Genomic DNA, 115,343 nt, shown 5'->3' on the forward strand with positions numbered 1-115,343 from the left:
ATCAAGGCGAATTTTCTGCTGGGAGTCGTTTACCACCTGAACGTGAACTTGCAGAAATGTTTGATGTAAGTCGCCCTACCATTAGAGAAGCTATTATCGCATTAGAAGTACGTGGCCGAGTTGAAGTTAAAACCGGTTCTGGTGTATACGTAGTAGAACAAAAAAATACATCTATAAAATCAAAAGAGATCAGTGCATTTGAACTTACGCAAGCGCGTGCATTAATTGAAGGCGAAATTGCCGCTTTAGCTGCTCAAAGCATTACAGAAGAAGAATTAGAGCAACTAAATAAAACATTAATCGCCATGGAAAAAGGCCTTTATGTTGAGCAAGCTGACCGTGAGTTCCATGAAATAATTTCGCGAGCAACACGCAATAAAGCACTTGAGTTTGCAGTATCTAACTTGTGGGATTTACGTTTAACAAACCCACAAATTGTTGCTGACTATAGTAGTGTATGTAAAAACAATAACGAATGCGTTATGGACGAACACACCGCTATTTATACAGCCCTAAAGTCTCATGATGCAAACGCAGCTCGCAGCGCAATGCACAAACATTTTAACCGCTTAATTAATGCTTTATTTGATGCCGTAGAGTCGCGCGCACTTGAAGAAATTAAACGCAAAAATAATGAAAAACGAGGCCTTTACTCTCTTGATGGCTTAGTTAATAAAAGTGCCCATTAGGGCCTTTTAACCAACTGATTAAAGTTAGCAAGCACCTGTTTGCTAACTTTACCTCTTACTTTATTAACCCACCCTATTTAATATTATATTAATTGCACTATTTTTGGTCGCAAACACTTACCTATAAATTTAAAAAAAGATACTATGCCGCCATTAATATCGGGCGGGTTTAGCTTTTATACTCCCTGCATTACATAACTAATTGATAGAGTTACTCAACTCAAGGATAAAAATGCGAGCATCTTCAAAAAGTTATTTACTGGCTATCGTGTGTGTACTGCTTGCAATGATGACCATTCAAACGGGCGCGTCATTTGCAAAACAGCTTTTTCCTATTGTTGGTCCTGAAGGTACAACTGCCCTTAGGCTTGGTTTTTCTGCCCTAATACTTTGCTTAGTGTTTAAACCTTGGAAACACTTACCTACTACGGGTAATCGTATTCCTATAATTGTGTATGGTTTAAGTTTAGGCGGCATGAACATTTTGTTTTATTACGCCATTGAACGCATTCCACTTGGCATAGGTGTAGCGCTTGAATTTACAGGCCCACTGGCCGTTGCCTTATTTTCATCGCGCCGTAAACGTGATTTATTTTGGGTTGCCTGTGCTATTGCCGGTATTTTGCTTTTACTTCCTGATATGAGCGGCCAAGACAGCCTTGATCCATTGGGTGTTGCACTTGCTTTAGGTGCAGGTGCTTGCTGGGCTGCTTATATATTATTTGGTAAAAAAACGGGCACACAAAGCTCTGGTGGAGCAACTGTCGCATTGGGAATGACCGTTGCCGCTATAGTGCTAGTACCTTATGGCGGTATTTTACAAAGCGCCGCGTTTACATGGGAAATTATCCCATTGGGTATTGGCATTGCTATTTTATCAAGCGCATTGCCTTACACACTTGAAATGGTTGCACTGCGTAACATGCCCTCGCAAGGATTTAGCGTAATGATGAGCTTAGAGCCTGCAATAGCCTCGCTCGCAGGGTTTATTATACTGGGTGAGTTACTTACTTTATGGCAGTGGCTCGCTATTTTACTTGTGATTGTTGCATCTGTTGGTAGCTCGTTTTCAAATGCAAAAAAGCAGGTTGCTTAAGTAAAACTGTAATCGACTAATCCTAAAAATAAAGCCACCGCATAAGCAGTGGCTTTTTTGTTGCAACGTAATTAGCTTACCGTCTTACTTTGCTTTTTAGTTGTAACCAAATAGCCAATCAACGAAATAAGCGGCATACCCGTAGCAACCAGTGCAATACCTGTCCAACCACCCGCTTCATATAATGGGCTGGCAATAAGCGAGCCTACTGCGCCACCTACAAATATACTCGTCATGTAAATAGCGTTTAAACGCGCACGGCTTTGTGGCTCTAGTGCGTACACTGCACGTTGCCCGAGTACCATATTTGCCTGCACAGCAAAATCAATAAACACACCGGTTAATGCCAAAACTACTATCCCGTAAGGTAACTCAAATAAACTTGGTAAAAAGCAACCAGCCGCTATAACTTTTGCAAGTAACGATACCTGGTGTGTATAGCCCTTATCTGCCAAACGCCCAACAATGGGGGCAGCTACAGCACCTGCAGCACCCACTAGTGCAAACAATGCTATTTCTGATTGGGATAAACCATACTCACGGGCAAGCACAACCGGTACGCTTGTCCAAAATAAGCTGAACGATGCAAACATTAATGCTTGAAAAAGAGATCGTTGGCGCAGCACTGGTTGGCTTATCATTAACTGTTTAAGCGATTTTAATAACTTAAAATACGTTGTTTTATGGGTAGGTTGCCTGCTTGGAATAGCAAAATAAATTACGCCTGCAATAAACACCATACACCCTGCTGCAAAGTAAAATACAGCACGCCAACCAAAGTGATCGGCTATTAAGCTCGATATAGGTCTTGCCAGCAAAATACCTAACAACAGGCCAGCCATAATATTGCCTAAGACTTGCCCGCGTTTTTCGTCAGACGATAAATGCGCAGCAAGCGGAATTAGCACCTGAACAGAAACCGAGCTAATACCTATCATTAAACATAAAATAAGCATTACATTAGGTGAGTCAGCAAGTGCAGTCCCCACTAAGCTTAAAAATGACACACCAAGTGTGATCAACATGAGCTTTTTATTTTCAACTAAATCAGCTAACGGCACTAAAAAAAACAACCCCAAAGCGTAGCCTATTTGTGTAAGCGATACGATAAGGCTAGCACTGTGTGCACTTAGTCCCACCTCTGGGGCGAGTAACTCAATAATAGGTTGAGCGTAGTAAATATTGGCAACAATAAGGCCACAACACAAAGCAATAATAGTAACGAGTGTATTGCTAAGAGGTTGTGGTGAAACGCCTGTTTGAGTCATGTGTGTCTCTACTTTATAAAAATAATAAAACCCAACCCGCAAACGCGGGTTGGGTTTTGCTTAGGGCGTGTTTTATTTAATTGGAGATGGCTGCCCATGTGGGCTTGAGCGTAAATACTGTTTAGGTGCTGTTACTGTAGCGCCAAGCTCTGCAGCTGCATGCCAAGGCCAATGCGGGTTATATAAAATGCCACGCGCAAGTGCTACGCCATCGGCTTGCTGCTCACTAATAATATCTTCGGCTTGCTGCGCCTCAGTAATTAAACCCACCGCTATAACAGGCATATTCACAGCTTCTTTTATGGCTGTTGCAAACGGCACCTGAAAATTAGGTTTAACAGGTATTTGTTGATCAGGGCTTAGGCCCGCCGTACTTACATGAATAAAATCACAGCCGAGTTCATCAAGCGCTTTACTAAGCACTATCGATTGATCTAAATCCCAGCCACCTTCAACCCAATCGGTTGCCGAAATACGTACACCCACTGCTTTTTCACTAGGGAATACCGCTCTTACTGCTTTAAACACGTCAAGCAATAAACGCATTCTGTTTTCTAGGCTACCACCGTAGTTGTCATCGCGCTTGTTTGAAAGTGGCGACAAAAACTGGTGTAACAGGTAACCGTGTGCACCATGTAGCTCGATTAAATCAAGGCCGAGTTCATCAGCGCGTTTAGCTGCACTTACGAAGTCTTTAATTAATGAGTCAATATCAGATTGGCTCATTGCTTTTGGCACTGGGCTTTTATCGTCATATGCAATTGCCGAAGGTGCGAGCGTTTGCCAGCCATTTACGTCATCAGGTGCAATCGCATCGCCACCGTCCCATGGTTTTTCAGTTGATGCTTTACGCCCAGCATGTGCTAACTGAATGCCAATAGGCATAGGGCTGTATTGCCTTACTGCTTTTAGGCTTTTATCTAACGCTTGTTGTGTTTCGTTATTCCAAAGCCCTAAATCGCCGTAACTAATACGCCCTTCTGGGTTTACTGCTGTTGCTTCTAAAATAAGTAACCCGGCACCGCTTAAGCTCAATTGGCCTAAATGAATAGTGTGCCAATCGCTAGCAGCGCCATTGTTTGCTGAATACTGACACATGGGGGCAATAATAATACGGTTATTTAACGTTACTTGCCCAAGTGATAAAGGCGAAAATAGTTGGCTCATTGTTAATCCTTAAAACACGCACAAAGAAGTGCGGACAAAATAAAAAATAGAATACGAAGCGGCAATCAAACACGCTCACTCAAAAGCTTATGCAGTCACTTATAATTACGACTATCACTCATAATGGGGATAAAAACACACTTTAATAGTGCTAATAAAAGTATAAGTAATGACATTATGAAATATTAATTTTAATGTAATAATCTGTTTAACGAGCACGTCATAACACCAGCTTTAAAACATGAATGACTATTTACCTTTAAACAAGGGTGTAATTTTTAACCTAACTGTACCTAATTCCACTAAGCTATTGCTTGTATTGCCTATTAACCAAATAAAAACCCTGAAAACAAGCCATATTTATTCTATAAAAGTGAATTAAAATTCAATTTAAATATTCCCAGCTACTTCACTCCCTGATAAACTACTTAACTTAATTTACTAATGTAAAACATTTGAACTGGGGATCACTTTTTATGTTTAAACCAAGCTTGTTAACCTTGGCTATTTCGAGCGCTGTTTCTAGCGTATTTTTATTACCAAATGCCGCTCTTGCTCAAGAAGAAGTTGCAGCTAAAAACAAATCACTCGAAGTAATTGAAGTTACAGCAACAAGGCGCAGCGGCTCTGTGCAAAATGCACCGCTAAATATTACCGCTCTTGATGCAGATATTATGAAAGATCAAAATATCAATGAGCTTGCGGATGTAGCACGCTGGGTACCTGGTTTAACAATCACCGATCAAGGTGGCCGCTCAGGCTCACCTATTATTGTTCGTGGTTTAAATACAAATTCTTCTGGTCCATCGTCAGATGGCGGCACGGTATCTACTTATATAAACGAAATTCCAGTTTCGGTAGATATGCGCCTAGTAGATATTGAGCGCGTTGAAGTATTAATTGGGCCACAAGGCACCCTTTATGGTGCAGGCACATTAGGCGGTGCAATTCGTTACATGCTTAAACAGCCTGAGCTTGATTTTACATCGCTTGAAGTTTACGGCGATATGTTTCAAACAAAAGAAAGTGACTCTTTAGGTGGCGAAGGCGGCTTTATATTTAACCTTCCTATTATTGAAGATAAATTAGCAGTACGCGCCAGCTTAAACGTATATGAAGATCCGGGTTTTATCGATTACGGTTATGTAGTACGTGAGCCTGGCGTATCGTTGCCAGATCCAGATTGGAGCGACAGCTCAGCAGTTAATAACAACCTTAAAAATGTAAAAGACGCCAACGGCGAAACCACCACAACAGGTCGTATTTCTGTTCGCTTTAAACCAAATGAATCGTTTGAAGGTACGCTTAACTACTTTTACCAAAACCAAGACAGCGAAGGCCGCTCGATTGTTCATTACAACAGTCTTAATGCAAACAACGGTTTAAGCGACGTAATAGGTAAATACGAGTCAGCTTATCGCTTTGAAGAGCCACGCGAGAAAAAAGACCAATTACTAAGCCTTGAACTAAAAGCCGATTTAGGTTTTGCTGAGCTAGTATCGGCAACGGGTATTTCGAGCTTTGATGCCGACGGCCAACGCGACCAAACAGACTTACTTATTCGCCTTGATTATGGCTATGAAGAATTCCCAGCGTTTTCATCTTTCACGCGTGAGATTGAAGAAGAAGATACCTTCACCCAAGAGCTGCGTTTAGTATCGCAAGGCGATAGCGACTTAAACTGGATTGTTGGTGCGTTTTACAACAAAATAGAAACGGATGCTTCTAGTAAAGAGTTTACGCCTGGCTTTGGTGACTTTGCAGTAGAAAACTTTGGCGCTTCGCAGTCTCGCCCAGATCAACTTGAGTACTTCTCGGTAGATCGTACCGAAATAACAGAATCAGCTTTATTTGGCGAAATAGGCTACCAAGTAACAGAAAAACTAGACGTAACTTTAGGTATGCGTTTATACCAATACGACGTTGAATCTGAGTCAGCTGTAGATTTCCCATTATTTAATACCTTATTTGATGACGCAGCACCTGATGCTATTTCATTAAACTTTGAAAAAAATGAAGCTGACGATAACGGCAGCCTCTTTAAGTTTAATGCTAAATACCAATTCACAAATTCAGTCATGGGCTATGTAACGGTAAGTGAAGGATTTAGAATCGGCGGTTCAAATGGTTTAGCACCGTGTCCAGATCCATTACCAGCTAACCAAACAGGTTGTGGTAGTTCAGAAGAAATGCTTTACGATGCCGATACAACAACAAACTACGAGTTAGGCTTTAAAAGCACCTGGTTTAGAAGCCAACTTCACTTTAACGCCGCGCTATTTAACGTAGATTGGGATGATGCACAAATTGCAGGCGCTACTAATGTAGGCCAACTACCGTACTTATCTAACGCAGGTAGCGCTAACGCAAAAGGGATTGAAATATCTACCCGTGCCATTTTATCTGACTCGTTTTCAGTTTATGCAACTTATGCCTACACAAAAGCAGAGCTAACATCAGACGCACCATTTTTGTTTAACGCCGATGGCACCGGTGGCGCAGAAGACGGCGACCGTTTACCTGGTTCACCTGAAAATCAATTTTCGATGGGTGTAAACTATCAAACAGACGTATTTAACGACAAAACACTCGATATTAACTACGGTTTAACCGCGCAAAGCGACGTGCTTTCAAGAGTTGGGCTTCGTGATAACGGCGAAACACTACCAGGTTACAGCTTAAGTAATATATCAGCTAAATTAACAGCTGATGCATGGTCAACTACCCTATATGTTGATAACCTATTCAACAAATACGCGGTTACGTCAGTTCGTCGTTCAGATGCCGATATAACATCAGCTAATGGCGCCGATATACAACGTAACTACGGCCATTACATTAATCGCCCGCTAACGGTAGGTGTTAAATTTAACTACAAATTTGAAATATAATTTAAGCGACTTTTAAACAGTCTCACTTTTTAAACACTGTTTTAAGGCTCAAATTTATTTGAGCCTTTTTATTTTCTTTTACAAAATAATTACCAAAAACCATGCAGCCAAATTTAAAGCAACTTCATCAAAGCGCAATACACTCCCTAAACCAAGGTAAAATAGAGCAAGCACACAAAGCCCTAGTGGAGTTAGTTACACTCAAACCAGACTTTGCCGATGGGTACTTTTTGCTGGCTATGGTTAATTTAACTGTTGGGCAAATACACAAAGCAATAAAGCTCATCGAAAAAGCCCTCACCCTTGGCCAAAGTATTGAATACACCGCGCAACTTGCTAAATGTTACGCACTTACTGGCGAATTACAAAAAGCAAAAAACACCGCACTATCTGTATCATTAAAACAAATAACTAAAGCACTTGATGCCGACACACTCGGCGTTGCACTTACTCAAGCAGGCATTCACGAACAAGCACTTAACTACTTTGAGCGCGCTATTAAACTTGCTACAGCAGCTAACAAAGCTCAACCACCGTTTTATTATAACTATGGTGTAAGCGCTAAATTTTTAGGATTATTTGATAAAGCCCAACACGCTTTTGAAAATGCAATAGCGCTTAACCCGCTGCATCATCAAAGTCATTTTGCATTAAGTGATTTAACTAAAGTAGATGAGCAAAACAATCATATTGAGCGCTTAAAAAACGTGTTTGAGCAAGTAACACACCCCGATGCAAAACTGCATATAGGCCATGCTTTAGCAAAAGAGTATCAAGATTTTGGTGAATTTTCAGAGGCTTTTAACGCGTTAGAGCAAGGTAAATTAGCAAAACGTACTGTGCAGCCGTTTGATCATAAAAGCTCAACTGAGTTATTTGAATATATTAAACTCTTAAGTGACCAGCATAAACAAGCGCTAACACAAGGTAACCCAACGGCAGAGCCTATTTTTGTATTAGGCATGCCCCGCTCTGGCACTACTTTGGTTGAGCGTATTTTGTCGAGCCACAGCGACGTGCAATCGGCAGGTGAATTACAAGACTTTGGCCTAAGCGTTAAAAAATTAAGCCAAACGCAAACACCGCATGTACTCGACACTCAAACACTCAGTAAAGCCTACGAGCTTGATTTTAATCAGCTTGGGTCAACCTATTTAAACGCAACACGCGTAATAACAGGCAGCCATAAGCACTTTATTGATAAGCTCCCGTTTAACTTTTTTTATATCGACTTAATAACCAAAGCACTGCCAAACGCTAAAATTATTTGTATGCTGCGCGACCCTATGGACACCTGTATTGGCAACTATCGCCAGTTATTCACCATTAATAACCCCTACTACGCGTACTCGCTCGACCTACTCGACACTGCAAAATTTTACAGCCGTTTTTACAAGCTAATGCAGCACTTCAGCATGCAACACAACAATATAAAATTAGTAAAATACGAAGAGTTAGTCGCACAGCCCGAGCAACAAATAAAAGAGTTAGTCAGCTTTTGTAACTTAGAGTGGCAAGAACAATGTATAGATTTTCACTTAAACACCGCTCCGGTTTCTACCGCAAGTAAAATGCAAGTACGCCAACCACTCAACAATAAAGCAATTGGCCGTTGGAAAGCATTTAAGCCCCATACTGATAAAATTGAAGATTACTTTTTAAAGCAAAATATCAGTTTTGAGTAAGGGTTTTATAGCTGGGAGTTAAGTGTGAACCTATAGATAGCCCACTTTGTGGCAGTGTAGGTCGCATAAGCGAAGCGCCATCCGACACAGTAAAATACCTTGTCATTTATTATCAATATTTTATGTTGTTGAGTGGTTGGAGAGTGACCATGAGCGGACCTTCATTATTCAGTCAGTTCAAGAGGAAAAGACCAGGTTGTACATACTGATAGAGTGAAAGTATCAGTTAAAAGACGTCTGCAATGAATGCCTACGCAATGAGTGCAAAAATTAACACTCACTGCTGTAAAGTTTTACGTTGACCCTGCCCCAGTATGAAAAGTTCACTTTCGGGCAGTTAAAGCGTGTATTGACGTTTACACAACTCACATTTTTACCCAACGTGCTGGCCACATTGTCCCGTCTAAGACCGCTGCGGGACAAGAGATACGCGCCAATTTTATTTGACTATTAACACTGGGCAACCCGCTTTATTGGCGATCGTTTCTGCAACGTTAATATTCAAAAAATGAGAAAGTCCGGTTCTTCCATGACTGGCAATTACCACCATTCCTATATCACCGCTATTAGTCTCATCTAAAATCTCATTAATGGCATCACCATGCCGAATAACCGTTTCAATCTTTAAATCAGTATTCAACTGACCTAATAACTCGTGCATTTTACTCGCCGCAGCGTCTTCCATATTTTTAGCTAACTCTTGGGGAGTTATAGCAAGGATCATATAATTTTCGTTATCTGAAGGCTGATCAACAATGTGTAAAATACGAATGCCTACTTGATATAAATTCGCCATTTCAATGGCATATTGCAAAGCATGTGATGCAGTATCAGAAAAATCCGTAGGCCATAAAATATTACCTGTGCGCATATTATTCTCCTTCACAATCTAAAGTCATATTTTTCAATGATATTACCAACTCCATAAGAATGGACTCGGCTCCATCTCAGCAAGTTAAGTGTAGTGAGTATTAAAAGGTTATCTATTGATTATGATCAATAAATAACAATAAGGCACTAAAAGTAACAATACCTCATCAATTTATGCTTATTGATTAGGCTGTGATTGCGGGGTTTATTACTCTGGTTGTCGTTGTTGTTTCTTTTATAAGATAATCAATATTTGGAATAATTAGGGCTGACAGCCAGTTTTTCGCTCACAGTTGAACTTCACAAAAGTGCCAATAACAGCCATTAGTTAGTCTGATAGTAAAAACTGCTATCTGAAACTTTTTGAACAATATCGAATTCCAAACCTATGTGGCTATAATCACCAGAAGTTGGAATAGTTGATTTATGGTTAATTACGATTCCCCAATGGTTATCGCTTATACCTCCAAAGATTATGTTGAGACTCTCTTCGTTTACTCTCGTGATTGCAGCAACATTATACTTAGCCATCACCTCTCTCAGAGCCTTAGTAACTTCAGATAATGCCAACATTTTGGGAGCTTCTTCAGGCTTGGATAGCTTATAGTCACCTGACGGGATAAATCCTGCTTGTTTGGATGGGTAGTAGGTAATAAGCTGCGTTGGACTATAAAACGTGTTATTTATGCGAAAAACATGTGGTGCCGTTTGCTGGACAATATAAAGATTTGTATTTTGTCTCAACATTTCAACTTCACTCTTTGAATCCACTAAAAACTGCTTTATCAGCTCAATTCGTTCTTTTTTACATTTTTGCTCCTTGCATATTGAGATGCTTGGCAAATTAGAAAGTTGCTTCTTATTAATATTCAGGAACCTACTTCCTAATACCCCAAAATTAAAATTTGCAAAGGCTTGCTTGTCATTATTATTGACGAAATTCGTTGGGCGAACATCCAACAGGCTAAATGGAAAGAATGAAGGAAGGTATGCTAGCTGTTTATCCGTTTGAGGAAGCATCTTGTCCGCATGTTTAAGCAGCTCTCTGTACTCGCTATCAATGTCTTCGTTGAAATAGGATGGCATATTTCCATAAGCAGGCGTCGTAATGATTAAACTGCAACACAATAAAAAAGTTCTCATCATTTGTTATTTCAAATCCCTATAAAATAAAGAGTCATTATAATGGTACAGCATAATATTATTTAACAATGAAGATTAGCTCAATGTCCGTAATTCGCTCTTTCTCGAAGTTCGGCTCAGTGCCATAAGCAGTCATTCATGATTAACTCGTTTCTGCCCCAAACGTGTTTTGGATACCTTAGGTTTAAATGTCCTCGATACAAATTTTGGTCTACTTAAAATAATCATAACTTTCAGCATGACTTGCTCTATGTAATTTGAATTATTCATACAAGCTATTTAGATATCAAAGAATAGAGGTGCGAGACAGCACCTCTATACAGGCAATTAAGCGGTGTCTACTTCAGGTTTTGACTGTTTTGTCACGACAACCGTCATGGAGTTCAACACATCATAAGGTTGGTGGAATCCAGTAAATCCTTCTTTATCTGAGTAGAAAATATGGCTGATATCCGAGAACGCATCAGGGTTAACCTTGTGCACAGCGTTAGGGTTATGAAACATAACCAATCCATCAGACCATGATTCTTCATAGTCAGGGTCGGCTAAATTTTTCGAAAATGGAATTGGCTGTAAGCCCTCTGGATTATACAAAAAGCCCTGCCTTATCATTGTTATATCTTTACTACCTAGACCTGCAATTTTACCCATACGGTTGAATTTAGGTATTGTTGCTTGGTTGCTAAACAGAACGGCACTAATATTCTCAGCACCTTCTTGATTAAAGAATCCAGACGGAATTCTTTTACCATCCCACTCGTGGAACTCAATTTTTTCAATCTCTGGATTTCCGTCTACAATACGAGCTCTTGCGCCATACAAATATTCAGACAACGCTGTTCGTGACCAAGTCATTGAGTTGTCGTTGTGATAGTCGTGTATAGCAAAAATCAGAGAGTGGTCTTTAACATGTTCTTGCTCCCAATACTTGTGCTGTAGCTTCGAGAACAGTGGACTGCCGAATTTGATTGGCATGTAGTCGCTTAGTCGCTCAACAATGTCTTTGTGATCTTCTGGTGGCGGTAGATCTGGACGAGCAGGGTTGCCAGATGGATTAACGGTAACCGCTTCAATAAAGAATTTCTCATCGAAATAATCGACTTCAAAATCTGGTGCAGCATGATTGTTATGTATTTGCAGACCTTGAGTATGCAAGTACACGTGTAAGTACATCTCCCAAAGACGAGCATTAAAGTTCACTGATTGGAACTCACGAACAAAGTGACCGTCATTGTCTACAAACGAGTTCGCTATTTCGTTAATGATGTTTCGTCCCGCATCAAAACGAGGTTCATTAGCGATGATTTTATATCCGTGGTGTTGTTTGTTTTCATGAATGATTGGGTTGAACAAATCCATAGTTGGATTTACTTCATCGTCCTGAGGATAAATGTCTTGTGGGTCTGTCGCATATTGTGAGTTGATAAGTACAGCCATGTCTTCTCGGGCTTTGGCTGGAGTAGTATGGAAGTCTCTGCTTCCGTTAATCCTGCGGAACAGCTTGCGAGTATCTCGACCCATAATAGCAAAGCCGTAGTCACGATCAGTTGTATCTTGGAAGACAATGCCAAGTAGAGTGTTGTTTAAGAACGAATACCATTCGACTTCAATAGCTTGGAATCTTACAAGCGGCATTCTTGAGTAGAAGTAAGCATCAAACTGGCGACGAGTAATTTGCCGTCCATTTACAAAGATATTTTTGAGTTTTTTCTTCTTAAATGCTTCTTGCTGCTGCTGAGTGATTTTTGCTTTTTGTGCGGCTTTTTTTTTCTTATCTCGTTTCTGCTGCTTTGTTAATTTAGGCATATTGCCAACGTCCTTTTTGTATATGTAGTTTGCGTTATGATATCAAAATCATATTATCAGACGTTGATTTTGATATCACGAAACAGATAACGGTCACACTATTAGACAGTCTATTTTAGTGAATTAGGCCAACTAAACTAATTCGAATTTCGTTATCACAAGGCTTGGCTCTAACTCGTTTCTGTCCAAAATGAGTTTATCCGATAGTCTGTTTCTCACTCAGAGCCCAATTCATATACGTGCCAGTATCGAACGGTGGCACCATTGCCTCTTGTTAGGCATTTTTCCAATTTACAAATAAACGCTTATCTATTTCAATTTTGTTGTGTTTTTCAATGTAAATAGGAAATACATCAACATCTGTGACTTTAGCTATAGCATAACGATGATGTCCTCCCTGAAATATAACCTCTCCATTATCGACAGGTTTTACCAATGGAGGAGATATTGGTCTATTTTCAGATAAATAAACTATAAGCTTTGCCAAGTTATCTGGATAACCGAGCTCCCACAACTCGCCTTCATCTCTTCGACTAAAATGACATAAGATTTTATCAAATTCAGTTAACGAAACATAACCAAGTATAAATCCATCAGGGTAGTACTTTTGAAAATCATTTTCTCCTACACCGTCCAATGCAAAACGTTGAGAGCTTCTTGACAGATCCCAGTTAAATATAATTTTAGGCCATGAAGAAACTGGCGTATTCAAATACTTTTCAGATTCTTTCAAAATTCTGGCACGTAAATTTTGCTCAGTTAACTCTTCAATAGATTCTTCTCCATCTAAGCGCAAAAGTTTTTTGCTAATAATTCATCGCTCCTAATATTTAACACCTTCGTGTCTAACAGTTTAATCAAAAGGCGCTTTAGTGACTTTTACATTAAAACGCCTGTATCTCATAAATTATTAGCAAATACTGTAACTTATTGCCAGCTTTAAAATATCACTCTAGTTTACTTAAACATATGGAAAAGGAGAAACTCCCTCTTTTTATTACTAAGTTGACGACAACGACCCTGAATGACTTGTTTTCACTCATTGCTAGTGTATGCCTTTTGCCATTAGCAAACATTGTTAGCGCCGAGCTCTGTAGCTTTTAAAGGTGGAGAAGAAGCGTGAGATTTTAACTGTCTGGCATCTGCTCCTTAATACTTTCATTATTCAATTACACTCAATGCGTTTGCAATAATTTCAAGTGACTCATCGCAGTCTGTGCAAATTTTTTCGTAATGATTTTTATAGCTACCATATTCAGTTATAGCCACTTTTCTAAGATCTTCTGCTTCCGTACCCAGAGTGTGGCCCTTTAGAATTGAACGAGCATTGTGAACTATATGGAATGGAGACATTATTTCACGTGCATGCTCTTCTTCAAATTCAACACCAACTAAGATGACTTCAAGTAATTTTAATGCACGTAATCTCGCATCAGGTTTTAACTTTAAAGCCTTAGCTTTTTTTCTAAGCCATTTTTCTTCTAAGCCTTCAACTAGTAATTGATCTAGGTTAAGAATCTCTTCAGCCCACTCATCGCGTGAACTAGTATACGGATAGTTAACTTTATCTGGAGCGTTTTTATCCCTGAGCTTCCACCATAAAGAACCTTTTAAATCTAACTCAGCCAGTTTGGCTTTTAAACTTAATAACGCATCATACTCACTACTCCACTCACCTTTTATATCATTTTCCATAGCGCGAGTTGAAATAGGTGCTTTTGGAGCCTCATTGTATTGTTTCCAATGCAATTGTTCTTCATATGGTAGATGGCTCAGGTATATTAAATATGTATGTACCTGACCAGCAGTATTGACATCAAAAGTTTTTAGTTCCCATGCCCCTCTACAATATATACTGCGGCTATTTAAAGTGAACCTATCTCGATCAGCTTTATATTTGAGTAATACTTCTGGTTTAAAAAATACAGGGGTTATTTCAAACGGTAGATTAGATTCTGTAAAATAGTTAGCTAAATGAATTGGGTTACATGAAACTTCCTTTATTTCACTATTCTTCCAGTCCTGCGCAACATAGCTACAATATTCTTTTTCAACTTCATCGTCAGAATGGCCCCAAATATTTGCTATTAACTTCTTCTTTGAAACTGAAATATCCGAAATATGAAAACCTCGAGAGTAGCTTCCAACACCATTTACGATATTGATTGTTCCAAAGATTCCTGTGGTATTAAAATCAATATGTTCTCTATTTGATCCCCACCCATTAAAATCACCAGTTTTATAACGCGTAAAGTCAAACATACGAAATAACTTCATGCCTTCTATACCCGCATACTCCCCAATAATTTCTCTCTTTGCGCAGATAATAGTTCCTTCATCGTTTTTCCGAGCGTTAGGGACTTTGAGTATTTTAATTACTTCATTAATTCCACCGTGAGAATCTAATTTGCACCATGATTTTTTTTCGGGAACGTAATGTAAATCTAAAGAATGAGATATTTTTTGATTAAGCTCATAATAGGTTTCATCGTTACCTATGGATTGAAATGACCGAGCGAAAAGTATTTGCTCTCCAGAAGCTAATTCTTTACAGCCAAGGTTGGACATAGGACTTTCTATAGATATATCTTCAAACGAACAAGAAACACCCCAAGAAGAAAATGGATTTCCACTCCAGTTGAGAAGGTTATTGAAATTGTCTTTAATCGCATTTTTTTCAGGTAAAAATACTGCATGGATAAATACATGTGGCATTGATGCATACAAAATTACGTATTCATCATTAATATCCGAAGTTAAAAACTCAGCAACATCACTTTGTTGACACCAGTCATTGAACTCATCTTCGGAGCTAGGCTCATTAGATAAGAACTTTAAACAATTTAAATCATATACATTCATTGCCGATTTCCACCAAAACTCGAGATAAAACAAACAACTTTATCAGAGGGCGCTTTCCCTATTTTAGCGCGAAAACGTCCTTATTTTATGAACTTATATTAATAGCAAATAGCGTAAATCATTGCCAGCTATAAATATTAGGCTTTCTGCAGCCTATATAAACATGTAAGTAACAGGAAAGTTTTCTTTTATTTTTACTAAGTCAATGACGACTCACCTGAATGACCGGTTATCGCTCTAAACCGACTAATGAATACATGCAATTTGCAGATACTCAATACTTTAAAAGCCTTTGCTATATTACCAAGCTGAAGAGTAACTCCAACAGCATACTATTTTTGCGATTATAAGAGCTTGTTATTCTGTTTTTAAAACCATACCTTTCGATTGGGCAAATATCACTAGCGCAAATACTATTTCGGTTATCCCGCCAACAAAGGCGCCGATTACAAAATCGGCATTTAATACAATACACAGCATGCCAGAAAACATAAGCGAAGCACCTAAAATCCAGTACACTTTCATGCCATATAAAGTGTTGAAAACTAAATAGCGAACACCAATTATCGTCAGCATTATTGAATAAAACCATTCAGCTTGAAGTTTTGCTACGTAAAACGCTAAAAACAAACCAACAAATAAAATAATAGTGCTTTCTAAGGCCAATTTACCTAATGGGTTTTTAGGGTCGTGATTGCCAGAGCGTTTAAGCGCTTTTGAAAGTAACATGGCTAAAGGATGTATAAACATGCCACCAAAAAACAAAGTAAGCATACTTGATTGATTTGAAAGCAGTAATGCGACAAAGCCAGCTATACACCAAACTAAGCCAGACACTAATACACCGGTTCCACCACCGAAGTATGCGAGGTTCATATTTTGTTGCGCATCTTCAAACTTCATAAAAATCCTTAATTTTAGAAATATCCCTAATTTAATATTATTGCATCGTTATTAGTTACAAATCGTTACTCGAATACACACTTAAAATAGGGAACTTATAATCGGCAAACGATACAGTTACCGATTGTGTTTCGTTGCCTTTAAAACCGAGTTTAAATTCCATTGGCATGAATCGGCTGCCGTCAGCAAAAAGTGCAAGTAAGTGCTCCTCTCCTAATTCGCGATTGCCCGACGATAAGTTAGTTAGCGTTATAACAGCCCAGCGTTCGCCCTCTTCATTGCTCATTAATACATAATTAACGATTTTAAAATCCCCTTTTTTAGGGGTTATGTTGTTATCGTTTGCAAACGATAAGTGCATACTATTTGGTACTGCACGGTCCACATTTAGCACTTTGATAGAGTCGGCTTGGGTTGCCCACGAAAGCACCAATAAAATGATCACTAAGGCTTTATTCACTGCTAGTTCCTTTTTATTACCTAGTAAATTACCTAATAAATCACCTAGTAAATTACGTAACAAATTACACAACAATAACTGTTTAAATTATATTCGCATTCCATACCCATTGTGTAAACAAACAATCCTCGTAATTTTATCCAGCGCTCAATTTACCCCGCACTCTAGCTGTGCCACTGCAGACTAAGCGTTCATTCAGTGTGCTTGCGCTACTTTGGGTAATAACAAGCGATAAGAGTAAATAATTCAAAGCTAGCTTAAAGTAAAAACGCAATTAAACAGGAGTATAAACGTATGGCAAGCACACATAAAAACTCAACAATAGATTTATCTGATCCCAGTAACAGCATTCAAGTAAGAGGGGCGCGCGTTCACAACTTAAAAAATGTAGACGTTGATTTACCTCGTAACGCATTGGTTGTTTTTACCGGAATATCGGGCTCTGGAAAATCGTCGCTTGCGTTTGGAACGCTGTTTGCTGAGTCGCAGCACCGCTATCTTGATTCAGTATCGCCTTACGCCCGAAGGTTGATAGATCAAGTTGATGAGCCCGATGTTGATTCTATTGAAGGGCTACCGCCTGCAGTTGCTTTGCAGCAGCAACGCGGCGCACCGTCGGTTCGTTCATCAGTTGGCAGCATAACAACTATTTCTAACGCGCTACGTATGCTTTACTCACGCGCAGGTGAATACCCAAAAGGCCAAGGTATACTTTATGCTGATGCGTTTTCGCCGAATACGCCACAAGGTGCGTGCCCAGAATGCTCAGGAATAGGCCGAGTGTTTGAAGTAACCGAAAAGCTACTTGTGCCAGACGATACAAAAACTATTCGCCAGCGCGCCATAGTCGCGTGGCCACCAGCATGGCAAGGTAAAAATTTAAGCCGAATTCTTACTTCCCTTGGTTATGACATAGACACGCCTTGGAACAAACTTTCTAAAAAAGCACGCGATTGGATTTTATTTACCGACGAAACACCTACTGTGCCTGTATATCCAGATTACACCTATGAGCAAACACAAAATGCGATAAAAAATAGCGAAGCTCCAAGCTACATGGGAACTTTTTCAAGCGCTAAACGCTTTGTTTTACAGTCTTTTGCTACTACCCAAAGCCCGCGTACAAAAAAGCGCGTATCGCAGTTTATGCAAATATCGCAGTGCCCTACTTGCCAAGGTAAAAAATTAAAACAAGCATCGTTAAGTGTTAAATTTGCAGGGCTCGATATTGGCGAGCTATCTCAACTTACATTAAACAAGCTTGCTAAAAAACTAAGTAACGCCGCCAATACCAAAGTAAATAAAAATACAAAAAACCCAGAGCAAGCCATTGTTACACAGCGCATTGCCAGCGATATTCTCACCCGTATTGAAGCACTAACCATGCTTGGTTTAGGGTACTTGTCGCTTGAGCGCACAACGCCAACGCTCTCACCCGGAGAGCTACAACGGTTGCGACTTGCCACACAAATTCGCTCTAAATTATTTGGGGTAGTTTACGTGTTAGATGAACCTTCAGCGGGTTTACACCCTGCAGACACACAAGCACTTTTAAAAGCGCTTGATGAGCTAATAGCGGCTGGCAATTCTGTATTTGTTGTTGAACACGACATTAGCGTTGTTAAACATGCTGATTGGATTGTTGATGTAGGCCCTGATGCAGGTGTGCATGGTGGCGAGATTATTTACAGCGGCCCTGTTGAAGGGTTAAAAAAAATAAAAAACTCGCACACCGGTCGTCACCTTTTTGCTAAAAATACTACTCAAGAGTCTACTCAAAACAGCGCACAAAAAAAGGATCAAAGGCGGCCTAATGCATGGTTAAAATTGGCTCATATTGAGCGTAATAATCTTAAAAAGCTCAATGCAGAATTTCCACTGGGTGTTATGACAACCGTTACTGGGGTTTCGGGCTCTGGTAAATCAAGCCTAGTAAGCCAAGCCTTAGTAGAGCTTGTTTACGAGGCACTTGGGCAAAAAGTAATAACAGAAGCCCCCACCGACGAAGCCGACCTACTCGAACAAGAGCTGCAAACACACACCAGCGGAAAAATCATTGAAGGTATAAATAATATAAGCCGCCTGATTACAGTCAATCAAAAAGCGATTGGCCGTACCCCTCGTTCAAATTTAGCTACCTATACGGGTTTGTTTGATCATGTGCGTAAACTATTTGCTTCAACACAAAAAGCAAAAGAACGCCGTTATGATGCTGGTCGCTTTTCATTTAATGTTGCTAAGGGTCGCTGTAAAAACTGTGAAGGCGTTGGCTTTGTAAGTATAGAACTACTGTTTTTACCTAGCGTTTATTCACCTTGCCAAGTGTGTCATGGCAAGCGTTATAACGAGCAAACACTAGAGGTTACATATCGTGATAAAAACATAAGCGATATCCTCAATTTAACGGTTGAATCGGCGCATACCTTTTTTGAAAATGAACCTGCGATACTGCGAGCACTCGATGCACTTATGCAAGTAGGTCTTGGGTATTTGCGTTTAGGACAACCTGCAACTGAGCTTTCTGGCGGTGAAGCCCAGCGTATTAAATTAGCAACCGAGCTGCAACGTACGCAGCGCGGTAACACACTTTATGTTCTTGATGAGCCAACTACAGGCCTGCACCCATCGGATGTATCAATGCTGATGTCGCAGTTAAATAAATTAGTAGATGCTGGCAATACCGTCATTATGGTTGAACACGATATGCAAGTAGCCCGTAATAGTGACTGGGTAATTGATGTAGGCCCTGGTGCTGGTGAAGAAGGCGGCTTAATTGTAGCGCAAGGGAAACCTACAGATGTAGCTCAATCTAAAATAAGCCGAACAGCACCTTTTTTGAATGGCGCAATTTAAAGAGCAGGTAAACACTAAATAACAAAAAAGAGCCAATGGCTCTTTTTTTTATTAGCTTTTTAAAAAGCGTTCTATTTTAGGTTTTACCGTAACAGACATTATCAGCATTATAGTTAAACCTATTGGTAATGCGGCTAATAACCCTTCAGCCCATCCAGTTACAAATACACGCATATCTGCATAGCCAATATTATTAGTAGCGGTAGCAAACGCCATCATCGACTCCATGATCAGCGCCATAAAAACACTAATAACTAAGTTACGTTTTAGCTCACTACTAGGGCGTGTTTATCTTTGTGGATTGAAATTTGTTCAATCTAGGGGCGATTAAATCACGGCGCGAGGTTTGTAACCTAGTGGGCTAAGTAAAAACCGAGCAACAAAGAGTTAATCGTCCCTAGAAAGAACCCAAAGGGCAGCGCATGTTTGGTATTTATGCTGCGTTATCGCCTATTTATGGGGAATAACCACACTACATAGGCTCTGCCTTGCCTAAAAACCAAACACACTGCTGCAAATTCAACCACCAAAGGTCAATACGCCCTAAGTAATAACTTATTAACTAGCTTGTGCATTAAGGTCATCATTACAAAACCAACAGGCGCCATAACCAATACTGCACTTACAAACGAGGTAAACCAGTCGGCATAAAAATGCTCTGTAACACCCACATTTACATAAGTCATAATGCCAGTTAGAGTACCGCCGATTAGAGTGATAATACTTACCATAACCAGTATTTTATAAATTACAGGTGTTTTTTTAGGCTCAACCATTACTGGGTTTACTGATACGGGTGTACTCATTTTTGGGCATGCCTTAAGCGTTAAATAGATGACAAAATCAACTATAGCAAATTAATTGATAATATCTACTACTTTTTGAACTAACCAATAATAAGCCAAATTCCAACTAACCCCATTAAGCTACCAGCAATACGGTTCATCCATTTTATATTATCGCCACGGGCTAAAAATAAACGTAAGCTTTTACCGCCTGTTGCATAAGCCAACATACTTAAAAACTCGGTGGTCATTATTACACCAAGCAATACTAAAAGCTGAGGGGCTACTGCATGCTCAACACTTATAAAGGGCGGTAATAGTGAGATCATAAACGCCCACCCTTTAGGGTTAGCAATTGCGGTTACAAAACCTTGGGTAAATAACGACTTCCGACTTACGTCACTTGGCTTTGAGGTATCGACCGACATTTTTCCTTTGGCTCGCCACATATTAAAGCCAATATAAATTAAGTACGCACCGCCAACCCATTTTAAAATAGCGAACGCATCTGGGTAATTTAGCATTACGCTTGCAACGCCTAATACCGCAGCTATAGCAACACTTGCTACACCTAACAGCTCACCTATCATCATCCATAATGTGCGGCGCACGCCAATACTCATACCGAGTGTCATGGCGAGCGTCATACACATACCTGGCGTTATCGACACAAAAAAGAAGGTAGGAATAAAAACCGCAAGTGCTGCTACATCAATCATTAATTTACTCTCATATTAAAAACAAAAACGCGGCTATAAGTAGCCGCGCTGTTGCTTACTCATGTTTATTACTATTGCACAGCACTTACCAAGGGTTCAGTAATAACCTCTAATGGCTCTGCTGTATCATTTAACAAATACTTATCTAACCACTGTTCTTGTTCCCACAATACATGCAATAAGCTTTTACGCGCACGATAACCATGTGCTTCATAAGGGAGCATTACTAAGCGGGCATCTTTACCTAAACCTTTTAGGGCTGCGTACATGCGCTCACTTTGCATTGGGAAAGTGCCGTGAGATTGAGGGTGGGTCTTCTTGCACCCTACCCCATATGTAAAAAGCATCTATTGCCCAGCACTTACCACGGGTTCAGTAATAACCTCTACTGGCTCTGCTGTATCATTTAACAAATACTTATCTAACCACTGTTCTTGTTCCCACAATACATGCAATAAGCTTTTACGCGCACGGTAACCATGTGCTTCATAAGGGAGCATTACTAAGCGGGCATCTTTACCTAAACCTTTTAGGGCTGCGTACATGCGCTCACTTTGCATTGGGAAGGTGCCGTGAGATTAAGAGTGGATCTTCTTGCCCTCACAGCATAAATGCACCTTTACTATTTGCTAGGTGTTAACTCTGTCACTTGCTCAGAAGTTGCTTTTATTGGCTCAGTTGTATCACTTAGCAAGTACTTATCTAACCACTGCTCTTGTTCCCACAGTACGTGTAATAAGCTTTTACGCGCACGGTAACCATGTGCTTCATAAGGGAGCATGACCAAACGAGCATCTTTACCTAACCCTTTTAGCGCTGCGTACATGCGCTCACTTTGCATTGGGAAGGTGCCAGAATTAGGATCTTCCTGACCGTGGATCATTAGCATTGGTTCGTTAATTTTTTCAGCGTGAAAAAACGGCGACATATTAGCGTACACACTTTGTGCTTGCCAAAAATCACGCTCTTCTCCTTGAAAACCAAACGGCGTTAATGTGCGGTTATACGCGCCACTGCGGGCAATACCTGTTTTAAATAAATCGCTATGAGCCAATAAGTTAGCAACCATAAATGCACCGTATGAGTGCCCTGCTATGGCTATTTTGTTTTTATCGGCAATACCTTTTTTAACCAATACATCAACAGCTGCTTGCGCGCTTGATACTAGCTGCTTTCTAAAGTTATCGTTTGGCTCACTGCCATCAATACCCACTATTGGCATTTTAGGGTCGTCAAACACGGCAATCCCTTTGGCAAGGTAAGGCATAGGACCCCAATAACCAATGTAGGTAAATGCGTAAGGCGACTCGCGTACTTGCGATGCTACGGCTTTATCTTTGTATTCAAGTGGGTAAGCCCACATAAGTACAGGTAACGGGCCTTGTGTTTTATCGTACCCTGGTGGTAAATAAAGCGTACCCGAAAGCTCAACACCGTCGTCGCGTTTATAACGTAATTGCTCTTTAGTTACCCCTTTAAATGCAGGGTACGGGTGCTCAAATGTCGTTAACTGCGTTAGCGTGTCGTTATCTAAATTGCGTATAAAAAAGTTAGGTTGCTCAGTTTTAGATTCACGAATAGTAATAAATCGCTCACCTTCGTCGTCAAGCAGAGCGCGTACACGCTCGTAGTATGGCGCTTCTGATTGCCATAAACGCTTGCTGCTATTTGTTTTAACATCGTATTGATCTAAAAACGGCACATTACCTTGCTCTGAAGCACCATTACCGCGCAGGTAAATATAACGCCCGCCTACAATTTTAATCACGTTTGCGCCTAAATCGTTGCGCTCGTAAATTGCATTACCTGGATCTTTATACGCGTCGTTGTAACTACGCTCTGAAAACAAAACGCGGTTTCTGTCGGCATTTCGTGGCTGTACTATGTAAGTACGTACTTGGCGATCGCTAAAGCGCCAGTCTGTCAGCATGGCTACGTTTTCGTTGCCCCACTCCATTCCTGCATAACGGCGTTCTACTTTGGCAAATAATTTAGGCTCGCGTTTAAATGGTGCACGCAAGCTGTATACATAATCATGATGCTCAACGTCAGTTTTCATGTCGCCGCCATCTTGCGCCTCGGCCCAAATAACTTCAGCGCCCTGATCGGCTCGCCATTCAAAATTACGGCGGCCTGTGCGTACACTGTCATAACCTTGTGGAATGTTATCGGCAAGTGGTTGTTTTGCCAGCTCTGCTAATGCATAGCCGCGCATGCCCCATATTTGCCACGTGCTTGCAAAGCGGCTGTAAGGCACTTGATACGAAAATGGCTCATTAATACCGGCGACTAATATATTGGTAGAATCAGGTGATACCGAAAATGATTTAAATAAAGAAGGGCTACCTATTGCTTGAGTATTACCATCAAGCGTTACGTAAGCCAATTGCCCTTGGCCGTAAAATTTAAATTGTGATTCATCAAACGGGCTTGTTAATAAATTTTGGTAAGTACGTGCAGGCGCTTTTTCGCCAGTACTTTGTTGAATAACAGGCACTACATTTTGGCTGTTATTTTCAAGCCTTGGCTTGCCAAAGTTAACAGCGAGGTTTGCAACAATGGCGCTGCTATCTGGCAGCCATTTATATGGTGATGCAGTTAGTACCGAATTTAATGCAGCGCTAGTTAACTCTTTTGCTTGTTTGGTTTCAACGCTGTAAAGCCATAAATTGGCTTGGGCTGGTTGCTCAACAATAAAGGCTAAATATTGACTATTAGATGACCATTTAGGTGAACGGATAATGCCATTAGGTAAGTTATTAATACTGATAACCGACCCGCTTTGAACATGCTTTAGCTCCACGGCACTAAATTTGGCACTCACACGAGAGCGCGAAAAATTAGCGGGGTTTAGCTTAATACCAGCAAGCTTAAGCTCTTCTTTTGCAAGTTCATCAAGGGTTACTACACGTTTGCGTTCAAAAAGCGCTAACCACTGGCCATCGCTCGATAAGTAACTAGTGGGTGCTAACTTAGCATCAACCAATGCTGCAAGTTCAGGTGATGGGGTTTGATAGCCCTGCTCGGCGTAACTTGTTGGTACTAATGCCGCACAACAAATAAAGGCAACTAACAGCCTAAAAGCGCTCATGTTTTTATCCTTTTGTTATTTTTTACTCTTATAAGCGTATATAAACACGTTTTGCTTTGTTCATAAAGTATTAAGGTAAGTTAAACACCTCTAAAAGATGACTTAATAGTGCTGATTAAGCTAAACTACAGCGCTATTTATTCACCACTGCGGTACTTAAAATACAATGCATAACAAAGCCAAATCAGTCACTATTTTTGATGTTGCAGAGCGTGCTGGTGTATCAAAATCAACCGTATCTTTGGTACTTACCCAAAGCGATAAAGTGGGCAATAAAAGTAAACAAAAAATACTAAAAGCGATTGATGAGCTTGGTTACGTTTATAATCGTGATGCAGCTGCTATGCGCTCAAAGCGCTCAAATTTAGTGGCCATAGTAATAAACGATTTAACTAACCCAACTATGGCGCAACTTGCTACCAGCCTACAACTTTTGTTAAACGAAAGTGGCCTACAAGCCATGATTGTAAGCAGTAATAATAGTCTTGAACTACAAGCAAACGCAGTTAAAAACTTAAAAGAATACAACGCTGCTGCATTTATTATTTGCCCCGTTGCTAATACTTGCTCCAAATGGCTTGATACGCTCAGCGCGCAACACAAAGTAATTACCGTAATGAGTGAAGTGCCTTTTAGCGCAGCCCCTTGTGTATTACCCGACTATAAAAAAGCCAGCCACGTAGCCAGTATGCATTTGCTCGCACAAGGCGTGACAAACATTGCATTTATAGGCAGTGAACTTACTTTAAATGATTCACAAGCACTACAAAGTGGCTTTAATACCGCTTGCGCGCAGCACAGCATTAATCCATTAGCCCCCATTCACTGCGCAGTAAACACAGCCCTTAGCGCTAAAAATGCATTTATAGAAGCATATAAACATAACCCAACATTAAACGCAGTGGTGTGTTCAAACGATATTATTGCTCAAGGTGTTACTGCCGCTATTAACTCATTAACGCATCACTGTATTAAAGTAGTGAGTTGCCACCATATTCCTAATAGCGCGGTTATAAATAATCACTTAACCACCGTGGCTATAAGTACAACCGATATAGCCAAGCGGTGCCTTTTAATACTGCAAGAGCTACTACAAAATACAGCCCCGCCAGTAAAAACACTGGTAAATGTAAACTTACAAATTAGAGATTCTAGCCAATGAAAAAAGTGCTGGTAATTGGCTACGTATGGCCAGAGCCAAATTCGTCTGCTGCGGGAACGCACATGATGTCGTTATTAAATGCATTTAGAGCGCAAAACTGGGACGTTGAATTTGCAACGCCCGCGCAGCGCACCGATCACATGGTAAACCTTGACGACTTCGGCATAACCAGCCAAAGCATTGCATTAAACTGCGACAGCTTTGACGAATACGTTAAAGCCTATAATCCAGATATAGTCATGTTTGACCGTTTTATGATGGAAGAACAATTTGGCTGGCGCGTCGATAAGCATTGCCCACACGCAATTAAAATTTTAGATACCGAAGATTTACAATGCCTACGTAATGCTCGCCACGAAGCGTTTAAAGGTGAGCGTGACTTTACAACCAGCGATTTACATTCAGACATAGCAAAACGCGAAATTGCCGCTATTTTACGCTGCGACCTGAGCTTAATTATTTCAAGTTATGAAATGAGCCTGCTAAACAGCGTATTTAAAATAGAGCCAAGCTTATTACACCATTTACCGTTTATGGTTGACTTAAGCTCACTGCCTACAAGTACAAAAACGTTTGAGCAGCGCCAGCACTTTATGACTATAGGTAACTTTAGACACGCGCCAAACTGGGATGCTGTACTTTATTTACAAAAAATATGGCCACTTATTCGCAAGCAACTCCCAAAAGCAGAACTACATATTTATGGCTCTTACCCACCACCAAAAGCCACTGCACTTAATAACCCCAAAACCGGTTTTTTAATAAAAGGTTGGGCCGATAATGCGTTTGATGTAATGCAAAGTTCGCGTGTATGTTTAGCTCCACTGCGCTTTGGTGCAGGCATTAAAGGTAAATTGCTTGAAGCCATGATAATGCAAACACCCAGCGTTACCACTAACATTGGCGCAGAGGGTATGCATAACGATTTACCATGGCCAGGTAAAGTAGCCAACACAGCCGATGACTTTGCCAACGCTGCCATTGAAATGTACACCAATCAAAGTGACTTTGAACAAGCGCAGCAAGATGGTAATACACTCCTTAATACGCTGTACGATAAAGCCCAATTAAGCGCAGCGTTAATTAAAAAAATTGATTCAATAAGTTGCGATTTAAGCGCTCATCGCGAAAAAAACTTCACAGGCCAAATGCTCAAACATCATACAATGCGCAGCACTCAATACATGTCGCAATGGATAGCTGAAAAAAATAAAAAATTAGATTAAAAATGACTAGACACACACCAATTAGTGTTTAAAATCGCGCCCATCAAACGTGGGCAGTTTTAGCTGTATTGTCTATATTTTTAGCTTAGTTATCGCAATATTTGGTCCAAAAAGATTTGAAAACTGCAACCTTTACAGAAAAACGCAAATTTATCGTTAAATTGGGTAAAATGCTTCACAAGTATGGCACCCCAGCCTACCGCCTAGAAGCCCACCTAATGGAAGTGGCTACTTACTTAGGACTTAAATCGTCATTTGTTATGTCGCCAACCTCTGTAACGTTTGTTATTTGGACCGATGGCCACGAAGATGAGTACACCCACGTTGCACGTGTAGACCCTGGCGATCACGATTTAGGCTCACTTGCCGACACCGACGACCTTGTAAACCAAATGCTTGACGACAAGCTAAGTTTACAAGAAGTTGATGCGCAGCTAGACGCAATTTTTGTGATGCCAAACCCATATAATAAATTAACAACGGGCGTTGCCTTTGCAACTTCTGGTGGTGCGTTTGCTATGTTAATGGGTACTAGCTGGACTGATGTTATTTGGTCATCGCTGCTTACTTTAGTCGTTTATGTGTTTGTGCTTTGGTCTGGTCGCTCAAAACGCGTAGCTCACATGCTTGAGCCATTAGTTGCCATAATATCAGCAGTACTTGCATGTGCAGTAAGCGTGTATATAACGCCTGAAATAAATATACGCTTGGTGGTACTTTCGGCCATTATTGTATTTATACCCGGTTTAGCACTTGCGCTTGGTTTAGCAGAGCTTGCAGCGCGGCATTTAGTGTCGGGCACAGCAAGGGTAATGGACTCGTTTATGCTGTTGTTTAAACTGTATTTTGGTGGTTTCATTGGTATAGGTATTGGCTTTGCACTCTTTGGGCAAGCCGACTTTGTACAACCTGAGCCATTACCAAAATGGACCGCATGGCTGGCTATATTTTTACTTTGTAGCAGCTTAATCGTGATTTTTAGAACCAAACTTAAGCATGCGGTTTGGTCTATCGCATCAGGCTTTATAGCGTATGGCACTAGTATTGGCTCAGCTATGTATCTTGATTACACGTTAGGTACGTTTGTGGGTGCTTTATCGGTGGGTATATTTAGTAACTTGTTTAACCGCGTTGCTAATGCGCCAGCTTCTATTGTGGCCATGCAAGGCTTAATTGTATTAGTACCAGGTAGCAAAACCTATATTGGCTTAAACTCACTAATTGAAGGCCAAGACTTTATATACGCAGAACACATAGGCCAACAAACGTTTTTAATATTTATGTCGCTTGTTGCAGGACTAATATTTGCAAACGTCGCCCTACCGCCTAAAAAGAGTTTGTAAGTGATACTGAGCGCTCGCTTTACTTTGATTGAGTAAAGCGAGTGAAACGTTAAACTAAAACAACTACCAAGTAGCAATTGATGCCAATGCTAAGTGTTTTAGCTCTTTACATCGCACTTGAGTGAGCTCAAAAGCATCGTAGTGATTCCAACACTATACTAAAAAACCTTCCATTTTAATCATATCCTACTTCTAATTTACACTTCCCTATTGAGCCAAAATACTCAACAAGGAAGTAACTCAATTAGCGTGACCAGTTAGTTTTGGCAAGCTCTACAATCTCATTACCTTTGCCGTTAATTAACGCCTTCATCATGTAAACACTAAAGCCTTTTGCTTGCTCTAATTTGATTTGCGGTGGCATTGAAAGCTCTTGTTTTGCAGTGTCGACTTCTAAAACAACAGGTCCTGAGTGGTTCATCATTTCGTTCATTGCCGATGGTAATTTTTCAGGGTCATCCACATGAATCCCTTTTAAGCCACAGGCCTCTGCAATTTTAGCAAAGCTTGGGTTTTCTAAATCGGTATCGCTTGATAAAAAACCACTGGCTTTCATTTCCATAGCCACAAAACTAAGTGAGCGATTATTATAAACAACAATCTTTATTGGTAAATTAAGCTGTTTAAGCGAGATTAAGTCGCCCATTAACATCGAAAAGCCACCATCACCACACATTGCAATGACTTGGCGGTCTCTATCTACAGATTGAACCCCCATTGCCTGCGACATGGCATTTGCCATAGAACCATGATTAAACGATCCAATTAAGCGGCGCTTTCCATTCATTGACAAATAACGTGCAGCCCACACTGTTGGCGTACCTACATCACAAGTAAAAACAGCATCGTCAGCCGCTTGCTCGTTGAGTAAACGTGTTAGGTATTGCGGGTGAATTAAATTTTGCGAGGTTTTGCCAGTAGCTAGTTCATCGAGATCTTGTCGAGACTCTTTGTAGTTTTTAACACTTTTTTCTAAGTGCGAACTGCTCCGTTCACCTTTAATATAATCAAGCAGAGTGGTCACTGAATTTTTTGTATCGCCTAATACGCCACAGTCAATTTGCACGTGTCGCCCGAGTGACGCGGCCTGATTATCAATTTGCAATATAGTGGTATTTTCGGGATAAAATGCACGATAAGGAAAGCTCGTACCAATCATAAGTAATGTATCGGCTTCTTGCATTGCATGATACCCCGACGCAAAGCCAATGAATCCGGTCATACCAACATCGTAAGGGTTATCGTACTCAATAAATTCTTTACCACGCATAGCATGCACTATCGGTGCTTGTAATTTTTCGGCTAGCGCAACAATTTCGTCGTGGGCATCTTTACAACCAGCACCACACAACAAGGTTACTTTTTTACTTTTATTAAGATGAGTCGCCATTGCTTCAATATCAGATAAAGCGGGAGTATGCGTTGCTGGTTTTGGCACATTCCATTTTGGCTTAATAGCTTTAGGCATATCTTTTAATGCAATGTCGCCAGGTAGCACAAGTACACTCACGCCTTTATTTAATATTGCTTGTCGCATTGCGGTTTCTAGCAGGTACGGCATTTGCTCGGGGCTCGACACCATTTCACAATACACACTGCATTCTTTAAATAATTCTTGCGGATGGGTTTCTTGAAAATAACTACTGCCAATTTCAGATGAAGGAATATGTGCGGCAATTGCTAATACTGGTACATTATTACGCTGACAATCAAATAGACCATTAATTAAATGAAGATTACCTGGGCCACAAGAACCCGCACACACCGCAAGCTCTCCTGATAAATGCGCTTCGCCACCGGCTGCAAATGCGGCAACTTCTTCATGTCGCGTTCCTAGCCATTCAATTGTTCCCATTTTTCGCAGACTTTCACTAATGCCGTTAAGTGAATCGCCAGTGACTCCCCAAATACGTTTTACGCCAGCTTGTTCGAGAGTTTTAGTGATAAAACTTGCAATATTTTGACTCATAATATAGAACTCCTAAATATTCAGTTATTCTGTAAATTGATTTTTCGCCTCTGATCTATCAAGTAAGTCATCGTTTCGAAATGCGCTCAATTATTGAGAATCGATAAGCCTAAATATTTTGATAATGATAGATATATTACTACCGAGACTTTACTAACAAACGATACTCCTAGGTTTGCTACGCCCCATACTGATACATAAAACATGAATGTCCGCTTTAAAGTGTCTATAAATATGCGGGTGCGAGATTTTTAGTGGCTTAACTATGAATATGTTATTATGCGCTCAATTATTTTACTGAATGTTTTTCTCTTACTTCTATGTCAAATTCTGCTTCGTGCTTTACATTATTTTCTCAAAATATTGATTCTCTCGCGCTTCCTGAAAAGTTTACTTTCCCTTTTTATTACGAGCCGCAACCATTAGCTGTAGCAGCCACAAAACAATTACAGCAACAACTTGAAACGTTAACGCATTTAAAAGCAGAAAATGCCGGTAAAATGTTTGGGGTTTTAGTGGTGCAAAATGCTAAGCAACAATTAGGCTTTTTAAGTGCTTATTCGGGGCAAATTGAAGGTGATAAAGCCAATATTAGCTTTGTACCGCCAGTTTCTAGCATGCAACTGCAAGACGATAGCTATTTAGCTCAAAGTAAAATAATTAACGATATTAATGCTCAAATTGAGCAATTAGAAAATAGCGAACAACTGCATGAAGTTAATAGCAAACTTGATGATGCAACACAAAGCTACCAGCAAGCACTACTAGCCCAACAGGCAGTAATGCAAGCCGGTCGCCAGCAACGAAAAATACAACGTACCGAAGGCAAATTAGAGCTTAGCGAAAGTGATTTTGAGCAGTTAAAAAATAAGCTTGCAGGGCAAAGTATCGTAGAAAAAAAGCAACTGCTGGCACTTAAAGCCTATTGGCAAAATATAATCGAGTCACTGCAGCAAACACACATCAATATTTCTGATGAAATTGCTCATTTAAAAAAACGCCGTAAAACGCTTTCTAAAAGCTTACAAAAAAAGCTATTTGCACAGTACCAATTTTTAAATGCAAATGGAGAAACTACAGACTTGAATGCCATATTTGCAGCACTGCCTGAGCACACTCCTCCTTCGGGTGCTGGCGATTGTGCTGCGCCTAAATTATTACAATACGCCTATAAGCATGGTTTAAAACCACTTGCTATGGCTGAATTTTGGTGGGGAGCAGCACCTAAATCAGCAATTAGGCAACATAAAAACTACTACCCTTCTTGTTACAGTAAATGCCAACCAATACTTGGGCACATGCTAAAGGGTTTAGATGTTGAAGATAACCCGCTACTTATCAACCCAGCTCAGGGTAAAGATTTAAATATTGTTTATAAAGATGACGACTTACTTGTGGTAAATAAGCCCGCTGAGTTTTTATCTGTGCCTGGCGTAAATATTGAAGACTCAGTTTATATGCGAATCAAAACGCAGTTTCCAGAGGCATCAGGCCCACTAATTGTGCACAGGTTAGATATGTCGACTTCTGGGTTATTGATGATTGCACTTAATAAACGCGTGCACAAAGCACTGCAAAAGCAATTTATTGACCGCACTATAGATAAACGTTATGTCGCATTAGTTAATGGTAATGTAGCTGAGGATAGCGGAGTAATTGATTTACCCTTAGTGCTCGACTTTGATGATAAACCGCGCCAAATGGTGTGTTACAAACACGGTAAGCCATCACTTACTACCTGGCACGTTTTAGAGCGTAACAACAATATTACCCGATTACAGTTATATCCTAAAACAGGGCGTACTCATCAATTAAGAGTGCATTGCGCGCACAGTTTAGGTTTAAACATGCCAATTATAGGCGACACACATTACGGGCAAAAAGCCGATAGATTACATTTACATGCAGAATACTTAGCATTTACTCACCCAATTACACTTAAACGATTAGAGTTTGAAGTAGCCGCAGATTTTTAATAAAAACACATAGCTACAACCATTATATTATACAATGTGTTGGTTTTTATTAATTAAATTGATATCGTTTGTGGTCTTTTTCTTCAATGATGAGTATAAAAAATTGTTCAAGCCCAAGTTTATTAAGCAATGTGAATAATTATTTCAATAATAAAAATAAGTCAGCAAAGGATTAACATGGCTAACAATACACAAATAAAGATTTTAGGTAATACTTTATGGGCAAAGTATGTTGTTCTCATTTTATTTTTACTTTTAAGTAAGCTTGCCTCAGCTAACGGCGATTCATTAAGTGCAACTTTACATGCGTTAGACTTTGAAACAACTCAAACCCTCATCAATAACATAAAACTAAATGAACTAGACTATCTTCAAAATGAAGACAAACTCACTCAAGCGTTTAAAATAAGCAAAGAGCAAAATTGGGAAAACCTTCATTTAGAAGCGGCCGCTTTGTATGCGGAGTTACTTTTTAGACAAGAAAAATACGAAGCGTTAAACACACACTTATCCTATTACTTAAAGAACAAAGAGTTACCAAATCAAAAAAGTGTATATTTATTATTTCTCGAATCACAACTCAAGTCTCTAGCGAGGGAGCCAAACCCAGCTCCAGCACAAACGCTAGCCACAAAATTAGAAGAGAGCTTGCAACAGCATTCAACTAAAGAAAAAATCATTATTTTACGAGCACTTGCTTACTATTACACCGATACAGATGCATTGAAAAAGACCCTAAATGTTGCACTAGAGGGGTTAGAATTAGCATTAAAAGATGACGATTCAGCATCTCAAGGATACTTTTTTAGAAAAATAGCCGATGCATATAATTATCTAAACGAAAAAGACAAAGCCGTATATTATGCAAAAAAAGCGGTTGCGGCATATGAGCAAACACAAGATGGTCTTTTTACCTCAAAAGCATATTGGAGCTTAGGCAATGTATTGCTGGAGATTAAGAAACCTAAAGATGCCTTAATATACCTAGACAAAGCATTGCTCTATTTCAAAAAAGTTAATATGCAAAAAGGCTTAACCTTTGCTCAGTACTCAATTGCTAGCATTGAGTACTTACAAGCCAACTACGATAAAGCTTTAACTTTAACTAAAGAGAACATTGAGCTTGCTCGTTCTGCAGGTGTTTATGATATGCAACTCGCATCGCTCATTTTGTTAGCTGACATATATATAAAACTAGATTTACTTGATCAAGCAAATGAAGCAAACGATGAGGTTTTTTTAAAATTAGATAAATTCAGCCGCAGTATTTATAAAGCCGATTTTTTAAGTAAACGCTATGAGCTAAAGCGACGCCTTAACCGCACTGACGAGGCTTTTGAAGCAATTGAACAAAAGCTCCTTTATACAAAAAAACACTACGAAGCAACCAGTGAAAATAATATAAAAACACTACAGATACAGTTTGAAGTAAAAGAAAAAGAAGAAAAAATACAGCAACTAGAGTACGCAAAAGATATTAGTGAGCTACAAGCTAAAGAAGAATATCATCAAAAAATAATTTGGCGACTTAGCGCTGCTATTGCGTTTATTTTAGTGATTGTTTCATTATTTTTATTTTATCGACAAGCTCGACAACGTCAAAAATATCACGATATTTCATTAACAGATTACCTAACAAATTGCCCTAATCGCAGAGGAATAATGCGCGCAGCAGAAGCAAAACTTGGTGAAGGTAAAATGACTATAGCAATTGTTGACTTAGACTACTTTAAAAAAGTTAACGACCGTTTTGGTCACGATGTTGGCGATTTAGTTCTTATTGCCTTTGCAAAAGCTGCAAGAGAAACACTCTGTGATGATCATCAGTTTGGCCGCTACGGCGGCGAAGAATGGTTATTTGCACTAAATACGGCTGATGAACGAATAATTCGCGATATATTTAACCGACTCGCCATTAGCTTCGCCGAGCATTGCAGTAATATAGAAGACTTTCCTACAGATATAAAAATCACTTTTAGTGCAGGAGCCTCTGTAAGTAGCCCTTTAAAAAGCACACTAGATATTCTTATTAAGCATGCAGATAAATTACTTTATAAAGCAAAAGAAAACGGAAGAAACCAAGTCGTAGTTGATTAAATAAACACAGCTAAAAGTATTGGCTCACTTACTTGACTAAAGTTCGTCTAAAACCATTTGTTTAATTTTATGTGCTTTTACAAAATGATCTAATTTATGGGTGTGTATCCACCAAGTAGCAGCTTCCATAAGTAGCTCTGGATCGTCGTTTTTATTGGCAAAAAATGCATAAAAAGAAAGCCCTACATTTTCTCCTTTAACTGCTATTTTTTTATCGCATACGGTAATTATTTTTGCTCTTAGTTCTTCCCTCATACATACCTTATTTAGTTATATTTTTACTGTATATGTACTATTGAAATACACCATTTAAAAAGCTAACGATTAGCTGTAAAAGGCTTCTATCAACCAAGCCATAATTCTCAAGCTCTTTATTAGGCGTATTTACTTTTGCAGCTTTACATTCATTATCTAATGTTTCATTTTTACGTGTATCGGTTTCGTATGCAATATCTGCTTGTTCCATACATTTTGCCGAGCCTGCGTAAGGCTGTGCCGCACAAGCGCTTAGTAATAAAAAAAGTGGAATTACTATCAATAATTGCTTCATAACTAATCCTATTTTTACGCAACTTATTTAATTTAAATCACAGCTGCAAGTTAGCCTATTTACTTTTCTACCACCATTACAAAAAATTCAAAAAAGAACGTACCGATAGCATCAAAAAAAGTGTCGTTTTTATCATCCTTTTTAATTTGTGCGCTAATGCATTGATTATAAACTTCTGAGCTTGTTTGAGCGCCATTTCGATCAACCATTTCAGCCTCTTCAATGCATAAGTTAGGGTCAGAACGCGAGGTTGTACTACACGCACTTAGTAAAGCGCACAGCAATAATGCGGCGATGGGGCTTTTTATGTTCATCCTTAAACTATCCTATTCAGTTAACGTGCTACCTGCATTTATACCGATTGGTATTATATCTGGGAGTAATACATATAAGTTGTACCTAAATAATGTTGCTACTTTATCACTGCAATAAAATAAACAACCAGTAACTATTTGTAAGGTTTTGTAGGGATTTATACTTTCTTTATAATTGAACTATGAAAAATCCTGAAATTATTGCATTCATATCACTGTAAAATTTACAGTGATATGAGCATAAAAATAAAAAATCAAAATAAAAGCAATAAAATACATCAACTTAATATTTGGCATTTAGTTTGCACACTAGTGATATAAGCAAATAAATTGTAAAAGGATTAGTTATGAATATTTTTGAAGCACTACGTCATGACCATGACAAACAACGAGAATTAGTAGATGCGCTTATTCAAACGCACGGCGACACAGAGCAGCGCCACACGCTAATGGACGAGCTAAAAACAGAACTAGAACAACACGCAAAATTTGAAGAACGTTACTTTTACAACCCACTTATGTTTGATGACTTAACTCATGAAAAAGCGCGCCACAGCGTAGCTGAACATCACGAAATTGATGAATTAATTGAACAACTTGAAGATACCGAAATGAGCTCATCTGCATGGTTAGTTGCAGCTAAAAAGCTGCACCATTTGGTACATCATCACTTAAGTGAAGAAGAACACGAAGTATTTCAATTGGCTGGTAAAGCACTAACCGAAGGGCAAAAACAAAGCTTAGCAAAGCAATATAACGATGCAATGCACTAAATACTTTTTATTTGTGAGTAACTCTATTCACAAATAATTGAACCACCTTATATACACTCCCTTGTGTACTATTGGTTATAAGCCATTTGGCTTATAACCATTTTTTCATTTTTAAGCCTATGCGTTAACTCTTCTCTAGCAAGGGTGCTTCTGTTGGATCAAAAATTCGATAAGCCACTAGCTTCAAACCATCGTTAATAAAAAACCACACCAAAGCATATGCCCACACGGCAAGTGCCCACCCCCATCCTAGTGGGGTCATAAACATACCATAAACAGCAATAAGTGTTGCTATAACTTGCGTGCCAAATACGGCGACCATTAATATAGCAGACGGTTTAATAGACCAAAATGGACCTCGGGTACGCGCTAAAAATATAGTCAAATGCCCTGCTACAGAAAGTAATAAGTACATTAATGTTTGAAGATGAGGACGGTCGAGTTCAAATACTTTATCTCCTAAGTAAAATAAACCAAAGGCTGCAATTGGCCCTACAATTCCCAGCACAGATGCAATACCTAAAACGAGCCGCATATTCCATGTTTCGGGCTTATTTTGATAATGCACATTGTCGTATGCAATAGACAAAATGGCGGCATCGTTGAGTAAAGCAAGCATTACAATCATGACGGCTGTTAACGGATAAAAGTTAAAAATTAATATCGCCATTGTCATAAAAAGTAATACGCGTAGTGTTTCAGCAACCCTGTAAATAGCGTAACTATTCATGCGTTGAAATATTTTTCGGCTTTCTTTAACTGCATCAATAATGACCGATAAGCCATCGGTCATTAATACAATAGATGCCGCTGAACGGGCGGCATCGGTAGCACCCGATACAGCAATACCACAGTCAGCTTTTTTAAGTGCTGGCGCGTCATTTACGCCATCTCCTGTCATACCAACAATGTGCCCTCTATGCTGAAGCACATCAATAATATGGTATTTATGTTCAGGGAATACTTGTGCGAATCCGTCAGCGCTCTCGATTGAGTCATCCAACTGTGTGGCTTGATGATGCTCAGTTGCACCAAATCCACTAGCATCAAGAATGTTTGTTCCTAAACCCAGTTTACTTGCCGTTTCGCGCGCAATGGCCACTTGGTCGCCCGTGACCATTTTAACGTTCATACCCATTTCTTTTGCATCGGCAATGGTTTGTATTGCTTCTTCACGCGGTGGATCAAAAAGCGGCAATACACCTATAAATTGCCAGTTACCTTGCTCGTCTGTTTTAGCAACCGCTAAAGAGCGAAACCCACGTGCTGCAAATTCATCTATTGACGCCTCAACTTGAGTTTTAACTGCCTCAATATTAGCCGACAAGGCTAAAATAACTTGTGGTGCACCTTTGGTTACTTTAAACGTTTTACCATCAGCATTTTTAATTGACGCTTCAGTACGTTTGCTCACGGGATCAAATGGCTGAAAATGTTCTATATAGTAAGAATCTAGATTTTGATCGGCTTTAACACTTTGTAATACTGCTAAGTCAATCGGATCGTTATTTTCTAAGCGAGATGCTAATGCGGCGTTCAATATAACGTCATCGCAGGTTACTTCATTAAGTGCATTATCAACACAAAGTGGGTCACCTAACGTTAATAAATTTTGCGTGAGTGTGCCTGTTTTATCAGAGCACAAAATATCAACACCCGCTAGCTCTTCAATTGCAGCTAAACGTGTTACAACCACTTGCTTTTTAGCCAATAAACGTGCGCCTACAGCCATAGTAACTGATAGCACTGTTGGCATGGCGACTGGTATTGCCGCAACGGTTAGAACGAGTGCAAACTGTAATGTGGTGATCATTGGATCATCGCGAAACAAAGCAGCAATAACTATAAGCAGTACTAAAGCCGCAGCAAGCATTATTAAATAATTACCAATTTTAAGCACTGCTCGCTGAAAATGACTTGCGGTTCGCTCCCCTTGTACTAACTGTGCTGTTTTACCAAAAAAGGTATTAGCGCCGGTTGCGTATACTATTGCCTCTATTTCACCTTGGCGGATAATAGATCCCGAATAAACAGTTTCACCCGCCGACTTTACAACCGGTAACGACTCACCCGTAAGTGATGATTGATCGACTTCTACTGTATCGCCATCTAGCAAACGCGCATCTGCAGCCACTATATCGCCCATCCGCATTCTAATAACATCACCTGGTACAAGTTCGCTGGCATTTAAGTTTTGCCATTGAGTATCGCGGCGAACGCGTGCTTTGTTAGCTAATTTTGCTTTTAATGCAGCAATTGCATTACCCGCTTGGTGTTCTTCCCAAAAGCCGACCAATACGTTGGACAACAATAATACAAGAATAATAAAAAAATCGGCCCAGTGTTTAGCAAGTGCCGATAAAATAATAGCGGCCTCGATCATCCACGGTATTGGCCCCCAAAAGTAAGATAAAAACTTGAGTAATAAATTTGGTTTTTCTTCAACTAGTTCGTTAGGTCCATATTGTGCCAATCTTTGTGTGGCATCAGCTTGGCTTAACCCGTCGGATGATGTTTTTAGCTTTGCTTGTAATTGTACTAAATCAAGCTTGCTCCATTCATCGCAATTTTGATTGTGTGAAGGCTTGTTCTCTGAACGATTTGATGACTGATGCGCCGACGAAATTTTAACCTTTTCCATACGAGCCTTCTATACAACATTGAGTTGAATAACTTGAGGTAATTAAAACCTACTAACCGTATAGCTAACATAAACTAAAGCTGTCGATATTGTTCTTACAAATATATTAACTTTGATCTAACGCAATATTTAGGATGAAATAATATAAAAAGGATTATTTTTAGAAGATGACAAAGAGGTTGGATTGTTAGAAGAAGTGCTCAAAGGCTATACATTAGGCTGAAATAGTAAGCAACTCAGCCCAATGTATTTTTAGCTACAACCTTAAGGGTATAACTATTGTTTTATTACTTTACAGTAAATTTTACGTCTTGGTCGCGTAATAAGTAAAGTGCAAAACACGCAGCCCACATTGGCCATGCAGTGAAGAATAATAAGTTGTTAAAGCCATCTATATACTGGTTATAAGAAGAAAGCGTTGATAAGCCATGCATTACAAAAATGATACCGTAAGTGATGCGCTTTTTAATACCCGCTAAAAATGCCAATACTAATACAAGTTGAAGAGCACCAATTATATAAGCAACAATATCAGATGAGCCACTAATACCGTAAAAATGTTCGAAAATACGTGCGCTATGACCAGGATTTACGAATTTATCGAACGTCCACATAACCATTACAATAAACACGCCTAAACGCAAAGATAAAAGTGACCATTGCAAGCGGTTTTGCACATCAGAACTCATTGAACCTGTCATAAAATTTCCTTAAATGAATATTAATAAACGTTGAAGTAATCTAGACCGTATAAATTATTTTTTATTTCAAAAAATAGTAATTATTTTTATTAACGATCTGTTTTAAGTCTTTATTGATAAAACTTAAACAGTGCCGCACACGCTTTATAAAAGTATACTATGCTTAAAAACATGTTAAAAAGCAGTTATTTACATAAACCATTAAATTTAAGCACTTAAGTACTACTTTAAAATACTTGCTTAGGCTTATGTTCTAAAAAATAAAAAGAAACACAATTTAACTGAAAGTTATTTTTATAGCCTTCGGTCTTTATCGCCAACAACATTTTAACCGTAGAGAGAAAACGTTTGAAACACGCATATTTAGCACTTTCCCTAGCCACAATATTAAATACACCACTTAATGCTTTTGCAGCCGAAGAATCAAAAACAACAAAAGATGGCACAATAGAGCGTATTGAAGTGGCAGGCCAAGTTATTAAATCTCAGGGGCTTTCGGTTAAGGATGCAACAGTTGATGGGCCTTTTGGTGATAATTTAGCACTACAAGATATAGCCCGCTCTGTAACGCCTATTTCAAGCGAATTAATAGAACAACTTAATATTACGAGCCTACAAGACGTACTCGCAGTAAGCCCTAATACCTATTCAGCCAGTGGTTTTGGCGCACCAAGTTTACCTACTATTCGTGGGCAGCTGGGTGAGCTTTTTCAAGATGGTACACGTCGTCAAGCTGGTAATAATGGCTTTGGTGTGCCGTTATCGTTCAACTCTATAGAACAGATAGATGTAGTAAAGGGCGCGCCACCAGTATTATTTGGCTCAAGCCAACGCAATGGTGGTTTTGTAAACTTACATTCTAAAAAAGCATCTACGGATGAAAGCAAAGGCAAAGCAACTGTATCTGCAGGTCAATGGGATCAATACAGTGTTTTAGTTGATTACAGTGCACCCATTGTAAAAGATAAAGTAGGTTTTAGAGTAAGCGCTGAACATATTGATAACGGCAGTTACTACGATTTCTCGGGAACTAAAAGCGACAGCTTATTTGCATCATTACGTGTATTACCCGATGACAAAAGCAGCTGGGATATTAACTTTGAATTATACCAAGTTGAATTTACCGATAACGCCGGTATTAACCGCCCTACTCAAGCGCTAATTGATAACGGCCTTTATATTACCGGTCAAGGCGTGCAAGCAAACGGTAGTACCGTACCAGCAGCAGGTTCAATTATTTCACCTACTGGACAAGTAAAAATAGACCGTAGTACAGTACTTACCGACCCTGATAATCAAAACGAAGCTACTACCTATTTACTACACAGTATTTATAAGCGTGAACTTTCAAACAACGCATCCATTAAAAACATCACGTACTTTCAGCACTTACAACGCGAAGAAATTGCACAAAATAGCTTTGTTGAAATTATAGATGGTGCAGACACGGCGCAAAACCGTACCGAGCTTACCTATCTTTGGAATAGCGACCAGCAAACAATTTTTGCATTTGATGTGCGTTATAACCGCGTATTAGGCTACAGCCAATTTACAACAGAAGCAGACTTGCCTATTGACTTAACAGGCCCACTTTCAAACCGCCGAATACCTTTAACAAGTGAACAAAAAGCGCGTTTAATTGAAATTAGCCCAGGTGTATTTGTATCTCCAGGTGGTCAGTACGATATTAATAACGATGGTAGCGGCGACTTTAACCTATCAGACACGACCGATTCGCGTTCATGGCAAACAGGTTTTGCTATTCAACAAGACTCAGATTGGACTGATAAGTTTCATACAAGTGTTGGCTACCGCATTGATTTTTATGACGTAGACGCGCACGACCCAATAGCGCCAGAGGGTGAAATTGCAGCTCGTGATAGCATTAATGATAAGCTACATTCGGGGCAAATAAGCTTTAACTACCGATTGAATGGTGACTACACCACTTATGGTGCAGCAAGTTACAACGAAGCCACATCAAATAGCATGGCTGGCGGCACGTCTCTTGGTGGCGACAACACAATTAGCGCACAAAACTTTTCAACCGAAAATACCTTAGTTGAATTTGGTTTAAAATACGCACCAACTAACAGCGATTGGTACGCCGATGGAGCCGTATTTAGCCAACGTCGTAGTTTACGTAATCGTGATGGTAGTAACACTGGCATTCGTACTACCGGCTTTGAAAGCCAAGTATTTTATGACGCCTACCCTTATTGGCTAAGTGCTGGCTACAGCTATATTGACGCTCGCTACGATAATTCTGCAAGTAGTCAAGATTCGGCTCAAGTAGCTGATGCATTTGACAACTCACGTCCAGATATTATTGAAGGTACCAGTGTTGGCGCACCTAGCTTTACCGCTTTTGCACCTTCAAACACCCGTGTGCAGGGCATCCCTGAGCAATCTTTCAGCTTTAACGGAAATTATTCAATTAATTCGAAATGGCAAACGGGTTTTTCAGGTCTATATACAAAGAGTTACCCATTAGACTTTTTGGCGACGGTAAAAATTCGTGATCAGTACACACTAAACGTAAATACTAGCTATGCTTTTACGCCTAGTACCAAGTTACGATTAGATGTGAACAACGTAACGAATCAAAAAAACTGGCGCCCAGTATTTGAAGGCGGTTACTTTGGCGCAACATTGGCATTTCCTGAATTGCCAATAAACGCAAAATTAACACTAACCCATAATTTTTAAGAGCGGTTTGAGAGAGAACATGATTAAAAAAATATTTTTATTATTGATTGCAGCGGCCGCCGTCGGCCTGTTCTTTCATTTTGACTTACACCAACTACTTACGCTTGATGGCTTAAAAGGGTCGATGGATCAGTTTAACCAATACAAAGAGCAGTCACCGCTATTAGTTATTGGTGGATTCTTTTTATTGTATGTAGTTGTAACAGCTCTCTCGTTACCGGGCGCAGCTATTTTAACACTTGCAGCAGGTGCATTGTTTGGTTTAGTTGAAGGCTTATTGGTTGCATCTTTTGCATCAACTATTGGCGCAACACTTGCCTTTTTAGTATCGCGTTACTTACTACGCGACACTATTAAACAACGCTTTCCTGAGCGCTTAGCTGCAATTGATGCAGGCGTTGAAAAAGAAGGTGGATTTTACTTATTTACTCTTCGTTTAGTGCCGGTGTTTCCGTTCTTTTTAATAAACCTATTAATGGGTGTTACTTCAATAAAGTCATGGACTTATTACTGGGTAAGCCAAGCAGGTATGCTCGCCGGTACATTTGTATTTGTTAACGCAGGTACGCAACTGGCGCAAATAGAGAGCTTATCTGGAATTTTATCATTCAACTTAATCTTATCATTCGCTTTATTGGGCATTTTCCCATTCATTGCTAAAGGAATCTTAAACGTGTTTAAAAAACGTCGTGTATACAAAAACTACACTAAGCCTAAAAAATTCGATCGTAACATGATTGTTATTGGTGCAGGCGCAGGTGGTTTGGTAACAAGTTATATTGCTGCTGCTGTTAAAGCAAAAGTAACCCTTATTGAAGCGGGCGAAATGGGCGGCGACTGTTTAAACTACGGTTGTGTTCCCAGTAAAGCAGTCATAAAAAGCGCTAAAATTGCAGAGCAAATTCGCCACGGGGAAAACTACGGTCTAGAAAACGCAACACCGCAGTTTTCGTTCAAAAAAGTAATGGCACGTGTACACAAAGTAATTGCAGATGTAGCACCACACGACAGTGTTGAGCGCTACACCGACTTAGGCGTAGATGTTGTAAAAGGTTACGGTAAATTAATCGACCCGTGGACTGTAGAAATTAAACTTAACGACGGTGGCACGCAAACACTCACCGCTCGTACTATTGTAATTGCAACTGGTGCACGCCCATTTGTACCGCCACTACCTGGCATTGAAGAAACAGGCTATGTAACAAGCGATACATTGTGGAATAAATTTGCAGAGCTGGATGAGGCACCTAAAAAATTGGTAGTACTAGGTGGCGGTCCAATTGGTAGCGAATTAGCACAAAGCTTTGCACGTTTAGGTTCAAGTGTTACGCAAATTGAAATGAGCGAACGCATCATGATCAAAGAAGACCTTGAAGTGTCTACTTTTGCTCACGAAGCGTTAACCGAAAGTGGCGTTAATATTTTAACATCGCACCAAGCACTTCGCTGTGAAACGCGCGATGGTAAAAAATATATTGTTGTTAAGCATGACGACAAAGAAATAGATATTGAATATGACGAGCTATTATGTGCCGTTGGTAGAAGTGCGCGCCTTAAAGGTTATGGCCTTGAAGAGCTAGGCATAGAAACAAACCGTACTGTTGTAACTAACGAATACTTGGAAACGCTATACCCAAATATTTTTGCAGCAGGCGATATTGTAGGTCCATACCAGTTTACACATGTGGCAGCCCACCAGGGTTGGTACGCAGCGGTAAATGGCTTATTTGGTAACCTTAAAAAGTTTAAAGTAGATTACCGTGTTATTCCGTGGACTACGTTTATTGACCCAGAAGTTGCACGTGTTGGCTTAAACGAGCAAGACGCAAAAGATAAAGGCATAGATTACGAAATTACTCGCTTTGAATTTGAAGAGCTAGACCGCGCAATTACCGATAGCGCTACAAAAGGCTTTATTAAAGTGATTACACCCAAAGGCAAAGACAAAATACTCGGTGTTACTGTGGTGTCTGAACACGCTGGCGATTTGATTGCTGAGTTTGTACTGGCAATGAAACACGGCTTAGGCCTTAACAAAATACTCGGTACTATACACAGCTACCCTACTTGGGCTGAAGGTAATAAGTACGCAGCAGGCGAGTGGAAACGCGCTCATGCACCTGAAAAAGTGCTTAACTTGCTTGAAAAATACCATACTTGGCGTCGAGGTTAATTATGTTTAAAACACCTCTAAAAGCATTACTACTTGGTTCGGCTTTAGTTGTAACATCGTTTACAACGTCATTTTCGGCCCAAGCCCAAAACATGCACGATAGCTGGAATGCATTGTTAAATAAGCATGTTGTCGCTATTAACCATAATCACAGTACTGAGGTTGATTACGCTGCCATAAAACGTGAGCATGCACAGCTAAAAACGTATTTAGATTCGTTAACGGCTGTAACGCAAAGCGAATTTGACGCATGGGAAAAGCCTAAGCAACTCGCTTTTTTAATCAATGCTTATAATGCGTGGACTGTTGAACTTATATTGACAAAGTACCCAGATCTTAAATCAATTAAAGACTTAGGGAGCTTTTTTAGCTCACCATGGAGTAAAGAGTTTGTGCCATTACTTGGCAAAACTCGCAGCCTTGATGATATTGAGCATGGTTTAATACGTGGTAGCGGTAAATACAACGACCCACGCATTCACTTTGCGGTAAATTGCGCGAGTATTGGTTGTCCAGCGCTTCGAGAAGAAGCGTATACAGCCACTGATTTAGAAAGCCAATTGCAAGAGCAAACGGTGCGCTTTTTATCAGATATGACACGTAATATGGCTCAAGAAAATACGCTAAGCGTGTCTTCAATATTTAAGTGGTACGGCGATGACTTTGAAAAAGGCTTTAGAGGTGCAAACACGCTACAGCAGTTTTTCTTGCAGTATCCTGATGCCCTTAAACTGATACCCGCTCAGCAAAAAGCACTTAAGAATGATGACATGAAAGTTAAATTTTTAGACTACAACTGGGATTTAAATGTTCGCCATTAAGTTTTGGCAAACACTGACGCGATACAGCTTTTGCTGTGTCGCGTTTTGCGTTTTTGCAATCGTAAATTTAGCTGTTTTTTCGAGCACTGCGTTTGCTAATCCCGCTATTAACTCAAATAGTAAAAGTAATTTAGTAATTAACACACAACAGGGATCTCGCTGGCAACAAGTTCAAACACTTGGTCGCAATCAAGATGTATACTTTTATGCATGGGGCGGCGACGCGCAAATAAATGCCTATATTCAATGGGCAGCGCAGCAAGTTAAAACTAAGTACAACATTAACCTAGTGCATGTAAAATTAAGCGATACCAGCGAAGCAGTAAGCCGTGTACTTGCCGAAAAATCAGCAAACAATAACAACCAAGGCAGCGTAGATTTAATGTGGATCAACGGGGCTAACTTTGCCACCATGAGTGAGCACTCTCTGCTTTTAAAAGAATGGGCTAATAAACTCCCCTACTTTGCATTAACCGATCCGGCTAACAACCCTGCTGTAACCTTTGACTTTGGTTTACCTACCAATGGTATGGAGGCTCCATGGGGGCAAGCGTCACTTACATTTTATTACGACAGCATTGCAATAAATGGTAAGGCAAACAATAAATTGCCTACGACATTAAACGAATTATTAAACTGGAGCGCGCAAAACCCTGGTCGCTTTAGTTACCCAAAGCCGCCTGACTTTTTAGGTATGAGCTTTTTAAAATACGCCTTAGTTTTACTGCATCAGCAAAGCAGCGAAAATATTAAAGCGCAGCTAAACCAACCAGCTACAACTAAAAATACAGCGCAAGTGTTAAACCCACTGTGGGACTTTTTAGATAAATTACACCCAACTCTTTGGCGTGGTGGCACTCATTTTATGCAAAGTGGTGCTCAAATGCGCCGCTTAGTAGACGATACAGAGTTGAGTTTAGCCTTTACTTTTTCAGCACCAGAAGTACCGGCAGCTGTAAAACGCTATGATTTACCAAACAGCATTCGCAGTTACGCAATGAGTGATGGCAGTTTGAGTAATACCCATTTTGTGGCAATTCCTTACAATGCAAGCCACCAGCAAAGTGCGCAATTAGTGGCTAATTTTTTAATGAGCCCTGAGGCACAAGCTGAAAAACAAAAAGCGCATATATGGGGCGATAAAAGCGTACTTATTCAATCAACGTTAACGCCTGATCAGCAAGCCTTATTTAAAACAGCTAAACCGCATCCAAGTGCACTGCCTTTAAACAGTATTAAACGCACATTGAGCGAACCTCATCCAAGCTGGGTAAACGCCATTATGCAAGGTTGGCAAACCCGTTATGGAGTAAGCCAATGAGCGTCATTTCAAAAAGTGTACCAGTAAATACCAAAGCAACAACGCAGTGCAGCACCGATATGTTTACGCGCATTGTAAAATTTAGCCCGCGATTTTTACTCGCTTTACTTATATTACCCGTACTTGGTGGCTTAATTAGCGTATTGCTGCCAGCCTTTGGTTATGCGCCCGTACTTGAGCAAACAACGTTTAGCTTGCAAGGTTTTAATGCCCTTTGGCAAACACCTGGCCTTACCCAAATGGTTACTCTAAGCATTGCAACAGGCTTAATAAGTACTTTGCTTGCATTTATCATTACCTTAATGATTTTAGCTGCGTTTTTTAACAGCCCGTGGCTTAACCGAATTCAGCGTTTATTGAGCCCTATATTAGTTATACCTCATGCCGCCGCCGCTATTGCGGTGGGGTTTTTAATTGCCCCTTCAGGTATGATTTCTCGCTTAGCGTCGCCTTGGTTAAGCGGCTGGGAACTTGCGCCAAACGGCATGTTTCCGCATGATTCGTTCGGTATTAGTATTATTTTAGGCTTAACACTCAAAGAGCTTCCCTTTTTATTATTAATGGCACTGGGCGTACTTGCTCAACCTGAGCTTGGCAAAAAATTACGCCAACAACATAAGGTTGCGCTTAACTTGGGTTATTGCCCAATGACGGCCTTTTTTAAAGTAATACTGCCAAGTCTTTATCCGCTGCTGCGTTTACCCCTTTTAGCCGTGCTTGCCTATGCAAGTGCCAGTGTAGAAATGCCACTCATTTTAGGCCCAAATACACCACCCACGTTGGCCGTTGCAATAATGCATTGGTTTAACGATGTTGATTTAAACCTGCGTATTAAAGCCTCAGCAGGTGCTTTATTACAACTGGCTGTTACAGGCGGGTTGTTAGCCCTTTGGCTTGCCGGAGAAAAAGCCATAAAAGTATTATTTAGCGACTCGCTCACTAATGGGGTGCGTGAATACGGCGGATTTTATTGGCAAAAAATAACGGTCGTACTCACCGCATTAGTAATTAGCTTTATACTATTGTCGCTTATTGGTTTAGTTATGTGGTCGGTTGCAGGTTTTTGGCGCTTTCCAGATGCAATGCCTGAACAATTTACACTACTGCATTTTAAAAGTGCGCTAATGCAAATGGGCAGCCCGCTTTTTAATACGCTAGCAATCGGTTTAGTAACCACGCTATTTGCCATTATTCTTACTTTATTGTGTTTAGAATCAGAGCAGTTGAGTGACAAACCTATTTCTCGTTTTACCAGTTTAATTATTTACTTACCGTTATTAGTGCCCAGTATTGCCTTTTTATTTGGGCTAGTATGGATACAACAACTGGTAAATAACCAAGCCGCATTTTTTAATGTAGTACTTACGCATTTACTATTTGTGCTGCCTTATGTGTTTTTGTCACTTGCGAGCAGCTATAGACGTTTAGACCCTCGTTTCGCTCATGTTGCAGCAAGCTTAGGCGCAGCGCCATGTAAGGTGTTTTTTAAAGTAAAACTACCACAGTTGTTTGCCCCTATTTTAATTGCAGCCGCACTGGGCTTAGCTATTAGTTTTGGACAATACCTCCCCACGCTTTTAGCTGGCGGCGGGCGTATAGCCACAATAACAACCGAAGCCGTTACGCTTGCCAATGGCGCAAGCAGACGCACCAGTGCCGTGTACGCTATTATGCAAATGGTGTTACCGCTTATTGGATTTATATTGGCATGGGGTTTACCTAAATATTTTTTCAAAAGTGCACGTGTTTAAACGTGCACATATGCAAAGCACCCATGTTTAACACTATCAGGGTTAAGGTTTTTTAATGCAGTCATCGTTACAGATTAAAAATTGTCAGCTTTATCGCCAAAATGAGCTATTACTTAGCTTAAACGAGCAAGTAAATGGCGGTGAAATCCTGACTATTATGGGCCCATCCGGCAGTGGTAAATCAAGCTTATTAAATTGGCTTACGGGTACTTTACCAAGTAGTTTTAAGGCCAATGGTGAGGTGTGGCTTAATGGTCAAAATATCGATAACACACCTCCACACTTACGCCATATTGGTGTACTTTATCAAGACGCTTTGCTGTTTTCGCATTTAACTGTTGCTGGTAACATTGCCTTTGCAATGCCCAAAGGTAATAAAAAACAACGCCTTGAAAAAATAGAACACGCACTTGAGAAAGTCGGCCTTAAAGACATGGGCAATCGCCACCCCGACAACCTATCAGGTGGGCAACAAGCCCGTGTTGCATTATTACGTATGCTGCTGAGCGAACCTAAAGCCATTTTACTTGACGAACCCTTTAGCAAACTCGACACCCAACTGCGTGTTGATACACGCGAACTCGTGTTTAGCCAAATACGCGATCATAAGCTACCTGCAATTATGGTTACTCATGATCATAGCGATGCCGACGCTGCAAATGGCAAACTCATTACTTTAAGTAGCGCACTTTAATACATGACTTTAATGAATAGTTTTAAACGCATAAGGCAACAAACATGCTAGACAAATTTATCACCCCTGTAATTAAGCCACTGTTAACACCTGTGGTTATGCTTATGCATAAACGCGGCATAACCGCCGATCAGCTAACCGTAGTTGGCTTTTTAGTTGGCTTATTAGCAGTGCCATTACTGGCGTTTGAAATGTGGTACGGCGCATTAGTTGCCATTGCTTTAAATCGAATTTTAGATGGACTTGATGGCGCATTAGCACGCTATGCAAACCAAAGTTCAAGCGCAGGTGGCTTTTTAGATATCACACTCGACTTTTTATTTTACGCGGCTATTCCGCTTGGCTTTATTTTGGCAAACCCTGAGCAAAACGCGATAGCGGGATCGTTATTACTTGCTACTTTTATTGGTACGGGTTCAAGCTTTTTAGCTTTTGCGATTGCCGCCGAAAAATTTAAACTCGAAAAACCGCAATTTAAATATAAAAGCTTTTACTACTTAAACGGCTTAACCGAAGGCACTGAAACAATAGCGCTATTTATTGCATTTTGTATTTGGCCGCAGCACTTTGCGGTTATGGCGAGCATTTTTGCTATTGCGTGTGGCATAACTATTTTTACCCGTATACATGGCGGTTATCACACACTTAAGCAACAAGAAGCCGATGCTAACAAAGCAGCTGAAAACGTGCCTAGCAGTTCAAATTCTGAGGTAATAAATGACTAATGAAGTATGGTGGCGACTAGGCTTCTTTTTTAGCATTTTAGTTATAATGATGCTGCTTGAAGCGCAAAAACCAGCGCGTAAATCACCAATAAAAAGCAGTACACGTTGGTTTGCTAACTTTGGGTTAGTGTTTGCTTCATCAGTTGTTGCGCGCTTAGTGGTTCCCATTGGGCTAACCGCCGTAGCACTTTACAATCAAGAGCACGGCATAGGCTTATTTAATCAAATAGCTCTACCAAGCAGTTTAATTATTATATTGAGCATACTTTTACTCGATATATTAATTTATTGGCAACATAGGTTATTTCATAACGTGCCTATTTTATGGCGCTTGCACCGTGTACATCACGCAGATGCACACGTAGATACCAGTACAGGGCTGCGCTTTCACCCTATCGAAATTGTACTGAGCATACTTATAAAACTTATTGCAGTAACTGCTCTTGGCGTACCTGCCATTACGGTACTTATTTTTGAAATAGCACTTAATGGTTTAGCATTATTTAATCATGCAAATATACGCCTACCTAATGCCATTGAAAAACCACTGCGTTTAATCTTAATGACGCAAATATTGCATCGAATTCACCATAGCCAAGTGGTTAGCGAAACTAACTCAAACTATGGTTTTAGTGTAATTTGGTGGGATAAATTATTTGGTAGCTACAAAGATAAAGCAACAAAAGCCGACGCAGATATAAATATTGGTTTAAAAGAATACCCAAGCCAAAACCAAAATGCGTCCCTTTTGGGGTTACTTACAATGCCTTTTAAAAACAAGTAAAAACAAGTAAAAACAAGTAAAAACAAGCATATTTTATCTCTTACAATACCAATCCACTTAAAATTGCTTTTATGTAGATTGGTATAACAAAATACTCCTTAAATACTATAAATATACCTGTAACTAACCTTTTAATTGTTAAGTCCTTCACTACTTTTTTGACGTAAGAAATATTCCGCTCACGCTCCCATCAAAAAACACAAACAACATAACTAATTGTATAAACTACAATTTATATACAATCTAAAATTGGTAAACTGGTCTTACCGTAAACTAATTGTAAATAAAATAAACAAATATGTTGACCATTTGCGTACTCCACAATATCATTTGTAAGCGCTTACAAAACACATATCAAAATGTAAGCGCTTACAGCATGAAAAAACAAAGCTCAAAAAACAATTAATCTGACAATAATCTGTTGAAACCGGGGTTCAGTTATGAACATTGAAACAACGCACATTACACGTTTACTTGCCGCTATCTCTTTAGTTACGTTAGCTGGCTGTGGTGGCGACTCTGCCACTAAATCAAATTTTGAAAATGTAGATGCCTCTGAGCCTGTTTCAGATTGGCAAATGGTTTGGAGCGACGAGTTCGAAGGCACAACCATTGATACAAACAAATGGAACTATGAATTAAACTGCGATGGCGGTGGTAACAACGAGAAACAGTGTTACACCGACAGCGAGCAAAATGCATTTATTGCAGACGGTGTGTTAAACATTGTTGCCCTACCCGCTGAGGAAGGTGCAGAAAAACCTTATACTTCAGCACGCTTAAATACGCGTTATAACGCCGACTTTACGTATGGCCGTTTTGAAGTGCGCGCCAAGCTTCCATCAGGACAAGGTAGCTGGCCAGCATTTTGGATGCTACCAACTGATGAGGTTTACGGCACTTGGCCTCGTTCTGGTGAAATAGATGTTTTAGAATCAGTAAACCTCAAAACACCAGATGAAGACGGCGGTATAGAGTCTAGTATCCACGGCACCCTTCATTACGGACGCGCATGGCCAGATAACAGCTATACAGGTAAAGAATACAAATTCCCTGAAGATACTAATCCAGCAGATGATTTCCACACGTATGCTGTTGAATGGCAAGAAGGTGAAATTCGCTGGTACGTAGATGGTTACCTTTATGCAACTCAGCGTCAATCTGAGGTTTTATATAATTCAAAAAATGAGCCTGCGGGCTTAAAACATCGTGGTTGGTTTGCAGAATACTTTGAACAAGGTTCTGGCGAACTTACAACGCATTGGGATAGCGCACCATTTGATAAAGACTTTCACTTATTGCTAAACCTGGCAGTAGGCGGTGACTGGCCTGAAAACGTAAATGATTTAGGTGTAGACGCTAGCGCATTTGAAAATGGCCAAACTTTTGCTATTGATTACGTACGTGTTTATCAATGTGCATCGAACACTGATACTGGTAAAGGTTGTGAAACCATTCGTCCTGGTTACAACAGCTTAGACGATGCCTTACTTGAGGGTGATGCCCCAGTTCCTATAGCAGGAGGAGTTACTCCATTAACCATATTTGGTGATTCTTTTAATATTAATTGGCCTGCGTGGGATTGTTGCGGAGGTTCAACTCCTGCAATAGTTGTTGATGAACAGCAAGGTAATACAGTTGAGTTTAGTGTTGGTGAAAACCCAACAGTAAATGGCTTTATTTCAAGAGCGGCAAACATCACTGATGAGGCGGGTGTAGCCTCCCCTTTTGATGCTACGCCCCTGTTAGCACAAGGGTATTTTCAATTTAAAATGAAAGTAACTAGCGCACCTGCTGATGCAAACTCTACATGGGTCGTTAAGCTTGAAAGTGCAGGAGATGCACCAACTGCGGCCGAATTACCTATTACTCAAAGCGTTGAAGGTATTGCTCCTGTTGTAGGACAATGGCAAACATATACATTTAAATTAACCGATCTTGTTGCAGCAAACTTAGATATTAGCGCTATTGATGTAGTGATGATTTTTCCTGCATGGGGCACTGGTAATGGCGCTGTTTATAGAGTAGGCGATGTGAAAATCACGCAAGATTTTCCAGAGCTTAATGTGTTCACAGATACTCAAAATCTTGATTGGCCAATGTGGGACTGCTGTAGCGGCTCTACGCCAGTGGAAGCAATGGATGATGAAGAGCATGGTATAACAGCGGAATTTACAATAAATGATACGCCTACAGTAATGGGTTTTAACAGCCGTACATCTGTTGGCGGAAGCGGTGAGGCATTTGATGCAAGCGCTATCATAACGGTTGGTCAAATTACGTTTGATATGAAAGTTACGAGTATGCCAAGCACACCCGACGCGCCATGGTTTTTCAAAGTTGAGTCAAACGAAGGTGACTCTGCCGTAGAGCTTGCACTTACTGAAAGTGTTGAAGGCATTGCCCCTGCTTTAAACGAATGGCAAACATATACTTATACACTTTCTGACTTATCGGCTGCCGGTTTAGATGTAAGTGCGATAGATGTATTAATGATTTTTCCTAATTGGGGCCAAGGTGCTGGCGCAGTATATCGTGTTGATAATGTAAAAATTTCAAACCCATAATTTAGATTTCACTGACAAAATTCTAGGTGTTTATACCAATTGCATTAAACAAGAGATCTATTATAGCGCCAAGAAAATAGCACAATAACAAGGCGAAAATTTTGACATATAGTTGTTCTATATAAATAATTTTTAACGCAGTTAGTGAGTTATTTAATGCGATAGAATGATCATATTTTTAATAAAATTGGTATTACACAGCACCTTCACTCTTGAACAACATTTTATAAAGCAGAGCTATTATGAACACATTCAATTTTAAAAAGAGCCAACTTGCGGCTTCTGTGTCTCTCATCATTGCTGCGAGCACATTAAACACAGCTATCGCTGCAGAAGCAGACATATCAGCAAAGCCTGATGTAGAAATTATTGAAGTAAAAGGTATTCGTGGTTCACTTATTCGTTCTATGGATATGAAACGCGACTCTTCGGGTATTGTAGATGCTATCTCGTCTGAAGAAATGGGTAAATTCCCAGATACAAACTTAGCAGAGTCATTACAGCGTATTACCGGTGTATCGGTAAGCCGCGCTAACGGTGAAGGTAGCCAAATTACAGTACGTGGTTTTGGTCCAGAGTTTAACTTGATTACCTTAAATGGCCGCCAAATGCCGGGCACAGGTTATACACGCTCGTATAACCTTGAAAACGTTGCCTCTGAAGGCGTAAGTGCGCTTGAAGTGTTTAAAACAGCTCGTGCAGACGTGCCAAGCGGTGGCTTAGGTGCAACGGTTAATATTTCTACTGCGCGACCTTTTCAAAAGCCAGGTCAAAATTTTTCGGCAACCGTTAAAGCAAACCACGACTCGTCGAACGAAGCTGGCGATGACGTAACACCAGAGTTTTCTACGGTTTACAGCAATACCTTTGTAGATGACACTTTTGGTTTCGGTTTTTCATTTTCGCACCAAGAGCGTGACTTTCAAAAACAAAGTGCCAATATTCAAGGCTGGCAGGCAAACGTAGACTTACCTGAATTAGATAGCAGCAACGTAGTTGATAACCGCACAGATTCTGCAGGTAACTACTACTTCCCTAAAGACATGAACTACTCTATTGAAGATGTAGAGCGTGAACGTACAAATGGGCAAGTTACTTTTCAATACGCACCAGTCGATGGCTTTGTAGCAACACTTGATTACACAGCAAGTAAAGCTGTAACCGGCTCTCAAAGCATTGGTTGGGGTATTTGGAACGACTTTGGTAGCAATATAAATGGCTACGAACTAGATGAAAATGGTACTGCAGTATATGCAGACATTAGCGGTAATGACGCGTCATTCACAGCTAATAAAGGCACTACAGAAGTAAAAGCCCGCTCTCTTGGTTTAAACCTAGATTGGGAAATTAGCGATACGTGGCACGTAGAGCTTGATTACCACGACTCTAAAAACGAAACCGATAACGGCGCCGACAACGGGCTGGGAAGTGCAGGCCAAGTAATTTTAGGTTCTGATCAGCTAGCTAATAAAATTTATGATTACCGCACGGGCGAAGTACCAACTGCACAAGTTAATTGGTTAAATGGCACAAGTGAATTAACACCTGGCGAAATTGATTCAAACTTTAGTCAGTTTACTCACTCACCGGGTGAATCAAACATTGAACAATTACAGCTGCACACAACATGGTATAACGAAAGTTATGACATTGGTTTAGTTAAAGTTAAATTTGGCGCATCACGTACAGAACAAAACACAGGTGGTTACACCGCGTGGAGTGGTTTAGTAGGTGGCCCAGGTTTTAACCCATCATATACAGAAATATTCCCAGACGGCATGTTTACCCGTAATGATACATCAGGCCTTTTAGATCAGTTTGATGGCGGCGGCAGTGACTTACAACCTGGTTACTACTATACCTATGACTTTGACGAAGCTGTTGCACGCCAAATTGCTTACTTAACGGCAGATGTAACAGGTGGCGATGCATATGCTGCTAATGCATACGCAGACGGAATAGATAGCGAGAGCTACGTAGAAGAAATCACTAATAGCTTTTATGTTCAATCAAACTGGGAATTTGACGTAAGTAACTACTACGTAAAAGTAAATGCAGGCCTACGCTATGAGCAAACAGACGTAACCAGTACTGTACGTCAACGCGTTGAAGATCAAGTTAATTGGATCAGCGCTTCAGAGTGGATCATGCAATACGCTGCTGGCGGCGATGATAACTTCTTAGAACAACAAGGTGATTACGATGTTTTACTGCCTTCAATCGACGTAAGTGTTGATTTAACTGAAGACGTAGTAGCCCGCGTATCTTGGGGTAAAACAATGTCGCGTGCACCACTAGGTAATTTAGCCGGTGGCCGTAGTTTAACAGGCAGCCCAAAACCGGGTTCTCGTACAGGTAGCCAAGGTAATACAAACTTATTGCCATTTGAATCAACAAACCTTGATTTATCACTTGAGTATTACTACGCAGAAGGCAGCTACGCATCTGTTGGTTACTTTAAAAAAGACGTTGATAACTTTATTCAAACCACCATTACGCAAACTACTATTGATGGCTTGCACGATATTTTAAACGGCCCTCGTTACTTACAAGCCGTAAGCGATATTGAATCACGTGGTGAACAAGCAACAACCGACGCTATTTTTGCACAAATGATTGCCAGCGGTTACGGCAATGCAAATGGCGTTATTGAACCAAACAGCGACGATCCGCTAATTACATGGAATATTAGCCAACCGCAAAACACCGACAGTAAATCGGTAGATGGTTTTGAAGTTGCAGTACAGCACTTAATTGGTGAAACCGGTTTTGGTGTTGGTGTTAACGCAACATTTGTAGATGGCGACGTTGAATTTGATAGCGAAAGCCTTGATCAACAAGCACCGCTTACAGGCTTAAGTGACTCAGCTAACTTCCAAGGCTTTTACGAAAAAGACGGCCTATCAGTTAAAATTACTTATGCATGGCGCGACTCGTACCTAATTGGTGTTGGCCAAGCGCAAGGTTCAGCTGATGCGCCTCCGCAATATGCTAAAGCGTATGGCCAATGGGATATGAGCGTTAACTACGATGTAAACGAAAACGTAACGGTATTTTTTGATGGCATAAACTTAAATAATGCCACCGAAGAGGGTTACGGACGTTACGAAGAGCAGTTCTTATTTGCTAATCAGTACGGTCCACGTTACTCAATTGGTGCCCGTTACACGTTCTAACTAAATTTCCTTTAGTAAAAAATGCAAAAAACCGCTCACTGAGCGGTTTTTTATTGTCTTAACTCTTAGCTATTTACCAGTAATGAGCAGTTAACCTCCGACCTTTGGTAAAGGTTTCTTACTTAATATCTCAAATGTAATTAAATCCACAAGCATTGAATAAACCACATTATTATTAATAAAAATAACAAAAAGCTCACCGTCAGAATTTAAACCTGATTCAATTATACGATTATAATCTGTAATAATTTCAGTGTAATTAGAGCCATCAACTTTACTTAAAGCAAAGGTCCGATTGTCGGTATTATCCAGTTTATTATCTAAATTAGTATCACTATTTATTACCTCATAAGAGATAATACGGGTGGCTGATCTTTCATTAAACTCATCATCTACAAGTGGCATTATATCTATAATCAACTGATCTATAGATTTAAATAACCAAACAGAGTTATTAGTAATACTATTAATGAAGAGAACGTTTTTTGATCTAGTTGGTTTATAGCTACTTCCGCCAAACTCACTATACATCCCCAGTACTTCACTTTTTTCTACAAACAGTTTTTCGGACTCAAGTGCAATAAAATAAAAATCGGTGCCACTTATTTTATGTGGATAACCTAAGCGCCAGTTTTCTTCTTTGTTGTCGTCTTGAGCTAAATTTAATGTTGTTTGTTTTATGAGGTTTTGATCTTTAAAAATAACAGAAGCAAGTTGAAATAAAACAAACAACATCGCAATTATAAGCCCACTAAATAAAACCAGCCCATTAAGATGCCATACCCATTTAAAAAATTTATCTGATTTCATGTTATTCCAACTTCTAAACTACTTAATTTTAAAGTAGATAATTATCAACTAGTATTTTTTAATCTGCTCAAGCAACACATTAGTTGTCCAATCAATGCCGTTATACGCAACATCCGGCTTGTAAAAATCTCCTGCTCCACGAGCTCTATTTACATATACTTTATTTGGCACTACAACTTTACCCAACCCTGAAGGTAAATCAGCTAAGCGTACTTCCATATACATAGAATCAGCACTGCTTGGCGCACCGAATAACGTTGTATTTTCAAAAAGCTTAAACTTATCAAGCGCATCTAAACAAGCACTGGCACACTGCGGCGGAACAATAACAAACACCTTGGTTTTAAAGTCAGTAGTTAAAGGATTTTGTGGCATATTATTTAGCGTATTAGTTTCTTGTTCTACATAAAATGGGGCATCATTTTTAAGTGATAAAGCCATACCAGCTGCTACGGTTTTAACTATTTTCAATAATTCAGGCTGATCTTTTACAATCTCTAATAAAGACACTACATGGTCGGTATTATCTTTTGATGCTCTCCACCACACTTGCGTGTTTTGAGATTTATCATTTGCTTTTTGTTCTACTACCTTTTCACCCCATAATTCTTTGGCTATTTGTGAGCTCCAATAAGATGAGCCACCTTGGTTATTACGCAAATCTAATACCACGGCTTTTGCAGTAAGTAACTTGCTACGCTGCTGTTTTATTTTTTCAAACACTTTATTGTAGGCAGCAGTTTGTTTATCGGTTGATGAAAAGCTAGGCATAGCAATCCAAGCAATGTTTTTTTCAGGCCACGTTAAATCAATGGGGAGTTCATCACCGTTATAAGCATTTTCTAAATGCCTGCTTGCTGACTTAGGCCTTACTGACCAATTGAGTACTTGTGTATAGGTATTGCCATTGGCTTTAACAAATTCGCATTCTTTTAGAGGGGTTAAAAATGGATTGCCCTCGTCAATTAGTAACCGCCAACCTTGCTGCCACCAATGCCCAGGTTGTGCAACTTCACCATGAAACTTAAATATTCTCTCACGCATTAAGGTATCAGTGCTTTGCCCATCACATTGGCTTACAACGTCGCCTTTGCTAATATTTTTGTTTTCACTGTAATACACTTTTAGCGCATCACCTCGCCATACAGTTCTAAAGCCCGGCCAGCGGCGCGCGGGTCTATCTACACTTGAAAACGCACCAGCGTGACCATCTTGTAAAATAGTGCTAAAGCGCGCAATTGCCGCTACATGCGCCTGCGGTCCACTCGCTTGAGCCGACAATGTAAGTGCCTCCGCTTTTGCTTGATTTAATAAATCAGGGAAAGTTGGGTTATTACTATCAAACATACCAGGGTGATTTTGTGCGGTAATACTATAAGCCGCGTTAATATCGCGATCTGTTATGCTGCGCCACTGCTCAGGTGTGGCTGGTAATGCTTGGTTTTTAGCTGCATTAACAATAGGTGATATTAGAAAAGCAGCGAGTAATACATAGTTGGTTGTTGTTTTTTTTATAGTCATAAAAATCCATTTAATTATTTACCAAAATAGAGCTGCGGTAGGAGTAACTTTTATACTTTGTAATTATTGTTTAAATTCAGGCTTTAATAACCCATAGCACCTCAAGTCATGAAACTCATTTTTCCAGTAACCACTTGCACGGCGAATACCTTCTTCTTTGAAGCCTAGCTTTTTCAAGACCGACTCTGAGGCAAGATTGCCAATCATAGTATCTCCTTGAATTCGGTATAGTTCACCGAATAGAAGTTGATTTGAGAATGCAGCATTAATAACCTCATGTAATGCTTCAGAGGCAAACCCACACCCCCAATACTCAGAAGCTATTTCGTACCCTATGCTGGCATTTTTCATCTTTTGGTTCCATGTATTAAAGCCGCAAGTGCCAATTAACTTACCTGTAGTCTTTAGACGAATAGCCCATCGAATACCAATATTCTCAGTGAAGCGAGCATTGAAAAAATCAATTAATTTAGCTGATTGAGCTTCTGACTTATAAGCCTCTATATCGTAAAATTTAACAACTTCTGCATCTGAATAGATATTTAGAAGTACTTCACTATCGCTTGCTGATAAGCTAGTAAGTATCAGACGTGCTGTTTCTAGCTCTGGGAAATTCATAAGCTCTCCGTGCCATAACCGAGTTTACAAAAACACCCGCGTTAAATTCATTCTATTTGTGCACAAACCATAGCTGAGTTCCTATTTTGGTTCAATTGCTACTTTCTGTTTTTTAACCTAGCGAGCTCTCTTGATTTAATTTTTAGCACTTTAATTTTAGCGCCATACCAATTAGCCATAGGTGCTGCAGCAATACCGTGTATTAACGTGCTCATCCACACTGCATTAATCGCAACTATAAGTATTGAGTGGCCGTATTCGCCTAAAATATCTTTAGAAATAATAAGTGCAAAAAGTGCTGTTGCAAGACCTCGAGGTCCAAAGAAACCCATAAACACTTTTGTTAATGTCTTTGCTTTTGTACCAATTAACGATAGGTAAATAGCAAGAGGGCGCACTATAAAAATACTCACCAGAATATAACCAGCAACGGGGAAGGTTAAATGCTCAATAGCTGAAGGCAGTAAACCAAGCCCAATAATAACAAACGAAGACCATATTAACATTTGCCCTTCGCTTTCAGTAAATTGGTATATAAATCGGCAATGCCCTTTTACACTATTACCAAAAGCTAAACCTGCAACAAACGCTGATATAAATCCATTTCCACCCATTAAAGTAGCCATTAAATATGATGTACCGGTAAGTGCTAAAACGCCAATCCCTTCATATATAGTCGATGATATTTTTTTTGACTCAGAGTATAAAAATAAACGTCCGCTCGAGTATCCCATTAATGCGCCAACCAAAATACCTATAAATATTTGGCTAAATCCAAACACTAACCATGACATTTCATTTTCTTGAGAGCCGGTTTCCATAGCAACTATGCTGGCAAAAAATAATATGACAGGTAATGCTAGCCCGTCATTTAAACCACTTTCAACAGATAGACTTTGTCGCTCGTTTAAAGGTACGCTCTCATTACTAACAACCGCTTGACCTAAAGCTGCATCAGTAGGTGCTAAAATTGCCGCAACTAGGGCTAGCATTGCCCAAGGCCACTGTGGGAAGAATAAATAAGCAAAGCCTGTACCAATCAAAATACTCAACGGCAAACCTATCAATAGCATTCTTAGAGGCCACGTATTTTGCCTTTTTAATCTTCGTAGGTTTATTTGTGAAGCATCTAAAAACAATAATACAACTAGCGATATTTCTGCTATTAAATATACGGTTTCATGTGCGTCTCCAATACTAATAAACCCAAGTTGAGAAACCGCAAAACCAATACCCAAAAATACCATTGGTGCGGTAATAATGGTTGTGGACAGCTTTTTAGCTAGCATAGCGTAAGCACTAACTGAGAAAAGAAGAATGAGTAATCCTATTTCCATTGGGAAATCCTATTAGGCATGGCTTGGTATTTTTATTAGAAAATATCAGGGTTGGGGTTAGCTATATTAAATCAGCACAATTTATTGAGTTAATTTGTATAAGTGTATTTTTAACTTTAATCTAAATAATAACCGGCACCTAAGTGATATTAGCGTGCCGGTTACGTTTAACGTTTAATATATAAAAGCTTACTTAGCACTTGCACGTTTTGCGTCTAATCCAAGCAACTTATCAATAGATAAAAAGCCAGGTCCACGAGCAAATATCACTAATAATGAAACAGCCCACCACGATGCAGGATTAATCCAATGATCGAGTGTAGGAAAAACTGCAAGCTGAATAAACATTGTCATACCAATAAGGCCTAACGCCGCAAAGCGAGAAAACAAACCGATAATCAGTAATATTGGGAGTAACACTTCAACAACACCAGCAACCACAGCAAGCGTTTCAATTACTTTTACAAGAAATGAGCCATCAACATAATCTAAGGTTTGAGGATTACAAAGCTGCAAAGCACCTTCTCTAACTGGATCAGGACAGAAAAATTCATATTTAAATAGGTCGTATTTATCAACATTAAATTGTAAAAAACCATCCCATTTGCTCAATCCCGAGTCGAGGAATACTTTAGCAACCATAAAACGAAGAAAAAACAGTACTATAGGTTCCAAGAACCGCGATAACTGTTCTCCCATTTGCACGTACAGTTGTTGTATTTTTTTTATCATGCCCATATTTATTCCTACTCTTGTAATGTGTACTAATTGATTTGGATTTCTAATAATTCATTTTGTAAGCATGCTGTAAAAGCATCACTCACCTCAAAGTGTTCATCTACCGTTATTGCTGCATCAAAAGCTTCACCTAAAGACCTACCTGTACCCTGTAGAGCCTGCATAAGTGCAACTTCTGCGATAGAAAGAGAGCGGGCTTGCACCGCACCTTGCAAACGCCATAACATAATAAAATCCTCAGCAGAGGATTTAGTTACAACGACATCATTATTATTTGTTTTTAGCGAAATCCATTCTAAAAAAGCGCTTTCACTCACACTAAGTAATAGTACGCTGGGATTGAGCTTTACATTGAGTTCAGTAAGCTCAGTACCTTGTTCCATTAATTGAGTAACATATTCTATAGTTAAAGTTTCCGTTGAATCAGCGCTCATCAAACTCATTAACCACGCGTAATCTAAATGCGCAATATCAACTAAGTTCATGTATAGATTTGATGTGCTTTGCTGATTTTCAGTAACTTCTAAAATATGTTTATTTTCAAGCTCACCATCTTTAATCAAATCGGCTACAAAGCCAGGAAAGCTTAGTCCGTATCCCACCAAAGTGCCCTGCTCTGGCGGAAAACGGTCAACATAAAGTCGTGCCATTTTACGAAAGTTCTCACTACCTACTTTTTTTTCACACATAGGAAAGTTAGCTATTAATGCATCAACACAGCCTTTATAAAACCCGTTACGATACACAGCTAACCTTTTAATATGCGATGAGTTTTCGCAAAAATGCTCCATTGCACTTGGATCGCCCGTTCGCAAATAGCGAGTAAAAGCATCAATATATTGGTTGGTACTCATCAGCGAACCACTTCTTTATGAGATATATTTAAGCGACTTTGTAGCTCACTTTGATTCAAATAGCTTTGCGCAGTTTCACGCTCGATCATAAGCTCTTCAAACGATGGAATATTCGCATCTCGCTCAACAAGTACTGGTCGCGGACCAAATATCCCAATTGCTTGTTCTAACAAATCCCAAACAGGCGTTGCCACTGGTGCTGCATGGCTGTCTATCAATAGTGACTGACCAAGAGCTGGATCAGGATCGTGCCCTGCAATATGAATTTCTCCAACAAGCTCAGCAGGGATCTGCTTTAAATAATCAAGCGCATCAATACCCGTGTTTTTACTACTTATGTATAAGTTATTAATATCGATAAGTAAGCCGCATCCAGTACGCTTCGCTGCCTCAACTAAAAATTGAGGTTCATCCATATCACTTATAAAATCTAAATAGTTACTTGGATTTTCAACTAATATTGACCGACCTATGCCCGTCTGGTAACAGTCAATACCATTAATTAAAGACGCAAGTGCATCTTGGGTGCGAGGTAACGGCATTAAGTCTGCAAAATATTTGCCATCTGACTTAGACCATACAGCGTGTTCAGATACCAGCACTGGCTGAAATTCATCAATTAGCGCTTTCACTCGTTTAGTATGAGCAAGCATAGCTTTATGATCAGAACCTAATGAGCCGCCAACACCATGAAAACTAATATCAAAGTTTTCACGTACAGCTCTCAAATAATTTAACCGAGGACCACCTGCCACAAAATAATTTTCTGTATGCACTTCAAACCAAAGATTATTATTTGTAGATGGCAGCTCTACGGGTAAAGCTAAAATGTCGTTGAGATGTTCTGGTTTTAAACTGAGACCCGCGCCTAATTGCTCCCCAGCAACAATGTACTGGGGAAAACCTGCTTTATTAACCTTCAAGCGAACCTTTACCATTAGGAGTTACAATTGATTCACATACACCTTTCGGTGCATATGTCCATGCATTAGCTTGGAAGTCTGTAGTTGAAGTGCCTTCACAACTTGTTCCTGCACCTGCTTTACAATCATTTTCACCCGCTAAAGCAATACCAAAACATTTATCTTTACGACCGCGAACTTTATCACCGGCTACCCAGCCTTTAAATTGCTCTTGTACTTTTGCTGAAGCACCTTCTGCAACAGTTAATTGACTGTTAGGGCCAGCTACTGCGCCTGCGCTTAAAACTGCTGCTGATGCGCCGATTAATAAAGCCTTAGTTAAATTTACTTTTTTCATTTTTATGCTCCGGATTAAAAAATTTTTCTTGTTTTATCAATGATTGTTAATAATACCAATCCGCAATAATACTTAATCATTTTGCGGGGCTAAACGTGTCGCTACCTGCGTTAAAAAATTCTCATTTAGAACAACTAAATAGCGAATTTTTTGCCTAGCTATCAACACGTTTTTCCATACTCAAAATAAATCACTTAATTAAGCGAATTGGTATAAAAACACTCATATTTTGATAAACAAGCACAATGGAGATAAGCAATATCGCCGTTTTATCAATTTAATAGACCTATCGTTCTTATAAAAACTTTCAGGTTATTTGCTTACAACTAAAAAACAACTGTAAACAAGAAGTAAATATAGTGGGCTAAGCAGTTAATACAAGCATTAGAAAAGCTAACCTAATTATTTTGATAATGAATAAGCTTGAAAAAGTCCATATTTAGTGGATTAGATGCATTGCGGCACTTTATTCTGGTAATGATCTACAAATAGAAATTTACTCTACTGAGGAAGGATAAAAATATTATTTAAAGGCTCCTTATATTTACACCACTCTATACTCGCTAAATTAGCGTTTTTTAAGTAGGACTCGTAAACACCGTCATTATAATGTTATTTTTTGCAACGCTAAAATGTTGGACTATATGGCCATTACCAACGGTTGATTGCCTATAAAAAAAGCGCTACAAATAGGTAGCGCTGGCATTATTACTTAATGGTTGTTTATTTAAAGCTTAGGCTCTTTATTTAAAAGAAGCCGAGCGGATCTTCGCTGTAGCTCACTAATAGGTTTTTAGTTTGTTGGTAGTGCTCCAGTGCCAGTTTGTGCGTTTCGCGCCCTATTCCTGATTTTTTATAACCACCAAACGCAGCGTGTGCTGGGTACATGTGATAACAGTTAGTCCACACTCGCCCTGCTTCTATTTTGCGACCCATACGATAAGCACGATTCATGTTTCTGCTCCACACACCGGCACCTAAACCAAACTCAGAGCTATTGGCAAGCTCGAGGGCTTCGGCTTCATCTTTAAAGGTCGACATTGAAATAACAGGGCCAAAAATCTCTTCTTGGAACACACGCATATCGTTTGTGCCCTTTAATAACGTAGGTTGTATGTAGTAACCACCGTTTAAGTCATCACTTAGCTGCTCTACATTACCGCCAGTGAGTACTTCAGCGCCTTCTTTTTTGCCTATTTCAATGTAGCTCAGTATTTTATCAAATTGCGCTTTTGAAGCTTGTGCGCCAACCATAGTTTCGCTGTCTAGCGGGTTTCCGCGTTTAATTTTTAAGGTACGTTCGAGTATTCGCTCAATAAACTGCTCGTAAATGTCTTCTTGAATAAACAGCCTTGATGGGCACGTACACACCTCGCCTTGATTGAAGTAAGCAAGCACGGCGCCTTCAATAGCTTTGGATAAAAACGCATCGTCTTTTTCCATTACATCATTAAAAAATATATTAGGTGATTTACCACCGAGCTCGACCGTTGAAGGAATAATATTTTCAGCAGCGCATTTCAAAATATGTGAGCCCACAGGCGTTGAACCTGTAAATGCAATTTTAGCGATACGCTTGCTTGTTGCCAGTGCTTCACCTGCTTCTTTACCAAAGCCGTTTACTATATTTAATACGCCTGCAGGGAGTAAATCGCCAATTATCTCCATTAAAACTAAAATAGAAGCTGGTGTTTGCTCAGCCGGTTTTAAAATTACACAGTTACCTGCAGCAAGTGCTGGCGCTAGTTTCCAGGCGGCCATTAAAATAGGGAAGTTCCACGGAATAATTTGCCCAACAACCCCTAGTGGCTCATGAAAATGATACGCAACGGTGGTTGCGTCTATTTCACCTATAGTGCCGTCTTGCGATCGTAGGCACCCTGCAAAGTAGCGAAAGTGATCTGCCGCTAGCGGAATATCAGCAGCGAGTGTTTCACGAATTGCTTTACCGTTATCCCATGTTTCGGCAACAGCTAGTAACTCTAGGTTTTGCTCAATTCGGTCGGCTATTTTTAGCAGTATGTTACTTCGGTCGGTCACCGACGTTGTGCCCCATTGCTCTCGCACTGCATGCGCTTTGTCGAGAGCCAGCTCTATATCGTCTTTGTCTGAACGCGGTATTTGGCAAAATACCTTACCGTTTACTGGGCTTATATTATCAAAGTATTGGCCATTTACAGGCTTTACCCACTCTCCGCCAATGTAGTTTCCGTATTGTTGTTTAAAGTTTACGAGTGCGCCGTCGCTACCTGGATTTGCATATATCATGTGTGTGATCTCTTTATTGTTGTTAGCTAAAGGTCGAACATTTATATAAAACAAAATGCTTTATATTTAATCAATGTTGATTGACATTAGCCTAACAAGTACCTAAAAACTTGATTAGCTGTCCACAAAAGTTGTCTGTGAGTCCAAACTAATAAAAACCTAAAGGATTGATATGCACACATCTCAGTTAAACAAAAAACGCCAACAACTTGATGTATTAATAGAAAATAAAGTCACATTCGCTGCAGATAGCAGTGAGTTGAGTATTTACGACACGTATCAAAGCGCGCAAAAGGTAGCACTGCACTCAAACGAGCTGCTGTTTTGTGCCATGCTTAGCGGCAAAAAGGTAATGCACGTAGAAAGCAGTCAATACCATAAAGCATTTTTACCACACGAGTCGTTTGTATTAGCGCCAGAGCAAGGTGTTTTAATTGATTTTCCACAAGCATCAATGCACGCCCCAACCACCTGTTTAGCCATTGAAATTAGCACAGATAAAATAACTAGCGTGGCGAATGCACTAAACATGCAGCAAAATTTTGCACACGATGGCTTATTTGAATATGTACCTCAGTTAGTGCATACCCAACATAATATTCAAACGCAGCAATTATTAGAGCGCATGGTGCATTTATTTAGTGAGCAAGGCGCACAGCGACATTACTTGATTGATTTGTCGTTGAACGAATTGATCACCCGTTTATTACAACAACAAAGCCGCGAGCTATTGCTGGCTAGCTGCGATAAGCCACGCCTTAAAACAAAAGTCAGCGATGCCCTGCTTTATATTGAAGAACACTTAAGTGAAACGCTCGACATAAATACCTTATGCAAAATAGCCTGTATGAGCCGAAGTAAGTTTTATCAGCAATTTAAACTCGCATTTGGCACTAGCCCAGCCCTTTGGCAGCAACAATTAAGACTTAAAAAAGCGCGTACTCAATTACTACAAGGCCATGCAATTAGCAAAGTTTGCTTTGATGTTGGATTTAATAGCGCGAGCCACTTTAGTCGCCTATTTAAACAAACCTTTGGCATTGCGCCCAAAGAGTGCCGACATTAGCTCTAAAATCTTATTTTTTTACTTTGCTAACGCCCTGAATATGTTAGTTTATTAACATGAGTATTGAGTAAAGAATTGGTATGAGTAAGCAAACCCGCTGGACCCTTAAAAGTATTGCTAAAGAGTTAGGTGTGTCTAACGCGACAGTATCTAATGCGTTTAATCGCCCTGATCAGCTATCGGCTAAACGCCGAGACGATATTCTCGCAGCGTGTAAAACTTTGGGCTATTACGGGCCTAATAAGGCCGCGCAATCATTGCGTAATGGCACATTTAATATTGTCGCTTTAGTGCTGCCCGATAGTGTGGAGTATATGGTGTCGGACCCTGTAGCTAGTAGCTTTATGCGCGGTGTGACCTCAGTGCTAGAAAAAAATGGCATTAATGTTTTATTGTTTTCAGGTAATAGCGATAACCTTAATAACGTGGTCGACTTTGTCGATGGCTTTATTTGTTATGGCCGCCCTCGTAATAACGCGTTAGTAGAGCAGTTAAAAACAGTGTCTAAACATGTAGTGACAATTGATTTTGATATTGCTCGCAATGCCTCTGTAAATATTAATAACGAGCAAGCAAGTTACGAAATAGCTAAACACGTACTGCATAATCAAAACGATAAAGTGGCTATATTAGGGCTTAGATTACTTGATGAAAACGTATTATGCCGGGTGTATGAGCATCACGAATTTGAAACCGGACAATCTATTTCGCATCAACGTTTACGCGGGTATCAACGCGCTTTAAGCGAGGCAAATATTACGGTGGCTGACGATCGCATTTGGAACATTCCTGAAAGTAGCGAACGTTTTGCCAATATTGCTGCAAAAGAAGTACTTAGTGCATCACCGCGTCCTAACGTTATAATTTGTATGAGTGATTTAATTGCCCTTGCCACAATGCGAGAAGCAATAAAACAAGGCATAAGAATAGGTGAAGAACTGCGTATTGTGGGCTTTGATGGTATTGATGAAGCAGCCCGGTTTGTACCTCGCCTCACCACTATTCATCAAAACAGCCAAGAAAAAGGCGTTATAGCCGCCGAATTATTTATTTCTAAAGAAGAAAAAACTCAGGAAGTCAGTTACGAATTAGAGATTGGTGCGAGTAGTTAGCTTACAAGCCTTGTAATCGTTTTATGTGTTAAAAAGCCAAGTTTAAGTAGCTTGGCTTTTGTTTTACATGGCGTTTGTAAATTACTTTTATAACATTAAGCTAAAAATGAATTTAAGTTAATCGTTGTTTCTTCATCTCCGTTTACTTGCGTAATAAGTGCATGGCGCAATTTAAAATCAACAGTGAGTGAAATAGTTTGCTCATCTAGTTGCCACGATAAACAACACATACTGCCTTCACCTTGGGCACTAAATTCACCTGCAAACGCGGGGTGTGAATTGCGAATTTTAATTAATTCAATTAAACCTTTTACTACAGGCTTATTTAAGGCTTTGTCGATTATATTTGCATCTAAATATGGGCGGTTAATATCACGGCCTACATTTGTATTAGCTAATAGCTCCATGTCGTTTTCGCAAGCAAATAAGCCGCCGTAATATACTTGTGGTACACCTGGAGCAAAAAATTGAATTGCACGCGACAGTAAGTAATCAAAGTCTTTCGCGCCTAATGCGTTGTAGTACGTACAGTTAACTTGATATAAGTCGACATTACTCGCCGCAGCGCCCGTAGCTTGGCGGCTTTGGTTGTTGCTGTTGGCGTGCATTGTTTCTACGAGGTTATCAATCTGCTGTGCATTTAATAGCCCTGGTTTGTCGCCCATTGGACCTGCGTCAATAATGCCAATACCGTCGTGTGTATCAAGTACAGTTAAGCAATTACGTGGCGAAATTTGTAACCATTTGAGCAGTGCATCTACATCGTTGTTAAATAAGCTGTGTAAAATAAGCGGTGGTAACGCAAAGTCGTAAACCATATTTACGCGTTTTGCCACTTCTACCTGAGTTTGATAATGGCTATGAATTTCTGCAATGGTTTCCATGCCTAAATCGTTTGCTTGCTTAGATAAGTTATCTAGGTAGCCAAACGTTTCATCAAGCATAAAGCAGTTAGTGCCAGCTTGCTTAATGGCGTAACCCGCTGCATCTAAACGAATAATATTTACATTGTTATCCGAAAATTTAGTAAGTACATTATTTAAATACGCAACACCGGCTTCTACTTTTACGTTTATGTCAATTTGGTTATCGGTAAAAGTGGTCCAAAAGTCATACGTTTTACCATCACCACATTTCATAGGGGTAAAGCAACTACCAGGACGTGGGCGGTAAATTGCTTTTTGCTCAGCTTCACTCATACCATTTGGAAATACATCATCTTTGGTTAAAAACAAATCCCAAAATTCTGATTGCTTACCCTTTGCTAGTAAATCTTGAAACTGAAAAGACTGCGCCGATACATGGTTAACAATTAGGTCTGCCATTAAATCGAGATCTTTACCTAATAGTTGTATGTCTTCCCAAGTGCCTATTCTAGAATCAACTTCACTATGATCAATAGGGTCAAAGCCAGCATCGCTGCCATCAATAGGATTGTAAAATGGCAATAAGTGCACACCACCAAATACGCCTTTTAAAGGGCCGTTTAAAAGTGTAGTTAGCGCGCCTATATTTTGGCCAGTGATTCGATCAGCATATGTGATCAATTGAACTTTATTCTTCATCATTGTGTGATTACCATGTTGAAACTTAATCGATTAAGATATATCTTTAACTAGCGAGTAAGAATTTACAAGTAATTTTTAATAATTTTACATACAAATTTCGTGGCTAACGTAATACTACAGTAAGCAACTGACTGACTTACGAAGTGTTAATAGAGAATTTAACGAGGAATAAACACATGACAAAATCACACACACACGTAAGCAGCGACCCACTGCAACAAATACGCTGGCTTACATACATGATGTTTTTTATGTTTGCCATGACCTCTGACGCAGTCGGCATGATAATCCCCGAACTTATAAAGGATTTCGGTTTGAGCATGACTCAAGCTAGTGCATTTCATTACGCTCCCATGGCACTAATAGCCTTTAGTGGATTATTTTTAGGCTTTTTAGCTGACAGCCTTGGTCGTAAAAAAACCATTATGCTAGGTTTATTAATATTTTCTGCGAGTTGTTTTTTATTTGCATTTAGCACCAGTTTTACCTTCTTTTTAGTATTGCTTTGCTGCATAGGCTTGGCCATTGGTTTATTTAAAACCGGCGCACTGGCGTTGCTTGGCGATATTTCACATAGTAACGACGACCATACTAAAACCATGAACAAGGTTGAGGGCTTTTTTGGTATTGGCGCTATTGTAGGCCCTGCCCTAGTTGGTGTTTTATTAGTGCAAAACGTAAGTTGGACATACCTGTATATTATTGCGGGCGTAATGTGTTTAATACTTGCTTTATTAGCATGGCGCGCAGACTACCCTGACGTGGTTAAAACAACTGAAAAGCCAGCCTCTTTGGCAACCACCCTAAAAATGGTAAAAAACCCTTATGCACTTGGCTTTTCTTTAGCTATTGCACTTTATGTAGCGACTGAAGTGGCTATTTATGTATGGATGCCGACGCTATTAAAGGACTACACAGGCTCTTGGCCGCTCCTTGCCACTTATGCACTTACTATATTTTTTATACTACGTGCTGCAGGTCGTTTTATTGCCGTATGGTTACTAAATCGCTATAGCTGGCAAGGTGTTATGGCTTATTTAAGCTTAGGTATTGCGCTTTGTTATGTGGGTACACTTATTGGGGGTGTTGATTGGGCTGTAGGGTTACTACCTCTTTCAGGTTTATTTATGTCTATGGTTTATCCAACTTTAAACTCTAAAGGTATATCGTGTTTTCCTGCAGAGCGCCATGGAGCCGTAGCCGGCGTTATATTATTTTTCACCGCATTATCAGCTGCTTTAGCTCCTTTATTTATGGGTATGATCAGTGATTACTTTGGCCATGTGCGCTATGGCTTTTACTTAGCAACAGGGTTTGCCGTGATTTTATTTGTAGCTATGTTGTTCAATTATTTACGCGACCCATCAATGAGTGCTTTACAAGAAAGTAACCCAACAGCTTAATAAACTTGTATCTCAATACAATAAAAAACACTTTTAAAATCAACATATGAATAATAAAAGAGCAAATTAAACACAAAATGATTTGCTTATTGTAAAATATTTGTTATTTTTACTTAATCGATTAAGTAAAAATAACAAATCCTATTGGGATCAACACAACGAGGCGTTCACATGACAACACACAATACACCTTTATATTTAATTAGCGCTTTAGCACTTGCCGTAAGTCAAGGCGTTAACGCACAAGAAACAGACCAAGCAAAACCTGAAGCATCACAAAACAAAGGTCTTGAAACAATTGTTGTAACCGGCGTACCACGTCGAACAACAATAATGGCTTCAAGCGTATCAGTTAGTAGCGTGTCACTTGAACAAGTTCAAGTGTCTACTCCTCGCTCAACAGCCGAGGCTTTTAGAATCATCCCTGGTATTCGTGCAGAATCTACAGGTGGCGAAGGCAATGCAAATATTGCTGTTCGTGGCCTGCCAGTTGCTTCAGGCGGTGCAAAATTTTTACAATTACAAGAAGATGGTTTACCTGTACTGCAATACGGTGATATCGCTTTTGGTAATTCAGATATTTTTATGCGATTAGATAACACTGTGCAAACTATCGAATCGATTCGTGGTGGTTCAGCATCTACTGCAGCAAGTAATGCACCTGGTGGCATTATTAACTTTATCTCTAAAAATGGCGAAAACGAATCTGGCAGTGTATCTACAACACTTGGCTTAGATTACGACAGCGTTCGTACAGACTTTGAATACGGCACTTACTTAACCGATAGCGTGCGTTTTCATGTTGGTGGCTTTGTTCGACAAGGCGAAGGCCCACGCGAAACAGGTTACACGTCTAATAAAGGTGGCCAAATAAAAGCTAACCTTACTAAAGATTTCGACAACGGTTACGTGCGCCTTTATTACAAACACTTAGACGATAAGAGTGTTGGCTACCTTCCTATGCCAATGTACTCAAATGGTGACTCTATTGCTGGCTTTGATGCACAATCAGACACACCTCACTCAGCGTTATTTACTAAAACAGTACGCTTAAATGGTGAAAACCAAATCAGTAGCGGCGATATCCGCGATGGTATGAATCCAAAGGTTGACTCCGTTGGTTTTGAAGCTGTATTTGATTTAGATAACGATTGGCGTATCGAAAACCGCTTTCGTAAATCATCAATAAGCGGCAACTTTAATTCACCTTTCACAGAACAAGTAGGTAGTGCAACATCAATTGCAGAAAGCATTGGTGGCGTAGGTGCAACCTTGAGCAACGCGAACACCGGTGAAGCGTTTAACGATGGTTTAGCAATGAAGATAGTGACATTCGATGTCACAATGAATGACTTTGGTTCTATAGTTAATGACTTTAAATTAACTAAATCGTTCGACGATGATACTAGCCTAACATTTGGTTACTATGCATCTACGCAAAACATTGCGATGTCGTGGTTATGGAACTCTTACGTAATGGAGCTCAAGGGTGACAATGCTGCATTATTAAATGTAACAGGTGCCGATGGCACTGAGTTATCTGAAAACGGTTTATACGCTTACAGTGCATTTGGTAACTGTTGCCAACGTGATTACGATACAGAGTACGATACTCGTGCACCATACGTTGCATTTTCTACTAAATTAGGCGACGTAAGCATTGATGCAAGTGCTCGCTATGATAGTGGCGAAGCTCGCGGAACATACGCAGGTGCAGCGACTTCAACAGTAGATATGAACCGCGACGGTGAAATATCAATTCCTGAGCAAAACGTTGCAGGTATTGATATTGCTAACGCTAGCCCAGTAAATTACGACTGGAACTATTCTTCTTATTCAATTGGTGCTAATTACCAAATTAACCCAAGCCTTGCTACGTTTGCACGTATTAGTAAAGGTGGGCGTGCAAATGCTGACCGTCTTTTATTTGGTAAAGTACGCGCCGACGGCTCTGTTGCAAAAGAAGACGCTGTTGATGAAGTAAACCAGTTTGAGTTTGGTGTTAAAAAGCGCTTTGATTCATTATCAGTGTTTGCTACTGCGTTTTTTGCCGAAACTGAAGAGCAAAATTTTGAAGCAACATCACAAACGTTTTTTGACCGTGAATACGAAGCAAAAGGGATTGAAATAGAATCTACTTACTTTATTGATGCATGGGATTTTCGCGGTAATTTAACCTGGACCGATGCAGAAATAGCAAAAGATGCGCTTAACCCAGATGTGGTAGGTAATACGCCACGTCGTCAAGCCGATTTAATTTATTCATTAATGGCACGTTATAACTATGAAAAAGGCGCTGCAGGGGTAAGTTTCATTGGTACTACCGATGCATACGCTCAAGATAATAACGACTTGCAATTTGACGGCTACACACAGGTAAATGGCTTTGTAAGCTATGATTTATCTGAAAACCTTAATATTGCGCTTAATGTGAACAACCTATTTGATACAGTAGGTATTACAGAAGCAGAAGAAGGCTCAGTACCTGAAAACAACATTATTCGTGCCCGCGCTATTAACGGCCGCACAACGTCGGTAACTTTAAAATACGCTTTTAACTAAATGTGTGTATTGCGCTGCGGTGAGTAATCACTGTAGCGCCTTTTAAAGTATGGATAAATAACACCCTTCACGTTTTTTAGCCTAGCTTTGCTAGGCTTTTTAGGATATTCCAAATGACCAAACTTCTGTGCTTAGGCGAGCTATTAATTGATATGCTGCCACAAGATGCTGATAACTCTGCCTATTTACCTATACCAGGTGGCGCGCCTGCCAATGTAGCTGTAGGCTACGCAAAACTCGGCGCAGAGGCTGCATTTTGTGGTGGTAAAGGGGACGATCATTTTGCCAATCAATTAAGTAATGCATTAGCGCAATACAATGTAAATACAGACTATTTATTTACCATTGCAGGCTCACAAACTGCCATGGTTATAGTAAGCCTTGATGAAACCGGCGAGCGTAGTTTTGGCTTTTATCGCCATAACACAGCCGATGTACTATTAACGCAGGCGCATTTAGCGCATATAAATTGGCAAGAAATAAGCACACTACACTTTTGTTCAAACACATTAACCGAATCAGCAATTGCTAACACAACGGTTAAAGCGCTAGAACTTGCAAAAGCGAATAATAAGCTCGTCAGTTTTGATGTAAATTTACGCTACAGCTTGTGGGAAAACACAAGTGATATAGCAAGCAATGTAAAAGCTTGTTACACCTATTGTGACATAGTAAAACTCTCGCGTGATGAGCTTAATTTTTTAGCTCAGCATAGCGATACAACGAGCGATGATTACATTCAAGCGCTATTAAATACCGGAGTAAAACTGGTGTTTTTAACTGATGGGCCAGAGCCTGCCAAGGTTTACCACAGCGCATTTACACTTAACGAATCGGCACCAAAAATAAACGCCGTAGATACAACAAGCGCGGGCGATGCATTTATAGCGGGGGTTTTATACTACTTAAATAACTTGGGAAGTGATTTACCACTAGCAGATAAACTAAATGATAAAGCGAGCGTAAAAGACGCCCTGCACTTTGCTCTTAAATGTGGCTCTAAAGCGTGTTTAGCTAAAGGGGCATTTCCGGCATTACCTGTACTGGCTGATGTAATTTAAACGATTAAAGCCCCATATTACAGGGCTTTAAATTAGAGTTAGATCTATTGCTTTATAAAGGTGACACCTTTAGGTATTTCATCTTGGGGTAACCGAGTAGAGTGCATTTGCGATAACAACCATTTATCGCCCACTTTTGATACAACAACGCTTTCTAACCAATAAATATCAATACTTCTTTGAGTGTTTTTAATATTGGCTTTATTCCAGTAATTAATAAATGCAACATCACCCACTACACGCGAATTTATAACACTAAAATAATTAGTTCTTATAAAGTCAGAAGACTTAACTACATTTATAAAGTCATTAATAGTCCACACTTCACCGTGTTCTAAAAGTAGAAATGAATCATCAACGGCTGCACGCATTTGCGAGTGATCAACGTTAGAAACAGCTAAAAAAAGATCGCTAACCGGCGTGAATATGTTGTTATCTTTTGCATGTATTGATGTAGAAAATATCAGGAATGTAATAAAGATAAGTACTTGTTTCATTGTTTTTATAATATGTAATTTGCTCAATAATAATGAGTGTATTTTAATAGAGCAGTATTAACAATTGAAATAAAGCGAATGTAACTACTTAATAACGTTACCCATAGGGCAAAAAAGCACTCTATAAGAGTGCTTTAATTTAAGTTTTTAAACCAGGTTATTCGTCTAGCCAATCTATGGCTGCGGTAGCATTTTCAAAGTATTGAACCTCACCCGATATAAACCAGTTACCTATTTTTGCCATTCGAGCTTGCCACTCTTTATTACCGTAAATAGCTACTTTTTTAAATTCTTTAGAGTGCTTAACACCTAACTTTAAGTCATCCCACGCTGCGCGTAGTTCCCAACCTTCAAGTTCGCTACCATCTATTAAGGCGTTCACGACTGGATGCTTAACTTCGCCAAGAGCTGAATTTATCATTGGGGTAATTATTTTGTAGTCGTCGTGAGTAAGCGTACCAACGGCTTTAAGTTTTAAAAAAAACTCTCTTCCTGCACGTTCAAGACCAATCGATAAACCATGTGTTGTGTGTACCATTAATGCTCTCCTTAAATAGGCTGAGCGGTAAAAGTACACCTTCTAAAATTAATTAGTCCTGAACTAAATCAATAAATAATCTCAAATAAACGACTGATTTACGCATTTTGTACGCGAGATATCTGGTTTTCTACATCAGTTAAATGGCCCGTTTTAAGCCATACTTTTGCACCATTACTTCCCGCTTTAACATTCACAGTGCTATTAATAGGCACTCTTAACCAACTATGTTTGACAAGGGTGTCGGCTTGCTCATCAAATGAACCTTCAAGTACTAGCAGTTCTGCTCCACCTTTTGCGTTTATAACCATGCTGGCGTTGGCCTTAAAGTGCAACAAGCTTACGTCTTCAAAGTCGTCTTTGTACAAAGGGGTTACAGCTACATTTTTAAAACTAGGGTGCGCCGTACTTTGCATCAAGTCCGTTTGTAAACGCACGTGGGTTCTATCATCAGGCTGAAACTGCCATAACTTTACAAATATAACGCAGCCATTTTCAGACCCCGGTTTGTGCTTTGATTGCGGTGGATTACGGATATAAGAACCTGCCACAAAGTCACCGTGCTCGTCTTGAAATACCCCTTCAAGTACAACAAACTCCTCACCGCCGGTGTGTACATGCGGCGAAAATTCACTGCCTGGTGCATAACGAACAATGGTCGTGGCGCGAGCAACTTCGTCGCCCACACGGTCCAGTGCTCGTCTATCAACGCCCGCCATTGGCGATGCAACCCACGGGAGCGTTTCGCTGTGTACAACAACTCGTTTACTAAAATCGGCAGCAATTTTCATATTTGGCTCCTAACCGTAACTCCACTTAAACTTTAAACTAATTACGCCGCAACACTTGGGCGTTTTGCTACTTTTTCTTGCCATGCTAATAAATGAGTTAACTCATTCGGGATTGCTATTTGTGCAAATCCAGCAAATACCAGCCCAGCATACAATGTAATATCAGCAATACTAAACTGCTCACCAGCAACAAACGCCGACTGCGCTAGTACATCATTAAAATAGCTAAACCCTTGGCGTGCTTTTTCACCTTGTTTTTCACCCCAAGCCACATTTTGATACCTTTCAAGCTCTGGACCTAAGCCATCAGTTGCATGATGAAAGTAAGTTGCCACAGCGTCAAGCACCATAGACTCTGCACGCTTTTGCATCATGTTAATTACTGCTCGCTCTTTTGCGGTTTCACCCATTAATGACGGGCCTTCAAATGCGGTATCAATATACTCAGTAATAGCGGTACTTTCTGATATAAACGTGCCGTCATCTAGCTCTAATACGGGCACACCTGCTAGTGGATTCTTAGCTAAGAAGGCTTCTGTTCTGTGCTCACCATTTAATAAATCAACAGGTACAAACTCAACATTTGAAGTGGCATTTTTTTCAGCTAAAGCGATACGAACACGAAGTGGGTTTGGAAAGTTTTCTACATCATAAATTTTCATAGCAATCTCTATCTTTATTGTTTAAAAGTGAATTAGTGGCAGAAACCTACCTACCGATAGGTAATTTATAATATTAAACTAAATTTAAGTCAACGTTTAAATTTTTCTGATGTATAGGATTTAACTTAATTCATTGTAAAATTAGGGGGTTGCTTAAAAATAAAATCGCTTGTAAATAACTACCTACTGGTCGATAATTTTACTATACCAATTGCATTAAATAGGTGACCTATTATTACGCTAAGAAAATAGCGCAATAACAAGGCGAAAATTATGACATATAGTTGTTCTATATGAGTAATTTTTAACGCAGTTAGTAAGTTATTTAATGCGATAGAATGATCATGTTTTAATAAAATTGGTATTGCTACGGATAGGAAATATTAAAAATGAGTAAAAAAGAAGCTTTATTAAAAGCAGCTGAAAACAAGGTACGCCTTGGCGGGTACAGCAATTTTAGTTTTAGAGAGCTTGCCAGCGAAGTTGGAATTAAAAGCGCCAGTGTGCACTATCACTTTCCGACTAAGGCCGATTTAGGTGCAGAGCTTGCTCATCAATATACAAATTCTTTTTTAGCTGCGTTAGGCGAGCCAAGCGAGCTTAAAGCCAGCGGTAAAAATCCTATTGATGTGTACACTCAGCTTTTTAGAAGTGCTTTAGTTACCGACCGAAAAATGTGTTTATGTGGGTTACTAGGAGCCGAAAGCGATAGCCTTCCAGATAAAGTACGCCTTGAAGTAAAACGCTTTTTTAATCAAAACCTAACATGGCTTAGCGCTGCGCACCTAGCTAATGGTGAGCTTAACCCTACTAAAGCGGCTATTCAAACAGTGAGCTTGCTTGAGGGCGCTATGATGATAAGCAAAACGCTCGACGATAACAGTTACTTTGAACTTGCAACTCAGTAATACCTAAATTTAGTGCACAAAAAAAAGCGAGCTATTCATTATGAATAGCTCGCTTTTTTAATGCTTGAAATAACTTATGTGATTATTATTAAACCGCTGTTGGTTTAACTTTATGCTTAGAGTGCACAATTGCTAAAACAATTAAGCCAATCACTGTCACTACAGCGCCAATAGGTTTACCTAAATCGCTTGATAAGTTAAGACCAATTGCTGCAGTGCCAATATAAGAAACCGTTACCGCTGTTGCTATAACAGCAGGAACACTCGCAATCCAGTGGAATGCTCCACGGTCAAACAAGTACTTAGTGGCAAGCCATAATACGCTTGTAGAAAGCAGCATGTTTGAAAATGCAAAGTAGCGCCAAATTAACGAGAAATCGAGTTTCGTCATAAAGTATGCAATAGCAAGTATAGGTACCGCTACCAATAAGCGGTTACGTAAACTTTGCGGAATATTAAACGCATCAACAACGGTTAAACGTAGTGAGCGGAACGCTGTATCGCCAGAAGTAATCGGGAAAACGGCTACTGCAATAATTGCCATTATACCGCCAAATACACCTAAGTAACTGTTAGCTACATGGTTTACAACTAAACCTGGACCACCTTGATCAAGCAATGCTTTTAAGCCAGCGTAACCATCTGGGAACGCTGCAATACCTGCAAGTGCCCATACACAACCAACAATACCTTCACACATCATAGCGCCGTAATAAACTGGGCGTACGTATTTTTCGTTAGTTAAACAGCGCGCAATAATTGGCGCTTGAGTAGAGTGGAAACCACTAATAGCACCACAGGTAATTGTTATAAATAGCAATGGCCACGTTGGTAACCCATCTGGGTTTGGTTCTAAAAAGTCATGTGCGTGGTCAGCTTCAAAGTAAGCTAAAAAGTCACTTGGAACAGGCAAGTGCGGCGCATTAATAAGTAATGAAATAGCAATTGCCACTGTCATTACAATCATTAGCGCACCAAAAATTGGGTAAAACTTTGTTATTATTTTATCAATTGGTAGCAAGGTAGCTAAAAAGTAATACGCTAAAATAGCAAGTACCCAAAAGGTGTTATTTGCCAGTATTGTACCTTCAAAAAAATCAAGGTTACTTAACAAACCTGCAGGGCTCATAATAAATACTACACCTACAAAAAACAGTAGCATGGCAGTAAATATAAGCATAAAGCCTTTAAATACCACATTGTAATAATGGCCTGCGATTTCTGGCAGGCTTTTACCATCTTCTTTTATACTCATTACACCTGAGAAGAAGTCGTGTACAGCACCACCTAAAACATTACCAAGTACAATCCATACCAATGCAACAGGTCCGTATAAAGCACCTAAAATTGGGCCAAATATTGGACCTACGCCTGCTATGTTTAAAAACTGAATTAAAAATGCTCTTACAGGATGAATAGCTACGTAATCAACACCTTCGCTAAAGCGTTTTTGTGGTGTATCAACGGTTGAATCCAAGCCTGCTTGCTTTTCAACAAATGGGCTATAAAACTTATAGCCCAGTATTAAAATGGTAAGGCAGATAAAAAAGATGATCATAAAGCACGTTTCTCTTTTTGTATGTGTGTTATAGAGCGCATGTGTGTCGCCCCGCCTGTTCAATCCGTGAATAATCGACGATATTATCAAAGCGTCATAACCCTAACAATAAGACGTTTAGCTAATACAATAATCGATATAAGTCACTATTTACGCAACATGCACACTTAACACTCACTTATCGCCTACGTCTTATTTTAGGCAAAAAAAAAGCGGTTAAACTTTTACGTATAACCGCTTTCACACACAATGTTTTTTTAAAGTGGGTTCATAAACTCACTAATTTGTTGATGCGTTAAAGTAGGTGTTGCACCAGAGCTTTCGGCGACCATAGCGCCAACAGCACATGCAAAGTCAACGGCATATTGCGCGTCGTCGTTGCTACAAAGCTGATATATTAACGAACCTAAAAACGAATCCCCTGCGCCAACAGTATCAATTACGCTAATTAAATAACCTGAATTATAAAAATTATCGCCTTTGATTGTTAACAAAGCACCGTGGCTACCTTTGGTTACACATAAGTAATCGGTATTTGTTTGCTGTGCAATAAACGCTAAATTTTGTTCAAGCGAATGAAACTTACAACCCATCGCTTTTGCTATTTCGTATAGCTCTTCATCGTTTAACTTAATAAAGTCTGCTTTATTCATTAAATCTACAAGTGTTTCTAGCTTGTAATGCGGCGCACGTAGATTTACGTCAAATACTTTAAAGTTTGCTACATCAACTAGTTCATTTAATGTTGCTAAAGACGCTTCGCTTCGCCCAATTAGGCTGCCAAATACAAATACATCGCTACTTTTAACTTTACTAAGTAGCTCATCGGTAAGCGCTATATTATCCCACGCAGTGTCTGCCACTATTTCATAACTTGCAGAGCCACCACTGTCGAGTGTTACCTCAACCGTGCTAGTTTTTTTATCACTATTAATAGCAATGTATTCGCAGCTTACGCCCTTGCTAGTAATTTCGCCTAGTAACTCAGCGCCTAACTCGTCGTTACCAACAGCGCTGATCATATCGGCTTTAATGCCTAGTGAGTTAATACGCACACACATATTAAGTGGCGCGCCACCTAAGCGTTTACCTGAATCAAAACAATCCCACAGCACTTCGCCAAAACAGCTAACACTTACGGTTTCACTTGATTTATGATTAATTAAAATGCTCATAATTAGTTACTCTTTTGATCAAGTACAGCCTGCATAATGGCTTTAATTTTACTATTAGGTGCATACAACGCAGCAATCGACTTTTTATATTCAGCAGTAAATGCTTCGTTATGCTCAAGCTTACCAAACAAGCTCGTTAACTTTAAAAATGCAGACGGGCTAGTTTGAGTCTCTTGCGCGTAAGAATTGAGCTCTTTGTGCATCGCATCTTGAATTTCAAGCTTTTCGCCGTTTTCACTTAAACCTTTATCGCTGTATAAGCACCAAGTAGCAATAACAAGCGTTGCCAGTGACACATCTCGACCTTGTACTAGGTTTTCGTTAATTGTGGCAATTAAAAACTTAGGCAGTTTAGCTGAGCTTTCACTGCAAATACGCGCTAGGCTATCTTTAATATTAGGATTAGCAAAACGCTCTATTAACGTATCTTTGTAGCTTTCAAGGTCAATGCCTTCAAGTGGTTCAAGATTTGGCGTTACTTCCTTATCCATAAAAGCACGTAGGTATGTGGCAAATAATTCATCAGATACCGTTTCGTCAATAGTGCCGTAGCCATGGATTGAACCTAATAAACCAAGTACCGAATGCCCTGCATTAAGTAAACGTATTTTCATGGTTTCATAAGGCGTTACATCAGTAACAAACTGTGCACCAACAGCATCCCAATTTGGACGAGAGTCACTAAATGTGTCCTCTATTACCCATTGTGTAAACGACTCACAGGTAATTGGCCACTCGTCGCTAACACCATATGCATCAACCACGTAATCAATATCACTCTTTTTAGATACCGGTGTAATACGGTCAACCATCGCATTTGGAAACGATACGTTTTGCTCAATCCACTCACTTAGGTTTTTGTCTTGCTCTGTAGCAAAGGCTAAAAGCATTTTGCGTGTTACGTTACCGTTGTGCTGAATGTTATCGCACGACTGCACTGTAAATGCGCCTAAACCTTGCTCTTTACGCAGTTTTAACGCAGCAGTAATGTAACCAAACGCTGTAATTGGGTCGTTCGGGTTATTAATGTCGTTAATAATATCTGGATTACTGTAATCAAACTCACCCGTTGCAGGGTTAAAGTTGTAGCCGCCTTCGGTAATAGTAAGCGACACAATTTTAGTATCGCTGTGCGCTAACTTATTAATTACCGCTTGTTTGTCCTCTGGAGCAAACAAAAAGTCGATCATTGAACCAATTACTTTGTTATCTATTGTACCGTCTGGGTGTCTAACAGTAAGCGTATAAAGGTAATCTTGCTGCTTTAAAATATCACGCAGACCACGGTTACCCTCTAAAAGACCAACACCACATATGCCCCATTGCTCAGAGCCTGGGGTTTTTAAAAGCTCGTTAACATATACCGCTTGATGAGCACGATGAAAACCGCCCACGCCAATATGAACAATACCGGCTTTAACTGCGCTACGGTCGTAGGTTGGTGTATCAACATGGCTTGGTAGTTGAGCCAAGCTTTGTTGGTTTAGCCCTGTAACTAGAGCGTCAGTGTGTTGATGTTGCGTCATGGTGTGACCTTACTAAACAAAAATAAAATATAAATTACGATACTGTATTACGATAAGTAATTACGATGCTGTATTGAGTACTTTATGGCGTTTTAACGACCAGTACGCAGTAACAAAATAAATAACAGTACAAATAAAACAGGCTATTTCGAACTGCGATTTATTAGCGCTGTACATACTCATAGTTTCACTGAAAAACATTACCTGGCTGGCAAATATAAAAATAATAATCAGTGAAACCGTAGAAACTGCATTAAGTACTTTGGTAAATACAGAGCTATCAATTACTGGCTTTGGAATGTCTTTCGCTTCAGCAGCTTGATACTCTTTAATATCACGTTGCTCTTGCTCTTCTGCTGCAATCTCTTGTGTGTAATCTTCATCGGCTCCGTATTTTTTAGCTAATAGCGTGTAAATAACGATTGTGAAAATCCACGTAGGAATAAACAAGTAGTAAAACGACATTACATCAATAGCGTTTAAACCAAAGCCAAACACAAGCGCTAACGCCCAAGATGCTATAGCCGGTACGCTGCGGGTAATATTTTTATATTTAGCCCAGTAACGAGTTAAGCCAATTTTAGGAAATAACACATGCTCAGCAAATACAATACCGCCTACTGGAACAACTAATAAGCCTGCGTAGGTAAGTAGCGGAAGCATTTGTGAAAATACAAACGGGAAACACGCAATAATTACGGTTACAACACCTACAATAGCGGTGGTGCGTTCACGTGATTGATTAACAAATATAGATTGCGCTGCAAGGCCTGCGCGGTAAAGGTTTGCGTTAGCTGTAGTCCAACCGGCAATAATTACAATAACAAAACCAGTCCAACCTAATGCATGGTATGCAACATCGCCCGGATCAAGTGATGAAATAGTTGTTTTAAGTAATACCGCAACACCTGCGCCCATAATACCGGCAGAGATCCACGCTAAGTAATGACCAAAAAACATGCCCACACCAGAAAATAAGCCATAGCTTTTGCGTTTAGCAAATCTAAAAATAGCCATGTCGATTAAACCAAAGTGAGTAATTGAGTTAGCAGCCCATGCAAAGCCAATCACTTCTAATAGGCCTATGCCCTTTTCACCATCGGCATTGGTGCCCGTCCATATGGAGGAGTCGCCTATGGTCATAAAGTCGCTAAAGCTAGTTAAAGAAGTAGAACCTAATACGTGATTTGAAAGTTCAGGGAATAACGCGAACGAACCTGCAATAAATATAACAAATAGCCACGGCGCACACAGTTTCGAAAAGTCAGCAACCGTAGAAAAGCCATACATAGCAACAAACACAACAATAGAGCCAACAGCTAAAACAATGGCTACAAACCAAAAGCTATTTGGATACCAATCAAGTTGCGCTGGTATATCAAACAAAAACCGCACGGCGGTGGAGGATACCGTGATCATCGCGGCCGATATAACACTAAAAATAACCACGTTAGCCCAGTTATAGAGCTTGGTCATAGAGTTACCAGCAATTTTGTTTAAGTAGTTATATAAACTTAAGCGGGTTTCTACTGCAATGGGTGCAGTAATTAGCCACCAAGAACACATTGCTAACAGGTTACCTATTAATAAACCCAGTAGAATGTCGATGGTTGAAGCGCCTAATGCAACAAACGTTGCGCCAATAACAAATTCAGTAGCCGCAACATGTTCGCCGGCATATAGCCCTGCAAAATGTTTCCAGCCGTGAAGCTTATTATTAGCAACAGGAAGTTGCTCTTCGTTTACATCTTTAAATGTTTGTGTGTGTGGACTCGTTGCCATGGTATTTCCTATTGTTAACAGCAAAGCATTTGATACTAATCTGCATAACTATTTGAATAATTTAACGAGTTAAATAAACCCCATATTCAAGCAGATTGGTATAGTACCTAAATACTTTGCCTTTTATAATTTGGTTTATAAACGCATGATGTTTTGCCGTGTTTTGTTTATTTTTAGTAAAGCAAAACCATCTACATTTATATTTTGCGTTTGCTTACCTGTCAGTGAGTAAGGCGAGCAAATCGCGTTTAAAACTTTGTGTATTTAAAAAGCTGCGTGTTTACTGCTTTTTAAGTGCAGGGTATGCACTAAAAAAATCTTGCCAATGCGTTAAATGATCAACATTTGGGTAAGCACTGCGCACATGATTAACAGAGCCTTGCATATGTTGCCCACCGCTGTAATGCAGCACTTGCATGTTGGCATCAATTCCTGCATTTACGCCGGCTTTACTGTCTTCAATCACTAAACACTGCGCTGGCTTTACACCCATTTGTTTAGCTGCATGTAAAAATAAATCGGGTGCTGGTTTACCACGCTTAACTTCGCTGCTGGTAAAAACCGTATCGCTAAAGTACTTACTTAAACTCACTACGCTCAACGCTTTTGCGGTGCGTGCTGGGCTGCTGCTAGTGGCTATACAAATAGGCACAGCTAAATTGTTAAGTACGTCTTTTATGCCGTCGGTCGTGGTTAGCCCTGTTTCAAATTCGTTTAACAGTGCTTCGCGGTAGTCACCTTCAAAGCTTTCAGGAAGAGTGACATTAAATGCATCCGCTATTTTTTGGCTTACTGTTTTAAAGTTGCAGCCTAAAAAGTGTTGCTGTACATAAGCACGGTCAATCTCAACGCCTTTTTCAACAAGCATATTAATGAGTACTTGTGCGCTTAAAATTTCGCTATCAATAACAACGCCATCACAATCAAATATCACCAGCTCAATGTTAGTATTCATCTTGTCACCTTATTAAAACTGTTTGGTTTAGCTAATTTAAGTATAACGAGTTAAGCGCGATTAATATTGTGCAACTTTTTAGTGCAACCCAGCAATGAGCATAAGCCCAGCGATTGAGCATATTCCCTTTATTGCACGAATATGTCAACACACTGTAAGTATAAAACGCACCAGCTTGGTGAAAATACGCTCAGATAAAACTAAAAACCCTTGTATTTAATCAACTTTATAAAAGCATATTGCGACCAAGGTCGTAGTAAAAAAATTTCGTTAACGTAAAAAGCGCACCTGTTAAATCATTTCATCTATTTTACAAATCACATCAATCTAATTAATCAGTTTTACCGAAGTTAATAAAATCAATACTATCGTTAACAGATTAACAGCCTGCACCACTGCCGGCACTTTTAAATAGATGAGGTCGACAATGAATACTCAAATAAACAAAACAAAATTAACACTAACTGCACTGGCACTTGCAATGGCATTACCGGCTAGCGCAGCAACAACACTTACTAAAGATAACGGCGCAGCTGTTGGCGACAACCAAAATTCAATTACTGCTGGTGAACGTGGCAGTGTATTACTAGAAGACGTGCAACTAATTCAAAAACTACAACGCTTTGCACGTGAGCGTATTCCTGAGCGTGTTGTGCATGCTCGTGGTACTGGCGCACACGGTGTGTTTGTAGCATCAAAAGAGCTAGACGATTTAACAATTGCAGCACCGTTTGCACAAGCAGGTAAAGAAACAGACGTATTTGTTCGCTTTTCATCAGTAATCCACTCTAAAGGTAGCCCAGAAACACTGCGCGACCCACGTGGCTTTGCAACTAAGTTTTACACAGATCAAGGTAACTGGGATTTAGTAGGTAATAACTTACCGGTGTTCTTTATTCGCGATGCAATTAAATTTCCAGACATGGTTCACTCTTTAAAACCATCTCCGGTTGATAATATTCAAGATCCTAACCGCGTATTTGACTTTTTCTCGCACGAACCAGGCTCTACACAAATGCTAACGTGGGTTTACAGCGACTACGGAACACCAGCAAGCCTTCGTAAAATGGACGGTTGGGGTGTACATGCATACAAAATGATTAATAAATCGGGTGATGTTAAATACGTTAAGTTTCATTGGGTAAGCCAACAAGGTATTGATAACCTTGATGCTAAAGAAGTAGCTAAAGTACAAAGCCAAAACTTTCAGCATTTAACACAAGATTTATACACTGAAATAAACAGAGGCAATTTCCCTAAGTGGGATCTGTACATTAAAACGCTTGATCCATCACAACTTGATGACTTTGATTACAACCCATTAGATGCAACAAAAATGTGGCTAGACATTAAAGAAACTAAAGTAGGAACAATGACGTTAAACCGTATGCCAACTAACTTCTTCCAATCTACGGAACAAGTAGCAATGGCACCGGCAAACATTATTCCTGGTATTGAGCCATCAGAAGATCGTTTATTACAAGGTCGTATGTTTTCATACGCTGATACACAAATGTACCGCCTAGGTGCTAACCACCAGCAATTGCCAATCAACCGTGCAAAAGTTGACGTAGTTAACTACAACCAAGACGGCGCAATGAATATTGGTAACACAACAAGCAATGTGAACTACCAGCCAAGCCAAGAAAACGTAGCTGAAAACCCAATTGCACGCAGAAGTAATACAGAGCTAAAAGGTTTTGTACAACAAGCCGCAATCAAAAAGCAGCAAAACTTCGCGCAAGCCGGTGTTTTATACCGTGGCTTTAGCAAGCAAGAACGTACAAATCTAGTTAATAACCTAGCGGGTGATTTAGGTAAAGTGCAAAACAGCAGTGTTAAACACAAAATGCTTAGTCACTTTTACAAAGCTGATACTGAATACGGTACCCGCTTAACTAAAGCTGTAAACGGCGATATTAAAATGGTTAAACAACTAGCCGCTAACTTGTAAGTAGCTAGTTGAAGGTATTTAGTTGTAAGTAAGCAGTTGTAAAAATTAGTCCCAACTAAGCAAGCAGCTATATAAACAACCACAATTATGAGGAAGGGATAAACCCCTTCCTCTTTTTATAAGAGGCAATTGTTATGCGTAATTTATTAATTATAGTCGCTCTACTGCTGAGCTTTACCAGTAGCGTTTACGCTCAAAATACTCCCAATACACAAACGTCTAGTACGCAAGCTGAAAACCAAAACTCTGCAAAAACTCAATACGACAGCTTATTTGCTTATTATTTTGCCGCAGCACGTACCAACGACACCGCTGTAATAGAGCAATTTGTAGATGCCGGTATTCCTATCGACAGCTACAACAATAAAGGCTACACCGCGTTAATGATTGCCACTTATCACGGTAATAAAGACACGGTTAACACGCTTTTACACTTAGGTGCTAGTGCCTGCATGGAAGACAACCGAGGCAACACTGCACTTATGGCTGCTATATTCAGAGGTGAATTTAGTATTGCTAAAACACTCGTATCACTTGATTGCGACAACACGCATCAAAACAAAGCTGGACAAACAGCAGAGCAATTTGCACAAACCTTTGGTCAACAAAAAGTTATAGAGTTACTAGCACAGGTAAATAATGCAAAATAATCTGCACGCAACAAAAAGCCCTAAAATAATAGGGCTTTTGATTTACTAAATATATGTTCAAATTAAACGTACTTACTCTAAAAACAGTGTGTTTATTAAGCTTTCTTGTTCTTTCCCAGCTTCATGTTTTAATGCTCGTATAAAATCCATAGAATTGGCGGGACTGTTTGGATAACCATGATTTTTCCAAACCAACTTGAGCGCATTAATAATGGGCTTATCCCCAATCGCAGCGCGTAGCTTAGCAAAGACAATGGTTGCTCGCGAATATTGGTCAAAGCTTTGTGTAGCATCAACTAAGGCTGATCGCTCCTTTATGTTCATCAACATACTTTGCTCATAGCGTGTTGTTTCATACTCAACCAGCGCTTGCATGGTCGCTTTCCCATAACGCTGCTCTATAACAACAAGCTCAATATACTTTGCCATAGACTCCACTAAAAAAGCGCTATCTGAAAATACTCCATTACCAATATCATGGCCAAACCATTGATGCGCAGTTTCGTGAACTGCACGGCGATAGCGTTGATCAAAGCCTGCATTAGCACTTGGCTTTGCTCTAAAACCAACACTGTCTTCAATAAGTATAAGTTGCGGCAGGGCATAACCTGTTCCACCAAATTTAGGCGAGCCTATTAAGCTCAATTGTTTTGCTCTATATGGGCTTATATTATTAAGCCATTTTATTGTGTCGCCCATTGCACTGAGGTTTACGGCTATAGACTCCGCTCGTGCAGGCTCGCTTTTGTCTTTAGCAAACACGTTTAACATCACGCCGTTTTGCTGCTTGGTAACAGGGGAATAAGGCACCGTCACCCAAGCTGGGATTGCATTTATGGGTGTACGAGTCTCAAAATGAAATATTTCGCGGTCATCTTTGCTGGTACGTGATATTTCCTCTCCTTGGGTTATAACCTGATAATCACTTGTTGTACTCACTTTACTCGACATAGTAAGCCACTGGTAATGAGTACTTGCTTTCGCCGTTTTAGCAAATAGCTTCGTGGGTCTAATAGCCTGTTTTACTTTAAGTGCGTGTTGCTGACGAAGTATAGGACCGGTTAATTCATAATTCTCTTGATAGCCAACAGTCGGCAATAAAGGCACTGATCGTATATAGCTAAATTCAGGGGTTATTATCTGATGGCCTCTCACTGGCCAAAGCTTAGCTTGATGAACATCAAACTGCGTAACTAGTTTACGTATTTCTCCTGGCTGCATTTCATTCTCAAACTTAAACACAGCTTGATTAAGCAAGGGAAAGTTTTTAGCCCTTTGCGCGCCATCGATTTCAATATCGGCCCATTTATAAAAACCAGAGCGTCCAACCAATATCTCTTTAATAGGATCTTGATGGGTGTTATTTAAGGTATATATTAAGGAAAAATGAGCTTGCTGCTGATGCGGATAAAAGTCTACATTAGCATCAATGTGCACAATGTTTGGCTGTGCTACATTGCGCCATTGTGAGAATGCTTTTTCGTATTGTGCTTTAAATGCCTCGCGTTTATGCGAGTTGGTTAAAGGCTTCTCCTCAACCAGCCTTAAATGTAATTGAGTAAATAGTGCCACAGTGATAAGTAAAGGAATAAGTAACCAAAAATGTTTAACCCCCATTACTCTTCGGCTCAACCCGGCACCTCGGTGATTAAAAACCCCCGTAATTATAACTAAGCTTATACACGCAACTAACCAAACTGATATATAAGGCCAATAACTACTTATACTTGCACGATAACCCCAAAAGTTATCAGGTGCCTGCAAAGGCGTCCAACCAACACTCCACAATGTATGCGTAAGACCAAGATAAGTCATTATCGGTGTAAATTTGATCAGTAAAATAACAGCAATTAGCAAACCCGCAATAAGCTGCGAACGACACAAATTAAATACACACAAAAATACACACGCAATAATGGCAAGCACAATTGCCATCAAAAATAAAATGGTTAAATGTACTTCAAATTGATATGCACTGTGTAAAAACCACTGAGCTGCACTTGCCCCTAATAAGCTCATTGTTAAAAAAACCAATATCATAGTACCTAGGACCAATAACTGACTGTTTAAAAAGTAATATGTTCTGAGCGGTGTGGCAGCGATCAGCTCAGCTATATTATAGTATTTAGCGAAACAGCTTACTTGCCAGCTCCACAAAGCCATTAATAAAGTGCCAAACAACAATTGCATATCAAATGCATAATAGCTAATTGCATCAAGGCTTGTGGTGCTCATAATACTCATTGGTTCAACATAACCAGATGACGAGGCAACACTATTAAAAACCATCACCGGCCAAACAAAAATAAGCAGTAAAGTAACAGGGTGTGAAACCAAATTAACCAGCGTAATTTTGTATAAACTGGCCATCATCAAAAATGGTTTTTGCGTGACTCTCGCAGTTTTATATTCAGCGGGTTCTAACGTGTTGTAACGAACGCATTCGTTATTATTTTTACCTTTTTGACTCTTTAATAATGTGTTTTTTTTATTTTTACTAAAAGTAATATAAAAAATACCAACAGCAAGCATACTCACAACAACGCGATTAATAGTAAATGAAGCTCCTAATGAATTGGTTAAACTGTTTATTACGGCGGTGTATGCAAAAGGGTCAAGCCAAACAAATAATGTATAAAAGCGATTGCTTATGATACTACTTCCAGCAAGCATTGGATTTCCGGTAATACTTGCAAGCATTATGTAGCCTATCCACAACACCGCAAAAACAACATAATTGGGTAATGAAGTCGTTGATTTATGGCAAACAAAAAAGGCAACAACAACTAAAAAGCAGCTATTTGGTAACAACACTAAAAAGCTATTAAATACAGTAAAAGAAACCATATTTGGTATATAGCCAAATTGCCTTACATGCATGTATATCATTACTAAATCGCTAATTAAGCTAATAATAAAAACCAAGCAAATCAGTAAGCATACTCTTGCTAAACTGCGCTTAAATAAGCTAGTTTGCGTAGCATAAATAAGCTCCTGCATTGACGCGTGCTGATCTCGTAAAAATATAACGGGTGCCAATACTCCTACAAGCACAGGTAACTGCATCATTTGTAGCATTGTAATATTTAACTTAAATTGTTTTAACGAATCAACTTCAACTGTTGCAAGCCCAGAGGACAACATAACCGAAAATATTAAAGGAATAATAATGCACAGCCAAACAAGTGGTTGGCGCACTGCATATCGCCACTCATTAAAAATTAACATGTTTGACTTCCTTTATTGAGTGCAAAAAAGTACTTGTCTTGAAGCGTAGCGGGCGAGTTTATTGCATTTTGTGCAGGCGCTGTGTCTGCATAGACACGAAATGACGCTCTACCATAGCGATGGCTCTTACTTAATACATGCTGATTCGGTATGCCCATAGGTAAACTTTCGAGCTGCCAAATCTTACCTTCTAAAGGAACTAGTAACTCTTTTACGTCACCGCTTTGTATGAGTGCTCCTTGATCTATAATGGCCACGTAGTGACATAAATTTTCTACATCTTCAACAATATGAGTCGATAACAATACCAACCTATTTTGACTAATACTAACGAGTAAATTATTTAAACTTTCTCGTTCCACAGGATCAAGCCCAGCAGTGGGTTCATCCATAATAATTAGTTTTGGGTTACCTAACAAAGCCTGAGCCACGCCAAAACGCTGCTTCATTCCTCCCGAAAAATTAACGACCTTTTTATTAGCAAACTGAGTCAAATTGGTTAGTTCAAGTAAGCTATTAATTTGGTTTTTGCGTGCATTACCATCTATGCCTTTTAATACGGCAATATGCTCAAGTAACGCCCGACAACTCATATTGGGATACACGCCAAAATATTGTGGTAAATAACCTAGCTGCGATCTAAGCGCATCTGGTTGGCTAATCACATCAAGGCCATTAAAATTAATATGCCCGGAGTCGGCATTTTGTAAACACGCGAGTGTGCGCATAAGTGTTGATTTACCCGCCCCATTTGGGCCAAGTAGACCGACCATACCGGCGGGTAGAGTGATCGTCACATCATTCAAAGCCTGCGTACCATCTGCGTATTTTTTGTTGATATTTTTCAGTGTAAGCATTAGTTTCATCCTTAATTGGTATAGCACCAGCTTAAGAAAGCAAGTCAATACAAGCGAGAAAACAATGGTTAACGTATTGAAATAAATGATGAACATAAAAAAGTAACTTTGGTCATTTAAATATGACCTTTCATCATTTAAATAAACCGCCTAGTATGCTTAAAACGGTTACTAACCCTATGAAATAAAATAACTATTTTAAAAATAAATTATGATTGAAACAATTTTATGGATAATATAGCGCGCTCAGCGTAGTGAATTGTGCAAAGGTAATGTTTAAAATAAAAAGACAATTTTATCTAAGCGTATCTGCTCAGAAACTATAATAAAAACGGAGTCACATATGCAGCAAGCCAATACACCAATATGGCAACGCTTTAGCATTACCCAGCTAATAATTTTTTTACCGCTAATAGCTGCTATTATGCTCGACTCTCATATACGCTTTTTGTCATCACATATGGATTCAACGAGCCAATATCTGGCTATTAATATTCAACTTTTTTTACAGTGTATTCCCTTTTTTATTGCCCATGCGTTCGCATATCGTTTATTACTTACACCCGCAATCATAGTTTGGCTGTTAGGCTTTTTAGCCTATCCATCTCTCTTGCTAGTATTTAATAACCAGCTTCTTAACTTTTCGCAATGGCAATACCTTGATGCACAATGTTGGACACTGTGCGCATCTGCAAGTGCTATATGGCTTATTACTAAACGCACTAATAAAAATAACAATGTGTTGAGTAATAAATGGCTTAAATCCTTGTTTTCACTTGATACAGTCATGTTTATAATACTTTTAGGTTGGGCAATAGTTACATCAAGCATACTCAATACGCACACTGATCCTATGTTAAACCAGCCTATTGAGCCTGTTATTGACGTTTATAAAGTATTCACACAGTTTGATACTTTTTTGGGTTATCTTTGGCAAATTACTGTTTGTGCCGGATTAGTATATGGAGTGTATTTATTAAATAGATATTTATTAATACGCTATGTATTAACCTATCATGGTGTACTGATGTTTTTGTTTGCAAGTTTAATAAGCCTCGTTGCACTTACACCTGTATTAACATCGTGCTTGCTACTGTTACCTATTAACGATTTACCCTCAGGCATTGCTAACTTAACACCTGGCGGTAATAATAATATTTTTAGCCCTGAAAATTATCAGTTTGTATTTTTGTTTTTGGCTATAAGCACACCGATTATTTTAGCGTTTGAACGACAGCAACAACACGTTCAAATTAGCAACATTGCCCAACAACAAACAAAAACAGAGCTAAAGCTACTTCAACAGCAAATTAACCCTCATTTTTTATTTAATACATTAAACAACCTTTACGCACTGACATTAAAAAAAGCAGATAATGCACCAGATCTTGTTATGCAATTAGCTAACTTACTGCGTTACAGTGTTTATGAAGGCCAAAAAGCACAGGTGAGTTTAGAAAAAGAAATTAATTACTTAAAAGGTTTTATTGCATTGCAGCATTTACGAAGTGCTGAGCGCTGCAACTTTGATGTGCAATGGCCTGAATATCAACAACACTATTTAATTTCGCCACTACTGTTAATAATGATTTTAGAAAACGCGATAAAGCATGGTGTAGAGCCCACCTCACAAAAAGTAACGGTTGTGTTTAAAATCACCATGGCCGATAACATACTAACGCTATTTTCCTCTAACCCTATTCTACCTAATAACAATTCAGAGCATGGGATGGGACTTAACAATTTACGCCGTAGGCTAACTCTTTTATATCCAAATAAGCACACATTAATTATTAATGAAAATAAAAACCTTTGGCAAACCACACTTAAATTGGAGCTGGCTGCATGCTAAACACAATAATTGTTGATGACGAGCCGCTCGCGCATGACGTTATACTGCATCATTTAAGTGCCCATAAAGATATTAATGTAAGCGGACAATACCTTAACGCTAAAGATGCATTATGTGCTTTAGCCACATCATCTATTGATTTGTTATTTTTAGACATAAACATGCCCGAACTATCAGGCATTGCATTACTAAAAGTGCTCGCGAATCGACCACAAGTGATTATTATTAGTGCGTATCAAGAATATGCTTTAGCCGGTTTTGAACTTGACGTAACTGACTACCTACTAAAACCAGTCTCTGCGCAGCGCCTTGAACAAGCACTCAATAAAGTACGGAAAAAAAGAAAACACATAACGCTAAATCCCAAGGCACCTCTGACTATTACCCTTAAAATCGATCGTGAAAAACATAAAATTCAATTAGGCGATATAGACATGTTTGAGGCTTATGGAAATTATGTAAAAGTATGGCAAGGTGAAAAAGCATTACTTGCAAGCAGTACTCTCAAATACATATTGCAAGAGCTTGATACTTCATTTATTCAAGTCCACAAATCTTACGTTATTAACAAAAATAAAGTTGTTGCGTTAAGTAATGAAAGCGTTCAACTAGCATCAGGCGTGTCAGTTAAAATTGGCAAGTCATTTAAACAACAAGTGCGCGACATTATTTAATTTAAGCTCGGTTAAAGCTCCCCCTTTATTGAAAAGCCCTAATGCTTTAGGGCTTTAAATTATTTTACCTTTAAAAGGTAGCGTTACAATTTCCAATTCATTATTTTAGAAGCACGTTAAAAACGATACGTTACTGAAGCACCTAATGTTTGTGGGTTAACAACAGCAACATAACCCGTTGGGTAACGCCCGCTTGCAGGCTCTACCGACGTAAATGCTTCTTCATCTAATGTATTATTAATAAAAGCACTCACCAACCAATGATCGCTGTTGTAGCTTATTGTTGCACGCGTAATTGTATAACCACCAGCAACACGCTCCTCGGTGTTAGTTAAATCACCATAGTACTCGTCTACATAATTAGCGCTCACATTTAGCTTTAAGGTATCTGTAAACCAATGCGATACCCCTAAACTTGCTGTCAGTTCTGGTGCTGAATTTAATTCATTGCCCACTGCATCAGAATAAGTAGTTGATTCATCTATTTTAGTTTTTAATAAACCCAGCCCTGCGTGTAACTGCCATTGCTCACCTAACATGCTATATGCTTCAAGCTCTAAACCATAGCTATGTGCGTCGTCAATATTAGTAATTTTCCTATCAGAACTTAATGCTTGATAACCATCAAAATTATTGTAAAAAATATTAGCACTAATATTTAAATCACCATTATTTAGTACGCTACGCGAGCCCAACTCGTACGTATTTACTGATTCTTGATCGTAGTAATAATATTCCTGCGCGGTAAAATTCAACGCACCACCACCAGCGTTATAACCACGACGAGCACTTGCAGATAGGGTCGTATCATTGTTAATTTTATATTGAATAGCTAAGGTCGGTAGCTTTATAGTGTTAGAATTGTCTAGCTGCTCAACTAATCTACTGCCACCAAAAGCCATGTCAAAATTACGAAGTTGTTCTTCACGCTCAACTCGAAGCCCAGCGGTTAAAGTAAGCTCATTAGTTAACTTAAAGCTGGTTTCGCCATAAATTGCTTTAGAGTCACTACTATCGTCACCAAAATAATTGGTTGCACCAACGCTTTTAAAGTCTTGGTCACGGTCAAAGTAAGCAATACCAACAAAGCCTGAATAAAATTCACTATTTAAGCCAAAGTTTAACTTGCTATCAATGGTGATATTTTTTTCATCCATAGAAATATCAGACTCAGCGCTTGCCAGTGCTTCATAAGCCTCGTAGCCCCATTCATAATCCATATAAGCGAGTAATATATCGAACGAAAAGTTATCATTAATTTTATAATCAATATTTACCTGAGTCGTGTCTGACTGGGTATCCATGTCACGCTGAAATAAAGGCACATAATCAAACGGTTTATCACCTTCATAATACTTACGACCCGTATTACCTTCTTCGCTATACGTTGAGTAAGTCAGCTGTACAGCTAAATCTGTTGTTGGGGTATACAGTAATTTTGCTCGCGTACTGCTGGTATTAAGGTTATTTAAGTTCTTATCTGTTGGATTGGTTTCATATACCGTTGGATTACTAAAGGTTTCACCGTTTACATATTGAGTAGATAAGCGAAATGCTAATACGTCTTCAACTAATGCCCCCGAAACAACGGCCGCTGTATCAAGGTAGCTGTCTTGATTTTTATAACCAACGCGTACAGCACCTTCAAAATCTTGTGTTGGCGCTTTAGTTGTCATATAAACAGCACCACCAATACTATTACGCCCATTACTTGTTGACTGCGGTCCACGGTATACCGCTATTTGCTCTATATCCCATAAACCGGTATCACCAGTTAAATCAGCAACAAATGGCTGACTAACCCCATCAACAAGTGTTGATACTCGCGCTTTTGAGCCACCACTAAATGAGTTAAACCCAGTTGCACCACCATTACCCGACACACCGCGCATATCTGGCACAGCGCCAGTAAGTACCACCACATTTGCCATTTCTGCCAAGGCTTCAGAAACAGAGCCTAGTTGCCCATTTTCTAATAACGAACTATCTACAACCGCAACCGATGTAATCGTATCCTTGAGTGACCTTTCGATTTTTTCGCCTGTTACAGTAATTGTATCTATTGATTCACGACTTGTTTCATCAGCAAATGCATTGCTTTGAGACAACAATAAAGAGCCTGTAATGATTAGTGAAAGCTTATTTAGTTTGAATGACCGCACCGCTATTATTCCCTTTTATGGATGGTTATTTGATTTTTCGGAAAAATAGCACAAACACGCACTTGTTGCAATTGAGTTTAATTATCATTTAGAATGGCAATATCATTAACAAGTGTTTTTATTTATGTTGCAACTTACCCTTTCTCTTATTTTATTTACTGCTACATCGCTGTTTTATCTTAGTAACCGCCACCAGCGACTACTAAGCAAACCCATTAATAAAAGCTGGCGCAAGCTCACATTTGTCCTTTTTGTTATTGCAATACCATTAGCCTTATATGCTTTTTCTAATGCGGCAGCCGTATTTTTTATCATTTTAATGATAATGCTCGCTTTAATAATAATTCCGCTCGTCAGCCTAATTAAACGCAAGGAAGTTAAATAATGTCATCTGCACAAAGGCAAAAAATAAAACCAACTTGGCTTGGAAAAAGTTTGGCGGGTTGTTTTTTAGGGCTCGCACTAGCGTTTATTCTCGTTGCTTTCTTTGCATGGTATGGAGCGGGAGGCATAGATGCGCCTGATAAAGTGCAATTTAATATGTGGGTAATCCCTCTTCTATGGTTAACCATTTTTAGCTTCACATACCTGTTTAGCTCGGCAAAAAATGCTTGGCTGACGCTTGGGGGCTTAAATGTAACGCTATATAGTTTATTTATAATTTTAAGGACTTGGCTATGAGAGTTAGAGCCGATATTTTGCGCACCTATCAAGGTGTGCATACATGGACAGGAATAATCGCAGGCTTAGTCCTTTTTATAGGGTTTTATGCTGGTAGTTTAACCATGTATAAACACGAATTAGCACAGTGGGCAAAACCCGTCAGTGCACCAGTGACTAAACCATACACTAACAATTACCAAACATTAGTTGACCAAGCAATAGTTAAGTACCCTGAGCAAATGGGCAATGGCTTTTCCCTCGATTTACTAACAAATCAAGCACCGCTCTCTTGGTACAGCCAAGGAAAAGAGCGCGGTATGGCACTTAATAACCAATTACAGGCGCTACATATAAACCAGCAAAATAATCTAGTTATACAGCAACAAAGTGAGAATAAACTTGCAGATTTAATAGATTATTTGCATCGAACCGCAGGGTTTGCAGGCGAGATTGGTCACGACCAATCAGGAGTATATATACTCGGTATAGCATCTGCGCTGTACTTTTTAGCATTGGTGTCTGGCGTAATTATTTTACTACCTACGCTTGTAAAAACGTTTTTTGCAATACGAAAAGAAAAAGGTGCTAGTCGTTTTTGGCTCGACAGCCATAATTTAGTTGGGATCGCCAGCCTGCCTTTTCATTTAATTATAGCGTTTACTGTTGTTGTGTTTGCATTTCATGACCTAATTTATGATGGTCTATCTGCATTTTATGACGATAAATCCTTTTTTCAACGCCCTCCCCCAGCAGCACATAATTATCATATTGCAAATTTACCAAGTGTAGATAAACAGATCCTAGCGGCAAAAAACTACGCTACAGGTTATGAGCCAATTCATATTGCGTTTAATCGTTTAAACACAAACAGTCCAACAGCAACATTAAAAATGAGTAATAGCAGCGCCGTTGTTCGCGGACCTGATACAGACTACTTATTTTTACATCCTTATACATTAGAAGTACTTAACTCAAGCTATCCGCAAGGAGATGATGGTGTTTGGGGTAATATAGTAGGAAGTTTCTTTTCACTTCACTTTGGTACTTATGGAGGTGAATGGGGGCGTTGGGGGTATTTTATTATGGGGCTGCTTGGCGCATTCTTATTTTATTCTGGTAACTTATTGTGGTTAGACAAACGCTTTAAAAAAGATCCAAACAAACGAAGCACACGATTTATGGCAAATTTAACAATTGGTGTGTGTGTAGGTTCAATAATTGCCGTGGTTGCCACGTTGTTACAAGCTAAATGGACAAACCTATATATAGAGAACGCAAATTACAGTTACCTTTATAGTTACTATTTGGTATTTTTTGTTTTTGTTGCTTATACCTTTTTTAAAGGAACTCACCACGCTAGCTATTGGGGCTTAATCGGCATTGCATTTTTATCTGCTGGTATGGGAGTTTCAACACTTGTACAGGCTTTATTAGCTGATGATTTTTTTAAATATTATCAAAGCGGTATTGTTGATATTAGCGCTGCAGTATTTGCGTTAATATTTTATTATTGTGCAAAAAAAGTTAGATACAAATCAGCAAGCTATGCCGTTATGCCTGCATAGTTGCCACAAACTTAATGAGGCGTATAGCACGCCTCATTAATCTAGTTACATATAAATATAATTTAGCTTAGTGTTTTTGCTGGCTCTGTAACAGACTTTTCTCGCGTTACAAAGTAGCAAATTAGCGAGCCCACGGTTACCAGTACAACTCCTTGCCAAAACGAAGCACTCAGCGTAATAGATAAATACAGCGCTGAAATAATAGTAGAAAACACCGGTGTAAAGTACGAAAGTGTGCCAAGCAGCATTAAGTTACCGCCAATAATAGCTTGGTTCCACAGTGCATACCCGCTCCCTACCACTACTCCTGCTAATAGCAATGTTATGTTTGAGCTGAGTGAAAACGTTAATGGCGCTTCATTACTAAAACCATATTGCGCCCACAAACTCATTGCCGTAACAGTAAAGAATAACGTAATAGCATTTTTACCATTACTCAGCTTTTGCGTAACCACGCAATAAATAGCCCATATAAACGCTGCAGTTAATGCCATTAAATAAGTAGCAGGATTATCAGCAAAGTTAGCGACAAGCGTATCGAGTGACATTTCTTGATCGCCCGTAATACACCAAGCAACGCCTAAAAAAGCAATAATCATGCTTGGGTACACCCAATAACTTACTTTTTTGCGACCAATAATAATAGAGAGCAATATAGTTAGCGTGGGCCATAAATAATTAATAACCGCCATTTCCATTGCCTGATGACGGCTGTTTGCCATACCAATAGAAAGCGCTAAGCAAATTTCGTACGATACAAATAATAAAGTACCTACTACCAGGTAGCGTTTTGAAAACCCACTAAACTTAGGCACTCCCATAACCAAAATTAAAAATATCGCACTGACAGAGTACATAGCCGCAGCACCACCAATGGGGCTAAACAACTCAGAAATATCCCGTAGTAATGCCACTAAGCAACTCCACAGTAATATTGCAGCAACTCCATAAAGCGTGTATTTATTTTTGCTTAAAAACTCCATTTGCCAATCCAAAAGTACTACTCATAAATTTGAAACTAAACTAACAGTAATTATTTAATTAAACAATTAGGGTCTGTTGATCTTTCAAGGTTAAATTTGCAGCAGTCTGTTTGGTATTTAGGCAAGGCAGAGCCTATATAGTGTGGTTATTCCCCATAAATGGGCGATAACGTAGCATTAATGCCAAACAGGCGCTGCCCAAAGGGTTCTTCCTAGGGACTACTTACTCTTTGTTGCTCGGTTTTTACTTAGCCCACTAGGTTACAAATCTCGCGCCGCGATTAAATAGCCCATAGTTTGAACAAATTTTAATCCGCAAAGATCAACAGACCCTAAAGTTAATAGCTTAAACCTCTTTCCCTGTTTTTTACATTCACACTTTTTAGTAATTGACCTTTTGGTCAGTAAAGCTACAATCAATCAATACGTTAAACACGCAAACTCAACAATGACCACACAAATAAAACCAAATAAAAAAGAAGTAACACGCGAAAAAAACCAAAAACTAATTTTAGATGCCGCCGAGCAATTGTTTTCGCAATTAGGTTACGACGGAGCAAGTATGAGCATGGTTGCTAAAGAAGCGCAGGTGCCAAAAGCTAATATTTTGTATTACTTTAAAAGTAAAGATGGTCTGTACGAGTCTGTGATCGACCGCATAATAGCTAATTGGAACTTGGGGCTAGATAACGTCACAATTAACGACGATCCAGCTACCGTGCTTTATAACTATATTAAAAGTAAAGTAATACTCGCCGTAAATCAGCCAATGCAATCTCGCTTATTTGCCAGCGAAATACTGCGCGGTGCCCCTTATTTACAAAACTACTTTAGAACCAATACCCGCCCTTGGGTTAAGCAAAAAGTTGATGTACTTCAAGCATGGATGGACGCAGATAAAATGGATAAGGTTGATCCCTACCATTTGCTCTTTACTATTTGGTCTACCACGCAGTATTACGCCGACTTTCAGGCTGAGGTCTTACTCGTAATGAACAAATTAGAGTACGACAAAACCGATGTGGCACAAATTACGCAATCAATTGCCCACATAATTTTAAAAGGTATTGGTCTTAAAATACCTGAGCAAAGTGAGACTTAACCCATGACACCCTTTACTACACCCGATTTATTTGACGATCATCGCGATAGCGTACAAGTAGCCGACAGTGGCCTTTATCACTTTGGTAAAAAAGCCACGTTTTACGGTCAAGTCGTTACCGTTACCTGCCCAGAAGACAACTCGTTTGCTGGCGATATATTGCATGAAAATGGTGAAGGTAAAGTATTAGTTATAAACGGGTTTGCGAGCAAACGCTTTGCGTTTATTGGCGATATTATGGCTGAGCGTGCCCTAAATAATGGCTGGGAAGGCGTAATAATAAATGGCTGTTGCCGAGATATCGAAATACTCGCCACTATGGACTTACCGGTTATGGCGCTAGGCTCTACACCGCGTAGTACCTTAAAGCGCGGCTTTGGTGATAAAAACCAAGCTGTTACCATGCTTGGCACCACCATAGAACCTAACGATTGGGTTTACGCCGATATTAATGGTTTAATCATCAGTAAAACGCCCCTTATTTAGCACTCAAAACCATATAAATAAAGACCAACTTGGTGCATCTGCGCACCAAATTGGTTTGTTTTAGCTCATTTTAATACCACTATTTTTACAGCCCATATTTACTAACCTCATACAACTAGCCAAATCCTGACCAATTGGACAAGATTTTAATTTATGGCATTCCTCTTGCTTGGGTTTTAAACAATATAATAAGCTAACCGATTAAAAAGCGGATCAGGCTCTGTAAAATAAAAACAAGATGTTACGCAGTGAGCTGAAAAATAATAAAAATTAATCCGTCTTTTTAATCACTCTAAATCTGAACTGCTTGGTCAGATTTTTTATAACGAGTGGTGATATGAGTACCAAAAATAATAATACGACCGGTATTTTTTGTGACCATGGTCCTAAGGCATGGCAAACACATTACCAAGGCACGCTTATTAATAAGCGTCTTGCAATTAAAGATGTATTTGCAATCAAAGGCGAGCGCAACAGCGCAGGTAACCCTAGCTGGTTTAAAGCAGCAAAACCGGCCCAGCAAACAGCAAGTGCCGTAAATATGTTAATGGACGAGGGTTGTAGCTTTACAGGCTTTACCCATACCGATGAGCTTGCTTACAGCTTAGAGGGTAATAATATTCACTATGGTGCAGCACAAAATCCAAAACTTAGCGGTCATGCAAGTGGCGGTTCGAGTATGGGGTCTGCTGCATCCGTTGCTGCTAACTTAGCCGATATTGGCTTAGGCACCGACACTGGCGGCTCAATTAGAATACCCGCCAGCTATTGTGGTTTATTTGGTATAAGGCCAAGCCATAACGTGATTGAAAAAGACGGCCTAATACCGTTGGCACCGCCTTTTGATACCATAGGTTGGCTTACCCAAAGCGCCGAGCTATTAAGCGATGTAGGTAATGTATTGTTACCACAACAACCTATTAATAAAGTAAATACGTTAGTTATTTGCGAAGCACTCTTTGAACTTGTTGACCCCTCTTTACAAGCACCACTGGGTAAGCTTTTAGAAAAAACCAAACCTTATTTTAAACATCATATCGAGTTTAAACTCCCGAACGTTGGTTTACTAAGTGAGCTTGCCGATACCTTTAGAATATTGCAAGGTCGTGCGATTGCTAAAACGCACCGAGATTGGATTGAACTCCCAGATCAGCTTTCTCATTTTGCGCCAGCAATTGCAGCTCGTTTTAAAATGGCACTGGCTTTAACCGAGCAAGAAGAACAAGAGGCATTAAAAATACAGTATGAGTGGCAAGCAATCGTCGCTAAAAACCTAAATAAGCACAGCTGCTTATTTTTACCTACCACCCCTACAACCGCACCTAAATTAGGCGCCGACACAAGCGCCTTACGCATGCAAATTATTACGCTTTCGGCAATTGCAGGGCTGAGTGGTTCGGCGCAAGTACACTTACCGCTGGCTAATTTAGCAAATGCACATCCGTATGGCTTTTCATTAATGATGAGCCACGGTAACGATAAAAGCCTACTTGCGTGCGTACAACAATTAGCTGCACACTTAAAAAAGGACACACCGGCATGACCACACACAACATTGCATTTACCGCGTCTCATTTTTCGGCCACTGAGGCAGGTATAAGTATATTAAAACAAGGCGGTACAGCCACCGAGGCTATGGTAGCCGCGGCCGCTGCTATCAGCGTTGTATATCCACATATGAACTCAATTGGTGGCGATAGCTTTTGGCTTATCGATAACCCAAACCAAAAAACGCCCATCGCTATTGACGCCTGCGGCCGAGCTGCAAGTAATACAAGTGCTTATAACACGCTCACACAAATACCAGAGCGCGGCGGACTAAGCGCATTGACTCAAGCGGGTACAATACGCGGTTGGCAAAAAGCCCTTGAGCTAGATGAACACGCAGCACTGCCACTGTCAAAAATTTTAGCGCCCGCCATTGCACTTGCTCGCGAGGGCTTTACCGTTACAAAAAGCTTGCAAGCAGGCTGCGAAAAGCTAGCTGCTGCAAATAATACCAATGACGCGTTTAAAAGCCTCTACATACCCAATGGTAAGCCCTTGCAAGCAGGTCAGCATTTTAAAAACCCTAAACTTGCAGCAACATTTGAACACTTAGCAAAACAGGGTTTAAACGCATTTTATGAAGGTGCACTTGCTAACTCATTTGCCGCCGACTTAGCAAAAGCAGGTAGCTCAATTACCGTAAGTGATATTGCAAATACTAAAGCCGAGGTCGTTACTGCGCTAAATGCAAACTTATCAGGTATTGATTGCTATAACTTACCCGCACCAACACAAGGCGTGCATTCACTGCAAATAATTGGTGCCGTAAATAAACTAAAACACAAAGCTAAAACCGATGCCGACTGGATGCATTTAATTGTTGAGGCAACCAAACAAAGCTTTACCCATCGCCCTACTCTTTGGGCTGACCCTGAAGTATTAGGGGACGATTATAAAAACGCACTAACCGATGATCGCTTAAGCCAACTTGCTAATAATATTGATATGACCAAAGCCAAAAAATGGCCATTTAACGCAGAGCCTGGCGATACCGTGTGGATGGCAGCTAGAGATAAAAACGGCCAATTAGTCAGCTTTATTCAAAGTATTTATTGGGAATTTGGCAGCGGAATATTAATGAGCGAAGGCGGTTTTGTGTGGAATAACCGTGGTTTAAGCTTTAGTTTAAACAATCAAGATATTGATGCGAGTAACAATATTAATGTCCTTGCGCCAAATAAAAAGCCAGCACATACACTTAACCCAGCAATGGCAAAGTTTAGCGATGGCCGCCGACTTGCCTACGGCACTATGGGCGGTGAAGGGCAACCACAAACCCAAGCCGCTGTTTTTGCAGGCTACGCGTGGCGAAATAAATCAATAGAGCAAGCAATTAGCGACCCTCGTTGGTTGCTTGGACGCACATGGGGCGATACAAGTACAAATTTAAAAATTGAAAAAGAGTTAGTTTTTCATATAGAACATGAATTAAATCAACGTGACCACGATTGGGTAAGCGTTGATAATAATAACGAAATGATGGGGCACGCTGGGGCTATTTTAGATACACCTACAAGCCTTGAAGCAGCAACAGATCCTCGTTCAGATGGACGTGCAACCGTAACTACAGCAGGAACACAATGTCAGAAATAATAAACCAATGGCCAATAGTAGTAGCCTTAATAGCAACCGGTATTTTTGCCGGAATTTTAGCAGGACTTTTTGGTGTAGGCGGCGGTATTGTTATCGTACCTGTGCTGTATTTTTTACTGCAAGGCTTTGGCGTAAGCCCAGAGTCGGCAATGATGATAGCCACAGCTACATCACTTGCAACCATAGTACCTACTTCGCTTTCATCTATTCGCTCGCATCATAGCAAAGGCAATATTGACCTTGCGCTAATAAAATACTGGGCACCGTTTATATTAGTTATGGCGGTAGTCGGTAGTATTATTGCTCATACCGTTCGCGGTAACGCATTAGTGCTCATGTTTGCCTGCATAGCTATTTTAGTCAGTTTAAACATGTTATTTAGAGCCGGCGCACCCGCACTTGTAAACCAACTACCAGGTAAATTTGGGCAAGGCATTATGGCAAGTATTGTAGGCGGTTTATCAGTAATGATTGGCATAGGCGGCGGTACTATTGGCGTACCTATGCTTAACGCATTTAATGTACGTGCCCACGTTGCAGTAGGTACTGCGGCCGTTTTTGGCTTATTGATTGCGCTACCTGGCGTAATTACCTTATTAAGTATTGGCACAACGCCAACCGATGCTCCCCTAGGTACGTGGGGGTTAGTTAACCTCCCTGCCTTTTTTCTTATTATTCCGCTAACTATTTTATTTGCGCCTATTGGCGTAAAAATTGGTAGCAAGCTGGATCAAAAACAACTAAAACGCGCTTTTGCCGTTGTCTTAATGATAACCGGCATACGCATGCTTATTCAGACTCTGGGAGCCTAAAATATGTTTAATAACACGCAAGTTCAAACCTTAAACCCACCACAGCGTTTATTAATGGGACCAGGCCCTATTAATGCAGATCCTCGTGTTTTACGTGCTATGTCGGCGCAACTTATAGGTCAATACGACCCAGTAATGACCGGCTTTATGAACGAAACTATGGCGCGTTACCGCGAAATTTTTAAAACTAAAAACGAATGGACCATGCTAATAGATGGCACATCGCGCGCAGGTATTGAAGCCGTGTTATGCTCTATTTTACGCCCAGGCGATAAAGTACTGGTGCCAATTATGGGGCGCTTTGGTCACCTACTTGCTGAAATAGCAGAACGCGTTGGTGCAAAGGTGCACACAATAGACGTACCGTGGGGCGAAGTATTTACGCCAGAACAAATCGAAAAAGCCATTGTTGATGTAAAACCCCATGTACTTGCCATGGTACAAGGTGATACATCCACCACCATGAACCAACCTCTTGAGCATATTGGCGATATTTGCCAAAAGCACGATGTACTATTTTATTGCGATGCCACCGCATCGATTGTAGGTAACGATTTACCCGCCGATGAATGGAAACTCGATGCACTTTCGGTTGGCCTGCAAAAATGTTTAGGCGGTCCTTCTGGTTCAGCGCCATTAACGCTTAGTGATAAATGCGCCGAGTGGATCCAAAAACGTAAAAAGGTAGAAGCAGGCATTCGCACAGCCGATCATACCGACGGCACAGAGCCCTTTGTGCGCTCCAACTATTTTGATTTAGGTATGATCATGAATTACTGGGGAGAAGAGCGTCTAAATCATCATACCGAAGCCACCAGCATGCTGTACTGCGCCTCAGAATGTGCCCGCATAGTCATTGAAGAAGGCGTAGATAATTGCGTAGCGCGCCACAAATTACATGGCGATGCCATGCTAACAGGCATTCAAGCGCTCGGCTTAAATGTATTTGGTGATTTAACACATAAAATGAACAACGTACTGGGAGTTTATATACCCGAGGGCATTAACGCCGATCATGTACGCGGACAAATGCTAACCGATTTTGGAATAGAAATAGGCACATCGTTTGGACCACTGCATGGCAAAATTTGGCGTATTGGCACTATGGGCTACAACGCCCGAAAAGACACCGTACTACAAACACTTGCCAGCCTAGACGCTTGCTTGCATGCCAACGGTTACAAAGGTCCTAAAGGCGAAGCCGCCATTGCCGCCCTTGCTCACTATAAATAAAAAAAGGATTTAGCATGACGATTGTAAGCCCACAACACAGCCCTTTATTAGATAAAGAACTTGCTGATGAATACGCAACACGCGCTTTATCTTGCTGTAAAACCCTCAGCGCACTATCGCAAATGCAAGATGGTATTCACCGCGTGTACTTATCAAAAGAGCACAAAGAGTGTAACGCTGTTACTGCATCATGGATGGAAGAGGCAGGCATGCAGTCGTGGCAAGACGAAGTGGGCAACCTTTGGGGGCGGCTTAAATCATCAAACCCCCATGCTAAACGTTTAATTATAGGGTCACACCTCGACACAGTACCAAACGCAGGAGCGTTTGATGGTATTTTAGGTGTACTACTGGGAATAGAAATAGCCGCGCTTGCAAATAAACTAAAGCTCGACCTGCCCTTTCATTTAGATGTAGTCGGCTTTTGCGATGAAGAAGGTACCCGCTTTGCCACAACTTTAATTGGCTCAAAAGCCCTCGCTAACGAATTTGACCCACAGTGGCTAAACATTGAAGACACAAACGGCATAACTATGCGCCAAGCCATGCTCGACTTTGGCTTAAATCCCAACGACTACGCAAAAGCTGCACTAAATAAAAGCGAATTACTAGGTTACTGGGAAACTCATATTGAACAAGGTCCTGTACTCGAATCGGTTAATCAGGCGTTAGGCGTTGTAACTGCAATCGCAGGAGCAAAACGCGCCATGCTTACCCTAACAGGCCAAAGCGGTCATGCGGGTACAACCCCAATGAACTTGAGGCAGGATTCGTTAGCAGGCTGCGCCGAACTTACTCTTGCCATAGAGCAGCTAGCAAAAAACGCGAGTAATGGCGAAGTTGCCACCGTAGGGCAAATACAATCTCGCCCAGGGGCTACAAACGTGATTGCAGGTAAAACAACCATAAGCCTAGATGCACGCGCACAGAGCGACACCGATCTCGCTAACTTACTAAGCGCCATACAAAGCAGCGCTCAATCTATAGCAAGCAAACGCAATTTAACACTCGATTGGCAATGGACTCACGCCGCCGGTGCCGTTGCGTGCGATACCACTATTCAGCATTTGTTTTCAAGCGCATGTAAACTCAACAACCAAGCATCGCCTTCACTTGCCTCTGGTGCAGGGCACGATGCAATGGCAGTCGCTCCAATTTGCCCCGTTGGCATGTTGTTTATACGCAGCCCAGGCGGTATAAGCCATCACCCAGCAGAAGCGGTTATCGACAGCGATGTAACAAAGGCACTCAGTGTAATGTACAGCGCGCTTTTACTTTATGTGAAAGAGTGTGAGTGATTTTAAGGTAATCGAGTAAACCAAGTATATTAACTTGGTATGCTTTGGAATTAAAACCTCCTAAAGTCATTGGGAGGTTGTTACTGAACCCAGAAAAACGCAGGAATACAAGTTATCTAGAGTAGTTTTATCGAGCTGCCCTTTGCTCTTTTAGGCTAAGGCGTTTATGTGAGCTATATACATGTTGAATATTTTTATCATTGACCAAATATGCATCCATTTCAACAGTAATTAGCCCCGATAATGGCTTGATTTCAAGAATACCCAACTCACCTAGATTTGCAGATAGTAAAGTATTATTCCTAAAGGCGAACAAAGTTTTGTCAGTATCTCGTAAGTCACCATTCACGTATAATTTAGCACCACTAAACCAAGCGTTAATTATTTTAACTTTGATTGACTTAACGGTAAATTCAAAGGATTTTCTCATCAGTTCTCCATATTCAGAAAATGTAATTATTATACTTTATGTTCTTATGTGTTTGGCGCACAACCACTTTCTTTTAATACCCGCTTAATCGATGCTGGGTAATTTTTTAGTGCAGCCAAAGGGCGAATTGGCCGCTGAACCAAATTACCTGAGCAGTTTGGGCACACGTTATTTAACAGCGTTTGAGCACAGCCAAAACAAAACGTGCATTCAAATGAACAAATAAAAGCCTCTGTGGACTGTGCAGGTAGATTCTTATCACAACATTCACAATTAGGTCTTAAATCTAGCATTTAGAGCTCCTTTTTATCCACCCAATGCTGAGTAAATATCTATTACCTTTTATGACTTTTGATACCTGATGCTCACTTACATCAGGGCGGAAAAGCTTAATTCGCTTTGTTTCAAATATAGGATTACTGCAAATAAACTCACCACCCAAATCTGCTTTTTTAAGCACTATATTCAATCGATAGTGTTTACCAGATTCAACTTTGTCTGTGTGTGGTGCTATTTCACTCCCTTGTGGGAACTTAAGCAAATATGTATCAAATTTAATTGGCCACGTAGCACCACAAATCAACATTTTATCGTAGCCTGATTTTTGCCTGCCTCGCTCCCAGCAAAATAATTTACTCAAAAAAAACATACAATCCCTCAAAACAGCTAACAAACAGCAAGTTAACTCGTTTTTTATTTATTTTTATTGATAAATAAACCATAGCCGAGTTCATATTTTGGTTCAATCGTTTACTGTATTTTACGTGGGATATAAAAGGGAGTTTTAATGGTGTTTTGATTGGCGCTTTAAAAGACATTATGGTGGCTATAATTGATTAGTAAATCAAAATATAGCCACCCTATTTATTTAAAGCTTATTTAATAGTTACCTTTGCATCACTTACCCAAGTTTCGGTTATAGCTTCATCATTTTTATCAACTAAATACGCGCGTATGTTTACCGGATTATTGTTAGCTTGTTTGTAGTCAAATGCTAATCGCCATTGGTTTGTACCAACTACCGGATAAACCCCAATAGGTTCTAGTATTTCACCGTTGCTGGCTTCAACAATCGGCTTTATACCACTTTTGTTATCTAAGCCTTTAAATACTGGACCTTCAAAATCAATCACCATCTTGTTAACGCCTTCAGGAATAGGCTGGCCGGGAATTCCGCCTAAGCCTTGGCGAGTATTTACAACGCTTGCAAGGTTTTTTGATTTTGGATCGAGTGGACGCCACTCAATATCATAAGAAAATGTAAACTCATCACCTTTACGCGCCTCTTTTTCGGGCACCCAATAGGCAACAATGTTGTCAAACGTTTCATCTTTTGTTGGAATCTCTATTAACTGAACTGCCCCTTTTCCCCAGTCACCAGTAGGTTTTATCCACGCTGATGAGCGCTTATTATAAAATACGCCATCGTCTTGGTAGTTATTAAAGTCACGATCTCTTTGAATTAAGCCAAACCCTTTTGGGTTCTCATCAATAAAGCTATTGGTCGACACCGACTGAGGATTATTTAATGGGCGCCAAACGTATTGACCCGATCCTGTGTGAATCGCCAGGCCATCGCTGTCGTGAATTTCTGGGCGCCAATCTTTAGCTTCTGTTTTATCTTTTTGTGAGTACCAATACATACTGGTTAACGGTGCTACGCCTAAGCGTTCAACATCGGCGCGCATATACAAATTAGCCGTTACAGAGGTAATATGGCCTTTGGCTTCTTTGTTATCTTTGCTTAAACCAAATCGATAAGCACCAGTGATAGAAGGCCCTTCAAGCAATGCCCAAACAGACACACTTTCACCTTTTTTCTCTGCAGGACCAATCCAAAATGCAGAAAAGCGCGGAAATTCTTCTGGCTGATTCATGCCCGTATTAATCGCGATACCTCGGGCCGAGAGTCCATATTGCCCCTCTGGGCCGTCGGTACGAAAATAAGACGCGCCTAAAAAAGATATCCAGTCTGGTTTCATATCTGGGCGCATTATTCTAAAGCCTGCAAATCCAAACCCTTCTGGGAGATCGTGAGCTGGGCTGTCATCAGGCATATCAAAAACGTCATTACTAAAAGGTACGTTTTGAACCTGATTTTTATCATCTCTGATGTAAATACTTACTGGCTCAGGAAAATATCGGCCAGGGTAAAATAATTGTACAGGCGCCTTTTTTCCACTTGGGTATAAGGTTTCATCTTCTTTAAAGCGTATTTTCCAGTGTTCGTCATACGTAATTTTATCGATTAACTCCGGCGCTGGCACCTTAGTTAGCGTATAGGGCTTTTCAGCTGAGGCTTTTGCCAGCGCTTTTAAGTCTTCGAATGAAAACTCCGTTTGATCTACTGCTTCTGTCGCGTAAGACGACATCGAAGTGCTAAAAATAATTGCGATAAATAACTTTAATTTCATAAAAAGAATGTCCTATAAATTGAGTCAAATAAAAATGGGAACGCTGCACGAACGTATGTTTAACTTAAAGTTCTGTATGGATATTACGTGACGTAATATGAACTAGCGTTTACTAAAGTATTGTTATTTGACTACAGGACCTCCCATAATTAATTTGTTTTTACGGGAATTGGTTTTAAGGGAAATTGCGCGCGTTTAATGATATCGCTGAAGTGAAAATAAGTGGGGATAGCGCAATTGATTATCAGATCGCTGGTATTCAAATGAATAAGGGTTGTATTTAGGTGGTGAAAATGAAGAGGCTCACTACTTTTAAAAACTTGTAATTAATGGCTGAATTTTTACTTGGCCCTCAATTCAGGGCATGTTTTATTTTTTGAAGTTAATTTTTCTATGGCATCTTTAGCTTCTTTCAAACTTACACCATGAACAGATCTATAATATTTTATTGCCCTAACTTTATGACCTGATTTTAAAGCAACAATAACATCACCTTCAGTTACGCTGCCATGCTTAGGTATTGAGTTACCAAATATTAATATAAATAAAACTGCAATAACCGCTAAAACCCCCCAAATATATTCAATTTCCATAAATATCCTCGATGTTCGAAAAATAATGAGCCTATGGATTAACTCGTTTTTTATTTGTTTTTTTGATAAACAAACCATAGCTAAGTTCCTATTTTGGTTCAATCGGTAACTCAGTTATGCATAAATTTTCAAAAACGGCTCTGGTAATAATCCAAAAGCCTGTCATCTCAATTCAATATATCGGCATTATCTTTTGTTTGATTTATACCAATAAGGATTTTCTCCAAATAAGTAAAAATAAGCATTATCGCTAATTGTAGGCAAACAAAAATAATAATGGAGAACGGTGAACTTGATAGCATACTTTGTGTTGTTTTTTCTGAAGTGGCGACCAAGTAAAAATCAACATAGGTCAAAAGTAAAAATAAGCCCGAGACATAAAGTACAACTTTAACTTTTGCACTGCGTAGCTTTGAAACCACTTCATCATTAGTCATTTAAAACGCCTTTAACTGTATTATTTTTTTAAGACGTTTTTTAATGACCTTTTGCTCGCAATAAAGCCCGATCAAACCACCAACAGCAATTGAAGCCATAACCAACAACCAATATAAAGAGCTATTGGATGCCTGAATACCGGAAATATAAAGGTATAAGTTAAACGGGATAATAAAAAATAAGCTACCTAGTACTTTAATGAATTCCCTAAAAAGCTCTGTATCAGACTTTGCTTTGTCGATATGAGAGTTAATAGTTTCATTTGATATCTCATTTAGCTCTGGGTATGTCTTTTGTAACCAATTTAAATAATTCAATTATGCATCCTTGTATTTTTATATCTAGTGCTGCCTTAAATAGGCAAAATATATTTGTAAAAATAAGCATTGTGGCAGCAAAGCGAACTACTTTTTTTCCTTGGTTAATTTATTGCTAACTTCATATTTAGCTTTACCTTGGTTTGCACGTAAACCTGCAAAATAGGTTACAGCAGCTATAGGTAAGCAAATAAAACCCCAAGAATGGTAGGCAATAAAATAGCTGCAGCTGCGTATATAAATTTTTTCATTCTTCAATCCTTTTATGATTAGTAATTTTGTTTGTAATGATGCTCACCAAGAGCAAAATGTATTTTTATCTTATTTTAATTATTCTTATTGGCTACTGGTTAAATAACCTTTCGCATTTTATTTAATAACTCGTAGCATGCTTTATACAACAGTATTTCCATGTCTTCGTTATGGTACAAAGGACCCCAACGAAAAAAGCCTCTTAAGCTAAATTTTTTAGCTATGAATTCGCGCCACGTAACAGATTTAGAAACGCTGAACGTTTTAATCGTCTTATTGTGTTTAATGTTATACAAGCGCGATACTAACTTAACTTTTGGTCGCCAAAATAGCGGAATAATAGCTGTATCAAAATCTATAGTGAATGCATCACCACCATGCAAAGTAACTATAACAACATCTAAACCAATATCTGACTTTTTAGGCTCTTTAATAGACGAAATACTGTGAAGACAAAAAATATCTTCAAGCTTCTTGTGCATATGATCTTGTAGTGAATCGCCCGTTATATAAAAAAACGACTCTACCTTAGAAAAATGGCTGTTATTAGCTACAGCTAACGATCCCAAATAAACATTTGGCTTTTCAGAGCTAAACCAATCGAATAGCAAATTTAAATTCCTTTTTTACTTATGCCGAATAAATAGGCCGTAAGGTTGTTATCTAAGGTTAGGATGAAGGAGCAAAAACCAGCTTTTTTTGTTCTGCTTTACGGTTTATTTATTTACGCTCAACTCTTTTACGACGTAATTGAATACCAAGTAATGTCCCTAATAAAACAGCAATAACATGCAGAAAAGCTGGAATTAAATATATCAGAGGATCCATTGATATTTCTAATAAAATGTATAGTAAGGCACCGACACTTAGATCAATAAACCAATAAACCGCCGCAACTAAAAAGGCTTGTTTATACGGACTCACTGTTTGCTTATAGCCTAGGTAACAATAAACGATTAAAGAGGTTACAAATCCGAGGACGTAATAAGTAAAAGTTAATGAGGTACTTTGAGTCATTTCATCAAAGCCAACAATCTTTGTTGCTATTGTTGATAAAGTAACTAGCAATAAATACAAGCCTACTGAAAAGAGTACAATCCTAGAATATTTCACGATAATCCTTTAGCAATACAACGAGGCTGTAGAATAGCTCTAACAGCCAGATTCAATTAATTAGTTTCTTTAATCTTAACGAGCCTGTAGATTAACTCGTTTTTTATTTTTTCGATAAGCAAACCATAGCTGAGTTCCTATTTTGGTTCAATCGTTACTGTATTTCACGTGGAATATAAAAAGAGGACTAGGTGTTGTTTTAATTGACGTTTTGGAAGGTATTACTGGAAATTTAGTGTGCTAACTGTTTGTTATTATCCTAACTTGGCGTATTTCAGAGTACTCGGAATGAATTAACCCAAAGCATTTAAGATCGTGAAACTGATTTTTCCAGTAACCACTTTGACGCCTTATACCTTCCTCTTTGAACCCAACTTTTAAAAGGAGTGACTCAGATGCAGAGTTTCCAAGAACAGTATCGCCTTGAATACGATTAAGTTTACCGCAAGATAAGTCACCTGAAAATGCGGCTTTAACTATTCGATGAACTGCTTCAGTGGAAAAACCCTTACCCCAATATTTAGGCAGTAAATCATATCCAATAACAGCGTTTTTCATTTTAGGACTCCAAGTATTAAAGCCGCAAGTACCTATAAGTTGATTTGTTTCTTTTAGCCGAATAGCCCAACGAATACCTGAGTTTTCTTTAAAACGAGCGTTAAAAAACTCAATTAAATGGCTGGCTTGTGACAGTTCAGTAAACGCCTCTAAATCATAATATTCTACAACTGAATTGTCCGAGAACAACTCAAACAAACTATTTGAATCTTCTTTTGATAATTGATCTAACCTTAAGCGATTTGTCTCTAAAGTTGGAAATGACAACCTAAATCCTCCGTGAAATATAACAAGCCTGTAGATTAACTCGTTTTTTATTTTTTTTTTGATAAACAAACCATAGCTGAGTTCCTATTTGGGTTCAATCTTTTACTGTATTTTACGTGGAATATAAAAAGAGTTTGGTGTTGTTTTAATTGACGTTTTGGAAGGAATTACTGGAAATTTGGTGTGGGTGTTTTTTTACTCTGATGGGCAAAATATATTTGTTAAAATAAGCGATGCAGCAGAAAAACCTAGCAGTTGAGGATCATCATAACGTTGGTAATATTCCGCTTTTATTTTAAAGGAAGTTAGGCTCAATGAAGCCGAGTTATTTACCATTTTTTAATAATAATTGTTGTCGTCTATCGGGCTACCAATTACTACTTTCATCTTGTCAATACAGCTCAGACTTTTGCGTGATGCACTTTCATGGATGTAACCTAACTCACTGCTATCATTGATAATTGACGTAAAAGTCAGAATGGGTGTCATCCTAACTTATTTCGTTAATGGTTTTGTTATGTAACGTCACCGTCAAGTCCAAATTTTTTCCTGTTCAAAACTAGCGCTGCCAGCAGAGTTACACCTAACACCGTACCAACAGGGAACATGAAGAGTAACAATGTTGAATATATTATTAGTGCCCAAAAAAGCCACTCAGTTCGATAGTTTAAGCCCACAACGGAAAATGTTAAAAAGCAAAGCGCAACTAAAAATAAGATGAACCCTGTTACTGTAGACAAAGCTGTTGATGACATTTCTTCTTGTGATATTTTAGGTTCATTATTTCCAAACAGCGTTATCTCTTGAAATGAAGAGGACATAATTAAATACGAATCAACAATTCCCCAAAGTGGTGCCCAGAAAAGCAATAATCCCAAAACTGCGACGTATTTCCCTATAGTTTCCTTGTTCATCATCTCTCCTCACGTAGTTACATAACGAGCCTGTAGATTAACTCGTTTTTTATTTGTTTTTATTGATAAATAAACCATAGCTGAGTTCCTATTTTGGTTCAATCGATTACCGTACTTTTACGCAGAATATAAAAAGAGTTTGGTGTTGTTATATGCCGCTTTAAACTAACTATAAAGCAACTTCCATTTTAAAGTAAGAAACATCAGCCTTATAAAAACGTTCCCCGTATGGCTGCATGCCGAAACGCTGATAGAAACTTAAAGCTGATTCTCTAGCATCACACCAAAAAAAATTTACAACCGTATTATTAAGAGAGTGAAGAATAAACTTTAGCATTTGAGAGCCAATGCCTTGCCCTTGATAATCAGTTTTAGTAGCAAACTTACGTAGGCGAGCTTTATCTGATTTTATGTATACGGAGGCAACACAAACAAGCTCGTCATTAACAAAGGCACCAAAATGCATTGCGTCATGATCGCCATCAACATGGCAATATTCAGGAGGTTTGTTTGGCCAAAGAACACTTTGTCGAAGCGGGATTGTTTGCTCCCAGGAAATATTGCGAATTTCCATATGATTTTGCAGAGCCCCCATAGGCTTATAACGAGCCTGTAGATTAACTCGTTTGTTATTTGTTTTGTTAGGATACGCGTACTACCACTGGCTCTTTGTGTGTAATGACATGAATAAAGTCCATACCTGTCATTACTGAATAATGCTTGAGACCCCAATTTGGCCTAGTATCCATGACTAAAGTTTTATGACCAACATAGTCCAATAGCGAAGACTGAGAATAAACACCCACGATTCCAGAGTCTCTATACTTGTGATAATCGTTGAAATGATCACATTCATCGTAAAGTGCAAAATACTGAACATCATTAAATGAAATCAAATAATCAACAACTTTATCTTCATCAATCTTTGTTGATAGTGTTAGCGTCAGTAACTGTTCTCTATAGCTAAGATTATCCATATACCAATTCTGGTAACTTTTAGCGATGTCATCGATGCTACTAATCATGAAAGTATCCTAACACCGCAATATGCGGACT

General features: G+C 39.5%; 97 protein-coding genes (1 of these 97 only partly in view). 40 read left to right on the forward strand and 57 right to left on the reverse strand.

Features of this window, described 5'->3' with window-relative positions; all coding sequences use genetic code 11:
* Both WNY79_RS01730 and WNY79_RS01735 read left to right on the forward strand, forming a co-directional pair.
* A protein-coding gene (locus WNY79_RS01730; protein ID WP_024600585.1) for a FadR/GntR family transcriptional regulator crosses the window boundary here: on the forward strand, positions 1–689 show its 3' portion. It extends 55 nt beyond the left edge of the window; 689 of the gene's 744 nt are visible here — the last part of the coding sequence; the start codon falls outside the window, past its left edge; it ends in the stop codon at positions 687–689.
* A gap of 232 nt (positions 690–921) precedes the next feature.
* Positions 922–1,785, forward strand: coding sequence for a DMT family transporter (locus WNY79_RS01735; RefSeq protein ID WP_024600586.1), 864 nt, complete (start codon positions 922–924; stop codon positions 1,783–1,785).
* Positions 1,786–1,856: 71 nt separating this feature from the next.
* On the opposite strand, the gene WNY79_RS01740 is transcribed toward WNY79_RS01735, so the two are convergent.
* Positions 1,857–3,053, reverse strand: a complete 1,197-nt coding sequence (locus WNY79_RS01740; RefSeq protein WP_342874923.1) for an MFS transporter — start codon at positions 3,051–3,053, stop codon at positions 1,857–1,859.
* A 72-nt stretch (positions 3,054–3,125) separates the two neighbouring features.
* Positions 3,126–4,220: an NADH:flavin oxidoreductase/NADH oxidase gene (locus tag WNY79_RS01745; protein ID WP_342874924.1), complete on the reverse strand. Its 1,095-nt coding sequence runs from the start codon at positions 4,218–4,220 to the stop codon at positions 3,126–3,128.
* A gap of 476 nt (positions 4,221–4,696) precedes the next feature.
* Here WNY79_RS01745 and WNY79_RS01750 point away from each other — a divergent pair, with 476 nt between their 5' ends.
* Together WNY79_RS01750 and WNY79_RS01755 are read left to right on the forward strand one after the other, a co-directional pair.
* Positions 4,697–7,111 (forward strand): TonB-dependent receptor, encoded by a 2,415-nt coding sequence (locus WNY79_RS01750; RefSeq protein WP_342874925.1) that lies wholly within the window; start codon positions 4,697–4,699, stop codon positions 7,109–7,111.
* 101 nt (positions 7,112–7,212) lie between these two features.
* Positions 7,213–8,796 carry a sulfotransferase gene (locus WNY79_RS01755; RefSeq protein WP_342874926.1) on the forward strand — a complete coding sequence of 528 codons (1,584 nt, stop codon included), beginning with the start codon at positions 7,213–7,215 and terminating at the stop codon, positions 8,794–8,796.
* A 439-nt stretch (positions 8,797–9,235) separates the two neighbouring features.
* Here WNY79_RS01755 and WNY79_RS01760 read toward each other — a convergent pair whose 3' ends face one another.
* The 7 genes from WNY79_RS01760 to WNY79_RS01790 all read right to left on the reverse strand — a co-directional run bounded on the left by WNY79_RS01760 (position 9,236) and on the right by WNY79_RS01790 (position 16,840).
* On the reverse strand, positions 9,236–9,667 hold the full coding sequence (locus WNY79_RS01760; protein ID WP_342874927.1) for a universal stress protein: 432 nt from the start codon (positions 9,665–9,667) through the stop codon (positions 9,236–9,238).
* Between the two features lie 323 nt (positions 9,668–9,990).
* Positions 9,991–10,812, reverse strand: a complete 822-nt coding sequence (locus tag WNY79_RS01765) for a hypothetical protein (RefSeq protein WP_231616710.1) — start codon at positions 10,810–10,812, stop codon at positions 9,991–9,993.
* A gap of 324 nt (positions 10,813–11,136) precedes the next feature.
* Complete coding sequence (locus WNY79_RS01770; protein WP_342874928.1) at positions 11,137–12,615, reverse strand: hypothetical protein; 1,479 nt, start codon at positions 12,613–12,615, stop codon at positions 11,137–11,139.
* Between the two features lie 274 nt (positions 12,616–12,889).
* Positions 12,890–13,411 (reverse strand): hypothetical protein, encoded by a 522-nt coding sequence (locus WNY79_RS01775; RefSeq protein WP_083707537.1) that lies wholly within the window; start codon positions 13,409–13,411, stop codon positions 12,890–12,892.
* Positions 13,412–13,776: 365 nt separating this feature from the next.
* A complete protein-coding gene (locus tag WNY79_RS01780) occupies positions 13,777–15,477 on the reverse strand; it encodes a hypothetical protein (RefSeq protein WP_342874929.1) in 1,701 nt (566 codons plus the stop codon).
* A 357-nt stretch (positions 15,478–15,834) separates the two neighbouring features.
* Positions 15,835–16,380: a hypothetical protein gene (locus WNY79_RS01785; RefSeq protein ID WP_342874930.1), complete on the reverse strand. Its 546-nt coding sequence runs from the start codon at positions 16,378–16,380 to the stop codon at positions 15,835–15,837.
* Between the two features lie 55 nt (positions 16,381–16,435).
* Positions 16,436–16,840, reverse strand: coding sequence for a hypothetical protein (locus tag WNY79_RS01790; protein WP_342874931.1), 405 nt, complete (start codon positions 16,838–16,840; stop codon positions 16,436–16,438).
* Between the two features lie 294 nt (positions 16,841–17,134).
* On the opposite strand from WNY79_RS01790, the gene uvrA reads away from it, so the two are divergent.
* The gene (gene uvrA, locus WNY79_RS01795; RefSeq protein ID WP_342874932.1) at positions 17,135–19,693 is read left to right on the forward strand and encodes an excinuclease ABC subunit UvrA; all 2,559 of its coding nucleotides are present in this window, start codon (positions 17,135–17,137) and stop codon (positions 19,691–19,693) included.
* 51 nt (positions 19,694–19,744) lie between these two features.
* On the opposite strand, the gene WNY79_RS01800 is transcribed toward uvrA, so the two are convergent.
* From WNY79_RS01800 to WNY79_RS01825, 6 genes are all read right to left on the reverse strand, one after another.
* Complete coding sequence (locus WNY79_RS01800) at positions 19,745–19,933, reverse strand: DUF2798 domain-containing protein (protein WP_342874933.1); 189 nt, start codon at positions 19,931–19,933, stop codon at positions 19,745–19,747.
* A gap of 293 nt (positions 19,934–20,226) precedes the next feature.
* Positions 20,227–20,499: a DUF2798 domain-containing protein gene (locus WNY79_RS01805; protein ID WP_342874934.1), complete on the reverse strand. Its 273-nt coding sequence runs from the start codon at positions 20,497–20,499 to the stop codon at positions 20,227–20,229.
* 80 nt (positions 20,500–20,579) lie between these two features.
* Positions 20,580–21,197, reverse strand: coding sequence for a LysE family translocator (locus WNY79_RS01810; protein ID WP_342874935.1), 618 nt, complete (start codon positions 21,195–21,197; stop codon positions 20,580–20,582).
* Positions 21,198–21,268: 71 nt separating this feature from the next.
* Positions 21,269–21,544, reverse strand: a complete 276-nt coding sequence (locus tag WNY79_RS01815) for a hypothetical protein (protein ID WP_342874936.1) — start codon at positions 21,542–21,544, stop codon at positions 21,269–21,271.
* On the reverse strand, positions 21,545–21,742 hold the full coding sequence (locus WNY79_RS01820) for a hypothetical protein (RefSeq protein WP_342874937.1): 198 nt from the start codon (positions 21,740–21,742) through the stop codon (positions 21,545–21,547).
* Positions 21,743–21,819: 77 nt separating this feature from the next.
* Positions 21,820–24,288 (reverse strand): prolyl oligopeptidase family serine peptidase, encoded by a 2,469-nt coding sequence (locus WNY79_RS01825; RefSeq protein ID WP_342874938.1) that lies wholly within the window; start codon positions 24,286–24,288, stop codon positions 21,820–21,822.
* Between the two features lie 166 nt (positions 24,289–24,454).
* Here WNY79_RS01825 and WNY79_RS01830 point away from each other — a divergent pair, with 166 nt between their 5' ends.
* The 3 genes from WNY79_RS01830 (at position 24,455) to WNY79_RS01840 (ending at position 28,019) form a co-directional block, all read left to right on the forward strand.
* On the forward strand, positions 24,455–25,450 hold the full coding sequence (locus WNY79_RS01830; protein ID WP_342874939.1) for a LacI family DNA-binding transcriptional regulator: 996 nt from the start codon (positions 24,455–24,457) through the stop codon (positions 25,448–25,450).
* Positions 25,447–26,676 carry a glycosyltransferase family 4 protein gene (locus WNY79_RS01835; protein WP_342874940.1) on the forward strand — a complete coding sequence of 410 codons (1,230 nt, stop codon included), beginning with the start codon at positions 25,447–25,449 and terminating at the stop codon, positions 26,674–26,676. The genes WNY79_RS01830 and WNY79_RS01835 overlap by 4 nt, the downstream gene beginning before the upstream one ends.
* A gap of 116 nt (positions 26,677–26,792) precedes the next feature.
* Complete coding sequence (locus WNY79_RS01840; RefSeq protein ID WP_076924234.1) at positions 26,793–28,019, forward strand: threonine/serine exporter family protein; 1,227 nt, start codon at positions 26,793–26,795, stop codon at positions 28,017–28,019.
* Between the two features lie 244 nt (positions 28,020–28,263).
* On the opposite strand, the gene poxB is transcribed toward WNY79_RS01840, so the two are convergent.
* Positions 28,264–29,988: a ubiquinone-dependent pyruvate dehydrogenase gene (gene poxB, locus WNY79_RS01845; RefSeq protein ID WP_342874941.1), complete on the reverse strand. Its 1,725-nt coding sequence runs from the start codon at positions 29,986–29,988 to the stop codon at positions 28,264–28,266.
* Between the two features lie 320 nt (positions 29,989–30,308).
* Here poxB and WNY79_RS01850 point away from each other — a divergent pair, with 320 nt between their 5' ends.
* A complete protein-coding gene (locus WNY79_RS01850) occupies positions 30,309–31,964 on the forward strand; it encodes a pseudouridine synthase (RefSeq protein WP_342874942.1) in 1,656 nt (551 codons plus the stop codon).
* Between the two features lie 177 nt (positions 31,965–32,141).
* Entirely contained in the window at positions 32,142–34,061 is a 1,920-nt protein-coding gene (locus WNY79_RS01855; RefSeq protein WP_342874943.1) for a GGDEF domain-containing protein, read from the forward strand.
* Positions 34,062–34,097: 36 nt separating this feature from the next.
* On the opposite strand, the gene WNY79_RS01860 is transcribed toward WNY79_RS01855, so the two are convergent.
* Genes WNY79_RS01860 through WNY79_RS01870 form a run of 3 tightly spaced genes read right to left on the reverse strand, consistent with a single transcriptional unit; the run spans position 34,098 to position 34,925 of the window.
* Positions 34,098–34,316, reverse strand: a complete 219-nt coding sequence (locus WNY79_RS01860) for a DUF6500 family protein (protein ID WP_024600489.1) — start codon at positions 34,314–34,316, stop codon at positions 34,098–34,100.
* 37 nt (positions 34,317–34,353) lie between these two features.
* Entirely contained in the window at positions 34,354–34,611 is a 258-nt protein-coding gene (locus WNY79_RS01865) for a hypothetical protein (RefSeq protein ID WP_342874944.1), read from the reverse strand.
* Positions 34,612–34,670: 59 nt separating this feature from the next.
* Entirely contained in the window at positions 34,671–34,925 is a 255-nt protein-coding gene (locus WNY79_RS01870; RefSeq protein ID WP_170071295.1) for a hypothetical protein, read from the reverse strand.
* A gap of 347 nt (positions 34,926–35,272) precedes the next feature.
* Between WNY79_RS01870 and WNY79_RS01875 the strand changes: the two genes are divergently transcribed.
* Positions 35,273–35,698 carry a hemerythrin domain-containing protein gene (locus tag WNY79_RS01875; protein ID WP_007581776.1) on the forward strand — a complete coding sequence of 142 codons (426 nt, stop codon included), beginning with the start codon at positions 35,273–35,275 and terminating at the stop codon, positions 35,696–35,698.
* A 124-nt stretch (positions 35,699–35,822) separates the two neighbouring features.
* On the opposite strand, the gene WNY79_RS01880 is transcribed toward WNY79_RS01875, so the two are convergent.
* Positions 35,823–38,339: a plasma-membrane proton-efflux P-type ATPase gene (locus tag WNY79_RS01880; protein WP_342874945.1), complete on the reverse strand. Its 2,517-nt coding sequence runs from the start codon at positions 38,337–38,339 to the stop codon at positions 35,823–35,825.
* 287 nt (positions 38,340–38,626) lie between these two features.
* Positions 38,627–39,040, reverse strand: a complete 414-nt coding sequence (locus WNY79_RS01885; protein ID WP_024600494.1) for a hypothetical protein — start codon at positions 39,038–39,040, stop codon at positions 38,627–38,629.
* A 348-nt stretch (positions 39,041–39,388) separates the two neighbouring features.
* On the opposite strand from WNY79_RS01885, the gene WNY79_RS01890 reads away from it, so the two are divergent.
* From WNY79_RS01890 to WNY79_RS01935, 10 genes are all read left to right on the forward strand, one after another.
* Entirely contained in the window at positions 39,389–41,749 is a 2,361-nt protein-coding gene (locus WNY79_RS01890; protein ID WP_342874946.1) for a TonB-dependent receptor, read from the forward strand.
* Between the two features lie 19 nt (positions 41,750–41,768).
* Positions 41,769–43,922, forward strand: a complete 2,154-nt coding sequence (locus WNY79_RS01895) for a bifunctional TVP38/TMEM64 family protein/FAD-dependent oxidoreductase (protein WP_197184811.1) — start codon at positions 41,769–41,771, stop codon at positions 43,920–43,922.
* 2 nt (positions 43,923–43,924) lie between these two features.
* A complete protein-coding gene (locus WNY79_RS01900; RefSeq protein ID WP_076924242.1) occupies positions 43,925–44,743 on the forward strand; it encodes a DUF547 domain-containing protein in 819 nt (272 codons plus the stop codon).
* Entirely contained in the window at positions 44,730–46,064 is a 1,335-nt protein-coding gene (locus WNY79_RS01905; protein ID WP_342874947.1) for an ABC transporter substrate-binding protein, read from the forward strand. Before WNY79_RS01900 ends, WNY79_RS01905 begins: the two co-directional genes overlap by 14 nt.
* The gene (locus WNY79_RS01910; protein WP_342874948.1) at positions 46,061–47,815 is read left to right on the forward strand and encodes an ABC transporter permease subunit; all 1,755 of its coding nucleotides are present in this window, start codon (positions 46,061–46,063) and stop codon (positions 47,813–47,815) included. The genes WNY79_RS01905 and WNY79_RS01910 overlap by 4 nt, the downstream gene beginning before the upstream one ends.
* Before the next feature lie 55 nt (positions 47,816–47,870).
* Entirely contained in the window at positions 47,871–48,509 is a 639-nt protein-coding gene (locus WNY79_RS01915; RefSeq protein ID WP_076924245.1) for an ATP-binding cassette domain-containing protein, read from the forward strand.
* A 44-nt stretch (positions 48,510–48,553) separates the two neighbouring features.
* Positions 48,554–49,234, forward strand: coding sequence for a CDP-alcohol phosphatidyltransferase family protein (locus WNY79_RS01920; RefSeq protein ID WP_182720929.1), 681 nt, complete (start codon positions 48,554–48,556; stop codon positions 49,232–49,234).
* Complete coding sequence (locus tag WNY79_RS01925; RefSeq protein WP_342874949.1) at positions 49,227–50,018, forward strand: sterol desaturase family protein; 792 nt, start codon at positions 49,227–49,229, stop codon at positions 50,016–50,018. Before WNY79_RS01920 ends, WNY79_RS01925 begins: the two co-directional genes overlap by 8 nt.
* Positions 50,019–50,458: 440 nt before the next feature.
* Positions 50,459–52,585: a family 16 glycosylhydrolase gene (locus WNY79_RS01930; protein WP_342874950.1), complete on the forward strand. Its 2,127-nt coding sequence runs from the start codon at positions 50,459–50,461 to the stop codon at positions 52,583–52,585.
* Between the two features lie 242 nt (positions 52,586–52,827).
* A complete protein-coding gene (locus WNY79_RS01935; RefSeq protein WP_342874951.1) occupies positions 52,828–55,761 on the forward strand; it encodes a TonB-dependent receptor in 2,934 nt (977 codons plus the stop codon).
* Between the two features lie 90 nt (positions 55,762–55,851).
* On the opposite strand, the gene WNY79_RS01940 is transcribed toward WNY79_RS01935, so the two are convergent.
* The 9 genes from WNY79_RS01940 to WNY79_RS01980 all read right to left on the reverse strand — a co-directional run bounded on the left by WNY79_RS01940 (position 55,852) and on the right by WNY79_RS01980 (position 65,167).
* Positions 55,852–56,571 carry a hypothetical protein gene (locus WNY79_RS01940; RefSeq protein ID WP_101216393.1) on the reverse strand — a complete coding sequence of 240 codons (720 nt, stop codon included), beginning with the start codon at positions 56,569–56,571 and terminating at the stop codon, positions 55,852–55,854.
* A 48-nt stretch (positions 56,572–56,619) separates the two neighbouring features.
* Complete coding sequence (locus WNY79_RS01945) at positions 56,620–58,092, reverse strand: S41 family peptidase (RefSeq protein ID WP_342874952.1); 1,473 nt, start codon at positions 58,090–58,092, stop codon at positions 56,620–56,622.
* Positions 58,093–58,155: 63 nt separating this feature from the next.
* Positions 58,156–58,710 carry a GNAT family protein gene (locus WNY79_RS01950; RefSeq protein WP_342874953.1) on the reverse strand — a complete coding sequence of 185 codons (555 nt, stop codon included), beginning with the start codon at positions 58,708–58,710 and terminating at the stop codon, positions 58,156–58,158.
* Positions 58,711–58,808: 98 nt separating this feature from the next.
* Positions 58,809–60,047, reverse strand: a complete 1,239-nt coding sequence (locus WNY79_RS01955; protein WP_342874954.1) for a sodium:proton antiporter — start codon at positions 60,045–60,047, stop codon at positions 58,809–58,811.
* Positions 60,048–60,236: 189 nt separating this feature from the next.
* A complete protein-coding gene (locus WNY79_RS01960; protein WP_342874955.1) occupies positions 60,237–60,779 on the reverse strand; it encodes a DoxX family protein in 543 nt (180 codons plus the stop codon).
* Positions 60,780–60,811: 32 nt separating this feature from the next.
* On the reverse strand, positions 60,812–61,639 hold the full coding sequence (locus tag WNY79_RS01965; RefSeq protein ID WP_342874956.1) for a DNA-binding domain-containing protein: 828 nt from the start codon (positions 61,637–61,639) through the stop codon (positions 60,812–60,814).
* The gene (locus tag WNY79_RS01970) at positions 61,639–62,562 is read right to left on the reverse strand and encodes a DUF692 domain-containing protein (RefSeq protein WP_342874957.1); all 924 of its coding nucleotides are present in this window, start codon (positions 62,560–62,562) and stop codon (positions 61,639–61,641) included. Before WNY79_RS01970 ends, WNY79_RS01965 begins: the two co-directional genes overlap by 1 nt.
* The gene (locus WNY79_RS01975; protein WP_076924258.1) at positions 62,552–62,899 is read right to left on the reverse strand and encodes a DUF2282 domain-containing protein; all 348 of its coding nucleotides are present in this window, start codon (positions 62,897–62,899) and stop codon (positions 62,552–62,554) included. The genes WNY79_RS01970 and WNY79_RS01975 overlap by 11 nt, the downstream gene beginning before the upstream one ends.
* Before the next feature lie 747 nt (positions 62,900–63,646).
* A complete protein-coding gene (locus WNY79_RS01980; protein ID WP_007584266.1) occupies positions 63,647–65,167 on the reverse strand; it encodes an aldehyde dehydrogenase family protein in 1,521 nt (506 codons plus the stop codon).
* 172 nt (positions 65,168–65,339) lie between these two features.
* Here WNY79_RS01980 and WNY79_RS01985 point away from each other — a divergent pair, with 172 nt between their 5' ends.
* Both WNY79_RS01985 and WNY79_RS01990 read left to right on the forward strand, forming a co-directional pair.
* Positions 65,340–66,233 carry an AraC family transcriptional regulator gene (locus WNY79_RS01985; protein ID WP_024607712.1) on the forward strand — a complete coding sequence of 298 codons (894 nt, stop codon included), beginning with the start codon at positions 65,340–65,342 and terminating at the stop codon, positions 66,231–66,233.
* Positions 66,234–66,313: 80 nt separating this feature from the next.
* A complete protein-coding gene (locus tag WNY79_RS01990; protein WP_342874958.1) occupies positions 66,314–67,345 on the forward strand; it encodes a LacI family DNA-binding transcriptional regulator in 1,032 nt (343 codons plus the stop codon).
* A gap of 95 nt (positions 67,346–67,440) precedes the next feature.
* Here WNY79_RS01990 and gtfA read toward each other — a convergent pair whose 3' ends face one another.
* Positions 67,441–68,913, reverse strand: a complete 1,473-nt coding sequence (gene gtfA / locus WNY79_RS01995) for a sucrose phosphorylase (protein WP_342874959.1) — start codon at positions 68,911–68,913, stop codon at positions 67,441–67,443.
* A gap of 176 nt (positions 68,914–69,089) precedes the next feature.
* Between gtfA and WNY79_RS02000 the strand changes: the two genes are divergently transcribed.
* The 3 genes from WNY79_RS02000 (at position 69,090) to WNY79_RS02010 (ending at position 73,939) form a co-directional block, all read left to right on the forward strand.
* Positions 69,090–70,316: an MFS transporter gene (locus WNY79_RS02000; RefSeq protein WP_076924261.1), complete on the forward strand. Its 1,227-nt coding sequence runs from the start codon at positions 69,090–69,092 to the stop codon at positions 70,314–70,316.
* 171 nt (positions 70,317–70,487) lie between these two features.
* Positions 70,488–72,878: a TonB-dependent receptor gene (locus WNY79_RS02005; RefSeq protein WP_342874960.1), complete on the forward strand. Its 2,391-nt coding sequence runs from the start codon at positions 70,488–70,490 to the stop codon at positions 72,876–72,878.
* Positions 72,879–72,991: 113 nt separating this feature from the next.
* On the forward strand, positions 72,992–73,939 hold the full coding sequence (locus WNY79_RS02010; protein WP_342874961.1) for a carbohydrate kinase: 948 nt from the start codon (positions 72,992–72,994) through the stop codon (positions 73,937–73,939).
* A 44-nt stretch (positions 73,940–73,983) separates the two neighbouring features.
* Here WNY79_RS02010 and WNY79_RS02015 read toward each other — a convergent pair whose 3' ends face one another.
* The 4 genes from WNY79_RS02015 to WNY79_RS02030 form a co-directional block, all read right to left on the reverse strand.
* Complete coding sequence (locus tag WNY79_RS02015) at positions 73,984–74,436, reverse strand: nuclear transport factor 2 family protein (RefSeq protein ID WP_342874962.1); 453 nt, start codon at positions 74,434–74,436, stop codon at positions 73,984–73,986.
* A 157-nt stretch (positions 74,437–74,593) separates the two neighbouring features.
* The gene (locus tag WNY79_RS02020; RefSeq protein ID WP_002960091.1) at positions 74,594–74,974 is read right to left on the reverse strand and encodes an STAS/SEC14 domain-containing protein; all 381 of its coding nucleotides are present in this window, start codon (positions 74,972–74,974) and stop codon (positions 74,594–74,596) included.
* 98 nt (positions 74,975–75,072) lie between these two features.
* Complete coding sequence (locus WNY79_RS02025) at positions 75,073–75,765, reverse strand: cupin domain-containing protein (RefSeq protein ID WP_342874963.1); 693 nt, start codon at positions 75,763–75,765, stop codon at positions 75,073–75,075.
* Between the two features lie 41 nt (positions 75,766–75,806).
* The gene (locus WNY79_RS02030) at positions 75,807–76,427 is read right to left on the reverse strand and encodes a glutathione S-transferase (RefSeq protein WP_342874964.1); all 621 of its coding nucleotides are present in this window, start codon (positions 76,425–76,427) and stop codon (positions 75,807–75,809) included.
* A gap of 389 nt (positions 76,428–76,816) precedes the next feature.
* Between WNY79_RS02030 and WNY79_RS02035 the strand changes: the two genes are divergently transcribed.
* Complete coding sequence (locus tag WNY79_RS02035) at positions 76,817–77,335, forward strand: TetR/AcrR family transcriptional regulator (protein WP_024597781.1); 519 nt, start codon at positions 76,817–76,819, stop codon at positions 77,333–77,335.
* Between the two features lie 88 nt (positions 77,336–77,423).
* On the opposite strand, the gene WNY79_RS02040 is transcribed toward WNY79_RS02035, so the two are convergent.
* The 5 genes from WNY79_RS02040 to WNY79_RS02060 all read right to left on the reverse strand — a co-directional run bounded on the left by WNY79_RS02040 (position 77,424) and on the right by WNY79_RS02060 (position 84,331).
* Entirely contained in the window at positions 77,424–78,893 is a 1,470-nt protein-coding gene (locus WNY79_RS02040; RefSeq protein WP_024597782.1) for a carbon starvation CstA family protein, read from the reverse strand.
* 257 nt (positions 78,894–79,150) lie between these two features.
* A complete protein-coding gene (locus tag WNY79_RS02045; RefSeq protein ID WP_342874965.1) occupies positions 79,151–80,068 on the reverse strand; it encodes a carbohydrate kinase in 918 nt (305 codons plus the stop codon).
* Positions 80,069–80,070: 2 nt separating this feature from the next.
* Positions 80,071–81,594, reverse strand: coding sequence for a mannitol dehydrogenase family protein (locus WNY79_RS02050; RefSeq protein ID WP_342874966.1), 1,524 nt, complete (start codon positions 81,592–81,594; stop codon positions 80,071–80,073).
* A 60-nt stretch (positions 81,595–81,654) separates the two neighbouring features.
* Positions 81,655–83,376 (reverse strand): membrane protein, encoded by a 1,722-nt coding sequence (locus WNY79_RS02055; protein WP_024597785.1) that lies wholly within the window; start codon positions 83,374–83,376, stop codon positions 81,655–81,657.
* 280 nt (positions 83,377–83,656) lie between these two features.
* On the reverse strand, positions 83,657–84,331 hold the full coding sequence (locus WNY79_RS02060) for an HAD family hydrolase (RefSeq protein WP_342874967.1): 675 nt from the start codon (positions 84,329–84,331) through the stop codon (positions 83,657–83,659).
* A 427-nt stretch (positions 84,332–84,758) separates the two neighbouring features.
* Here WNY79_RS02060 and WNY79_RS02065 point away from each other — a divergent pair, with 427 nt between their 5' ends.
* Both WNY79_RS02065 and WNY79_RS02070 read left to right on the forward strand, forming a co-directional pair.
* Entirely contained in the window at positions 84,759–86,285 is a 1,527-nt protein-coding gene (locus tag WNY79_RS02065; protein ID WP_342874968.1) for a catalase, read from the forward strand.
* 134 nt (positions 86,286–86,419) lie between these two features.
* Positions 86,420–86,935, forward strand: a complete 516-nt coding sequence (locus tag WNY79_RS02070; protein ID WP_342874969.1) for an ankyrin repeat domain-containing protein — start codon at positions 86,420–86,422, stop codon at positions 86,933–86,935.
* A gap of 72 nt (positions 86,936–87,007) precedes the next feature.
* Here the strand turns inward: WNY79_RS02070 and WNY79_RS02075 are convergent, their stop codons facing one another.
* Both WNY79_RS02075 and WNY79_RS02080 read right to left on the reverse strand, forming a co-directional pair.
* Positions 87,008–90,163 carry a M1 family aminopeptidase gene (locus WNY79_RS02075; RefSeq protein WP_342874970.1) on the reverse strand — a complete coding sequence of 1,052 codons (3,156 nt, stop codon included), beginning with the start codon at positions 90,161–90,163 and terminating at the stop codon, positions 87,008–87,010.
* A complete protein-coding gene (locus WNY79_RS02080) occupies positions 90,157–91,020 on the reverse strand; it encodes an ABC transporter ATP-binding protein (RefSeq protein ID WP_342874971.1) in 864 nt (287 codons plus the stop codon). The genes WNY79_RS02075 and WNY79_RS02080 overlap by 7 nt, the downstream gene beginning before the upstream one ends.
* 343 nt (positions 91,021–91,363) lie before the next feature.
* On the opposite strand from WNY79_RS02080, the gene WNY79_RS02085 reads away from it, so the two are divergent.
* Both WNY79_RS02085 and WNY79_RS02090 read left to right on the forward strand, forming a co-directional pair.
* The gene (locus tag WNY79_RS02085) at positions 91,364–92,872 is read left to right on the forward strand and encodes a histidine kinase (RefSeq protein ID WP_342874972.1); all 1,509 of its coding nucleotides are present in this window, start codon (positions 91,364–91,366) and stop codon (positions 92,870–92,872) included.
* A complete protein-coding gene (locus WNY79_RS02090; RefSeq protein WP_170071268.1) occupies positions 92,866–93,546 on the forward strand; it encodes a LytTR family DNA-binding domain-containing protein in 681 nt (226 codons plus the stop codon). Before WNY79_RS02085 ends, WNY79_RS02090 begins: the two co-directional genes overlap by 7 nt.
* Positions 93,547–93,662: 116 nt before the next feature.
* On the opposite strand, the gene WNY79_RS02095 is transcribed toward WNY79_RS02090, so the two are convergent.
* The gene (locus WNY79_RS02095) at positions 93,663–95,714 is read right to left on the reverse strand and encodes a TonB-dependent receptor (RefSeq protein WP_197113233.1); all 2,052 of its coding nucleotides are present in this window, start codon (positions 95,712–95,714) and stop codon (positions 93,663–93,665) included.
* A 378-nt stretch (positions 95,715–96,092) separates the two neighbouring features.
* Between WNY79_RS02095 and WNY79_RS02100 the strand changes: the two genes are divergently transcribed.
* Both WNY79_RS02100 and WNY79_RS02105 read left to right on the forward strand, forming a co-directional pair.
* Positions 96,093–96,389: a hypothetical protein gene (locus WNY79_RS02100; RefSeq protein WP_342874973.1), complete on the forward strand. Its 297-nt coding sequence runs from the start codon at positions 96,093–96,095 to the stop codon at positions 96,387–96,389.
* On the forward strand, positions 96,386–97,936 hold the full coding sequence (locus WNY79_RS02105) for a PepSY-associated TM helix domain-containing protein (protein ID WP_342874974.1): 1,551 nt from the start codon (positions 96,386–96,388) through the stop codon (positions 97,934–97,936). The genes WNY79_RS02100 and WNY79_RS02105 overlap by 4 nt, the downstream gene beginning before the upstream one ends.
* Positions 97,937–97,998: 62 nt before the next feature.
* Here the strand turns inward: WNY79_RS02105 and yddG are convergent, their stop codons facing one another.
* Positions 97,999–98,919 carry an aromatic amino acid DMT transporter YddG gene (gene yddG, locus WNY79_RS02110; protein ID WP_342874975.1) on the reverse strand — a complete coding sequence of 307 codons (921 nt, stop codon included), beginning with the start codon at positions 98,917–98,919 and terminating at the stop codon, positions 97,999–98,001.
* Positions 98,920–99,367: 448 nt separating this feature from the next.
* Between yddG and WNY79_RS02115 the strand changes: the two genes are divergently transcribed.
* The 7 genes from WNY79_RS02115 (at position 99,368) to WNY79_RS02145 (ending at position 106,991) form a co-directional block, all read left to right on the forward strand.
* On the forward strand, positions 99,368–100,021 hold the full coding sequence (locus WNY79_RS02115; RefSeq protein ID WP_024597735.1) for a TetR/AcrR family transcriptional regulator: 654 nt from the start codon (positions 99,368–99,370) through the stop codon (positions 100,019–100,021).
* 3 nt (positions 100,022–100,024) lie between these two features.
* Entirely contained in the window at positions 100,025–100,507 is a 483-nt protein-coding gene (locus WNY79_RS02120) for a putative 4-hydroxy-4-methyl-2-oxoglutarate aldolase (protein ID WP_342874976.1), read from the forward strand.
* A gap of 337 nt (positions 100,508–100,844) precedes the next feature.
* Positions 100,845–102,050: an amidase family protein gene (locus tag WNY79_RS02125; RefSeq protein ID WP_342874977.1), complete on the forward strand. Its 1,206-nt coding sequence runs from the start codon at positions 100,845–100,847 to the stop codon at positions 102,048–102,050.
* Positions 102,047–103,648 (forward strand): gamma-glutamyltransferase, encoded by a 1,602-nt coding sequence (locus tag WNY79_RS02130; protein WP_342874978.1) that lies wholly within the window; start codon positions 102,047–102,049, stop codon positions 103,646–103,648. Before WNY79_RS02125 ends, WNY79_RS02130 begins: the two co-directional genes overlap by 4 nt.
* Positions 103,636–104,460, forward strand: a complete 825-nt coding sequence (locus WNY79_RS02135; protein ID WP_024599978.1) for a sulfite exporter TauE/SafE family protein — start codon at positions 103,636–103,638, stop codon at positions 104,458–104,460. Before WNY79_RS02130 ends, WNY79_RS02135 begins: the two co-directional genes overlap by 13 nt.
* A gap of 3 nt (positions 104,461–104,463) precedes the next feature.
* Positions 104,464–105,693, forward strand: coding sequence for an alanine--glyoxylate aminotransferase family protein (locus WNY79_RS02140; RefSeq protein ID WP_342874979.1), 1,230 nt, complete (start codon positions 104,464–104,466; stop codon positions 105,691–105,693).
* 14 nt (positions 105,694–105,707) lie between these two features.
* A complete protein-coding gene (locus WNY79_RS02145) occupies positions 105,708–106,991 on the forward strand; it encodes an allantoate amidohydrolase (RefSeq protein WP_342874980.1) in 1,284 nt (427 codons plus the stop codon).
* 127 nt (positions 106,992–107,118) lie between these two features.
* Here the strand turns inward: WNY79_RS02145 and WNY79_RS02150 are convergent, their stop codons facing one another.
* The 13 genes from WNY79_RS02150 to WNY79_RS02210 form a co-directional block, all read right to left on the reverse strand.
* Positions 107,119–107,421, reverse strand: a complete 303-nt coding sequence (locus tag WNY79_RS02150; RefSeq protein ID WP_024599980.1) for a hypothetical protein — start codon at positions 107,419–107,421, stop codon at positions 107,119–107,121.
* 44 nt (positions 107,422–107,465) lie between these two features.
* On the reverse strand, positions 107,466–107,714 hold the full coding sequence (locus tag WNY79_RS02155; RefSeq protein ID WP_342874981.1) for a DUF1272 domain-containing protein: 249 nt from the start codon (positions 107,712–107,714) through the stop codon (positions 107,466–107,468).
* Complete coding sequence (locus tag WNY79_RS02160) at positions 107,708–108,070, reverse strand: 2OG-Fe(II) oxygenase (RefSeq protein ID WP_170071259.1); 363 nt, start codon at positions 108,068–108,070, stop codon at positions 107,708–107,710. The genes WNY79_RS02155 and WNY79_RS02160 overlap by 7 nt, the downstream gene beginning before the upstream one ends.
* Positions 108,071–108,296: 226 nt before the next feature.
* Positions 108,297–109,835, reverse strand: coding sequence for a glucan biosynthesis protein (locus WNY79_RS02165; RefSeq protein ID WP_342874982.1), 1,539 nt, complete (start codon positions 109,833–109,835; stop codon positions 108,297–108,299).
* A 341-nt stretch (positions 109,836–110,176) separates the two neighbouring features.
* Positions 110,177–110,428 carry a ribosomal protein L7/L12 gene (locus tag WNY79_RS02170; RefSeq protein WP_342874983.1) on the reverse strand — a complete coding sequence of 84 codons (252 nt, stop codon included), beginning with the start codon at positions 110,426–110,428 and terminating at the stop codon, positions 110,177–110,179.
* Positions 110,429–110,595: 167 nt separating this feature from the next.
* Complete coding sequence (locus tag WNY79_RS02175) at positions 110,596–110,865, reverse strand: hypothetical protein (protein ID WP_342874984.1); 270 nt, start codon at positions 110,863–110,865, stop codon at positions 110,596–110,598.
* Positions 110,866–111,183 (reverse strand): hypothetical protein, encoded by a 318-nt coding sequence (locus tag WNY79_RS02180; RefSeq protein WP_342874985.1) that lies wholly within the window; start codon positions 111,181–111,183, stop codon positions 110,866–110,868.
* 350 nt (positions 111,184–111,533) lie between these two features.
* Positions 111,534–112,046 (reverse strand): hypothetical protein, encoded by a 513-nt coding sequence (locus WNY79_RS02185; RefSeq protein ID WP_007584353.1) that lies wholly within the window; start codon positions 112,044–112,046, stop codon positions 111,534–111,536.
* A 109-nt stretch (positions 112,047–112,155) separates the two neighbouring features.
* Positions 112,156–112,548: a hypothetical protein gene (locus WNY79_RS02190; RefSeq protein ID WP_342874986.1), complete on the reverse strand. Its 393-nt coding sequence runs from the start codon at positions 112,546–112,548 to the stop codon at positions 112,156–112,158.
* Positions 112,549–112,788: 240 nt separating this feature from the next.
* The gene (locus tag WNY79_RS02195) at positions 112,789–113,373 is read right to left on the reverse strand and encodes a GNAT family protein (protein ID WP_342874987.1); all 585 of its coding nucleotides are present in this window, start codon (positions 113,371–113,373) and stop codon (positions 112,789–112,791) included.
* A 515-nt stretch (positions 113,374–113,888) separates the two neighbouring features.
* Positions 113,889–114,287, reverse strand: a complete 399-nt coding sequence (locus WNY79_RS02200; RefSeq protein WP_024599990.1) for a hypothetical protein — start codon at positions 114,285–114,287, stop codon at positions 113,889–113,891.
* A gap of 169 nt (positions 114,288–114,456) precedes the next feature.
* On the reverse strand, positions 114,457–114,861 hold the full coding sequence (locus tag WNY79_RS02205; RefSeq protein ID WP_024599991.1) for a GNAT family N-acetyltransferase: 405 nt from the start codon (positions 114,859–114,861) through the stop codon (positions 114,457–114,459).
* Positions 114,862–114,928: 67 nt separating this feature from the next.
* Positions 114,929–115,312 (reverse strand): hypothetical protein, encoded by a 384-nt coding sequence (locus WNY79_RS02210; protein WP_024607231.1) that lies wholly within the window; start codon positions 115,310–115,312, stop codon positions 114,929–114,931.
* Between the last annotated feature and the right edge of the window lie 31 nt (positions 115,313–115,343).

This window comes from Pseudoalteromonas sp. AS84 (assembly GCF_038900255.1).
GTDB lineage: Bacteria > Pseudomonadota > Gammaproteobacteria > Enterobacterales > Alteromonadaceae > Pseudoalteromonas.

What these genes read in the sequence shown, in the direction of transcription:
- WNY79_RS02120 (WP_342874976.1), top strand. Translation starts at nt 100,025, where the DNA reads ATGACACCCTTTACTACACCCGATTTATTTGACGATCATCGCGATAGC.
- WNY79_RS01830 (WP_342874939.1), top strand. Translation starts at nt 24,455, where the DNA reads ATGCATAACAAAGCCAAATCAGTCACTATTTTTGATGTTGCAGAGCGT.
- WNY79_RS02160 (WP_170071259.1), bottom strand. Translation starts at nt 108,070, where the DNA reads ATGTTTTTTTTGAGTAAATTATTTTGCTGGGAGCGAGGCAGGCAAAAA.
- WNY79_RS01905 (WP_342874947.1), top strand. Translation starts at nt 44,730, where the DNA reads ATGTTCGCCATTAAGTTTTGGCAAACACTGACGCGATACAGCTTTTGC.
- WNY79_RS01990 (WP_342874958.1), top strand. Translation starts at nt 66,314, where the DNA reads ATGAGTAAGCAAACCCGCTGGACCCTTAAAAGTATTGCTAAAGAGTTA.
- WNY79_RS01895 (WP_197184811.1), top strand. Translation starts at nt 41,769, where the DNA reads ATGATTAAAAAAATATTTTTATTATTGATTGCAGCGGCCGCCGTCGGC.
- WNY79_RS01900 (WP_076924242.1), top strand. Translation starts at nt 43,925, where the DNA reads ATGTTTAAAACACCTCTAAAAGCATTACTACTTGGTTCGGCTTTAGTT.
- WNY79_RS02205 (WP_024599991.1), bottom strand. Translation starts at nt 114,861, where the DNA reads ATGGAAATTCGCAATATTTCCTGGGAGCAAACAATCCCGCTTCGACAA.
- WNY79_RS02210 (WP_024607231.1), bottom strand. Translation starts at nt 115,312, where the DNA reads ATGATTAGTAGCATCGATGACATCGCTAAAAGTTACCAGAATTGGTAT.
- WNY79_RS01910 (WP_342874948.1), top strand. Translation starts at nt 46,061, where the DNA reads ATGAGCGTCATTTCAAAAAGTGTACCAGTAAATACCAAAGCAACAACG.
- WNY79_RS01815 (WP_342874936.1), bottom strand. Translation starts at nt 21,544, where the DNA reads ATGCTTTTTACATATGGGGTAGGGTGCAAGAAGACCCACCCTCAATCT.
- WNY79_RS02020 (WP_002960091.1), bottom strand. Translation starts at nt 74,974, where the DNA reads ATGGTACACACAACACATGGTTTATCGATTGGTCTTGAACGTGCAGGA.
- WNY79_RS02085 (WP_342874972.1), top strand. Translation starts at nt 91,364, where the DNA reads ATGCAGCAAGCCAATACACCAATATGGCAACGCTTTAGCATTACCCAG.
- uvrA (WP_342874932.1), top strand. Translation starts at nt 17,135, where the DNA reads ATGGCAAGCACACATAAAAACTCAACAATAGATTTATCTGATCCCAGT.
- WNY79_RS01925 (WP_342874949.1), top strand. Translation starts at nt 49,227, where the DNA reads ATGACTAATGAAGTATGGTGGCGACTAGGCTTCTTTTTTAGCATTTTA.
- WNY79_RS02155 (WP_342874981.1), bottom strand. Translation starts at nt 107,714, where the DNA reads ATGCTAGATTTAAGACCTAATTGTGAATGTTGTGATAAGAATCTACCT.
- WNY79_RS02075 (WP_342874970.1), bottom strand. Translation starts at nt 90,163, where the DNA reads ATGTTAATTTTTAATGAGTGGCGATATGCAGTGCGCCAACCACTTGTT.
- WNY79_RS02070 (WP_342874969.1), top strand. Translation starts at nt 86,420, where the DNA reads ATGCGTAATTTATTAATTATAGTCGCTCTACTGCTGAGCTTTACCAGT.
- WNY79_RS02090 (WP_170071268.1), top strand. Translation starts at nt 92,866, where the DNA reads ATGCTAAACACAATAATTGTTGATGACGAGCCGCTCGCGCATGACGTT.
- WNY79_RS02035 (WP_024597781.1), top strand. Translation starts at nt 76,817, where the DNA reads ATGAGTAAAAAAGAAGCTTTATTAAAAGCAGCTGAAAACAAGGTACGC.
- WNY79_RS02140 (WP_342874979.1), top strand. Translation starts at nt 104,464, where the DNA reads ATGTTTAATAACACGCAAGTTCAAACCTTAAACCCACCACAGCGTTTA.
- WNY79_RS01935 (WP_342874951.1), top strand. Translation starts at nt 52,828, where the DNA reads ATGAACACATTCAATTTTAAAAAGAGCCAACTTGCGGCTTCTGTGTCT.
- WNY79_RS01785 (WP_342874930.1), bottom strand. Translation starts at nt 16,380, where the DNA reads ATGAAGTTTGAAGATGCGCAACAAAATATGAACCTCGCATACTTCGGT.
- WNY79_RS02025 (WP_342874963.1), bottom strand. Translation starts at nt 75,765, where the DNA reads ATGAAAATTGCTGCCGATTTTAGTAAACGAGTTGTTGTACACAGCGAA.
- WNY79_RS02030 (WP_342874964.1), bottom strand. Translation starts at nt 76,427, where the DNA reads ATGAAAATTTATGATGTAGAAAACTTTCCAAACCCACTTCGTGTTCGT.
- WNY79_RS01810 (WP_342874935.1), bottom strand. Translation starts at nt 21,197, where the DNA reads ATGATTGATGTAGCAGCACTTGCGGTTTTTATTCCTACCTTCTTTTTT.
- WNY79_RS02135 (WP_024599978.1), top strand. Translation starts at nt 103,636, where the DNA reads ATGTCAGAAATAATAAACCAATGGCCAATAGTAGTAGCCTTAATAGCA.
- WNY79_RS01750 (WP_342874925.1), top strand. Translation starts at nt 4,697, where the DNA reads ATGTTTAAACCAAGCTTGTTAACCTTGGCTATTTCGAGCGCTGTTTCT.
- WNY79_RS01945 (WP_342874952.1), bottom strand. Translation starts at nt 58,092, where the DNA reads ATGACTATAAAAAAAACAACAACCAACTATGTATTACTCGCTGCTTTT.
- WNY79_RS02115 (WP_024597735.1), top strand. Translation starts at nt 99,368, where the DNA reads ATGACCACACAAATAAAACCAAATAAAAAAGAAGTAACACGCGAAAAA.
- WNY79_RS02165 (WP_342874982.1), bottom strand. Translation starts at nt 109,835, where the DNA reads ATGAAATTAAAGTTATTTATCGCAATTATTTTTAGCACTTCGATGTCG.
- WNY79_RS01985 (WP_024607712.1), top strand. Translation starts at nt 65,340, where the DNA reads ATGCACACATCTCAGTTAAACAAAAAACGCCAACAACTTGATGTATTA.
- WNY79_RS01980 (WP_007584266.1), bottom strand. Translation starts at nt 65,167, where the DNA reads ATGATATATGCAAATCCAGGTAGCGACGGCGCACTCGTAAACTTTAAA.
- WNY79_RS01915 (WP_076924245.1), top strand. Translation starts at nt 47,871, where the DNA reads ATGCAGTCATCGTTACAGATTAAAAATTGTCAGCTTTATCGCCAAAAT.
- WNY79_RS02045 (WP_342874965.1), bottom strand. Translation starts at nt 80,068, where the DNA reads ATGAGCATTTTAATTAATCATAAATCAAGTGAAACCGTAAGTGTTAGC.
- WNY79_RS01880 (WP_342874945.1), bottom strand. Translation starts at nt 38,339, where the DNA reads ATGGAAAAGGTTAAAATTTCGTCGGCGCATCAGTCATCAAATCGTTCA.
- WNY79_RS01950 (WP_342874953.1), bottom strand. Translation starts at nt 58,710, where the DNA reads ATGAATTTCCCAGAGCTAGAAACAGCACGTCTGATACTTACTAGCTTA.
- WNY79_RS02010 (WP_342874961.1), top strand. Translation starts at nt 72,992, where the DNA reads ATGACCAAACTTCTGTGCTTAGGCGAGCTATTAATTGATATGCTGCCA.
- WNY79_RS02170 (WP_342874983.1), bottom strand. Translation starts at nt 110,428, where the DNA reads ATGGAAATTGAATATATTTGGGGGGTTTTAGCGGTTATTGCAGTTTTA.
- WNY79_RS01805 (WP_342874934.1), bottom strand. Translation starts at nt 20,499, where the DNA reads ATGAGTACACCCGTATCAGTAAACCCAGTAATGGTTGAGCCTAAAAAA.
- WNY79_RS01955 (WP_342874954.1), bottom strand. Translation starts at nt 60,047, where the DNA reads ATGGAAATAGGATTACTCATTCTTCTTTTCTCAGTTAGTGCTTACGCT.
- WNY79_RS01760 (WP_342874927.1), bottom strand. Translation starts at nt 9,667, where the DNA reads ATGCGCACAGGTAATATTTTATGGCCTACGGATTTTTCTGATACTGCA.
- WNY79_RS02150 (WP_024599980.1), bottom strand. Translation starts at nt 107,421, where the DNA reads ATGAGAAAATCCTTTGAATTTACCGTTAAGTCAATCAAAGTTAAAATA.
- WNY79_RS01975 (WP_076924258.1), bottom strand. Translation starts at nt 62,899, where the DNA reads ATGAAAAAAGTAAATTTAACTAAGGCTTTATTAATCGGCGCATCAGCA.
- WNY79_RS01855 (WP_342874943.1), top strand. Translation starts at nt 32,142, where the DNA reads ATGGCTAACAATACACAAATAAAGATTTTAGGTAATACTTTATGGGCA.
- WNY79_RS02015 (WP_342874962.1), bottom strand. Translation starts at nt 74,436, where the DNA reads ATGAAACAAGTACTTATCTTTATTACATTCCTGATATTTTCTACATCA.
- WNY79_RS01885 (WP_024600494.1), bottom strand. Translation starts at nt 39,040, where the DNA reads ATGACAGGTTCAATGAGTTCTGATGTGCAAAACCGCTTGCAATGGTCA.
- WNY79_RS01770 (WP_342874928.1), bottom strand. Translation starts at nt 12,615, where the DNA reads ATGCCTAAATTAACAAAGCAGCAGAAACGAGATAAGAAAAAAAAAGCC.
- poxB (WP_342874941.1), bottom strand. Translation starts at nt 29,988, where the DNA reads ATGAGTCAAAATATTGCAAGTTTTATCACTAAAACTCTCGAACAAGCT.
- WNY79_RS02040 (WP_024597782.1), bottom strand. Translation starts at nt 78,893, where the DNA reads ATGATCATCTTTTTTATCTGCCTTACCATTTTAATACTGGGCTATAAG.
- WNY79_RS01860 (WP_024600489.1), bottom strand. Translation starts at nt 34,316, where the DNA reads ATGAGGGAAGAACTAAGAGCAAAAATAATTACCGTATGCGATAAAAAA.
- WNY79_RS01930 (WP_342874950.1), top strand. Translation starts at nt 50,459, where the DNA reads ATGAACATTGAAACAACGCACATTACACGTTTACTTGCCGCTATCTCT.
- WNY79_RS02175 (WP_342874984.1), bottom strand. Translation starts at nt 110,865, where the DNA reads ATGACTAATGATGAAGTGGTTTCAAAGCTACGCAGTGCAAAAGTTAAA.
- WNY79_RS01825 (WP_342874938.1), bottom strand. Translation starts at nt 24,288, where the DNA reads ATGAGCGCTTTTAGGCTGTTAGTTGCCTTTATTTGTTGTGCGGCATTA.
- WNY79_RS02145 (WP_342874980.1), top strand. Translation starts at nt 105,708, where the DNA reads ATGACGATTGTAAGCCCACAACACAGCCCTTTATTAGATAAAGAACTT.
- WNY79_RS02050 (WP_342874966.1), bottom strand. Translation starts at nt 81,594, where the DNA reads ATGACGCAACATCAACACACTGACGCTCTAGTTACAGGGCTAAACCAA.
- WNY79_RS02100 (WP_342874973.1), top strand. Translation starts at nt 96,093, where the DNA reads ATGTCATCTGCACAAAGGCAAAAAATAAAACCAACTTGGCTTGGAAAA.
- WNY79_RS01740 (WP_342874923.1), bottom strand. Translation starts at nt 3,053, where the DNA reads ATGACTCAAACAGGCGTTTCACCACAACCTCTTAGCAATACACTCGTT.
- WNY79_RS02000 (WP_076924261.1), top strand. Translation starts at nt 69,090, where the DNA reads ATGACAAAATCACACACACACGTAAGCAGCGACCCACTGCAACAAATA.
- WNY79_RS02130 (WP_342874978.1), top strand. Translation starts at nt 102,047, where the DNA reads ATGACCACACACAACATTGCATTTACCGCGTCTCATTTTTCGGCCACT.
- WNY79_RS01870 (WP_170071295.1), bottom strand. Translation starts at nt 34,925, where the DNA reads ATGAACATAAAAAGCCCCATCGCCGCATTATTGCTGTGCGCTTTACTA.
- WNY79_RS01875 (WP_007581776.1), top strand. Translation starts at nt 35,273, where the DNA reads ATGAATATTTTTGAAGCACTACGTCATGACCATGACAAACAACGAGAA.
- WNY79_RS01960 (WP_342874955.1), bottom strand. Translation starts at nt 60,779, where the DNA reads ATGATAAAAAAAATACAACAACTGTACGTGCAAATGGGAGAACAGTTA.
- WNY79_RS01865 (WP_342874944.1), bottom strand. Translation starts at nt 34,611, where the DNA reads ATGAAGCAATTATTGATAGTAATTCCACTTTTTTTATTACTAAGCGCT.
- WNY79_RS01835 (WP_342874940.1), top strand. Translation starts at nt 25,447, where the DNA reads ATGAAAAAAGTGCTGGTAATTGGCTACGTATGGCCAGAGCCAAATTCG.
- WNY79_RS01820 (WP_342874937.1), bottom strand. Translation starts at nt 21,742, where the DNA reads ATGTACGCAGCCCTAAAAGGTTTAGGTAAAGATGCCCGCTTAGTAATG.
- WNY79_RS01965 (WP_342874956.1), bottom strand. Translation starts at nt 61,639, where the DNA reads ATGAGTACCAACCAATATATTGATGCTTTTACTCGCTATTTGCGAACG.
- WNY79_RS01735 (WP_024600586.1), top strand. Translation starts at nt 922, where the DNA reads ATGCGAGCATCTTCAAAAAGTTATTTACTGGCTATCGTGTGTGTACTG.
- WNY79_RS02200 (WP_024599990.1), bottom strand. Translation starts at nt 114,287, where the DNA reads ATGAACAAGGAAACTATAGGGAAATACGTCGCAGTTTTGGGATTATTG.
- WNY79_RS01800 (WP_342874933.1), bottom strand. Translation starts at nt 19,933, where the DNA reads ATGGCGCTGATCATGGAGTCGATGATGGCGTTTGCTACCGCTACTAAT.
- WNY79_RS02065 (WP_342874968.1), top strand. Translation starts at nt 84,759, where the DNA reads ATGAATACTCAAATAAACAAAACAAAATTAACACTAACTGCACTGGCA.
- WNY79_RS01745 (WP_342874924.1), bottom strand. Translation starts at nt 4,220, where the DNA reads ATGAGCCAACTATTTTCGCCTTTATCACTTGGGCAAGTAACGTTAAAT.
- WNY79_RS01920 (WP_182720929.1), top strand. Translation starts at nt 48,554, where the DNA reads ATGCTAGACAAATTTATCACCCCTGTAATTAAGCCACTGTTAACACCT.
- WNY79_RS01940 (WP_101216393.1), bottom strand. Translation starts at nt 56,571, where the DNA reads ATGAAATCAGATAAATTTTTTAAATGGGTATGGCATCTTAATGGGCTG.
- yddG (WP_342874975.1), bottom strand. Translation starts at nt 98,919, where the DNA reads ATGGAGTTTTTAAGCAAAAATAAATACACGCTTTATGGAGTTGCTGCA.
- WNY79_RS01755 (WP_342874926.1), top strand. Translation starts at nt 7,213, where the DNA reads ATGCAGCCAAATTTAAAGCAACTTCATCAAAGCGCAATACACTCCCTA.
- gtfA (WP_342874959.1), bottom strand. Translation starts at nt 68,913, where the DNA reads ATGATGAAGAATAAAGTTCAATTGATCACATATGCTGATCGAATCACT.
- WNY79_RS02055 (WP_024597785.1), bottom strand. Translation starts at nt 83,376, where the DNA reads ATGGCAACGAGTCCACACACACAAACATTTAAAGATGTAAACGAAGAG.
- WNY79_RS02105 (WP_342874974.1), top strand. Translation starts at nt 96,386, where the DNA reads ATGAGAGTTAGAGCCGATATTTTGCGCACCTATCAAGGTGTGCATACA.
- WNY79_RS02060 (WP_342874967.1), bottom strand. Translation starts at nt 84,331, where the DNA reads ATGAATACTAACATTGAGCTGGTGATATTTGATTGTGATGGCGTTGTT.
- WNY79_RS01780 (WP_342874929.1), bottom strand. Translation starts at nt 15,477, where the DNA reads ATGAATGTATATGATTTAAATTGTTTAAAGTTCTTATCTAATGAGCCT.
- WNY79_RS02125 (WP_342874977.1), top strand. Translation starts at nt 100,845, where the DNA reads ATGAGTACCAAAAATAATAATACGACCGGTATTTTTTGTGACCATGGT.
- WNY79_RS01850 (WP_342874942.1), top strand. Translation starts at nt 30,309, where the DNA reads ATGTCAAATTCTGCTTCGTGCTTTACATTATTTTCTCAAAATATTGAT.
- WNY79_RS02080 (WP_342874971.1), bottom strand. Translation starts at nt 91,020, where the DNA reads ATGCTTACACTGAAAAATATCAACAAAAAATACGCAGATGGTACGCAG.
- WNY79_RS01765 (WP_231616710.1), bottom strand. Translation starts at nt 10,812, where the DNA reads ATGATGAGAACTTTTTTATTGTGTTGCAGTTTAATCATTACGACGCCT.
- WNY79_RS02005 (WP_342874960.1), top strand. Translation starts at nt 70,488, where the DNA reads ATGACAACACACAATACACCTTTATATTTAATTAGCGCTTTAGCACTT.